102 protein-coding genes and 1 riboswitch are annotated in these 109465 nt (G+C 71.2%); of the genes, 52 read left to right on the top strand and 50 right to left on the bottom strand.

The features are described from left to right. Positions 1-517: 517 nt before the first annotated feature. The gene (locus tag AB0K15_RS17075; RefSeq protein ID WP_364050534.1) at positions 518-1012 is read right to left on the bottom strand and encodes a hypothetical protein; all 495 of its coding nucleotides are present in this window, start codon (positions 1010-1012) and stop codon (positions 518-520) included. Positions 1013-1138: 126 nt separating this feature from the next. Between AB0K15_RS17075 and AB0K15_RS17070 the strand changes: the two genes are divergently transcribed. After that, a complete protein-coding gene (locus AB0K15_RS17070) occupies positions 1139-3034 on the top strand; it encodes an acyl-CoA dehydrogenase (RefSeq protein ID WP_364050531.1) in 1896 nt (631 codons plus the stop codon). Here AB0K15_RS17070 and AB0K15_RS17065 read toward each other — a convergent pair. Beyond that, positions 3018-3893 carry an AraC family transcriptional regulator gene (locus tag AB0K15_RS17065; protein WP_364050528.1) on the bottom strand — a complete coding sequence of 292 codons (876 nt, stop codon included), beginning with the start codon at positions 3891-3893 and terminating at the stop codon, positions 3018-3020. The two genes, AB0K15_RS17070 and AB0K15_RS17065, sit on opposite strands and share 17 nt — an antisense overlap. Positions 3894-3984: 91 nt before the next feature. On the opposite strand from AB0K15_RS17065, the gene AB0K15_RS17060 reads away from it, so the two are divergent. Both AB0K15_RS17060 and AB0K15_RS17055 read left to right on the top strand, forming a co-directional pair. Beyond that, the gene (locus AB0K15_RS17060; protein ID WP_364050525.1) at positions 3985-4878 is read left to right on the top strand and encodes an MBL fold metallo-hydrolase; all 894 of its coding nucleotides are present in this window, start codon (positions 3985-3987) and stop codon (positions 4876-4878) included. Between the two features lie 361 nt (positions 4879-5239). Further along, the gene (locus AB0K15_RS17055; protein WP_364050522.1) at positions 5240-6046 is read left to right on the top strand and encodes a hypothetical protein; all 807 of its coding nucleotides are present in this window, start codon (positions 5240-5242) and stop codon (positions 6044-6046) included. A 27-nt stretch (positions 6047-6073) separates the two neighbouring features. On the opposite strand, the gene AB0K15_RS17050 is transcribed toward AB0K15_RS17055, so the two are convergent. Further along, complete coding sequence (locus AB0K15_RS17050) at positions 6074-6757, bottom strand: hemolysin III family protein (protein ID WP_364050519.1); 684 nt, start codon at positions 6755-6757, stop codon at positions 6074-6076. Between the two features lie 87 nt (positions 6758-6844). Between AB0K15_RS17050 and AB0K15_RS17045 the strand changes: the two genes are divergently transcribed. Further along, on the top strand, positions 6845-7621 hold the full coding sequence (locus AB0K15_RS17045) for an isoprenyl transferase (RefSeq protein ID WP_364050516.1): 777 nt from the start codon (positions 6845-6847) through the stop codon (positions 7619-7621). Positions 7622-7703: 82 nt separating this feature from the next. Here AB0K15_RS17045 and AB0K15_RS17040 read toward each other — a convergent pair whose 3' ends face one another. Further along, positions 7704-7949, bottom strand: coding sequence for a hypothetical protein (locus AB0K15_RS17040; protein ID WP_364050513.1), 246 nt, complete (start codon positions 7947-7949; stop codon positions 7704-7706). Positions 7950-8684: 735 nt separating this feature from the next. Between AB0K15_RS17040 and AB0K15_RS17035 the strand changes: the two genes are divergently transcribed. After that, positions 8685-9971: a PhoH family protein gene (locus tag AB0K15_RS17035; RefSeq protein ID WP_364050925.1), complete on the top strand. Its 1287-nt coding sequence runs from the start codon at positions 8685-8687 to the stop codon at positions 9969-9971. A gap of 57 nt (positions 9972-10028) precedes the next feature. Here the strand turns inward: AB0K15_RS17035 and AB0K15_RS17030 are convergent, their stop codons facing one another. Further along, on the bottom strand, positions 10029-11468 hold the full coding sequence (locus AB0K15_RS17030) for a GuaB1 family IMP dehydrogenase-related protein (protein ID WP_364050510.1): 1440 nt from the start codon (positions 11466-11468) through the stop codon (positions 10029-10031). Between the two features lie 67 nt (positions 11469-11535). Between AB0K15_RS17030 and AB0K15_RS17025 the strand changes: the two genes are divergently transcribed. Continuing rightward, a complete protein-coding gene (locus AB0K15_RS17025; protein ID WP_364050507.1) occupies positions 11536-12006 on the top strand; it encodes a DUF309 domain-containing protein in 471 nt (156 codons plus the stop codon). Positions 12007-12047: 41 nt separating this feature from the next. Here the strand turns inward: AB0K15_RS17025 and AB0K15_RS17020 are convergent, their stop codons facing one another. Further along, complete coding sequence (locus AB0K15_RS17020) at positions 12048-12776, bottom strand: SDR family NAD(P)-dependent oxidoreductase (protein WP_364050504.1); 729 nt, start codon at positions 12774-12776, stop codon at positions 12048-12050. A gap of 72 nt (positions 12777-12848) precedes the next feature. Here AB0K15_RS17020 and AB0K15_RS17015 point away from each other — a divergent pair, with 72 nt between their 5' ends. After that, positions 12849-13616, top strand: coding sequence for a helix-turn-helix transcriptional regulator (locus tag AB0K15_RS17015; protein WP_364050501.1), 768 nt, complete (start codon positions 12849-12851; stop codon positions 13614-13616). Positions 13617-13631: 15 nt separating this feature from the next. Here the strand turns inward: AB0K15_RS17015 and AB0K15_RS17010 are convergent, their stop codons facing one another. Continuing rightward, a complete protein-coding gene (locus AB0K15_RS17010) occupies positions 13632-14255 on the bottom strand; it encodes an MBL fold metallo-hydrolase (protein ID WP_364050498.1) in 624 nt (207 codons plus the stop codon). 108 nt (positions 14256-14363) lie between these two features. Between AB0K15_RS17010 and AB0K15_RS17005 the strand changes: the two genes are divergently transcribed. Beyond that, positions 14364-15584 carry an NADH:flavin oxidoreductase/NADH oxidase family protein gene (locus AB0K15_RS17005; RefSeq protein WP_364050495.1) on the top strand — a complete coding sequence of 407 codons (1221 nt, stop codon included), beginning with the start codon at positions 14364-14366 and terminating at the stop codon, positions 15582-15584. Here the strand turns inward: AB0K15_RS17005 and AB0K15_RS17000 are convergent. Beyond that, positions 15544-16191, bottom strand: coding sequence for a Pr6Pr family membrane protein (locus AB0K15_RS17000; protein ID WP_364050492.1), 648 nt, complete (start codon positions 16189-16191; stop codon positions 15544-15546). The two genes, AB0K15_RS17005 and AB0K15_RS17000, sit on opposite strands and share 41 nt — an antisense overlap. Positions 16192-16261: 70 nt before the next feature. Next, positions 16262-16729: a MarR family transcriptional regulator gene (locus AB0K15_RS16995; RefSeq protein WP_364050489.1), complete on the bottom strand. Its 468-nt coding sequence runs from the start codon at positions 16727-16729 to the stop codon at positions 16262-16264. Between the two features lie 157 nt (positions 16730-16886). Between AB0K15_RS16995 and AB0K15_RS16990 the strand changes: the two genes are divergently transcribed. Both AB0K15_RS16990 and AB0K15_RS16985 read left to right on the top strand, forming a co-directional pair. Further along, complete coding sequence (locus AB0K15_RS16990; RefSeq protein ID WP_364050486.1) at positions 16887-17429, top strand: VOC family protein; 543 nt, start codon at positions 16887-16889, stop codon at positions 17427-17429. Next, positions 17413-18480 carry an iron-containing alcohol dehydrogenase gene (locus tag AB0K15_RS16985; RefSeq protein WP_364050483.1) on the top strand — a complete coding sequence of 356 codons (1068 nt, stop codon included), beginning with the start codon at positions 17413-17415 and terminating at the stop codon, positions 18478-18480. The genes AB0K15_RS16990 and AB0K15_RS16985 overlap by 17 nt, the downstream gene beginning before the upstream one ends. Before the next feature lie 216 nt (positions 18481-18696). Here the strand turns inward: AB0K15_RS16985 and AB0K15_RS16980 are convergent, their stop codons facing one another. The 3 genes from AB0K15_RS16980 to AB0K15_RS16970 form a co-directional block, all read right to left on the bottom strand. Next, a complete protein-coding gene (locus tag AB0K15_RS16980) occupies positions 18697-19986 on the bottom strand; it encodes a S53 family peptidase (protein ID WP_364050480.1) in 1290 nt (429 codons plus the stop codon). 124 nt (positions 19987-20110) lie between these two features. After that, positions 20111-21634 carry an ATP-dependent DNA ligase gene (locus AB0K15_RS16975; RefSeq protein WP_364050477.1) on the bottom strand — a complete coding sequence of 508 codons (1524 nt, stop codon included), beginning with the start codon at positions 21632-21634 and terminating at the stop codon, positions 20111-20113. A gap of 62 nt (positions 21635-21696) precedes the next feature. Continuing rightward, positions 21697-22284: an NAD(P)H-dependent oxidoreductase gene (locus tag AB0K15_RS16970; RefSeq protein ID WP_364050474.1), complete on the bottom strand. Its 588-nt coding sequence runs from the start codon at positions 22282-22284 to the stop codon at positions 21697-21699. A gap of 103 nt (positions 22285-22387) precedes the next feature. Here AB0K15_RS16970 and AB0K15_RS16965 point away from each other — a divergent pair, with 103 nt between their 5' ends. Beyond that, positions 22388-23224 carry a helix-turn-helix transcriptional regulator gene (locus AB0K15_RS16965; protein ID WP_364050471.1) on the top strand — a complete coding sequence of 279 codons (837 nt, stop codon included), beginning with the start codon at positions 22388-22390 and terminating at the stop codon, positions 23222-23224. A gap of 18 nt (positions 23225-23242) precedes the next feature. Here the strand turns inward: AB0K15_RS16965 and AB0K15_RS16960 are convergent, their stop codons facing one another. The 6 genes from AB0K15_RS16960 to AB0K15_RS16935 all read right to left on the bottom strand — a co-directional run bounded on the left by AB0K15_RS16960 (position 23243) and on the right by AB0K15_RS16935 (position 29569). Then, positions 23243-23509 carry a hypothetical protein gene (locus AB0K15_RS16960; protein ID WP_364050468.1) on the bottom strand — a complete coding sequence of 89 codons (267 nt, stop codon included), beginning with the start codon at positions 23507-23509 and terminating at the stop codon, positions 23243-23245. Positions 23510-23760: 251 nt separating this feature from the next. Continuing rightward, positions 23761-24918: an NAD-dependent formate dehydrogenase gene (locus AB0K15_RS16955; RefSeq protein WP_364050465.1), complete on the bottom strand. Its 1158-nt coding sequence runs from the start codon at positions 24916-24918 to the stop codon at positions 23761-23763. 31 nt (positions 24919-24949) lie between these two features. Then, positions 24950-26104, bottom strand: a complete 1155-nt coding sequence (locus tag AB0K15_RS16950; protein WP_364050462.1) for an urea transporter — start codon at positions 26102-26104, stop codon at positions 24950-24952. 95 nt (positions 26105-26199) lie between these two features. After that, the gene (gene fmdA, locus AB0K15_RS16945) at positions 26200-27453 is read right to left on the bottom strand and encodes a formamidase (RefSeq protein ID WP_364050459.1); all 1254 of its coding nucleotides are present in this window, start codon (positions 27451-27453) and stop codon (positions 26200-26202) included. Positions 27454-27627: 174 nt separating this feature from the next. Next, entirely contained in the window at positions 27628-27918 is a 291-nt protein-coding gene (locus tag AB0K15_RS16940; protein WP_364050456.1) for an FmdB family zinc ribbon protein, read from the bottom strand. Between the two features lie 253 nt (positions 27919-28171). Next, positions 28172-29569 carry a class II fumarate hydratase gene (locus AB0K15_RS16935; RefSeq protein ID WP_364050453.1) on the bottom strand — a complete coding sequence of 466 codons (1398 nt, stop codon included), beginning with the start codon at positions 29567-29569 and terminating at the stop codon, positions 28172-28174. 137 nt (positions 29570-29706) lie between these two features. Between AB0K15_RS16935 and AB0K15_RS16930 the strand changes: the two genes are divergently transcribed. Further along, the gene (locus AB0K15_RS16930) at positions 29707-30678 is read left to right on the top strand and encodes an NAD(P)/FAD-dependent oxidoreductase (RefSeq protein WP_364050450.1); all 972 of its coding nucleotides are present in this window, start codon (positions 29707-29709) and stop codon (positions 30676-30678) included. A 17-nt stretch (positions 30679-30695) separates the two neighbouring features. Here AB0K15_RS16930 and AB0K15_RS16925 read toward each other — a convergent pair whose 3' ends face one another. The 6 genes from AB0K15_RS16925 to AB0K15_RS16900 form a co-directional block, all read right to left on the bottom strand. Beyond that, positions 30696-31466, bottom strand: coding sequence for a serine protease (locus AB0K15_RS16925; RefSeq protein ID WP_364050447.1), 771 nt, complete (start codon positions 31464-31466; stop codon positions 30696-30698). Positions 31467-31497: 31 nt separating this feature from the next. Further along, entirely contained in the window at positions 31498-32553 is a 1056-nt protein-coding gene (glpX, locus tag AB0K15_RS16920) for a class II fructose-bisphosphatase (RefSeq protein WP_364050444.1), read from the bottom strand. Positions 32554-32641: 88 nt separating this feature from the next. Then, positions 32642-32872 (bottom strand): exodeoxyribonuclease VII small subunit, encoded by a 231-nt coding sequence (locus AB0K15_RS16915; RefSeq protein ID WP_220244087.1) that lies wholly within the window; start codon positions 32870-32872, stop codon positions 32642-32644. A 73-nt stretch (positions 32873-32945) separates the two neighbouring features. Continuing rightward, positions 32946-33389 carry a hypothetical protein gene (locus AB0K15_RS16910; protein ID WP_364050440.1) on the bottom strand — a complete coding sequence of 148 codons (444 nt, stop codon included), beginning with the start codon at positions 33387-33389 and terminating at the stop codon, positions 32946-32948. After that, positions 33386-34639, bottom strand: coding sequence for an exodeoxyribonuclease VII large subunit (gene xseA / locus AB0K15_RS16905; RefSeq protein WP_364050437.1), 1254 nt, complete (start codon positions 34637-34639; stop codon positions 33386-33388). The genes AB0K15_RS16910 and xseA overlap by 4 nt, the downstream gene beginning before the upstream one ends. Then, positions 34636-35274, bottom strand: coding sequence for a lipid droplet-associated protein (locus AB0K15_RS16900; RefSeq protein WP_364050434.1), 639 nt, complete (start codon positions 35272-35274; stop codon positions 34636-34638). Before AB0K15_RS16900 ends, xseA begins: the two co-directional genes overlap by 4 nt. A 151-nt stretch (positions 35275-35425) precedes the next feature. Here AB0K15_RS16900 and AB0K15_RS16895 point away from each other — a divergent pair, with 151 nt between their 5' ends. Then, positions 35426-36436, top strand: a complete 1011-nt coding sequence (locus AB0K15_RS16895; RefSeq protein ID WP_364050431.1) for a 4-hydroxy-3-methylbut-2-enyl diphosphate reductase — start codon at positions 35426-35428, stop codon at positions 36434-36436. Between the two features lie 433 nt (positions 36437-36869). Here AB0K15_RS16895 and AB0K15_RS16890 read toward each other — a convergent pair whose 3' ends face one another. Then, complete coding sequence (locus AB0K15_RS16890) at positions 36870-37781, bottom strand: DUF6542 domain-containing protein (protein WP_364050428.1); 912 nt, start codon at positions 37779-37781, stop codon at positions 36870-36872. Between the two features lie 945 nt (positions 37782-38726). Then, entirely contained in the window at positions 38727-39641 is a 915-nt protein-coding gene (locus AB0K15_RS16885) for a DNA recombination protein RmuC (protein ID WP_285972587.1), read from the bottom strand. Between the two features lie 248 nt (positions 39642-39889). On the opposite strand from AB0K15_RS16885, the gene AB0K15_RS16880 reads away from it, so the two are divergent. After that, the gene (locus tag AB0K15_RS16880) at positions 39890-41044 is read left to right on the top strand and encodes an exonuclease SbcCD subunit D C-terminal domain-containing protein (protein WP_364050425.1); all 1155 of its coding nucleotides are present in this window, start codon (positions 39890-39892) and stop codon (positions 41042-41044) included. After that, positions 41041-44004: an SMC family ATPase gene (locus AB0K15_RS16875; protein ID WP_364050422.1), complete on the top strand. Its 2964-nt coding sequence runs from the start codon at positions 41041-41043 to the stop codon at positions 44002-44004. Before AB0K15_RS16880 ends, AB0K15_RS16875 begins: the two co-directional genes overlap by 4 nt. Positions 44005-44007: 3 nt before the next feature. Here AB0K15_RS16875 and AB0K15_RS16870 read toward each other — a convergent pair whose 3' ends face one another. Then, positions 44008-44508, bottom strand: coding sequence for a methylated-DNA--[protein]-cysteine S-methyltransferase (locus AB0K15_RS16870; protein ID WP_364050419.1), 501 nt, complete (start codon positions 44506-44508; stop codon positions 44008-44010). Continuing rightward, positions 44505-45935, bottom strand: coding sequence for an AlkA N-terminal domain-containing protein (locus AB0K15_RS16865; protein WP_364050416.1), 1431 nt, complete (start codon positions 45933-45935; stop codon positions 44505-44507). The genes AB0K15_RS16870 and AB0K15_RS16865 overlap by 4 nt, the downstream gene beginning before the upstream one ends. Positions 45936-46037: 102 nt before the next feature. Between AB0K15_RS16865 and ychF the strand changes: the two genes are divergently transcribed. The 3 genes from ychF to AB0K15_RS16850 are packed head-to-tail and all read left to right on the top strand — an operon-like array spanning position 46038 to position 47612. Then, the gene (gene ychF / locus AB0K15_RS16860) at positions 46038-47120 is read left to right on the top strand and encodes a redox-regulated ATPase YchF (protein WP_364050413.1); all 1083 of its coding nucleotides are present in this window, start codon (positions 46038-46040) and stop codon (positions 47118-47120) included. A 28-nt stretch (positions 47121-47148) separates the two neighbouring features. Next, entirely contained in the window at positions 47149-47295 is a 147-nt protein-coding gene (locus AB0K15_RS16855; RefSeq protein WP_364050410.1) for a hypothetical protein, read from the top strand. Continuing rightward, the gene (locus AB0K15_RS16850; protein WP_364050407.1) at positions 47295-47612 is read left to right on the top strand and encodes a hypothetical protein; all 318 of its coding nucleotides are present in this window, start codon (positions 47295-47297) and stop codon (positions 47610-47612) included. Before AB0K15_RS16855 ends, AB0K15_RS16850 begins: the two co-directional genes overlap by 1 nt. On the opposite strand, the gene AB0K15_RS16845 is transcribed toward AB0K15_RS16850, so the two are convergent. Then, positions 47594-47902 (bottom strand): hypothetical protein, encoded by a 309-nt coding sequence (locus AB0K15_RS16845; RefSeq protein WP_364050404.1) that lies wholly within the window; start codon positions 47900-47902, stop codon positions 47594-47596. The genes AB0K15_RS16850 and AB0K15_RS16845 overlap by 19 nt on opposite strands. A gap of 904 nt (positions 47903-48806) precedes the next feature. After that, on the bottom strand, positions 48807-49094 hold the full coding sequence (locus tag AB0K15_RS16840) for a 4a-hydroxytetrahydrobiopterin dehydratase (RefSeq protein ID WP_364050401.1): 288 nt from the start codon (positions 49092-49094) through the stop codon (positions 48807-48809). Positions 49095-49127: 33 nt separating this feature from the next. Beyond that, positions 49128-49242: riboswitch (TPP riboswitch) on the top strand. An 18-nt stretch (positions 49243-49260) separates the two neighbouring features. Here AB0K15_RS16840 and AB0K15_RS16835 point away from each other — a divergent pair. From AB0K15_RS16835 to AB0K15_RS16825, 3 genes are read left to right on the top strand one after another with little or no spacing between them, the layout of a single operon-like run. Beyond that, positions 49261-50316, top strand: a complete 1056-nt coding sequence (locus tag AB0K15_RS16835) for a thiamine ABC transporter substrate-binding protein (RefSeq protein ID WP_364050398.1) — start codon at positions 49261-49263, stop codon at positions 50314-50316. 44 nt (positions 50317-50360) lie between these two features. Next, positions 50361-51932 carry an iron ABC transporter permease gene (locus AB0K15_RS16830; RefSeq protein WP_364050922.1) on the top strand — a complete coding sequence of 524 codons (1572 nt, stop codon included), beginning with the start codon at positions 50361-50363 and terminating at the stop codon, positions 51930-51932. Then, positions 51933-52943 (top strand): ABC transporter ATP-binding protein, encoded by a 1011-nt coding sequence (locus AB0K15_RS16825; protein ID WP_364050395.1) that lies wholly within the window; start codon positions 51933-51935, stop codon positions 52941-52943. A gap of 12 nt (positions 52944-52955) precedes the next feature. Here AB0K15_RS16825 and AB0K15_RS16820 read toward each other — a convergent pair whose 3' ends face one another. From AB0K15_RS16820 to AB0K15_RS16810, 3 genes are read right to left on the bottom strand one after another with little or no spacing between them, the layout of a single operon-like run. Then, positions 52956-53834, bottom strand: a complete 879-nt coding sequence (locus AB0K15_RS16820) for an ABC transporter permease subunit (RefSeq protein ID WP_364050392.1) — start codon at positions 53832-53834, stop codon at positions 52956-52958. After that, positions 53831-54835, bottom strand: a complete 1005-nt coding sequence (locus AB0K15_RS16815) for an ABC transporter ATP-binding protein (RefSeq protein ID WP_364050389.1) — start codon at positions 54833-54835, stop codon at positions 53831-53833. Before AB0K15_RS16815 ends, AB0K15_RS16820 begins: the two co-directional genes overlap by 4 nt. After that, positions 54832-55935, bottom strand: a complete 1104-nt coding sequence (locus AB0K15_RS16810) for a sigma-E factor regulatory protein RseB domain-containing protein (RefSeq protein WP_364050386.1) — start codon at positions 55933-55935, stop codon at positions 54832-54834. Before AB0K15_RS16810 ends, AB0K15_RS16815 begins: the two co-directional genes overlap by 4 nt. Positions 55936-56080: 145 nt before the next feature. Between AB0K15_RS16810 and AB0K15_RS16805 the strand changes: the two genes are divergently transcribed. Genes AB0K15_RS16805 through AB0K15_RS16795 form a run of 3 tightly spaced genes read left to right on the top strand, consistent with a single transcriptional unit; the run spans position 56081 to position 58535 of the window. Next, positions 56081-56791 carry a response regulator transcription factor gene (locus AB0K15_RS16805; protein WP_364050383.1) on the top strand — a complete coding sequence of 237 codons (711 nt, stop codon included), beginning with the start codon at positions 56081-56083 and terminating at the stop codon, positions 56789-56791. Further along, a complete protein-coding gene (locus AB0K15_RS16800) occupies positions 56788-58119 on the top strand; it encodes a HAMP domain-containing sensor histidine kinase (RefSeq protein ID WP_364050380.1) in 1332 nt (443 codons plus the stop codon). Before AB0K15_RS16805 ends, AB0K15_RS16800 begins: the two co-directional genes overlap by 4 nt. Before the next feature lie 23 nt (positions 58120-58142). Then, positions 58143-58535, top strand: a complete 393-nt coding sequence (locus AB0K15_RS16795) for a (deoxy)nucleoside triphosphate pyrophosphohydrolase (protein WP_364050377.1) — start codon at positions 58143-58145, stop codon at positions 58533-58535. 61 nt (positions 58536-58596) lie between these two features. Here the strand turns inward: AB0K15_RS16795 and trpS are convergent, their stop codons facing one another. Next, the gene (gene trpS / locus AB0K15_RS16790) at positions 58597-59562 is read right to left on the bottom strand and encodes a tryptophan--tRNA ligase (RefSeq protein WP_364050374.1); all 966 of its coding nucleotides are present in this window, start codon (positions 59560-59562) and stop codon (positions 58597-58599) included. Positions 59563-59769: 207 nt separating this feature from the next. Here trpS and AB0K15_RS16785 point away from each other — a divergent pair, with 207 nt between their 5' ends. Beyond that, on the top strand, positions 59770-60069 hold the full coding sequence (locus AB0K15_RS16785; RefSeq protein WP_364050371.1) for a YciI family protein: 300 nt from the start codon (positions 59770-59772) through the stop codon (positions 60067-60069). Between the two features lie 514 nt (positions 60070-60583). Here the strand turns inward: AB0K15_RS16785 and AB0K15_RS16780 are convergent. After that, entirely contained in the window at positions 60584-60751 is a 168-nt protein-coding gene (locus AB0K15_RS16780) for a hypothetical protein (RefSeq protein ID WP_364050368.1), read from the bottom strand. A 231-nt stretch (positions 60752-60982) separates the two neighbouring features. On the opposite strand from AB0K15_RS16780, the gene typA reads away from it, so the two are divergent. Next, positions 60983-62911 carry a translational GTPase TypA gene (gene typA / locus AB0K15_RS16775; protein WP_364050365.1) on the top strand — a complete coding sequence of 643 codons (1929 nt, stop codon included), beginning with the start codon at positions 60983-60985 and terminating at the stop codon, positions 62909-62911. Between the two features lie 261 nt (positions 62912-63172). After that, a complete protein-coding gene (locus AB0K15_RS16770; protein ID WP_364050362.1) occupies positions 63173-64897 on the top strand; it encodes an ABC transporter family substrate-binding protein in 1725 nt (574 codons plus the stop codon). A 22-nt stretch (positions 64898-64919) separates the two neighbouring features. On the opposite strand, the gene AB0K15_RS16765 is transcribed toward AB0K15_RS16770, so the two are convergent. The 6 genes from AB0K15_RS16765 to AB0K15_RS16740 all read right to left on the bottom strand — a co-directional run bounded on the left by AB0K15_RS16765 (position 64920) and on the right by AB0K15_RS16740 (position 71429). After that, entirely contained in the window at positions 64920-65372 is a 453-nt protein-coding gene (locus tag AB0K15_RS16765) for a tetratricopeptide repeat protein (protein ID WP_364050359.1), read from the bottom strand. Between the two features lie 77 nt (positions 65373-65449). Further along, on the bottom strand, positions 65450-66481 hold the full coding sequence (locus tag AB0K15_RS16760) for an oligopeptide/dipeptide ABC transporter ATP-binding protein (RefSeq protein WP_364050356.1): 1032 nt from the start codon (positions 66479-66481) through the stop codon (positions 65450-65452). Continuing rightward, positions 66481-67572, bottom strand: a complete 1092-nt coding sequence (locus AB0K15_RS16755; protein ID WP_364050353.1) for an ABC transporter ATP-binding protein — start codon at positions 67570-67572, stop codon at positions 66481-66483. The genes AB0K15_RS16760 and AB0K15_RS16755 overlap by 1 nt, the downstream gene beginning before the upstream one ends. Then, positions 67569-68519: an ABC transporter permease gene (locus tag AB0K15_RS16750; RefSeq protein ID WP_364050350.1), complete on the bottom strand. Its 951-nt coding sequence runs from the start codon at positions 68517-68519 to the stop codon at positions 67569-67571. Before AB0K15_RS16750 ends, AB0K15_RS16755 begins: the two co-directional genes overlap by 4 nt. Then, the gene (locus AB0K15_RS16745; RefSeq protein ID WP_364050348.1) at positions 68512-69492 is read right to left on the bottom strand and encodes an ABC transporter permease; all 981 of its coding nucleotides are present in this window, start codon (positions 69490-69492) and stop codon (positions 68512-68514) included. Before AB0K15_RS16745 ends, AB0K15_RS16750 begins: the two co-directional genes overlap by 8 nt. A gap of 185 nt (positions 69493-69677) precedes the next feature. After that, complete coding sequence (locus AB0K15_RS16740; protein ID WP_364050345.1) at positions 69678-71429, bottom strand: ABC transporter family substrate-binding protein; 1752 nt, start codon at positions 71427-71429, stop codon at positions 69678-69680. Positions 71430-71971: 542 nt separating this feature from the next. Here AB0K15_RS16740 and mshB point away from each other — a divergent pair. The 3 genes from mshB to AB0K15_RS16725 are packed head-to-tail and all read left to right on the top strand — an operon-like array spanning position 71972 to position 73989. After that, entirely contained in the window at positions 71972-72799 is an 828-nt protein-coding gene (gene mshB / locus AB0K15_RS16735) for an N-acetyl-1-D-myo-inositol-2-amino-2-deoxy-alpha-D-glucopyranoside deacetylase (protein ID WP_364050342.1), read from the top strand. Positions 72800-72833: 34 nt separating this feature from the next. Beyond that, positions 72834-73199, top strand: a complete 366-nt coding sequence (locus AB0K15_RS16730; RefSeq protein WP_364050919.1) for a hypothetical protein — start codon at positions 72834-72836, stop codon at positions 73197-73199. Beyond that, entirely contained in the window at positions 73192-73989 is a 798-nt protein-coding gene (locus AB0K15_RS16725; RefSeq protein ID WP_364050339.1) for a hypothetical protein, read from the top strand. The genes AB0K15_RS16730 and AB0K15_RS16725 overlap by 8 nt, the downstream gene beginning before the upstream one ends. A gap of 37 nt (positions 73990-74026) precedes the next feature. Here the strand turns inward: AB0K15_RS16725 and AB0K15_RS16720 are convergent, their stop codons facing one another. After that, complete coding sequence (locus tag AB0K15_RS16720) at positions 74027-74785, bottom strand: site-2 protease family protein (RefSeq protein WP_364050916.1); 759 nt, start codon at positions 74783-74785, stop codon at positions 74027-74029. A gap of 320 nt (positions 74786-75105) precedes the next feature. Between AB0K15_RS16720 and AB0K15_RS16715 the strand changes: the two genes are divergently transcribed. Beyond that, positions 75106-75363, top strand: coding sequence for a WhiB family transcriptional regulator (locus AB0K15_RS16715; protein WP_220247102.1), 258 nt, complete (start codon positions 75106-75108; stop codon positions 75361-75363). 627 nt (positions 75364-75990) lie between these two features. Further along, positions 75991-79332, top strand: coding sequence for a glycosyltransferase family 2 protein (locus AB0K15_RS16710; RefSeq protein ID WP_364050336.1), 3342 nt, complete (start codon positions 75991-75993; stop codon positions 79330-79332). Between the two features lie 36 nt (positions 79333-79368). On the opposite strand, the gene AB0K15_RS16705 is transcribed toward AB0K15_RS16710, so the two are convergent. Next, the gene (locus tag AB0K15_RS16705; protein WP_220244053.1) at positions 79369-79797 is read right to left on the bottom strand and encodes a metallopeptidase family protein; all 429 of its coding nucleotides are present in this window, start codon (positions 79795-79797) and stop codon (positions 79369-79371) included. A gap of 115 nt (positions 79798-79912) precedes the next feature. Here AB0K15_RS16705 and AB0K15_RS16700 point away from each other — a divergent pair, with 115 nt between their 5' ends. From AB0K15_RS16700 to AB0K15_RS16665, 8 genes are all read left to right on the top strand, one after another. Further along, positions 79913-80266, top strand: coding sequence for a DUF3499 domain-containing protein (locus AB0K15_RS16700; RefSeq protein WP_204093559.1), 354 nt, complete (start codon positions 79913-79915; stop codon positions 80264-80266). A 74-nt stretch (positions 80267-80340) separates the two neighbouring features. Beyond that, positions 80341-81696: a phosphomannomutase/phosphoglucomutase gene (locus AB0K15_RS16695; protein WP_364050332.1), complete on the top strand. Its 1356-nt coding sequence runs from the start codon at positions 80341-80343 to the stop codon at positions 81694-81696. Positions 81697-81782: 86 nt separating this feature from the next. Beyond that, positions 81783-82019 carry a Trm112 family protein gene (locus AB0K15_RS16690; RefSeq protein ID WP_220244051.1) on the top strand — a complete coding sequence of 79 codons (237 nt, stop codon included), beginning with the start codon at positions 81783-81785 and terminating at the stop codon, positions 82017-82019. Then, positions 82003-83097, top strand: a complete 1095-nt coding sequence (locus AB0K15_RS16685; protein ID WP_364050328.1) for a hypothetical protein — start codon at positions 82003-82005, stop codon at positions 83095-83097. The genes AB0K15_RS16690 and AB0K15_RS16685 overlap by 17 nt, the downstream gene beginning before the upstream one ends. A 107-nt stretch (positions 83098-83204) precedes the next feature. Then, complete coding sequence (manA, locus tag AB0K15_RS16680; RefSeq protein ID WP_364050912.1) at positions 83205-84437, top strand: mannose-6-phosphate isomerase, class I; 1233 nt, start codon at positions 83205-83207, stop codon at positions 84435-84437. Positions 84438-84617: 180 nt separating this feature from the next. Further along, positions 84618-85532: a cation diffusion facilitator family transporter gene (locus AB0K15_RS16675; protein ID WP_364050325.1), complete on the top strand. Its 915-nt coding sequence runs from the start codon at positions 84618-84620 to the stop codon at positions 85530-85532. Between the two features lie 79 nt (positions 85533-85611). Next, a complete protein-coding gene (locus AB0K15_RS16670) occupies positions 85612-87162 on the top strand; it encodes an amino acid permease (RefSeq protein ID WP_364050322.1) in 1551 nt (516 codons plus the stop codon). Positions 87163-87495: 333 nt separating this feature from the next. Further along, the gene (locus AB0K15_RS16665) at positions 87496-88224 is read left to right on the top strand and encodes an LPXTG cell wall anchor domain-containing protein (protein WP_364050319.1); all 729 of its coding nucleotides are present in this window, start codon (positions 87496-87498) and stop codon (positions 88222-88224) included. Positions 88225-88319: 95 nt separating this feature from the next. Here AB0K15_RS16665 and AB0K15_RS16660 read toward each other — a convergent pair whose 3' ends face one another. Then, a complete protein-coding gene (locus AB0K15_RS16660) occupies positions 88320-90593 on the bottom strand; it encodes a hypothetical protein (protein ID WP_364050909.1) in 2274 nt (757 codons plus the stop codon). Between the two features lie 98 nt (positions 90594-90691). Here AB0K15_RS16660 and ahcY point away from each other — a divergent pair, with 98 nt between their 5' ends. From ahcY to AB0K15_RS16645, 3 genes are all read left to right on the top strand, one after another. After that, positions 90692-92164: an adenosylhomocysteinase gene (ahcY, locus tag AB0K15_RS16655; protein WP_364050316.1), complete on the top strand. Its 1473-nt coding sequence runs from the start codon at positions 90692-90694 to the stop codon at positions 92162-92164. A gap of 365 nt (positions 92165-92529) precedes the next feature. Continuing rightward, positions 92530-92742 carry a hypothetical protein gene (locus AB0K15_RS16650; RefSeq protein WP_364050313.1) on the top strand — a complete coding sequence of 71 codons (213 nt, stop codon included), beginning with the start codon at positions 92530-92532 and terminating at the stop codon, positions 92740-92742. Then, the gene (locus tag AB0K15_RS16645; protein WP_364050310.1) at positions 92739-93362 is read left to right on the top strand and encodes an acetoacetate decarboxylase family protein; all 624 of its coding nucleotides are present in this window, start codon (positions 92739-92741) and stop codon (positions 93360-93362) included. Before AB0K15_RS16650 ends, AB0K15_RS16645 begins: the two co-directional genes overlap by 4 nt. A 39-nt stretch (positions 93363-93401) precedes the next feature. Here the strand turns inward: AB0K15_RS16645 and AB0K15_RS16640 are convergent, their stop codons facing one another. Then, a complete protein-coding gene (locus AB0K15_RS16640; protein ID WP_364050307.1) occupies positions 93402-93698 on the bottom strand; it encodes a hypothetical protein in 297 nt (98 codons plus the stop codon). Between the two features lie 96 nt (positions 93699-93794). After that, the gene (locus tag AB0K15_RS16635) at positions 93795-94787 is read right to left on the bottom strand and encodes a hypothetical protein (protein ID WP_285972627.1); all 993 of its coding nucleotides are present in this window, start codon (positions 94785-94787) and stop codon (positions 93795-93797) included. Positions 94788-94981: 194 nt separating this feature from the next. Between AB0K15_RS16635 and AB0K15_RS16630 the strand changes: the two genes are divergently transcribed. Next, entirely contained in the window at positions 94982-95413 is a 432-nt protein-coding gene (locus AB0K15_RS16630) for a hypothetical protein (protein ID WP_364050304.1), read from the top strand. On the opposite strand, the gene AB0K15_RS16625 is transcribed toward AB0K15_RS16630, so the two are convergent. Further along, entirely contained in the window at positions 95389-96036 is a 648-nt protein-coding gene (locus tag AB0K15_RS16625) for a TetR family transcriptional regulator (RefSeq protein ID WP_364050301.1), read from the bottom strand. The genes AB0K15_RS16630 and AB0K15_RS16625 overlap by 25 nt on opposite strands. A gap of 140 nt (positions 96037-96176) precedes the next feature. Between AB0K15_RS16625 and AB0K15_RS16620 the strand changes: the two genes are divergently transcribed. Then, the gene (locus tag AB0K15_RS16620; RefSeq protein WP_364050298.1) at positions 96177-97202 is read left to right on the top strand and encodes an aldo/keto reductase; all 1026 of its coding nucleotides are present in this window, start codon (positions 96177-96179) and stop codon (positions 97200-97202) included. 32 nt (positions 97203-97234) lie between these two features. Further along, a complete protein-coding gene (locus AB0K15_RS16615; RefSeq protein ID WP_364050295.1) occupies positions 97235-97885 on the top strand; it encodes a dTMP kinase in 651 nt (216 codons plus the stop codon). Between the two features lie 4 nt (positions 97886-97889). Here AB0K15_RS16615 and solA read toward each other — a convergent pair whose 3' ends face one another. The 3 genes from solA to AB0K15_RS16600 all read right to left on the bottom strand — a co-directional run bounded on the left by solA (position 97890) and on the right by AB0K15_RS16600 (position 102315). After that, entirely contained in the window at positions 97890-99020 is a 1131-nt protein-coding gene (gene solA, locus AB0K15_RS16610; RefSeq protein ID WP_364050292.1) for an N-methyl-L-tryptophan oxidase, read from the bottom strand. Then, complete coding sequence (locus tag AB0K15_RS16605) at positions 99017-101311, bottom strand: FAD-dependent oxidoreductase (RefSeq protein WP_364050289.1); 2295 nt, start codon at positions 101309-101311, stop codon at positions 99017-99019. Before AB0K15_RS16605 ends, solA begins: the two co-directional genes overlap by 4 nt. Before the next feature lie 218 nt (positions 101312-101529). Continuing rightward, positions 101530-102315: an IclR family transcriptional regulator gene (locus AB0K15_RS16600; protein ID WP_364050286.1), complete on the bottom strand. Its 786-nt coding sequence runs from the start codon at positions 102313-102315 to the stop codon at positions 101530-101532. Between the two features lie 167 nt (positions 102316-102482). Between AB0K15_RS16600 and AB0K15_RS16595 the strand changes: the two genes are divergently transcribed. From AB0K15_RS16595 to raiA, 6 genes are all read left to right on the top strand, one after another. After that, entirely contained in the window at positions 102483-102824 is a 342-nt protein-coding gene (locus AB0K15_RS16595; RefSeq protein ID WP_364050283.1) for a bifunctional 3-phenylpropionate/cinnamic acid dioxygenase ferredoxin subunit, read from the top strand. A 180-nt stretch (positions 102825-103004) separates the two neighbouring features. Then, complete coding sequence (mtrA, locus tag AB0K15_RS16590; RefSeq protein ID WP_139099890.1) at positions 103005-103682, top strand: MtrAB system response regulator MtrA; 678 nt, start codon at positions 103005-103007, stop codon at positions 103680-103682. Positions 103683-103776: 94 nt separating this feature from the next. Then, positions 103777-105450 carry an MtrAB system histidine kinase MtrB gene (gene mtrB / locus AB0K15_RS16585; RefSeq protein WP_364050279.1) on the top strand — a complete coding sequence of 558 codons (1674 nt, stop codon included), beginning with the start codon at positions 103777-103779 and terminating at the stop codon, positions 105448-105450. Continuing rightward, the gene (locus tag AB0K15_RS16580; protein ID WP_364050276.1) at positions 105447-107198 is read left to right on the top strand and encodes an LpqB family beta-propeller domain-containing protein; all 1752 of its coding nucleotides are present in this window, start codon (positions 105447-105449) and stop codon (positions 107196-107198) included. Before mtrB ends, AB0K15_RS16580 begins: the two co-directional genes overlap by 4 nt. Before the next feature lie 158 nt (positions 107199-107356). Continuing rightward, entirely contained in the window at positions 107357-108067 is a 711-nt protein-coding gene (locus AB0K15_RS16575) for a ComF family protein (RefSeq protein WP_364050273.1), read from the top strand. 540 nt (positions 108068-108607) lie between these two features. Next, a complete protein-coding gene (gene raiA / locus AB0K15_RS16570; protein WP_364050270.1) occupies positions 108608-109315 on the top strand; it encodes a ribosome-associated translation inhibitor RaiA in 708 nt (235 codons plus the stop codon). The last annotated feature ends 150 nt before the right edge of the window (positions 109316-109465 follow it).

The raw sequence follows: 109465 nt of genomic DNA, 5'->3' as shown, positions 1-109465 counted from the left end.
GTGAGCCGATCGCCGTTCGTCGCGGTCTGGCGATGGTGTTTGCGGGCCGAGCACGGGCCTTCGCTGCCTCTCGACTGTGGTGGTGCGGTGTTTGGCGCAGGGCGCGAGTGTCCCCGTCGCGGGTGAGCCGATCGCCGTTCGTCGCGGTCTGGCGATGGTGTTTGCGGGCCGAGCACGGGCCTTCGCTGCCTCTCGACTGTGGTGGTGCGGTGTTTGGCCCAGGGCGCGAGAGTCCCCGTCGCCCGTGAGTCGACCACCCGTCCGTTGCGGTCTCACGTTGGTGTTCGCGGAGGGGCTGTCGAACCCGGGTTCTCGCTGCCGCCCGTGGTGGTGTGGTGTTTCGCCCGCGGCGCGATTCCCTGCATGGGGGGGGGGGGGGCCGACCACCATCCGTTGCGCGTCCCGCGATGGTGTCGCGGGCCGGGTAGCGGTCTTGGCCGCGGCGCGAGAGTTCCCCTCGCGCAGAGGGCGGCTGCTGATCGTCACGGCCGCGCGTTCGTCAGCCGGGTGGGTCCCGTCAGACCCGGGAGCGCCACCGTCCCCGCACGGTCCGGCGGTCCGTGCGCGTCAGCAGCCCGCCGGAGTCCCGCCCCCAGTGCCCGCCGTGCGAGTCGGTGAACTCCAGGCCGGGTACGGCGGCGGTGGAGTAGAGGTCGTCGGCGGGGAGCTGGGTGTGGCCGAAGGGCAGGCCGCGCACGGCGGTGGCGCCCGGCGGGACGATGGCCAGCCGCAGGCGGTGCGGGGTGTCTTCGTCGGGGCGCCGCACGGTGATCGTGCAGTCGAACGCGGGGGCGTCGCCGCCGTTGTGCACACACACGACGTAGTCCTCGGCGCGGTCGTGGCGGCGGCCCTCGTCGAGCCAGGCGGACACGGAGTGGGCCTGTTCCTGCTGCCGGATCTCGGGCTGGTCCTTGCGGTTGAGCAGCATGATCCACACGTACGACGCGAACCCGAGCAGTGAGCCGGCGCTGCCGATCGCCGAGACCCACGTGGCGGTGACTTGCGAACTCATCGCCGCGGGCTTTCCCCGGTGCGGCACGCGCCAAACGATCGAGTCGTCTTCGTCACCTCGACCTGCGACGACGCGGCCGCGGGAGCAGGCTTACCAATGAGTAGCCAGTCACGCCGAGGAGGAGCCGTGGACATTCCTGCCGTTCCCGCGAAGGTGGACCCGGACGCGCTCACCGCCGTCCTCGACGGCCGCTGGGCCGAGCTGCGCGGCGGCGTGCGCGCGCAGATGTCGGCCGAGGAGTTCCGCGACCCGGTGGACCTGGACGTCGAGGCGCACCGTGCGCAGGTGCTCGACCAGCTGCGCGAACTCGCGGCCACGGACCGTCCGGCGCTCGGGTTCGACCGCGCGTACGGCGGGCAGAGCGACATCGGCGGTTCCGTGGTGTCGTTCGAGATGCTCGGCCTCGGCGATCTGTCGCTGATGGTCAAGGCCGGCGTGCAGTGGGGGCTGTTCGGCGGCGCCGTGCAGCTCCTCGGCACGGAACGCCATCACGAGAAGTACCTGCGGCGCATCATGGACCTCGACCTGCTCGGCTGCTTCGCGATGACCGAGCACGGCCACGGCTCCGACGTGCAGCACCTGCACACCACCGCGACGTACGACTCGGCGGCGCAGGAGTTCGTGATCCACAGCCCGGATCCCGGCGCCACCAAGGAATACATCGGCAACGCGGCGCGCGACGGCCACGCCGCCGTCGTGTTCGCGCAGCTCGTGACTGGCGGCGAATCCCGTGGTGTGCATGCGTTTTTCGTGCCCATCCGCGACGACGCAGGCGCGCCGATGCCCGGCGTCACGATCGAGGACTGCGGCCGCAAGGCGGGCCTCAACGGCGTCGACAACGGCCGCCTGGCCTTCGACCACGTCCGTGTCCCGCGCGAAGCGCTGCTGAACCGCTTCGGCGACGTCGCCGAGGACGGCACGTACTCCAGCCCCATCGAAAGCGACGGCCGCCGCTTCTTCACGATGCTCGGCACGCTCATCCGCGGCCGCGTGAGCGTCGGCGGCAGCGCCGGCAGCGCCACGAAACGCGCGCTGACGCTGGCCATCCGCTACGGCGAGCAGCGCCGGCAGTTCAAGACCCCCGGCGGCGACGAGGTCGTGATCCTCGACTACCTCGGCCACCAGCGCAAACTCCTGCCGGCGCTCGCGAAGACGTACGCGCTGCACTTCGCGCAGGAAGAACTCGTCGCGAAGCTGAACGACATCGCGCCCGACGCGCCGGAAGAGGAACAGCGCGAACTGGAATCCCGCGCGGCCGGCCTGAAAGCCGCCAACACCTGGCACGCCACCGCCACGATCCAGGCCGCCCGCGAAGCCTGCGGCGGCGCCGGTTACCTGTCGGAAAACCTTTTGGCCGGCCTCAAAGCCGACACCGACGTCTTCACCACGTTCGAAGGCGACAACACGGTGCTGCTCCAGCTCGTGGCCAAAGGCCTTCTCACGCAATACAAAGAGCACTTCGAGGACCTCAGTCCACTTGCGACCGCGCGCTTCGTCGCCGAGCAACTCGTGGGCGCGGTGTTGGAGCGCACCTCGGCCCGCAAGGTCGTGGAGCGCCTGACGGAATCCGACGACGCCGAGGTGCTCTTCGACCGCGAATGGCAGCTGCGCCTGTTCGAGGACCGCGAGGAGCACGTGCTCGACGGCGTCGCCAACCGTCTGCGCAACGCCGCCGACGACCCGTTCGGCGTCTTCAACGCCGCGCAGGACCACGTGCTGCGCGCCGGCCGGGTGCACGTGGATCACCTTGTGCTGTCGGCGTTCGCCCGCGCGGTCGACGCTTGCTCCGATCCGGAGGCCAAGGCGTTGCTCTCGCGGGTGTGCGATTTGCACGCGCTGTCGGCGATCGAGGAGGACCGGGCTTGGTTCCTCGAGCACGGCCGCCTCACGGCCTCCCGCTCCAAGGCCGTGACCGCCGCGGTGAACGAGTTGTGCGCCGAGCTGCGGCCCCACGCCCGGACGCTGGTGGACGCTTTCGCGATCCCGGCGCAGTTCCTCGCCGCGCCTATGCTGCGGGACTGAGCCGGTACTGGCCGGGGGCCACGCCGAAATGTCGTTTGAAGGCGTGGGAAAACGCGTACGGCGAGCCGTAGCCGACCTGCCGCGCGATGGCGAGCAGCGCGCGGTCGCCGTCGCGCAGGAGGCGCGCGGCGGTGGCCATGCGCCACCACGCGAGGTAGGCCATCGGCGCGCGGCCGGTGAGGGCGGTGAAGCGGCGGGCGAGCGTCGCGCGTGACAGGCCGACCTCGGCGGCCAGGTCCTCGAGCCGCCACGCGCGTGCGGGGTCAGCGTGCAACGCCTGCAGCGCCGCGGCGATTTCGGGGTCCTGCAACGCTTTCGGCCAGCCGGCTTGCGGGTGGTCGGCGAACCACGCGCGCACGAGGTAGACGAGGAGCAGGTCCAGCAGCCCGGCGACGGCGGCGTCGCGACCCGGCCGGCTGCCGTGCACCTCCCCGCCGAGCAGCGTGATGGCCGTGCGCAGCTCGGTGTGCTCGCCGACGCGGGCAGGCAGGTGCACGACGTCGGGCAGGCCCTCGACGAGGAAATGCGCGCGCGAGCGGTCGAAGCGGTACTTGCCGCAGAGCAGGTCCGTGCCGCCCGCCGGGTCGTCGACGGCGGTTTCGAACGGGACGGCGCGCCGGCCGTCGGGCGCGGCGGACAGGACGTGGGTGGCGCCCCGGGGCAGGAGCACGGCGTCGCCGGGGCTGAGCTGCACGGGTTCGCCTTCGGTGAGCAGCCAGCCCGTGCCGCGCAGGACCACGTGGAACCCGGCCCCGGCGTAGGGCGCGAAGCGGTAGCACCACTCGCCGCCGACGCGTAGCCGGTTGGACGACGGCTCGCCGGTGCGCATCACGGCGATCGCGTCACTGAGCACATCCATGCGCCCCAGCATACGTCGGTGAGACTTTCACGCATCCAAATGCGGATGACGAGCATTGGAATGCTCATTATTGGTGGTTAACGTCGAAGACATGATTCAGCTCGGTGAAGTCGAAGTGACCAAGGTCGTCGAATGGTCGGGCGACATCGCGCCCGTCTCCGCCGTTCTGCCGGACGCTCCCGCGGACCTCTGGCGGAACAACCGGGATTGGCTCGCGCCCGACCACTGGCACCCCGAGGCCGACGCGTACCACGCCGCCGTGCAGACGTGGGTGCTGCGCAGCGAGGGCAAGGCGATCCTCGTGGACACCGGCGTCGGCAACGGCCGCAGCCGTCCCCAGATCCCGCTTTTCGACCACCTGGAGACGGACTTCCTGGCGCGCCTGGCCACCGCCGGGGTGCAACCGGAGGACGTCGACGTCGTGGTCAACACCCACATCCACTACGACCACGTCGGCTGGAACACCCGCGCCGACGGCGACGGCTGGGTCCCGGCCTTCCCGAACGCCACCTACTTGATCCCGCGCGCCGACCGGGAGTGGTTCGACCCGCGCAACGCGCACCGCCGGTCCGTCGACCCGCTTCGTTTGCAGGGCAGCCTTCTCGTCTACGCCGACAGCATCGCGCCGATCCTCGACCGCGCCGTGCTGTGGGACGACTCGTACCGCATCGACGACAACCTGGTCCTGGAGTCCGCGCCCGGCCACACGCCCGGTTCTTCCTTGCTGCGCTTGACTTCCGGTTCGGACCGCGCCGTTTTCGTGGGAGATCTGCTGCACAGCCCCGTGCAGATCCTGGCGCCCGCACACAGCAGCTGCTTCTGCGAAGACCCCGTTCAGGCCGCCACCACGCGCACCCGCGTCTTGGCCCGTGCCGCCGACTCGGGCGAACTGGTCCTCCCGGCCCACTTCGCCGACGCCTCGGCCGTCGAGCTCCGCCGCTCCGGCGCCGCCTTCTCCATTCACACCTGGCGCGACGCCACCTGATCGGCCCCTCGCGGCGTCCCCGGGCCGCCCGCTACCCTTCGGCCAGGCGTCGGTTCTGCGGTCGCCTGGGGGGATTCCATCCCCATCACTGGAGGTCCTGGCCTTGACAGCCACCCGGGGGACCAGCCACGCCACCCTGCTCACCGCCGCCAAAGCCGGTTGGGCGACGACGTTCCGTTACGCGCTCCTGGTTTTGGTCAGCAGGGGGACTGTGGGGGCGGCGGTGTTCCTGTTGCTGAGGTGAGTCAGGCGTAGCGACACCGTGCACGCGTGGAAAGTGGCTCGGCCACTTCACCGCGTAGAACACCGCGCCCAGGGCGTAACCGGCAGTTTCGCGTGCCGGCGGCAATAGGCTGCGGGAATGATCGACGCCAGCGATTCGAGCATTGCCGGGTACCTGGTTCAGTACGGCGAGGCCGAAACCGCGCACTGGGTCTTGACCTGCACGGAGGACCAGCTCCTCCGGATCGCTTCGGTGGGGCACTGGCTGGAATTGCGCGGTCCCAGTACTCCGTCGAGGGGAGGCATGATGCCGGCGAAAGCCTTGGCGCTGGCTTCGGTCTACGTGCGCGAGGGCAAGCCGAGGGACCTCATTCGTGGCCGCCGGAAGCTGACGGGAAACGTGAGCGTGGTTGCTCCGGAGCACCGGGAACGACATCCGTCGTTCGAGGCTGCGCCGGCGCTCCCGTGGGATTACGGGGTCGGAGAAGATGCTCGCGACTGCTGGGAGGAGCCTTGCGCGCAACTCGCTCGGCCGTCCGTGGAAGTCGCTGCCTTGCCGAGCGCCGAACCCGCGGGCCCCGTCGTGTCCGACGCGATCATGCGGTGGTCGAATGGCTTCACCAAGTACAACCTCACCGAAGAGCTGATCCGCAACGACGTCGGTTACCAGCGAACCGCGGGTCAGTTCCTGATCATCGAAAGAACCGCCGCACCCGACGTGCACTACATCCAGTCGATGCGGCGTCCGCAGGGTGATTATCAGATCGAGTACCGGGCTGGTGGCCCGCAGGAACACTTCCAGGCATACGCCAGAAATCGCCCCCAGGTCGTCGAGGCCCTGTGGGGCTGGTGCACCCGCGCCACGACATGGCGCGAGCGATTCGAGTGGACGAACATCGGCAGCATGGTCCTCGATCCCGGCCGGAGAGACCGAATCGAGGAGTGAGGGGATCAACCTCTCGAAACACCCTGGCTATGCGTAGAGCACAAGCCAGATCGCGACATAATGCGACACCGCCGCCAGCACCGTGCACGCGTGGAAGTACTCGTGGTACCCGAAGGTGTCCGGCCAGTGGTTCGGCCACTTCACCGCGTAGAACACCGCGCCCAGTGTGTAGAACAGGCCGCCGACGCAGATGAGTACCAGGGCGGCGACGCCGGCGTGCTCGGCGAGTTCCGGCATGACGAAGACGGCCACCCAGCCCAGGGCGACGTAGATCGGCACGCCCAGCCAGCGGGGCGCGTGTGGCCAGAGCATCTTCATCGCCACGCCGAGCAGCGCCCCGCCCCAGACGATGGCCAGGATGATGTAGCCCGTGGGCTTCGACATGGCCAGCAGGGTGAACGGGGTGTAGGTGCCGGCGATGAAGAGGAAGATCATCGAGTGGTCGGCGCGCTTCATCCACTTGTACGCGCGCGGGCTCCACAGGCGGCGGTGATACAGGGCGCTCACGCCGAAGACGCCGAGCACGGTCAGGCCGTAGACGGACGTCGCGAGAGCGGCCAGGGGCGAGACGGTCGACGCGGCGAGGCTCACGAGGACGGCGGTCCCCGCGACGGCGCCGAAGAAGGACCAGAAGTGGATGTGGCCGCGCAGGCGCGGGCGGGTGTCCACTGGCGCAGGGCCGGACGGTGGGGGTTCGGTCGTCACGCTCACCGACCCCACGCTACGGGAGCGTAGGTTTTTCGCCACCCCCCGTGGCGCGTCACACGTGCGACGCGGGGGTGCGTACGCTCAGCCGACGTGAGCCTCCGGTCCTTCCTGTCCGACATCGTCTACAGCGTCTACGGCCGCCGCCTGATCCAGCAGGCGCGGGGCCGCCATCCGCGGCACATCGCGATCATGCTCGACGGAAACCGCAGGTGGGCGCGGGAAGCCGGGTTCACCGACGTGGCCGACGGGCACCGCGCGGGTGCCAAGAAGATCGCCGATTTCCTCAGCTGGTGCCGCGAGGCCGACGTCGAGGTCGTCACCATGTGGCTGCTCTCGACCGACAACCTCAACCGCGACCCCGACGAGCTCGAGCCGCTGCTGAAGATCATCACCGACGTCACCGACGAGCTGGCGGGTCCCGCCGTGCCGTGGCGGCTGCGGATCATGGGGGCGCTGGACCTGCTGCCGCTGGACGTCGCGAAGAGGCTCACCGCCGCCGCGGCCCGCACGGAGGACCGGACGGGCATGGAGGTCAACATCGCCGTCGGTTACGGCGGGCGGCAGGAAATCGCCGACGCCGTGCGCAAGCTGCTGCTGCAGCACGCCGACGAGGGCACGTCGATCCGTGAGCTGGCGAAAATCCTCGACGTGGACCACATCTCGGAGCACCTCTACACGTCCGGCCAGCCGGATCCCGACCTTATTATCCGAACGTCAGGAGAGCAGCGGCTTTCCGGATTCCTGCTCTGGCAGTCGGCGCATTCGGAATTCTGGTTCACGGAGGCCTACTGGCCCGCATTCCGGCGCGTCGACTTCCTTCGCGCGCTTCGCGACTACGCCTGGCGCCACCGCCGCTTCGGAACCTGAGGCGCCTGAGCCCGGCCCGAGAAACGCGGAAGGGCCCCCGGAGTCGGAACTCCGGGGGCCCTTCCGTAGCCGAGGTCGGCTATCAGCCGTGGTGCTCCAGCGAGTGGAGGACCAGCGCCGGGGTGGTGGCGATGCCCGTGTAGGCACCGGCGACCAGCGAGGCGGCACCGAAGCCCAGGGCCCCGCCACCCTCGATGAAGGTCGCGTAGGCGTCGCCGAACGTCGGGTCCGGGGTGTAGCCGTGGTCTGCCGGCGAGGCGAACGCCGTGCCGCCGATCATCATCAGGCCCGCAGCGGCACCGGCGACGATTCCAGCCTTCTTCAGCACTTCGCACACTCCTAGGTAGAGATATCTGGGATCCGGGGCACCGAAGTTTCCGGTGGTGTGTCCCGCAGTGAGAAAATTACCCTCGCCGAGGCCGAAATGAATGCCGGGTACGCCCATTGTGTGAGGCCGAAATCGCGTGGTTCACCCGGTCCGGTCCTGTCTTCAGGACGCGAACTGCATTCTCGTCCGCCTCGTGGTACAAGCTTTTGCGCCGATAATTCGAACGCGTTCGGTGATCTTTTTTCCATGATCATGCCACCGCGTGATCGCTCGATCGCTGGCATGGTAACGCAGCGTGACTGTGACGGGTCGTCGATGTCGGACGACCTACGGTGAGGTGACGAATGAGCGAATCACCTGTGTGGCTGCCTGCACGAACCGCGATCCGTCGGTACCTTCCGGAAGTGAGGGCACGCGTTCCGTGCGGGTCCTCGCGGGAGGCCCTGGTCGTGGCGTTGATCGAGGGGGCGGCACAGCCGCCCACACGATGCACGAGGGGGCCGGCACCCGGCCCTCGTGGCCGCGCGCGCTGACGTAGCCAACGTCAGGGAGTGCGGACCCAGCCAGGGAGGTGCCCGGCCCAGCGAGTGCGGGCGTGGGGTGCAACACGCCCTCGAGGGAGATGCCGTCGTGACTGCGCAGCGTTCACCCCGCAAGGCCTCTGGCCGTTCTTCGACCGGTGCCTCTGGCCCGGAGAAAGCCTCGATCTCGCCCGAATCCGGGCAGTCCACGTACGTGCTCGACACGTCTGTGCTGCTCTCCGACCCGTGGGCGGTGACGCGGTTCGCCGAACACGCGGTCGTGCTGCCCTTGGTCGTCATCAGTGAACTGGAGGCGAAGCGCCACCACCCCGAGCTCGGCTGGTTCGCCCGCGAGTCGCTCAGGTTGCTCGACGACCTGCGGCTCAAGTACGGCCGGCTCGACGCGCCGATCCCGATCGGCGAAGAGGGCGGCACCCTGCAGGTGGAGCTCAACCACACCGACCCGTCGGTGCTGCCCGTGGGCTTCCGGACCGACTCCAACGACCACCGCATCCTCGCGTGCGCGCTCAACCTCGCGGTGGAACGGCCGTCGGTCACGCTGGTGACGAAGGACATCCCGCTGCGGGTCAAGGCGGGGGCCGTGGGCCTGGCCGCCGACGAGTACCGCGCGGGCGAGGTCACGCCGTCGGGCTGGACGGGCATGGCCGACGTGGACGCCCCTCAGGAGCTGATCGACAGCCTCTTCTCGGGCGGCACCGTCGACCCGGTCGAGTTCGGCCTGCCCGACGTGGGTGAGCTCCCGTGCCACACCGGCCTGCGGCTGCTCGCGGGCAGCTCCAGCGCCCTGGGCCGCGTCACGGCGGACAAGCGCGTGCGGCTGGTGCGCGGCGACCGCGAGGCGTTCGGCCTGCACGGCCGCTCCGCCGAGCAGCGTGTGGCACTCGACCTGCTGCTCGACTCGGACGTCGGCATCGTGTCGCTGGGTGGCCGCGCCGGTACCGGCAAGTCGGCGCTCGCGTTGTGCGCCGGCCTCGAGTCGGTGATGGAACGCCGCCAGCACCGCAAGGTCGTGGTGTTCCGCCCGGTCTACGCCGTCGGTGGCCAGGACCTCGGCTACCTGCCCGGGTCCGAGAGCGAGAAGATGCAGCCCTGGGCGCAGGCGGTGTTCGACACCCTCGGCGCGCTGGTCAGCCAGGACGTGCTCGACGAGGTCTTCGACCGCGGCATGCTCGAGGTGCTCCCGCTGACCCACATCCGGGGCCGCTCGCTGCACGACTCCTTCGTGATCGTCGACGAGGCCCAGTCCCTGGAACGCAACGTGCTCCTCACGGTGCTCTCCCGCCTCGGCACCGCGTCGCGCGTGGTCCTCACGCACGACGTCGCCCAGCGCGACAACCTCCGCGTCGGCCGCCACGACGGCGTCTCGGCGGTGATCGAGAAGCTGAAGGGTCACCCGCTGTTCGCGCACGTCACGTTGACGCGCTCGGAACGGTCGCCGATCGCGGCGTTGGTGACGGAGATGCTGGAGGACCACGGCTGATCCGCTCGTGAAGAAGGGCTCCCGGGCGAGTGCTCGGGAGCCCTTCTTCACGAAGTCCTACCAGCCGGAAGGAAGCGGCCGTCCCTCGGCGAACCCCGCAGCCGACTGCACGCCCAGCAACGCGCGCTCGTGGAATTCCTCCATCGTGCGCGCGCCGGCGTAGGTGCAGGAGGAGCGGACGCCCGAGCAGATGGAGTCGAGCAGGTCCTCCACGCCGGGGCGGTTGGGGTCCAGGGCCATGCGCGACGTGGAGATGCCCTCTTCGAACAACGCCTTGCGGGCGCGCTCGAAGACGTTGTCGGTGCGCGTGCGGGCGCCGACGGCGCGCTTGGACGCCATGCCGAACGACTCCTTGTACGGGCGGCCCTGCTCGTCGTAACGCAGGTCGCCCGGGGATTCGTGGGTGCCGGCGAACCAGGAGCCCACCATGGCGGCCGAGGCGCCCGCGGCCAGCGCCAGCGCGACGTCGCGCGGGTGGCGGACGCCGCCGTCGGCCCAGACGTGCTTGCCCAGTTCGCGCGCGGCGGCGGCGCACTCGGCGACGGCGGAGAACTGCGGCCGGCCGACGCCGGTCATCATGCGCGTGGTGCACATGGCGCCCGGGCCGACGCCGACCTTCACGACGTCCGCGCCCGCGTGGATGAGGTCGCGGGTGCCCTCGGCGGTGACGACGTTGCCCGCCACCACCGGCACGGCCGGCGACACCGCGCGCACGGCCTTCAGCGCGGCGATCATCTTCTCCTGGTGCCCGTGGGCCGTGTCGACGACCAGCGTGTCGACGCCCGCGGCCAGCACGGCCTCGGCCTTCGCGGCCACGTCGCCGTTCACGCCGATCGCGGCGGCCACGCGCAGGTTGCCGCCGGCGTCGGTGGCCGGGGTGTAGACGCCCGCGCGCAGCGCGCCGACGCTGGTCAGCACGCCGGCGAGGCGGCCGTCGGCGTCGAGGCCGAGCGCGAGGCGCCCGCCGTGGGCGTGGAGCAGGTCGAACACCTCGCGCGGCGGCGTGTCCAGCGGCACGGCGACGGTCGCGGGCTGCGCGATCTCGGCCAGGCGCGCGAAGCGGTCCACGCCCGCGCACGCGGCTTCGTCGACAACGCCGACGGGGCGGCCTTCGCCGTCCACGATCACGACGGCGCCGTGGGCACGCTTGTGGACCAGGTTGAGGGCGTCGGCCACGGCGTCGCCGCCCGTGAGCACGAGCGGGGTGTCCCAGACGGTGTGGCGGCTCTTCACCCACGTCACGATCTCGGCCACCGCCGCGGTGTCCACGTCCTGCGGCAGCACCACCAAGCCGCCGCGGCGGGCCACCGTCTCGGCCATCCGCCGCCCGGCGACGGCCGTCATGTTGGCCACCACCACGGGGATCGTCGCACCGGTGCCGTCCACAGTGGACAGGTCGACGTCGAAGCGGGACTCCACGTCCGAGCGGTTCGGCAGCAGGAACACGTCGTCGTAGGTCAGGTCGTGAGGGGGCACGTGCCCATCGAGAAAGCGCACGAGTCACCAGACTACGTGCCTGACGCCGCCGACGCGAACCCGGCGTGACCCGTGGAACAATGCTGTTATGAACGGCCGTGACCGCGACGAAACGGGCCGAGCGCGCAACGCCCGCCCGCGCGACGGCCTCGGCCGGCCCCTGCCGTACGGCGCCGACGGCGTCGCCCGCCAGCCGGAAGGCGTGGTCCGCACCCCGGGTGAGACGCTCACCGAAGCCCAGCAGCTGCTCGACGAGGGCCGCCCGTTCCACGCCCACGAGGTCTTCGAGGACGCGTGGAAGGCCACGGACGGCCCCGAGCGCGAGCTGTGGCGCGGCTTGGCGCAGCTGGCCGTCGGCATGACGCACGCCCTGCGCGGCAACGGCACGGGCGCTGTCGCGTTGCTGGAGCGCGGTGCGGCCAACCTCGAGCCGTTCGCGGCCGCTCCGCCGCACGGGATCGACGTCCCCGGCCTGCAGGCGTGGGCTCGCGAGCTGGCCGGCGAGGCGCGGGCGCGCGTGCGGGCCGAGCCCGTTCCGCCGCGCCTCAAAGCAGGCTGAGCGCCCGTCGGTGCGGGCCGGGCACGGCGCACGTCCCGAGGTCACCAGGGCACGGGACCGTCCTCGTTGAGGAACGCCCCGGTCGGCGCCGCGGCGCCCTGCGCGACCAGGTCGAGGACCACGCGCGCGCCCTGTTCGGCGGTGCGGGGGCCGGTGTGGCCGTTGAGGTCGGAGGCGATGAAGCCGGGGGTGACGGCGTTGATGCGGAAGTGCGCGTACGCGGGGTCGGCGCGGAAGGTGGTCGCGTAGCGGATGGTGAGCATGACGAGCGCGGTTTTCGACGACGAGTAGGCGATGGTGTCCGTCGCGGCCGCGAACTGCGAGCCCTCGGCGGTGGTGAGGGCGAGCGACGCGGAGGTGCTGGCGACGTTGACGACGTGCGGAGCTTCCGCGGCCCGCAGGAGGCCCAGCATCCGGTGCGTCACGTCGGCGACGCTGAAGAGGTTCGTTTCGTAGGCGCGGCGAAGGTGTTCCGCGGTCAGCTCGGCGGGCTCGACGGAGAAGCGGGCGCCGGCGTTGTTGACGAGGACGTCGAGCTTGCCGTGGCGGGTTTCGAGGTGGCGGGCGACGTCGTCGATGTCCGATTCGGACGTCACGTCGAGCCGGACCGGCGTCACGGCCAGGCCTTCGGCGCGGAGTTCGGCGGCGGTCTTCTCGCCGAGGCCGAGGTCGCGGCTGCCGAGCAGGACGGTGGCGCCCCGGCGGGCCAGACCGCGGGCGATTTCGCGGCCCAGACCCTTGTTGGCGCCGCTCACGAGGGCTGTGATCATGGCCGCCAGCGTCGTCGCCGGGCTCGGCCGTCACCAGGCCGCGACAGGGCCACCCACGGTTAACCTGGGGAGATGAACGCCATCGGCGACTTCCTGCGCGCCCGGCGGGCGCTGGTGAGCCCCGCCGACGTCGGCCTGCCCGACGACGGCCCGCGCCGCGTGCCGGGGCTGCGGCGCGAGGAGCTGGCCGCCGTCGCGGGCGTGAGCGTCGACTACTACGTGCGCCTCGAACAGGGCCGCGACCGCCACCCGTCGCCCCAGGTGCTCGACGCGCTGGCCCGCGCGCTCCGCCTGGGCGACGACGGCGCCGCCCACCTCCACCGGCTCGCGTCGCCGCCCCGGATCACCGGCGGGGAGCTGCCGGCAGGCGTGCGCGAGCTGGTCGAGCACAACTCCGCCCCGGCGCTCGCGTGGGGACGGCGGATGGACGTGCTCGCCGCCAGCCCGCTCGCCGTCGCGCTGGCGCCGATGTACCGCCCGGGCACCAACCTCGCCCGCGCGTTTTTCCTCGACCCCTCGGTGCGCTCCCTGCACCCGGACTGGGCCGCGATGGCCCTCAACGTCACGGCGATGCTCCGCGCCCGGACGGCGTTGCGCGATCCCGCGCTGGCCGCGCTCGTCACCGAGCTCCTCGCCGCCAGCCCGGACTTCGCCCGCTGGTGGCCCCGCCACGACGTACGCACGAACGCCGCGCCGCGCAAGGTCTTCCGCCACCCGGTGGCGGGCGAGCTGTCGCTGGGGCGGCAGGTGCTCACGGTGCCGGGTGGGGAGTGGGATGTGCTGATCTACCACGCCGATCCGGGCAGCCCTTCTGCCCACGCGCTGGCCCGGCTGGCTTAGCTTTCCGCGCCCGGCTCAGCTTTCCGGCCAGTCCTTCGACGCCGCCTTCTCGTCGCCGATCGTGGTGCCCTCGCCGTGGCCGGTGCGGACGGAGGTGGCGTCCGGGAGGGAGAAAAGGCGTTCGCGGATGGACTTGACGATGGTGGGGTAGTCCGAATAAGACCGTCCGGTGGCGCCGGGGCCGCCGTGGAACAGGGTGTCGCCGGTGAAGAGGACGCCGAGGTCCGGGGCGTGGAGGCAGACGGCGCCCGGGGCGTGGCCCGGCGTGTGGATCACCTTGAGGTCGGTGCCGGCGATGGTGACGGTCAGGCCGTCGGCGAGGTCGCCGTCCGGGGCGCGGTCCGGGTGCGTCAGGTCCCAGACGACACGGTCGGCCGGGTGCAGCAGGATCGGCGCGCCGGTGCGTTCGGCGAGCGCGGGAGCGGCGTTGACGTGGTCGTTGTGGGCGTGGGTGCAGACGATGGCGCGCAGCGCGCGGTCCCCGACTACGTCGGCGATCGCGTCGGCGTCGTGCGCCGCGTCGATCACGATCACCTCCGTGTCGTCGCCGACGATCCACACGTTGTTGTCCACGTCCCAGCTGCCGCCGTCGAGCTCGAACACGCCCGACGTGACCAGGTTCTGCACTATCGCCGTCATGCTCTGCAGACCCTAGTGCCCAGGCGCCCGTCCAGCTGACATACCGCCGGTATCTACTTTCGGGTAGACTTACTCCCGGTAAGTTAGCCGCGACGACGGGAGCCGCCCATGACCGCCGCACGGGATCTGCTGGCCGAACCCCTCAAGCTGCGCTGCGGGGCCGTGCTGCCGCACCGCCTGGGGAAGTCGGCGCTGAGCGAGCAGCTCGGTGACCGCCGCAACGCCCCGACGCGCGAGCTCGCCGAGCTGTACCGCACGTGGGCGCACGGTGGGGCGGGCCTGCTCGTGACCGGCAACGTGATGGTCGACCCCGCCGCGCTCGGCGAACCCCGCAACGTCGCGCTGCCCGCCGTCCCCGATCCCACCGCGTACGAGCCGTGGGCGCGCAGCGTGGCCGGCACCGACGCGCAGCTGTGGGTGCAGCTCAACCATCCCGGCCGGCAGAGCCCACGATTCCTTTCCAGGCAACCGGTCGCGCCTTCCGCGGTGCCGTTCGGCAACCGCGGCGTCCGGACGGCGTTCGCAGCTCCGCGCGCGCTGACCGGCGACGAGATCGAGACGATCGTGGACCGGTTCGCGTTGGCCGCGCGGACGTTCGTCGACGCCGGGTTCACCGGCGTGCAGCTGCACGGCGCCCACGGATACCTGATCTCGCAGTTCCTCTCCCCGCTCACGAACCTCCGCGACGACGAGTGGGGCCGCGACCGCAGCCGCTTCCTGCTGGAGCTCGTGCGCCGCGTGCGCGCGGCGGTCGGCGACGGCGTGCCCGTGTCGGTGAAGCTCAACAGCGCCGACTTCCAGCGCGGCGGCTTCGACGAGGACGAGTCGCTGCGCGTGGTCCGCGCGCTGAGCGACGCGGGCATCGACCTGCTCGAGATTTCGGGCGGTACCTACGAAAAGGCCGTGATGATGGGCTCCGGACGCGAGAGCACCGCGCGGCGTGAGGCGTACTTCCTGGACTACGCGGCGAAAGCGCGGCAGGTGAGCGACGTCGCGCTGATGGTCACCGGCGGCTTCACCACCGCCGCCGGGATGGCGGAAGCGCTGCGGTCCGGGGCGTTGGACGTGATCGGACTGGGCCGGCCGCTGACCGTCGACCCGGATCTGCCGGCGCGGTTGCTGGCGGGCGAGGACGTACGCGCGGAGCGGCTGTGCCCGCACACCGGGATCCGCCTGGCGGACAGCCTGCTCGAAGTCCAGTGGCACACGCAGCAGCTGCACCGCCTGGCGGCGGGCAAACCGGCGGACCGCGGCCGTGGTGCGTGGCGCGCGCTGGTGCACACGGGGATCAACGATCCGCTGAACGCGTTTCGGCGGGTGCGTGCGTGAGCCAGCCGTCGAGGACCTTCGCGACGCTCGCCAGCGCGACGAACAACACGGCGATGAGCACGCAGTTCACGGCCACGCGGCCGTAGCCGAGCTCGGCGGCGTTGACGAACGGGTACGGGTAGAACCCGCCTTGCGCACCGCGGATCAGCGTGAACGCCAGCCACGCCAGGGGCCAGCAGACTGACCACGCGACGGTGTGCCACCGCAGGATGCGCGGCGATGCGACGAGGAACCCGAGCACCGCGATGATCGGTGACACGGTGTGCAGCATGACGTCGGCGAACAGGGCCGCGCCGCTGAGGTCGGCCAGCCCCGACAGCGCGGCGTGGTAGACCACGCCGGTTACCGCGATGCCGATCAGCGCGTCGAGCCACAGCACGCGCAGCAGCCCGCCGGCCCGCGCACCGGCGACGAACGCGGCGGAAGCCAGCAGCACCAGCACGTTCGACTCGATCGTGAAGTACGCGAACATGTTCGCCACGCGCGCGCCCGCCGACGCGTAGCGGCCCGGCGTTCCCGCGGTCACGAAGCCCTGCGTGACGAGGCCGATCAGGACCACGAGGGCCGTCACCCCGAACCAGATCCGGGTCAGTCGCGTCGGTGGCATGCGGTGAGATTACGGTTCCGGCCTGCTCGGACCCAGCCGAAACGACCCGGTGTCACCCCGTCGGGGGTGCTCAGGCGGGCGGCTCGCGCAGGCGTGTGGTGACCGTGCGGAGGGTGTGCAGCTCCGCGGCGGACAGCCGGGAGGTGACCAGGCGGCGGACGCCGTCGAAGTGCGTGTCCATCGCCTTCGCCAGGAGCGCCTCGCCGGTCTCGGTCAGCTGCGCGTCGACGGCTTGCTGCCCGGGCCGCGATACGCGGGCCACGAGGCCGCGGCCGCGCAGCCGGGTGATCAGCTTGGTCACCCCACCTCGGCTGACCAGCAGTTTCTCCGCGAGGTCCTTCATGCGGCACCGGCCGCCGGGCTGGAGCCACAGCTGGTAGAGCGTGTCGAACTCGGCGATCGACAGGTCGTGGTCCGCGCGCAGTTCCGCGTCGAGCACGCCGAGCACGCGGGCTTCCAGTTCGAGCAGCCCGCGCCAGGCGAGGAGCTCGTCCTCCGAGAGGTGGGGCACCGGGCGTTCCCCGTGGGTCGCGGTCACGCCCACACCGTAACCGAGCGTGCCCGCGTTGGGCCGCGAGGGGCCTTTGCAGAAATCTCGTTGACGTGGAAACAAGATTACGCGTACTGTCATTCTCGCATCGCCGGGAACAGTGAGAGGAATCGCCGTGGGGATTCGGACGACCGGGTGTCATCACATGGCTTTCGTCACCAATGACATGGAAGAAACCGTGAAGTTCTACCACGGGATTCTCGGGTTTCCCATTGTGGTGACGCTGCAACTGCCCGACCCGGACCCGTTTCCCGGTGCGGTGCCCGGGAACCTCGCCGGCAGCCGGCACTACTTCTTCCGCATCAGTGAGCAGGACACGATCGCGTTCTTCGAGTTCACGGACGTCGAGATCGCCGCGGACAACTCGTTGCTCGGGGCGGGCAACCACCTCGCGATCACGGTGCCTTCCGAGGGGGAACTGCAGCACGCGAAATCGGTGCTGGAGGAGAACGGGATCAAGGTCAACAGCGAACTCGACCACGGCTTCTGCCACTCGATCTACTTCGAGGACCCGGTGAACAAGATCGCGCTGGAGTTCGCCACGTGGCAGCACCCGTGCGACGTCGCGCAGCCCTTCCTGCAGGACCCCGAGCCGGTGCCGGCGGCGCTGACCGCGATCGGCTCGGACGTCTACGGTCGGCACCTGCTGCAGTACACGCCGGACGGTCACGGTGGCGCGGACCGCTGACCCCGTCCACCGGTCCCGGGACGCCGCGGCGGAGCAGAACCTGGTGTGGGGCAGCGGATCCCTGCGAGAACTCCCGGCCGTGGCCGACGCGCTGGGTTGCCGCCGCGTGCTGGCGGTGGCTTCCCGGTCGGCGGATCCGGTCGTCGCCCGGCTGCCGGGTCTGCTCGGCGGGCGCTACCTCGGCCGGTGGTCGGACGTGCCCGCGCACGTGCCGGCCCACCAGGTCAATCTCGCCGTCGGCTCGGCACAGGAAACCCACGCCGACACGGTGCTGGCCATCGGCGGCGGCTCGGCGATCGGGCTGGGCAAGATCGTTTCCCTCGCACTGCGGCTGCCGTTGATCGCTGTTCCGACCACCTTTTCCGGTGCGGAGCGCACCTCGCGCTACTTCGTCACCACCGGCCGCGGCAAGGAAACGGGAACGTCCGGCCGGGTTTTGCCCCGCGCGGTGCTCTACGACCCGGAACTCGTCGCCGGGCTGCCACGCGAGGTCGTGGCGAGCAGTGGCAGCACCGCCCTCGCGCACTGCCTGGAGGTGCTGTGCCATCCGGCGAGCGAGGAAGCGCTTGCGTCGGCTCGCGAAGGACTGCTTCTGCTGTGGGACAGCCTCGCTTCGCTTGCCGCCGGGGCTGGTGATCTCTCGACGTGCCAAGACGCCTTGGCCGGCGCCGGCCTGGCTGGGCACGCGCTCCACGAGCTGGGGCGGCCTGGTGTGGCGCACCAGGTGTGCGACGTGGTGTCCACGCGGTTCGGGCTCGGGTACGGCCTTCTGCACGCGCTGTTTCTTCCACTCGTGCTGCGGGCACACGGAGACGCCGCCGACGCGGCGCGTGCGGCACTGGCGGAGCTGCGACCCGGGGTAGCGGCCGAGCAGGCGGTGGCCGAGTTCGCGGTGACGATGGGGCTGGCCGCGGAGGTCGATCCAGGGCGGGTTGCGGCCGCGGTCGGCCTCGGCGCAGGTGAGCTTCGGGTGGTGCTGGCCGAGCTGTCCGTGGTGGCTGCGGATCGGGCCGAGGCGGAGGTTTTCGAGCGGCTGGTTGCGGGCTGTTGACTTGCCTTGGCGGAAAGCGCTCGGGTCGCGCCGTTCGGCAGCGGTCGTGTTTGACGCGTTGGCGGCCGTAGCCGAAGGCGGGGCTGCGTGGGAGGTGCTTCGGGGTCACGCGGCGAGCTGCTGACTTGACTCGGTGGCAAGTACGGCGAAGGGCGCGGCCCGTGGGTCGCGCCCTTCGCCGTAGTCGTTCAGAGCTGCGTCAGCGAAGTGCCTTCTTTAACGCAGAGCCTTCACCAAGGCAGGGACGAAGACCGACGCGTCGACCGTGCCCCAGCCGCTGGCGATGTCGAAGCCCGGGGCCGCGGTGAAGCCCTCGACGCCGTCCTGGCTGTTGTCGCCGGTCGTGACGTCGACGATGCCGGCCTTGGCGCCCTTGGGGCCGAGCTTCTCGTAGAGGGCGGGGTTGATCTGGCCGAGCTTGCCGTGGTTGGCCTGCACCGCCAGCGCGAGCACACCGGCGAACAGCGGCGCCGACTGCGACGTGCCGGAAACGCCTTCCATGCTGATGTCCGGGAACGAGCGCATCTTGCTGCCGGTGATCTTCTTGACGCCGTCCTGCCACGCCGGGCGCGCGTAGGCCTTCGACAGGCCCGCGCCTTCGCCGAAGCCGTTGTCGGCGACGTTCACCAGGTCGTCCGGCTTCGTGCGGGCGCCGGTCGAGTCGAGGTGCAGCTGCGTGCCGCCGAGCGTGGTCACGCGCGGGTCGCTGGCCGGCCAGCTCGCGACGCGGTACGGGTAGTTGCCCGGGCCCTGCAGGAAGCCGCCGGTCGGGCCGTCGTCACCCGAGGACGCGACCATCGTGATGCCCGCCTTGCTCGCGCGCTCCAGCGCCGGGTCGAGCGTCTTGATGGACTGGAACGACGGGAAGTTCTCCTCGGTGGTGCCGAAGCTCATCGAGATCACGTCGGTGAGCTTGTGCTTCGTGAGGTAGTCGACGGCGTTCATCATCTCGGGCAGCCCGGTGAAGCCCTGTGTCTCGGCGACCGGCGTCGCGGCGACGATGATCTTCGCGTTGGGCGCCATCGCGTGCATCATCGTGACGTCGAGGTCGGTTTCGCCGCCCCAGGACTCACACGTCGCCGTGTCGACACCCGGGTCGGTGCACGCCGGGACCGAACCCGACGGCTGGAGCACCTCGACGTTGGCCGGCGGCAGGCCGTGGCGCTGGGAGTACTCGTCGAGCACCTGCTTCACCTGGTCGTCGCCGAACGACACCAGCGTGGTGACGGTGGCGCCCGCGCCCGTGATGCCCTGGTTCCACAGCTTCGTGGCGTTGTACGCGACGCTTTCCCTGGGCAGCGTGGACATCGCCGCGTCGAGCTTCGCGACGCGGTCGGCCACCGTGTGCGCGCCGATGAACGACTTCGCCGCCGCCGAGAAGTGGTGCAGCGAGGGCGCCGGCGCGTGCGTGGCCGCGCCTGCCGGAGCCGCCACGGCCGTGACGGCCAGCGCGACACCCGCGAGCAGGGTCATCGGCCGGACGGCGGGCCGAACCCGAAAAGTCATGTCGTCTCCCCAGTGGTGAGCGATGCGGTACAGCCCACTCTCATGCATCGCCGGAGCGCACAACATCGACTTTCGTCTGGCCTTTCGGCCCCGGCCGGGCGAATTGGCCGGTGGTGTCCGGATGTCATGCGGACCGGTCACCGCGCAGGAGGCCGCGCACGGTGTCGATCGTGTCGGCGTCGGCCGCCTCCTTGTCCGGCCGGTACCGCACCACCCGCGCGAACCGCAGCGCCAGCCCGCCGGGGTACCGCGTGCTGATCTGCGCCCCGTCGAGCTCGATCTCCACGACGACCTCGGGCCGCACGTACACGGTGTAGCTGTCCCGGTGGGTCTCGATCTCCTGGAACCGCTTCGTCTGCCACGCCAGCAGCTCGTCGGTCATGCCCTTGAACGTCTTGCCCACCATGATCGGCGGCCCGCCGTCCGGGTCGCGCGCGCCGAGGTGCAGGTTCGACAGCGTGCCTGTGCGCCGCCCGTGGCCCCACTCCACCGCGAGCACGACGAGGTCGATGGTGTGCACCGGCTTCACCTTCAGCCACGCCCGGCCCCGGCGCCCCGCCGCGTACGGCGACGCCAGGTCCTTCACCATCACGCCCTCGTGGCCGCCCGCCATCGCCGCGTCGAGCACCGCCGCCGCGTCGGCCGGCTCCACCTCGCCGGGGATCACGTGCTCGCCCGCGACCTTCCGCAGTGCCGCGTTGCGGTCCGACAACGGCGCGTCGAGCAGGTCCACGCCGTCGAGGTGCAGGCAGTCGAAGAAGTACGGCCGCAGCAGCAAGGCCCGCACCTGTTCCTCGCGCGTGCTGCCGAAACGGCTCATCGTCTCCTGGAACGGCCGCGGCCGGCCGTCGTCGGTGAGCGCGAGCGTCTCGCCGTCGAGCACCACCGACTCGCACGGCAGCGCCCGCACGAGGTCCACCAGCTCGGAGACGCTGGCCGTGATCTCCCGCAACGTGCGCGTGTACACGTGCACGTCCGTGCCCTGGCGGTGAACCTGGATGCGCGCACCGTCCATTTTGTACTCGACGATCGCGCGCTCGTGTTCCGCCACCGCCTCGTCGAGCGACTCCGCGGGCGACGCGAGCATCGGCTTGATCGGGCGCCCCAGCGTGAGCCGGAACTCGGCCAGCCGTGCCGAGCCGCCCGTCATCGCCGCGTAGCCCGTGACGGAAAGCTTGCCGGACAACATGAATGCCCGCCGCACGTCGGCGGCGTCCACCTCGGCTGCCGCCGCGACGGCGTCGACCATCACGCCCTCCAGCGCGCCCTGCCGCAGCTCTCCGGTGACCAGCCGGAAGAGGAACTCCTGTTCCCCACGAGTGAGCCGCGTGAACAACGCCGTGAGCACCTCGGCCCGGCGTTTGACCGACCCGGCGCCCGAAGCCGCCGCGACCTCCGTGAGCGCTTCGTCGACCTCCCGGACCTCGACGGACGGCTCCGGGGCCGGCTCGACGGCCAGCTCCGCGAGCGTGCGCCACCCCGCGCCCAGCCGGTCCTGCGCCGTCTGCCCCGTGAGGTACGCGATCACGGCCGGCAGCTCGGCCGTCTCGGCGGCGCGCAGCACCGCGGCGAGGGTGGCGATCTTCGCCTTCCTCGACCGGGTGGCCGCCAGCTCGGCGGACGCGGTGACGATCTCGGTGAGCAACACCCGACCATCATGACCCGACGCACCGACATTTTCGCAGATCATGGCCCTGACCTGCGAACACGTCAGGCCGGATACGGTTCGGCCTCCCGCGCCGCCCGCAGCGCGCCCGCCCACCAGGCGAGCTGGTCGAGCAGCGTTTTCGCGTAGGCGCCGACCTGGGGGTCGAGCGGCCGGCCGTCGTCCCACGCGGTGAAGTAGTTCGGGAAGGCCAGGCCGTCGCGGATGGTCACCGCGTGCAGCTCGGTCAGCACGTTCTCCAGGTGCAGCACCGCGTGCCGCCCGCCGGCCGCACCGCCGTAGCTGACGAACGCGACGGGCTTGGCCGTCCACTGCGTGAAGTGCCAGTCGATGGCCGCTTTCAGTGACGCGGGATAGCTGTGGTTGTACTCCGGGGTGACGACGAGGATGGCGTCCGCGCTCTCCAGCGCCGACGTCAGGAGCCCCATCCCGGCGGGGCGCGGGTAACTGTCGCCGGCGTACTTGGGGGACGCCGCGGGCAGCGACAGTGGGATCTCGACGTCCGCCAGGTCGACGACCTCGACCTCGAACCCGCCGTGTTCCCGGGCCCGCTCGGCCACCCACGAGGCGACGGCCGGGCCGAACCGGCCGTCGCGGACGCTGCCGATGATGATCACGAGTTTGTGTGCCATGACCACCACAGTGGGCGCCGGCCGAGGCGGCAACCAGACCGCGCTCAGGCCGGCCCCGCCACGGCCACGCTGAGCACGCCCGAACCGGCCTATGCTCGGTGACATGGGGACGCCGCTGGGGGACTTCATCCGGGCCAAGCGCGACAGCACCCAGCCGGAGACGCTGGGCCTGCCGTCACACGGCCGTCGCCGCTCGCCTGGCCTGCGGCGGTCGGACCTCGCCTCGCGGGCCGGCATCAGCGTCGAATACCTGACGCGCATCGAGCAGGGCCGCGACCGTAACCCGTCCTTGCCGGTGGTGAACGCCCTCGCCGACGCGCTCAGCCTGGGCCCCGCCGAACGCACCCACCTGCGTTACCTCACGAAGATCACCGGCGGCGAGTGCACGGCCCACGTCCGGCCCGCACCCGCGCGGCGGGAAGTGCGAGCTTCGGTCCTCCAGACGCTGCGGCTCCTCGAACCCGGCATCGCCGTGGTGACCAACCGGCTGGGTGACCTTCTCGCCCACACCACCGGCTTCGCCGCGGTGACGGCCGGGACCGGCCTGCTCGACACCGAGGCGCCGAACCTCACCCGCTACGTCTTCACCGACCCCCGCGCCCGCGAGTTCTTCGCCGACTGGGCCGAGGTCGCCGACGAGCGGGCGTTCGACCTGTGGCTCGGGCCCGCGGTCGAGAACTCGGAGTGGCTCACGGCGGACCTCGCGCCCGTCGCCGGTCCGGAGTTCACCAGCCGCCTCAACTCGACCGCCGTGCCACCACGCGGGGTTCTGCGGTTGAACCACCCCGCTGGACGTTCGCTGCGGCTGAACCGGGAGACGATGGAACTAGCGGAGGACGGGCAGCAGCTGGTCGTCTTCCTGCCTGCGGACGAAGAAACGGCTCGGGCCGTCGCGAAGCTCCCCCGGCAGGCGGCCGGGCGGCTTCGGGTCATCTCTTGACGGTTCCGGCGTGCTCGATCACCGCGTGGGGACGGGATGGCGGCCCAGGAAACCGGCCAGCGCTCTGGCGACTCCGGCCGGATCGCGAACCTGGAGCAGGTGGTTGAGCCCGGGCAACGTGACGTCTTCGGTCTGCGGGAGCCAGTCGTGCACGAGATCACGGCCCTGCGCGAACAGGGGGAGGCTTTCCGAACCGAGGAGGTAGCGGACCGGTTGCCCGATCGTCGTCGCCTGGTCCGCGCCGAAGTCCCAGCTCTGCACCGCGGGCAGCTCCGACTTGAACATCGTGGCCCCGGCCCGCTTCGCCAGCCGGGCACGGCTCGTTCGTACTCCGCCTTCCATCCTGAAGCGGCGAACTGCGGCGCGATGAGCCCGCCCAAGGACTTCTCCAACACGAGGGCATTGCCGACGCCACACGAGTCGAGCACCAGCCGGCAGTCCCGGCGTGCCGCCGGATCAGCAGCAGGGGTTCGCCGGTGCCGTGGTCGGCAACCTCGAGATCCGGGGCAGCCACACTCTTCACCGGTCCGGGGATCTCACTTCGCGCTGTAGGAATGCTTGCCGGTCCCGGCCAGGCGGCCTCCTTCGACGATCAGGTACTCGTCGCGGATCGGGCGGCCCGCGAAGTGGCACTCGAGGATCTCCCGCGTCCCGGCGGCGTACCTGGCCTGCGCCGACAGCGAGGTGCCGGACGTGTGCGGGGTCATGCCGTGGTGCGGCATCGTCCGCCACGGGTGGTCCCGCGGCGCGGGCTGCGGGAACCACACGTCGCCGGCGTACCCGGCCAGCTGACCCGATTCCAGGGCCCGTACGACCGCGTCCCGGTCGCAGATCTTCCCCCGGGCCGTGTTGACCAGGTAGGCGCCCCGTTTCATCCGACCGATCAAGGCGTCGTCGAACAGGTTCTCGGTTTCGGGGTGCAACGGGGCGTTGATCGTGACGACGTCGCACACCCGCACCAGCGATTGCACGTCCGGGTGGTAGGTGACGTCGAGCTCCGCCTCGACCTCCTCCGGGAGCCGGTGCCGGTCGGTGTAGTGCAGCCGGACGTCGAACGGCTTCAGCCGGCGCAGCACCGCGGTCCCGATCCGGCCCGCGGCGACGGTGCCGACGTCCATCGCCTCGAGGTCGTAGGAGCGGGCGACGCAGTCGGCGATGTTCCAGCCGCCGTCGAGCACCCACTGGTGCGCCGGAAGGTAGTTGCGCACCAGGGAAAGGATCATCATCACGACGTGTTCGGACACGCTGACGCTGTTGGAGTAGGTGACCTCGGCGACCGTGATCCCGTGGTCGATCGCGGCGGCGAGGTCGACGTGGTCCGAGCCGATCCCCGCCGTGATCGCGAGCTTCAGCTTCGGCGCCTTCGCGATGCGTTCAGCGGTCAGGTACGCGGGCCAGAACGGTTGTGAGATCACCACTTCCGCGTCCGGGAGCTCCCGCTCGAACACCGAGCCGGGCCCGTCCTTGTCGGAGGTCACCACCAGCTCGTGGCCGGCCGTCTCCAGGAAGTGGCGCAGCCCGAGCGCCCCGGACACACTCCCGAGCAGCTCTCCCGGGGTGAAGTCGAGCGCGCTCGGGCTGGGTGTGCTGTGCCCGTCCGGGTAGTGGTCGATGCGGGGAACGCCGTCCCGCGCGTACGAGCTCGGGTAGCCGTCGACCGGATCGTCGTAGAGCACACAAAGCACTTTCGCCACGAGAATCCCTTCGGTTGTGTGACCGGACGGGTCACGCGGCTTCGGCCCGCTGCTCGCCGGAGGTCGCCATGGCGTGTTCCCGGTGCGAGCGCCGCACGTGCTCTTCCGGTGTGACGACCTCCGCGGGTGGCACCCATTCGAAGTACGTCGAAGTGTTCTTCAGCAGCACGAACGTGAGCGTGCCGAAGCAGAACGGGAGGGTGAGCGCGGGCAGGCCCCAAGGCACGAACATCGACCCGATGGCCCCGAAGAGCAGGGCGGTGAAGATCGCGCACAGGACACCGAGAATGGCCGAGCGCCAGGTCAGCACGTAGAACACGCCGGCGATCGCCAGCGCGGCGTCGAACGAGTTGAAGCCCCACAGCCCGTTGTAGATCAGCACGCCGTCGGCGCCGAGGGCCATGCCGGTCAGCATCCCGACGGCCGAGCCGACCAGCGCGAAGAGGGCGGCGATCCGGGAGCAGAACGCGATCCCGACGATGATCAGCACGCCGGCGAGCAGGCTGTTGCAGAAGAACAGCTGGCCGATGCCGCGGAAGATCGCGTTGATCACGGCCACCACGTCGGTGTTGCCGACCGCGTCGGCGCTCGCCCGCAGTGACGTCCGCACAGCGGGCCCGTCCACCTCCGGTGCCGCCGGGGCGATCGAGTCGCTGAGCCGCCCGCGCGTGATGTGCAGTGCGGTGATCAGGAACAGCAGAGTGGTGATGTTGAAGGCCAGCGTGAAGGGCGGCACGCCCCACGCGCCGCCGAACGCCGCCGCCAGCGCGGCCATCAGGATCGACGACACCGCGCTGAGCAGGATGATCCACAGGATCACGATCCCGTCCCACTCGGGTGCGAGGAACAGCGCGAGGCCGAGGCCGACGAGCACGCCGTTGAACCCGTAGAGACCCGCGTGGATCGCGTCGCGGTCGAATCCCAGCGCCAGTGCGGCGAGCGTCGAGGCCACCACCCCCACCGTGGCGCCGAACCCGAGCCACGGCTCCTGCAGCCAGGTGGCCAGCAGGATGAACGCGCCGGTGATCGGGCTGTTCATGAACACCACCTGCCCGATCCCGCGCAGGCAGTACTCGACGAACCCGACCACGGGCACCTTCAGCGCCCGTTCGTCGACCTCGGGCATGGTGCCGTTGATCCATCGCCACGGCCCGTGGTGGCCGCGTTCTGGTGGTGCTGTGGTCATGACCGCCTCCTCCGGCGGATGGGGTGCGTTCTCGACGTGCCGGACCGGGCGGGAGGCGGCCCGCCTCCCGCCCGGTCACCGGGCCGGCGCCGGCGTCAGAAACTCGCCGTCGGCACGCTCATGCCCTGCTCGACCTGTGCCGGGCCGGAGGCCGACGGACGCACGTCGATGTCGAAGATCGCGGTGGGCAGATACACGGTGGAGCACGAGTTGGGGATGTCGACCACGCCCGAGAGCCTGCCCTCGATCGGCGCCGAGCCCAGGATCATGTACGCCTGGATCGCGCTGTAGCCGAACTTCTGCAGGTAGTCGATGGCGTGCAGGCAGGCCCGCTGGTACGACAGGTGCGAGTCGAGGTAGTGCTGGACCCCGTCGAGCGTGACCGAGGTGCCGGAGAACGCGAGCCACTGGCTGTACTGCGGGTCGACGTTGCCGGGCATGAAGATCGCGTTCTCGGAGACGCCGTAGGTCTCCATCCCGCCCTTGATCAGGTCGACGTGCAGGTCCATGAACCCGCCCATCTCGATGGCGCCGCAGAACGTGATCTCGCCGTCGCCCTGCGAGAAGTGCAGGTCGCCCATCGAGAGTTTCGCCCCGTCGACGAAGACGGGGTAGAACACCCGCGTTCCCTTGGTGAAGTTCTTGATGTCCTGGTTCCCGCCGTTCTCCCGCGGCGGCGCGGTGCGCGCGGCCTCGGCCGCGACCCGGTCGAACTCGGCGCCGGTGAGGCTGCCGAGGATCGCGGAATCCGGCAGCGGGGGCAGCGCCAGCGGTGGCACCCGGTCCGGGTCGGTGTCGATCAGCGTCTGTTCGCGCGCGTTCCACTTGGCGAGCAGCGCACCGGAAGGAGCCGTGCCCATCAGCCCGGGGTGCACGATGCCGGTGTACGAGACCCCCGGGACGTGCCGGGAGGTGGCGACGCCGCCCATGAAGTCCCACACCACCTTGTACGCGTCGGGGAACCACTCCGTCAGGAAGCCGCCGCCGTTCTTGGTGGCGAAGACGCCGGTGTAGCCCCAGCCCTGGCCGGCGAGCGGTCCCGAGTCCTCCTGCGGGATCGGGCCGACGTCGAGGATGTCCACGATGAGGAGGTCGCCCGGCTGCGCGCCCTCGACCGCGATCGGCCCGCTGAGCACGTGCACGCCGGGCAGCGGAGCGTTCAGCACGTCTTCGGCGGAATCGTCGTTGTGGATCGCGCCGTCGAACCATTCGCGGCAGTGGACGCGGAACGAGTCGCCCGGCTTGACGTGAACCTGGGCGGGGATATCTCCGTGCCACCGGTTGTGGCCGACAATTTCTTGTTCGGTGAATTTCTTTGTGGAATCGAGTGAGAAAACGACTTGCGGCATGGCATCTCCCGACGGCTTGGTGGGTGACCGACCCGGTAATGTGCGTGCTGCGTACCTCCGCAACGCGGAGCTTGGCGGCTCCGCAGAGCGTCCCGGGCATCAGCCGCAAATTGTTCTTCGCCGGCCCAGCGAGCGGGCCATTGCCCGGCAGGGCGCAGGCTGGGTCGCGTTCGCCTACGGTCTCGGCAGATGTTGCAGGGCGGGGTTCGATGCCGGCGTCGGACCGCGCGACCGGCCGCGAGCGGGAGGTATCGCGGACACCACGGCCGGCTCGTCGCGAGTTTTCTCCGTCCGGTCGATGGCTGTGACCAGCTCACGCGGTGTCAGCGACAGCATCGGCGCGCTGTAGATCCGGGCCGCTTCGCCACCGCAGACCGGACACTGCGAGCTGGGGAGTGCCGTCCCCATCGGCAGGCGCACCTCGAAGACACCGTCCCGGTCGCATCGATATTGGTACGTCGCCATCGCAGCCTCCCAACTGCTTGCTCTCCTTCGCGGCGGAATTGATCAATCCGCGCCGCGGAAAAGGAAATCAGAGCGGTGAACGACGTTACCAGCCTGGCGATTCGGGCACAATGAAGCCGCACCCGCAATGAATTTGTGCGCAGAGGTACGCCTCGTCCACTTGCCGTGACCGGCCGGCGGGCGCGGCGAAACGGCGAACGGCCCGCTTCCGGAGGAGCCGGGAAGCGGGCCGTTCGCCGTCGTGAAAAGATCCCTACTTGCCGCCGCGCGCCATCCGCAGCACGTCGAGCGCCTCGTCCAGCTGAGCCTCGGTGAGCTTGCCGTCCTTGACGAAGCCGCGTTCGATGACGACCTCTCGGATGGTCTTGAGCTCCTTGAGCGCCTGCTTCGCGACTGCCGCCGCGGCTTCGTAGCCGATGTAGGAGTTCAGCGGCGTCACGATGGACGGCGAGCCCTCGGCGTACTGGCGCGCGCGGTCGACGTTCGCCGTGACCCCGGTGAAGACCTTGTCCGCCAGCAGCCGCGAGACGGCGGCCAGCAGGCGGGCCGACTCGAGGACGTTGCGGGCGATGACGGGCAGGTTCACGTTGAGCTGGAAGTTGCCCGCCGCGCCGGCGAAAGCGACGGCGGCGTCGTTGCCGACGACCTGGGCCACGACCTGCAGCGTCGCCTCCGGGATGACCGGGTTGACCTTGCCCGGCATGATCGAGGAGCCCGGCTGGAGGTCCGGCAGGGCCAGCTCGGCGAGGCCGGTGCGCGGGCCGGAACCGAGCCAGCGCAGGTCGTTCGCGATCTTGTTGAGGGACACGGCGACGGTGCGCAGGTGGCCGGACGTCTCGACCACGCTGTCCTGCGTCGCCTGCGCCTCGAAGTGGTTGCGGGCTTCCGTGAGCGGCAGGCCGGTGAGCGTGGCCAGCTCCGCGGCGACGGCCGCGCCGAAGCCGTCGGGGGCGTTGAGGCCGGAGCCGACGGCGGTGCCGCCGATGGGCAGCTCGCCCAGGCGCGGGATGCCGGACTGCAGACGCTCGATGCCGAAGCGGATCTGCGCGGCCCACGCGCCGGCTTCCTGGCCCAGCGTGATCGGCACGGCGTCCATCAGGTGCGTGCGGCCGGACTTCACGACGTCGGCCCACTCCTGCGCGCGCGCCTCGATGGCGCCGGCGAGGTGCTCCAGGGCCGGGATGACGTCGGTGAGCACGGCTTCCGTGGCGGCGACGTGGATGGTCGTCGGGAACGTGTCGTTGGACGACTGCGAGGCGTTCACGTGGTCGTTCGGGTGCACGTCGCGGCCGAGGGCGCGCGTGGCGAGCGTCGCGATGACCTCGTTGGCGTTCATGTTCGACGACGTGCCCGAGCCGGTCTGGAAGACGTCGATCGGGAACTGGTCGTCGTACTTGCCCTCGGCGACGCCGTCGGCGGCCGCGGCGATGGCCTCGGCGACGTCGGCGTCCAGCACGCCCAGCTTCTGGTTCACGCGCGCGGCGGCGGCCTTCAACAGGCCCAGCGCGCGGATCTGAGCGCGCTCGAGACCGCGGCCGGAGACGGGGAAGTTCTCCACGGCACGCTGCGTCTGCGCGCGGTAGAGCGCGTCGACCGGGACGCGGACCTCACCCATCGTGTCGTGTTCGATCCGGTATTCCTGTTCTGCCATACCCCCGATTCTGGCCCTGTTTCGCGCTTGCGGCGTGGTGGCGTCGCCCACCCCGATCCGGTATTCCACCCGGCTCATCGGACTAGGATGAGTGTGTTCTCGATCACCGCCAACCACCACTGGCTGGAGCGAGCTAAATGGACTATGACCTCGTGATCATCGGCGCTGGGCCCACCGGGCTGTTCGCCGCCTACTACGCGGGATTCCGCGGCCTTTCCATGGCCGTGGTCGATTCCCTGCCGGAGCCGGGCGGCCAGGTCACCGCGATGTACCCCGAGAAGATGATCTACGACGTGGGCGGCTTCGCGGCCGTCCGCGGCCGTGACCTGGTGCAGGGTCTCGTCGACCAGGCCGCGCCATGGCACCCGGCGTACCTGCTGGGCCGCAAGGCCGAGAAGCTGGAAACAGTGGGCGATCGCGTCGAGCTGACCCTCGACGGCGGCGACGTGCTGAGTGCCGGAGCCGTGCTGATCACGGCCGGCATCGGTGAGTTCACGCCCCGGCCGTTGCCCGCCGGCGACGGCTGGCTGGGCCGCGGGATGGTGCACTTCGTGCCGTCGCTGCAGGTCCACGCCGGGCAGCACGTGGTCGTGGTCGGCGGCGGCGATTCGGCGTTCGACTGGTGCCTGGCGCTGCACCCGGTGGCGGCCAGCGTGACGCTGGTGCACCGGCGGGGGAAGTTCCGCGCGGCCGAGTCGATCGTGCGCGAGGTGCGGGAGCTGGGCGTGCCACTGGTCATCGACGCCGAGGTGACGCGGTTCGTCGAGTCACCTTCGGGCGAGCTGGAGGGCGTCGAGGTGTCGGTGAAGGGCGGCGAGGACCTGACGCTGCCCGCCAACGCCGTGGTCGCCGCGCTGGGGTTCACGGCCGATCTGGGGCCGATCGAGAGCTGGGGCCTGGAGATCGACCACCGCGCCATCGCGGTCGACTCGACGATGGCGACGGCCCGCCCGCGCGTGTACGCGGCCGGGGACGTGGCCCACTACCCGGGCAAGGTGAAGCTGATCGCCACGGGCTTCGGCGAAGCGGCGACGGCGGTGAACAACATCGCGGTGGCGCTCGACCCGGAGGCGCACCTGTTCCCGGGCCACTCCAGCAACGCCGAGTGACTCGGCTGGTCTGGTGATCAGCCGGTCTTCGACGAGATCCACGGCGCGTACGCGACCACCGAGGTGTAGATCGACGGGGCCGTCGCGCACGTCGAGGAGCCGTTGCCGGGGCGGCTGGTCACACCGATGAGCGTCCAGTGGTCGCCGTCGCGGGTGAGCTCGGGGCCGCCCGAGTCGCCGTAGCAGGAGCCGGCCTTGCCGGCGGGGTTGTCGGTGCAGAGCTCGGCCGTGCCGTCGAAGGACGAGGTGCACTTGGCGCCCTCGACGAGGTGCGTGTCGAGCTGCTGCAACGTCGGCACGGGATCGCCGCAGCCCGGCGTGGCGCAGGTCTGGCCCCAGCCGAGCACGCGGGTCGCGGTGCCCGGCGCGGCGGCGGCTCCGACGGCGATCGGCGCCGTCTTCGCGGGCGCGGCGAGCCGGACGAGCGCGAGGTCACCCGTCTGCGTCGAGGCGTTGAAGTGCGGGTTGAGCACGATCTCGGCCGGCTGGGCCGTTTCGCCGCCGGACGCGCTTTCGTTGGTGCCCAAGCGGAACGTGAGCGTCGCCGGGTCCTTTCCGGACACGCAGTGGGCGGCGGTGACCACCCACGTGGGCGCGATCAGCGAGCCGGCGCAGAAGAGCGTGCCCGATTCGGTGTGCATCGACACCGTGAACGGGTAGGGCTCGTCGGCGCCGGTCCCGCCGACGATGGCCGGCCCGGCGGACGCGCCGCCGGCGGCGAGAGCCGTCGCGGTCAATGCCACTGCGGCGAACAACGTGAGCAGCAGCGCGAACAACCGCTTGGGCACCTGGCGACTCCTAGTGGTCCGGACGAGCGGGTCAGGGCAGGGGCGGGACGACGTCTTCGTCCTCGCGCACGTCGAGATTGCCGTCGAAGTTCACGGACGAGTAGGCCCGCAGCTTCTCCAGCCGGTGGTAACCGTCGATCATTCTGACGGTGCCGGACTTGGACCGCATCACGATCGACTGCGTGGTGGCGCCGCCGGCGCGGTAGTGCACGCCGCGTAGCAGGTCGCCGTCGGTGACGCCGGTGGCGCAGAAGAAGATGTTGTCGCCGCGCACGAGGTCGTCGTTGGTGAGCACGCGGTCGAGGTCGTGGCCCGCGGCCAGCGCCTTCTCGCGCTCGAGCTCGTCCTTCGGCCACAGCCGGCCCTGCAGCTCACCGCCGAGGCACTTCATCGCGCACGCGGCAATGATGCCCTCCGGCGTGCCGCCGATGCCGATCAACATGTCAACACCGGTCGTCGGGCGGGCCGCGGCGATGGCGCCGGCGACGTCGCCGTCGGAGATGAAGCGGATGCGCGCGCCCGCTTCCCTGATCTCCTTGATGATCTGCTCGTGGCGCGGCCGGTCGAGCACGCACACGGTCACGTCGCCCACGCTGGAGTTCTTGGCCTTCGCCACGCGGCGGATGTTCTCCGCGATCGGCGCGGCCAGGTCCACCTTGCCCGCGGCGTCCGGTCCGACGGCAAGCTTCTCCATGTAGAACACGGCCGACGGGTCGAACATCGCCCCGCGTTCGGCCACGGCCAGCACGGCCAAGGCGTTGGGCATGCCCTTGGCCATCAGGGTGGTGCCGTCGACGGGGTCGACCGCGACGTCGCAGTCGGGTCCGTCGCCGTTGCCCACCTCCTCGCCGTTGAACAGCATGGGGGCTTCGTCCTTCTCGCCCTCGCCGATCACGACCACGCCGCGCATCGAGACGGTGGAGACGAGCTGGCGCATCGCGTCGACGGCGGCTCCATCGCCCCCGATCTTGTCGCCGCGGCCGACCCAGCGGCCGGCGGCCATCGCCGCGGCCTCGGTCACGCGGACCAGCTCCATGGCGAGGTTGCGGTCGGGTGCTTCGCGACGTGGGTCACTGGCGGTGCTCATGCGGGCCTCCCGGATCGCGGAATTCGGCGGGAGAACAGTGTCTCAGATGATCGCGTCACCTGAACGATTCAGTCGCGCATGGTGCACATCACTGTGCGTCGTCGGAGTTCTCCACGGACGCCAACGCGGCCTCGATCCGCTCGCGCGCGCCCTCCAGGTGGCGTTCGCAGACCTTGGCGAGCTCCTCGCCCTTTTCCCACAACGCCAGCGACTGTTCCAGGCTGAGGCCGCCGGCTTCGAGTTCCCTGACCACCTCGACCAGCCGGTCGCGCGCCTGCTCGTAACCGAGTCCGGCGGTTTCGCTGCCTGCTTCGCTCACGCTCGACGCTCTCCGATGTTCCGATGCACAGGGCTGTCCGGGCACAGTACCGCGCCGGCGTCGCCCGGCGCTGTCACGACCGGTGATCGACCCGGTGCCGTCCGCCCGTTCGCGGGGGTGGCGGGGTCGGCGGCGGGGTGCGGGCCTGTTCGCGGCAGACGAGGGCGCTGGCCATCGCGTTGTCGTAGCCGACGAAGGCGAGGGCGAACTCCTGGCCGTCACCGTCCGCGATCGCGTCCTCGAGGGTTTCCTGGGCGTCCGCGACACGGCGGCGGTGGTCGGCGCCCTCGGCGAACCACCAGCGGGTGCCGACGTGGACGGACGTGGCCTCGGACAGGCGGCGCAACTGGGGGCCGAGCTGACGGCGGGCGGCGGTGCCGCACCCGGCGAGCAGGGCCGTCCAGCATTCGCTGGCGGCGCTGTCGGTGACGCGCGCCTGGTGGAGCAGGGCGCGGGCGTCGAGGCGGGCGGCGGCGTCGACGGTCAGGGGGAGGAACGCCGGTGCCCTGGTGGTCACGGCCCGTCTCCTTCCTCGCTGGACGCTGACTCCGCGACGGCGTGGATCGCCCCGTCGGCGACCCGCACGCGCAGGCGTGCGCCGTCCTCGATCTGGGAGACGGAGCGCAGCACCTGGAGGTTGCCTGAGTCGTCGGTGAATTGCACGACGGCGTAGCCGCGGGCCATCGTCGCGGCCGGGCCGAGGGCTGTCAGGCGGCCGCGCGCGCCGGCGATTTCGGCCTGGTCCTTGGCGAGCAGGCCGAGCATGGCGCGCCGGCCGCGTTCGCGGTGCACCTCGACGTCGTCGAGGCGGCGCTGGATCGGCCCGAGCGGGTCGGCGAGCGACGGGCGGCTGCGCAGCTGGGTGAGCAGTCGTGTCTGCGTGTCGACCCAGCCGTGGAGCGCGCGGCGGCCGCGGTCGCGCATCTGGCGGACGCGGGCGGTCTCCTCGCGGACGTCGGGCACGATGCGCTTGCTCGCGTCCGTCGGCGTGGAGCAGCGCAGGTCGGCGACGTGGTCCAGCAACGGCGTGTCCGGCTCGTGCCCGATGGCGCTCACCACCGGCGTGCCCGCGGCCGCGACGGCCCGGCACAGCGCCTCGTCGGAGAACGGCAGCAGGTCCTCCACGCTGCCGCCGCCGCGGGCGATCACGATCACGTCCACCTCCGGGTCTTTGTCCAATGTGGACAGAGCGCGGAGGATCTGCGGCACGGCCTGCGGGCCCTGCACGGCCGTGTTCACGACCTTGAACAGCACGTGCGGCCAGCGGGCCTGCGCGTTGACGAGCACGTCCCGCTCCGCCGCCGACGCTCGGCCGGTGATCAGGCCGATGCCTTGGGGCAGAAAGGGAATCGGGCGTTTGCGCTCGGGCGAGAACAGGCCTTCGGCCGCCAGCAGCTTGCGCAGCCGTTCGATGCGGGCGAGCAGCTCGCCGATGCCGACGGCGCGGATCTCGTCGGCACGCAGGCTGAGCGTGCCGCGGCCGAAGAAGAACGACGGCTTCGCGTGCACCACCACGCGGTCGCCTTCGCGCAGCGGCGTCGCGAGCTCGCGCACCAGCCACATCGGCGCGGTCACGGACATCGAGACGTCGGCCGACGGGTCGCGCAGCGTCAGGAACGCCGTCTGCGTGCCGGGGCGCGCGTTGATCTGCGTGACCTGGCCCTCCACCCACACGGCGCCGAGGCGGTGGATCCAGTCGCCGATCTTGCGGGCGACGGTGCGAACGGGCCAGGGGTTCTCGGCGCTGGTCGAGGGGTCGCTGCTCACTGGCCTTCCGCGTCGTCGCCCTGCCGGCTCGCTTCTTCTTCCGCCTTGCGCGCGTTGCCGATGCGCCGCGCGAGCATGCCGACGAACGACGCGCGGTCGGCGTTGGCCTTCTCGTAGTCGAGGATCTCCTCGAGCTGCGGCACGGTCAGGCGGCGCAGGCGGGCGCGCAGCTGGGGCAGGGTGAGGTCGTCGTAGCCGGCCAGGCCCGCAGGGCCGCCGGCGCTGTCGTTCTCGCCGTCGGCGTGGTCCTCGGCCAGCGCGCGCTCTTCCTGCGTCCACGGGTCTTCGGATTCGTCCGTGAGCCCCGGCAGGTTCGGGCGGTGGCCGTTGGCCCGCGGCTCGGGCAGGTCGTCGACGGGCACCAGCGTGGGACGCGTCGGAAGGTCGGGCTCGACGTCCTCGTCGAACGTCGCCCAGCTCGGGGTGTCCTCGACCGGACGCAGGCCGGACAGCGCGTCGTCGCCCTTGATCGCCAGCTCGGTGACGTGTTGCTGGACACGCATGGACAGCTGGAGGACCTGGCTGACGACGGTCACGGGCAGGCCCGTGATCTGCTTCGGGAGCTCACGAACCCGCTCGGCGGTGGTGACGGCGAGGCCCGCGGCGACCCGGAGGGGGAGCGGGAGTGGCTTCATGCCGTCTAGCGTGCCGTATCCGGGCCATCCTGCCCAACCGAACGGGTGGGTTGGGGCACAGGACGTGACTCCCGGCACAGCCCGGATGGCCGCCGACGTCATCCGAAAGAGGACTTCGAAGCCGGTACGGCACAGCCCGTACCCTGGGGGCATGACTTCTGCGAGTCCCGGAACCGAGCCCGCCGGTACCCCGACGATCTCCCAGTCCGGCGCCGCCAAACGCGTGTTGCTCGCGAAGCCGCGCGGCTACTGCGCCGGCGTGGACCGCGCGGTGATCGCCGTGGAGAAGGCGCTGGAGCTCTACGGCGCTCCCGTCTACGTGCGCAAGGAGATCGTCCACAACCGCCACGTCGTCGACACGCTGCGCGAACGCGGCGCGATCTTCGTGGACGAGACGTCGGAGGTGCCCGAGGGCGCTTTGGTCGTGTTCTCGGCCCACGGCGTTTCGCCCGCCGTGCACGCCGAGGCGGCCGACCGCAACCTCCGCACCATCGACGCGACCTGCCCGCTCGTGACGAAGGTGCACAAAGAGGTCAACCGCTTCGCCAAGGACGACTACGACATCCTGCTGATCGGCCACGAAGGCCACGAAGAGGTCGAGGGCACCGCGGGCGAGGCTCCCGACAAGGTGCAGCTCGTGGACAAGGCCGAGGACGTCGACAAGGTCGACGTGCGCGACCCGTCCAAGGTGATCTGGCTCTCCCAGACCACCCTTTCGGTCGACGAGACGATGGAACGCGTCGACCAGCTCCGCGAACGCTTCCCCGGCCTGGCGGACCCGCCCAGCGACGACATCTGCTACGCCACCACCAACCGCCAGGTTGCTGTGAAGGCCATGGCGCCGGAGTGCGACCTGGTGCTGGTGGTGGGCTCGACGAACTCCTCGAACTCCAAGCGCCTCGTCGAGGTCGCCCTCAAGGCGGGCGCGCGGGCGTCGTACCTCGTCGACTTCGCTTCGGAGGTCGACGAGGCCTGGCTTTCGGGCGTGTCGACGGTCGGGGTGACTTCGGGTGCCTCGGTGCCGGACGTCCTGGTGATGGACCTGCTGGCCTTTCTGGCCGACCGCGGCTACGGACAGGTCGACGAAGTGACGACGGCGAACGAGAAGATCGCGTTCGCGTTGCCGAAGGAACTTCGGAAGGCCGCCAAGTCGGAGTCCTGACGGGTTCTTGCCTTCGAGGCCGCGGCGGCCGCCGGATTTGTGGGCGGGCGCCGCGGCTTTTTCATGTGGCGATGCCGGTCAGCGGGGACGGCTGTGGTCTGGCTGTGGGTCGGGGCAGAGGTGGTGTGGGGCGGCTTCTCGTGGCTAGCGCGGTTCGACCCTGGACGGCGTTTGAGTCGAGGAGGCTGTGGTTCGGCTGCGCCCGAGGCTGTGGGTTTGCGCCGGGTTTGCGTGGAGCGGGCCTGCTTCGCGTGGCTGCTCCAGCTTGAGCCGGGTGGGTGCCCTAGTCGCTGGGTCGTGGATCGAGGGTTAGGCGTTGGTCGCCGGTGGACTCTCGTGGGGCTGGGATGCACGAAGGCCGCCGATCCGGGTTGGATCGGCGGCCTTCGGTGTGGTCCGGGTGTTGAGCCGCGGCGGTCGACGACGTCGGGTATCAGGACTCGTCGTCCCAGGGGCGCGGGCGGCGCGGCGGTTCGCGGCGTGGGGGGCGCGGGCGGCCGGGCGGGGGTTCGTCCGCGCGGGGGCGACGGCGGGGCGGGGGCGCGTCGCCGCGGGGGTCGCGGGGGTCGCGGCGACGGGGGTCGCCCTCGGGTGGGCGGGGGCGGCGCCCGTCAGGCGGGGGCTTGCGCGCGCCGCGGGGGGCGGGGTCGCCGGGTTCGCGGCGGGGGCGGGCGCCGGGGTCGGCGGGGGGCCGGGGGCGGCGCGGGGGCGGACCGTCGAGGTCGCGGTCGCGCGGCGGGCGGCGCGCGCCGGCGGGCGGCGGGGCCTGGCCGGCGCCGGCGGGGCGACCCGAGCCCGGCGGACGTGTGCGCGGGCGGGCGGGCGGCTCGTCGCCGTCTCCGCGGTCGCGGGGCGGCCTGCCGTCCTTGACCTTCACGGCGGCGTCGGGGTCGCGTTCGCGGAAGATGCGGAAGAACCCGAACAGCAGCGTGACGCCGGTGGTGATCGCCATCGTCGGGAAGCCGTTGATCAGCGGCGTGCCGATGTTGAGCAGCTTCGACAGGGTGTCGCTGCCCGAGCCGGACCCGCCGGTCACGAGCACCACACCGGGCACTGTGACGGCCAGCACCAGCGGCGGCTGCACCATCGGTCCGAACAGAGCGCGTCTCTGCACCGCGCCCACCGCGAGCACGGCACCCAGGAAGTAGCCCGCCTTGAAAATGAAGTCGAGGCTGCCCTTGGTCTTCTCGTCGATGATGGCGCCCAGCACGGCCAGGCCGAAGCCCACGAGGACAGCCGCCCACCAAGGCAGGCCGCGCCTCTCGCCGACGACGAGACGCTCGTCCCAGGGCACGGTGGCGTCTTCGGCATCAGGATCGCTCTGGCGATCGCGTATCGCGGTCACGAGGCAACACCGTAGCCGTTACTTGTCACGATCTTGCTGCCACTGTCGAAGACCGCCCTGACCAGCCACCCGGCAGCGTGACGTGAGTTGCCGGCGGCCGGAACACGTGGTGTCCCGCGGCCCGTCGCGCCGCGCATCGCGCCCGGCCTTTGGTCTGGTCACCTGACCTGCGGATACAGGCCGGTGGTCTGGTCCGGCCGGCCATCCCGGCTCCGCCCGGACGCGAATCGCCGCTCGCCGCCTCGGGCGCGGCGGTCGTCGACGCGGAACGTTCCCGCTCCCCGGAAACCTCACAGCGACGGAACCAAACCCCGGGCAGCGCACATGCCCCATCGACCCCAACCGGCCACGACCGGCACGCACCGTGACGCGCCGTGCGGCCTCGGCCGTTGACCGCTCGACTGCCGCGATCAGGGCCACGCCGGACACCGCTTCCGCTGCCTCGGCTTGCCGCCGACGCGGCGCGCGCTGTTCGCACCTCCGACGCTGGCGACGGGCTGCCTCGGCGTGCCGCCGGCTCGGCGCGCTGTTCGCCGTCCGACGCCGGCGCGATCACCAGGGCATCAGACCTTCGGCCACCCGACTGGCAGCGGCTATCCGGCGAAGGGTTGGAAAAGCGCAGTCCTCACCTTGTCGTTGACTCGGTTCCCTTCTGCACCTCCTGTACCGGCGACGAGGTGCCGCCGCGACGGGCCGCACGGATTCGCCCGCCAGGACCGCACACCGCCACCCACGCGCACCAGGCGTCGCCCGGCGAGCACCGAGCAGAAGCCGGCCTCGCCTTGCCACCGGCTTGGCGCCCGTCAAACGTCCGGTCTGCCCATCCGTCACCCTGCCGACCGCGTCGCCCAGGCGCCTGCCGCAGGTCGGGCGAGCCCAGCCGTCCGCTGCCGCGGCCCGTCGCCTCCCGCCGAAGGCCCGGCATAGGCCGCGAACGAGCTCGCCTCAGCTGGCCGCCAACTCGTCCCCCTTCCGTACCTCCGGCACCGGCGATGGGCTCCCCGACGCGTCCGTCAGGGGTGCCACCGTCGCGCGGAAGCTCTCCAGCGCCTCCAGTTCGCGCCGTCGCGCGGACAGGAACCGCTGCAGGTGGGTGCTGGTCAGGTTCAGCGCCTCGACCGCGTTCCCCGCCGAACGGTGCGCGGCTGCCGCCCCGGCCCGGACCTGCTCGACGTCCTCCACCAGCGCCCGGTCGCTCGCCGCGAACAGGGCGGCCGACGCCAGCACCCCGAACCCCGTCGGTCCACACAGGAACACCCGGCGGTCGATCAGCCAGCGCAGCAGTTCCGGATCGGTGTCGAGCGCGGCGACCACCGCCGCGTCGGACGGGACGAACATGATCGTGCCGTAGATCGCGTCGGCCCAGCGCTGGTAGCCCTTGCCGGCGAGCTCGGCCGCGCGGGAACGGATCTGGCGCACGTGGGCGCGCAACGCGTCGAGCCGTTCCTCGGGATCGTCGGTCTCCACGGCTTCGGCCCAGATCGCCATGCTGGCCTTGGCGTCGACGGGCACCGTGCGGCCGCCGCCCACCCGCAGCACCATGTCCGGCTTCACGCTGCCGCCGCCGGCCAGGTCGGTCTGCAGCGTGAAGTGCAGTTCTTCGCGCAACCCCAACGCGCGCGCGGTCTCGACCAGCACCTGCTCACCGAGCTCACCCCGGCCGCTGATGGACGCGAACGCCACCTCGTACCGCCGCAACGCCAGCTGCTGTTGGTCGTTCTTCGCGCGCTCGGCCGCCACGAGCCGCGCCGCCGCGTCGGCCCGGCGCATCCCGTCGCCGTAGAGCCGCCACAGCAGCGCGACCGCGACGCACAGGAGCAGCGCGAGCACGACGGCCGCGGTCGTGATCACCGTCTCCACCCGAGTCTCCTTCCCTGCTCGATCAACCGGACCAGTCGGAACGGCCGGTGCCGATCGACGCGGACATCATGGCGGACCGCACCGACAAAAACCGGCTCGCTCGGTCGCGCTGTGTAGCTGACCAGCGCGTTCACCGGTCCGGCGGTCGGCGTGTCCACCGGGACCCTGATAGGGTTCGTACACACGTTCGAGTGGCTCTCCGGCGAGTCTCCGCGGTTTCGTCGTGATCGCCTCTTACCGTGGTTGCCGTGAGACTCCTCCACACCTCCGACTGGCACGTCGGCCGCACGTTCCACGGCGCCGACCTGCTCGCCGAGCAGGAGGCCGTCCTCACCCACCTCGCCGAGCTCGTGACGAGCGAGCGCGTCGACGTTGTGGTGGTGGCAGGCGACATCTACGACCGCGCGGTCCCTTCGGCCGAAGCGGTCCGAGTCGCGACCAAGGCCATGAGCCGCATCCGCCAGGCCGGCGCGCAGCTCGTGATCACGCCCGGCAACCACGACTCCGCGGCGCGGCTGGGCGCCTTCGCGGATTTCGCGGCCGCCGGCGGTCTGCACCTGCGTGCCACCATCGCGGGCCTCGCCGAACCGGTGCTGCTGAACGACGAACACGGTGACGTCGCGATCTACGGCATCCCGTACCTCGAACCCGAGCCGTCACGGCACGCCCTCGGTGTGCCCGAAGCGCGCGGACACACCGGCGTGCTCACCGAAGCCATGCGCCGCGTCCGCGAAGACCTTGCCACGCGGGCGAAAACGCGGTCGGTGGTCCTGGCCCACGCGTTCGTCACGGGCGGCTCGAGCAGTGAATCCGAACGCACCATCGCCGTCGGCGGCGTCGAGCAGGTTCCCGGTGACGCTTTCGACGGCGTCGACTACGTGGCACTCGGCCACCTCCACGGCCCGCAGACCCTCGCCGAGCACCTCCGCTACTCGGGCAGCCCGCTGGCGTACTCGTTTTCCGAAGCGCGCCAACGGAAATCGGTGTGGCTCGTCGACCTCGACGCGGCCGGGCTCGCCGAGGTCCGCCGCCACGAACTGCCCGTGCCGCGCCCGCTCGCGACGCTGCGCGGCGAGCTGCAGGAGCTGCTGGCCGCGCCGGAACACGAGGAATGGCGCGACCACTTCCTCTCGGTCACGGTCACCGACCGCGTGCGCCCGGTCGACGGGATGCGCCGCCTGCGCGAGCGGTTCCCGTACGCCGTGCACCTCGACTGGGAGCCCGAAGGCGGGCTCGCCGGCGCGCAGCTGAGGTACGCCGACGCCGTCCGCGGGCGCACCGACATCGAGATCGCCCGCAGCTTCCTCGACGACTGCCGCGGCGCGCTCCCCACGGAAACCGAGGAACGGCTGGTCTTCCTCGCGCTCGAAGCGGCCAACCGGGCGGCGGTGGCGAAACTGTGAGGCTGCACCTGCTGGAGGTCGAGGCGTTCGGTCCGTACGCGGGCCGCGAGGTGGTCGATTTCGACGCGCTCGGCGCCGACGGCCTCTTCCTCCTGCACGGCGACACCGGCGCCGGCAAGACCACGCTGCTCGACGCCATCGCGTTCGCGCTGTTCGGCGTGGTCCCGGGCGCGCGCGGTGACGTGAAGCGGCTGCGGTGCGACGTCGCCGCGCCCGAGCAGCTCACCGAGGTCGTGCTGGAGCTGACGGTGCAGCGCCAGCGGCTGCGGATCGTGCGCAGCCCGGAGTACCAGCGCGCCAAGAAACGCGGCGACGGGTTCACCACGCAGCAGGCGAAGGTGTCGCTGAGCTGGGTCGGCGAGCCACCGGCCGGGCTGCCGCCCGACGGGATCATCCGGATCGACGAGGTCGCGCGCACCGTCGAACGGCTGCTCGGGATGACGGCCGCGCAGTTCTTCCAGGTCGTGCTGTTGCCACAGGGAGAGTTCGCGAAGTTCCTGCGCTCAGACACCACCGAGCGCGAGAAGCTGCTGGAGCGCCTCTTCGGGACCGAGCGGTTCTCCGACGTCGAGCGCTGGTTCGCCGACCTGCGCGCCGAACGTGGGCGGGCGCTGGAAAAACGGCAGCAGGAGCTGCGGGAGCTCGTCGCGCGCTACGCCCAGGAAGCACAGCAGGAGCCGCCGGAGGAAGACCGGGCGGAGTGGGTCGACGCCGTGCTCGCGGAGGTCACCGCCCGCGCGGAGGCGGCGGAAACCGAAGCGGCGCAAGCACGTTCGGCCGCGACCAAGGCCGAGACCACGCTGCGGGAAGCCGAGGAGGACGCCGACCGCATCCGCCGCGTCCGCACCGCGCACACACGGCTCGCGCAGATCGCCGAGACCGCGGGCGAACGTGCGGAGTGGACCGAGGAGATCGCGGCCGCGCGGCGGGCGTCGGCGGTGGTGCCCGAGGTCGAGCTGCTGGAGCGGCGGGCGTCCGAGCTGGGTGATGCGCAGCTCGCGGAGGCCGACCACACGCGCGCCTTGGGCGAGCTGGGTTTCGACTCTGTCGGTCTCGCCTCGGCGGACCTGCGCGAGCGCGCCGGATCGCTGCGCGAGGAGGCGGGCGCGCTCGCCGAGCTGGTCGCGGAGGCCGAGCAGCAACGCGTCGACACCGAGCGGCGCGACGAGCGGAAGACCGCGGCCGGTGCGGCGGCCGAGCGCGTCACCGAGCTGAAGACGCGGCTGGCGGAGCTGCCGGAGCGGCTCACGGCGGTGCGGGGCGATGCGGTGTCGGCGGCGGAAGCGGCGGCGAAGCTGGATGGCGCGAAGGCCCGCGTCGACGAGCTCACCACCTTCGCGCGTGCGGCCGCGGAGCTGCCGGAGGCCGTCGCGAAAGTCGGGCGCGGTGAGGCGAAGCTGCGCGAGGTCGTGGACGCGCATCAGGCGGCTCGTCAGCATCGGCTCGATCTGCGGGAACGTCGGCTGGAAGGCATGGCCGCCGAGCTGGCCGTGGGCCTGGCCGACGGCGCGTCGTGCCCGGTGTGCGGGTCGGCGGAGCACCCGGCGCCGGCGCGGCACGGGGCTGAGCTCGTGGACCCTGAGGAGGAACGGGCCGCGGAGGAGTCGGAGCAGAAGGCCGGCGCCCTGCGGCAACGCGTGGTGTCCGCGCTGGAGGAGGCGAAGGCGCGGCTGGACGCGTTGCGCGAGCGGCTGGGTGAGCGGACGGCCGAGTCCGTGGCCGCGGAGCTGACGGAGGCTCGAGCCGCCGTGGGCACGCTCTCCGAGCAGGCCGCGCGGAAGGACCAGCTCGCCCGGCAGGTCGTCAAGCTGGAGCAGGAAGCCGACCAGCTCGCGGAGCAACGGCGCCGGGCGGACCAGGCCGTCACGGAGGCACAGGCCGAGGTCCGTGCGCTGGAGGAACGGCTGGCCGAACGCTCGAAGCGGCTGCTCGAAGGGCGGGGCGAGTTCCCCGACGTCGCCGTGCGCCGGCGGCACCTGCTCACCTTGGCGGGCGCGTTGGATTCCGTCGCGGAGGCGCGCACGGCCGTGGGCGGTGCGGAGTCCCGCCTCGCCGAGCAACACGGCCTGGTCGAAATCTCCCTGCACGCCAAGGGTTTCGCCACGCTGGAGGAGATGCGTGGCGCGGTCCGTTCCGACGAGCAGGTCACGAAGCTCGAACAAGGCCTCGCCGAAGCCGAGGCGACGGCCGCGGGGGCACGGGAGCTGCTGGCGCAGCCCGAGCTGTTCGGCATCTCACCCGAAGACGTCGTCGAGGTCGCGCCACTGGCCGAAGTGGCGAAGGCCGCGCGCGAGCGGGCGGAGACGGCGTTCGCGGCGCTGAAATCCATCGCGGCGCAGCACGGCGAGCTGAAGAAGCTGGCCGCGCGGATGGGCAAGGCGCTCGCGGAATTCGCGCCCGTCGAGGCCGAGTACAACGAGCTGCGCGCACTGTCCGAAGTGGTCAATGGCCGCGGCCAGAACTCGCGCAAGATGTCGCTGCGGTCGTACGTGCTCGCAGCCCGGCTGGAAGAGGTCGCGCTCGCGGCCACCGCTCGCCTGCGCACCATGAGCCAGGGCCGCTACTCCTTCGTGCACTCCGACGCGGCCGGCGCGCGCGGCACCCGCGGCGGCCTCGGCCTCGACGTGCTCGACGACTACTCCGGGGCCGTCCGCCCCGCGAAAACCCTGTCGGGCGGCGAATCGTTTCTCGCGTCGCTCTCGCTGGCGCTCGGCCTGGCCGACGTCGTCGCCGGCGAAACCGGCGGTGCGCTGCTCGACACCCTGTTCGTCGACGAGGGTTTCGGCACCCTCGATGCCGAAACCCTCGACGTCGTGATGAACATCCTCGACGAGCTCCGCGCCGGCGGCCGGGTCGTCGGCCTCGTCTCGCACGTCGAAGAACTCCGCCAGCGCATCCCGACCCGCCTGCGCGTGCACAAGTCCCGCACCGGTTCACGGATCGAGCTCCGCACGGCGTAAGGCTCAGGCGGCCTCGTGCGTCAGCAGCCAGCGCTTCGCGTCCGTGCCCCAGCGGAAGTTGCCGACCGCGCCGCCGGTGCGGACGACGCGGTGGCAGGGCACGAAGAGGGCGGCGGCGTTGCGGGCGCAGACCGACGCGGCGGCGCGGACGGCCGTGGGGCTGCCCGAGAGCGTGGCGTACTCGGCGTAGCTCACCGGGCTGCCCGGCGGGACCTTGCGCAGCATGTCCCACGCGTGCTGGCGGAAGGCGCCGGAGCGTTGGCGCACCTCGATGTCGTCGACGGCGTCCAGCTCACCCGCGTGGTAGCGGCGCACGGCGGCCGTGACGGGGCCCAGGTCGCGGCGCCGGGTGAGCGTCGTCGGGGCCAGCGACGGGGAGATGAGCGGGGTCAGCTCGGCGACGTCGGCGGTCCAGCCGGAGGCGAGGACGGCGCCGTCGCCGGCCACCACGGCGGTGAAGGGGCCGATCTTGGTGTCCACAGTGGACCAGAAGGCGGTGCTCACGAGAGGTTCTCCTCGGGGTCGAAGGTCTGCAGGTAACGGGTGGCGTACGAGCTCCACGGCCGCCAGCCGGGGGCCGCGCCGGACAGGTCGAGGCCGAGCGCGGCGGCGGAGCGGCGCACGGCGGGATCGGTGCCGAGCAGGACGTCGGGGGCACCGAGCACGCGCATCAGGACGTAGTCGGCGTCGATGCCGAACGAGAGCAGCTCCGCCCGCAGCTCACCCGGGTCCCGGCCGACGTGTGGGTCGAGGCTGCCGTCCGCCAATGCCGCGGCGACCGTCTTGACGTGCGGTTGCACGTCGGCGGCGGCCACCACGCCGGGTTCCGGGAACAGCGTGGTCAGGGTGTCCATCGGCGGCTCGCCGGGCGGCACCCGGGGGCCGAGCGCGGCGACGGAGGCGGCGGCCGAGCCGAGCACGGTGCGCAGGACCAGCTCCGGCCCGTCGACCGCACCGGGCACGCGCAGCCCCGGCACCTTCGTGACCAGCGGCGCGAGCACCGGATCCGCGCCGAGGACGCGCGCGACGGCCTCGGGATCCGCGTCGAGGTCGAGCAGCCGCCGGACGCGGGAGACCGCGCTGCCGAGGTCGCGCAGGTCGGTCAGCGCGAGATCGCACCGGACGTGATCCGGTTGCGGCGACAGCCAGACCAGGCCGGGGCCGTGGGACAGCCGCAGCGTGCGGCCGTAGCCGGTGATGCCCTCGGCGCTCTCCTCGACGGCTTCGACCCCCGGTAACACGCGCGAGGCGTGGTAACGCAGCACGCCCTGCGCGTCGAACGGCGCGCGGAACGGCAGGCGCAGGCTCAGCCGCGTCGAGCCGGTGGGTTCGGCGCGGCGGCCGCGACGCAGTGAAGCCGCGCGAAGCTGCGAAGGCGTCGTCGCGAAGACCTCGCGGATCGTCTCGTTGAACTGCCGGATGCTGGAGAAGCCGGCGGCGAACGCGACGTCGGTGAGGGGCAGCGCGGAGAGCTCGATCAGCAGCCGCGCGGAGTGCGCGCGGTGGGCGCGGGCGAGCGCGAGGGGACCGGCGCCCAACTCGGTGGTGAGGACGCGGCCGAGCTGGCGTTCCGAGTAGCCGAGCCGCCGCGCCAGGCCGGGCACGCCTTCGCGCTCGACCAAGCCGTCGGAGATCAGGCGCATGGCGCGGGCGGCCAGGTCGGCGCGGACGTTCCAGTCGGGCGAACCCGGCACGGCGTCGGGCAGGCAGCGCCGGCACGCGCGGAAGCCGCTCGCCTGGGCGGCGGCCGACGTGGGGAAGAACCGCACGTTCTGAGCCTTCGGCGTGATCGCCGGGCAGGACGGGCGGCAGTAGATGCCGGTGGTGCGCACGGCCATGATGAACTGGCCGTCGAACCGCTGGTCGCGGGCGGTGACGGCCCGGTAGCAGCGCTCGGTGTCGCGCCAGAGGGGCGCGGTCTGGGTGGCCATGAGGTCGATGGTGCCAGCAGGTCGCGGGCTTGACTGGCGGGAATCCGACACGGCGTTACCGGGTCGGCCGGGGCGTTTGCCGGGCACGTAGACTCAACGGTCGTGAGTCTGACCCTCGGTATCGTCGGCCTGCCCAACGTCGGCAAGTCCACCCTGTTCAACGCGCTGACGCGCAACGACGTGCTCGCCGCGAACTACCCGTTCGCGACGATCGAGCCCAACGTCGGCGTCGTCCCGCTGCCGGACCCGCGGCTCGACAAGCTGGCGGAGATGTACAGCTCGGAGAAGATCGTGCCGGCTGTCGTGTCCTTTGTGGACATTGCGGGCATCGTGAAGGGCGCGTCCGAGGGTGCCGGGCTGGGCAACAAGTTCCTCGCGAACATCCGCGAGGCCAACGCGATCTGCCAGGTCATCCGCGTGTTCGACGACCCGGATGTGGTCCACGTCGACGGCCGGATCGACCCGTCGAGCGACATCGAGACCATCAACACCGAGCTGATCCTCGCCGACCTGCAGACGCTCGACAAGGCCCTGCCGCGCCTTGAGAAGGAGGCGCGCACCAAGAAGGAAGCGCGCCCGGCGCTGGAGAACGCCCAGCGCGCCAAGGAAATCCTCGACGCGGGCCGCACGCTGTTCCAGGCGCAGAAGGAAGTGGACTTCGAGTCGCTGCGCGAGCTGAGTCTGCTGACGACGAAGCCGTTCCTGTACGTCTTCAACGCCGACGAGGGCGTGCTCACGGATTCCGACCGGCGCGAGGAGCTGGAGAAGCTCGTCGCCCCCGCCGACGCCGTCTTCCTCGACGCGAAGGTCGAATCCGAGCTGCTGGAACTTGACGACGAGGAGTCCGTGCGCGAGCTGCTGGAGTCCGTCGGCCAGGCCGAGCCGGGCCTCAACGCCCTCGCCCGCGCCGGCTTCCACACCCTCGGCCTGCAGACCTACCTCACCGCGGGCCCGAAGGAATCGCGCGCCTGGACGATCCCCCAGGGCGCCACCGCCCCCCAAGCCGCGGGCGTCATCCACACGGACTTCGAGCGCGGCTTCATCAAGGCGGAGATCGTGTCGTACACCGACCTGATGGAGGCCGGCTCGATGGCCGCCGCGCGCGCCGCGGGGAAGGTGCGCATGGAGGGCAAGGACTACCTGATGGCGGACGGGGATGTGGTGGAGTTCCGGTTCAACGTCTGAGCCTTGCTTGCGGTCAAAGCCCGGGCGGGTGACCGACGAACCGAAGGCGGTGGCCGCCGGGCACACGCTGCTGGTTCGGCAGTGGAATTTTCTCGCGGACGGCGAGGCCAGATTGCACGACTCGTTCTCGGAGTTCCCCGAAGCGGGGCGGCTGGCGCGCTCTGGGCTGTCTTAGTGATCCCCGAACTGGAGACGGCCCTTGCCGAGCACCGCGCGGCGCCGTTCCCCGCTCCCGACGTCGTGCGGGGCCGGGACTACGGCTCGGTGTGCGCCGTGATGATCGACGCCAACATCTTCGCGCTGTCGGAGCGGGTGTCTCGCGGAGAATTGCTCGCGGATGACCGCTGGAACTGGCTCGCGGATTGCGAGGCGAGACTGCAGGACTCGCTCGCCGAGTTTCCCGTAGCAGGGCGGCCGTACTACGCACGGCTCCTGCGGATTGCCGAACTCGCGTTCCAGCGCATGGAAGAGCTTCAGAACAACGTCAGCTGACCCTCGGGCGGGCGGGTCCGCGCGATGATGGCGTCGCAGCGGTGGCAGGTCACGGCTTCGTCCGTCGGGTTCAGGCCGCGGTAGTCCCACCCGTTGAGGCCCGTGCCGCAGGCGGGCAGCCATTCGTCGGTGACGAGGTGGACCGTGCCGGTGGGCGTGCGGCCGTGGACACGGGTCGTGCTCGGCGGCGCTGCCGGCCGGTGGTGCCTGAGGCGACGCTGGAACGCCGCGAGCGGTTCGCGCCGCCGGGGCAGGGCGAACAACGCCGGTGGATCATCCTCCGGAGTCATGATCACCACGATCGCAGGCTCTCGTGGTGATCGTCTACCGCCAACCCGGGGTTGCACCACGAACACAGCTTCAGCATTCGTGCTTCGGCAGCATGCCCTGTTCGCACAGCCACTCGCGCTGGGTTTCGCCGGAGGTTTTGCCGCGGCCGGGGCCGCCGGGGTCGAGGTAGCCCTGGTATTCCTTGCAACTCGGGTTGAACTTGCGTGCGTTGACGGCTCGTTGGCCGCAGCCGGGGCGGGTGTCGCGGATCCGGGGTTTGGGTGACGTCCGGGTGGTCCGCGGCGTGGAGGCCGACGTGGTCGTGGTCGCCGGAGTCGTCGTCGACAGAGGGGTCGACGTCGGTGAAGGCGGTGGCGAGGTCGGCGAAACCGGAGCGGCAGGGGCCGCCGAGGTCGGTACGGGTGGCGGGGGCGGGTCAGGTTGCGCGCAGGACGCGGCAGCCAGGCACAGCACGGCTGCCGCGGACGCGACGGAACAACGGTTCATGCCGAGTCGTCGGCATCGAACCGTCCGGTGTTGCGAAGGGTGAAAAGAACGCTCAGCCGAGCAGGCCGAGCACCACCAGCGCCGCCAGTGTGAACGCCGTGGTGAACAGGGTGATCCAGGCGCGCTGGGTGGCCGAGAGGGTGGTGGGCGAGTGGTTCATCGCGTGTCCTAGCGGGGGCGGGGCGGGCGGATTCCGCTGGGATAGCGCGCTGATCAAGGGTGGTGTTACGGCCTGTGGTCGAGATCACGGTGGGCGCGGAAAGTGCGCCACAGGACCGCGCCGGCGACGGCGACTATCAGGGTGAACGAGACAGTGCCGACGACGATTGCCTGGGTCATGGAAAGGGGTCCCTCCTCGTGGAACGTACGAAGGGGGGACGTGTCAGCGCGCGGAAGGTGTCGCGACAGTAGGGCGCGTCACACGGTGAGCGCGGCGTCGATCTGAGCGGCGAGGGCGAAGTCCTTCGAGGTGAGGCCGCCTTCCGAATGGGTGGAGAGGTGGAAGGTCACCGTGCGCCAGCGGATGTCGATGTCCGGGTGGTGGTCGGCGGCCTCGGCGAGTTCGGCGACGCGGACGACGTAGGCCACGGCGTTCGGGAAGGAAGACAGGGTCACCGAACGGGTGATCGTGGCGCCGTCGCGCTGCCAGTCGGGCACGGTGGCCAGGGCGGACGAGATCTCGGAATCGTTCAGTAGTTGCGCCATGTGTCCAATGGTGAACCCGTTTGGGCTACGCTGCACGGTTGCCACGGGAGTCCGGTGCAGCCGGGCTGAGAGGCGGGCGGTAAAGCCCGCGACCGTTCGCACCTGATTCCGGATCATGCCGGCGCAGGGAGGGCTGCTCTCCCCGCATCCGGCGCAAGGAGGGCAGATGATTCCGCGGACCGCACGCACGGTGCTGGGACTGGCCACGGTCACGGTGCTGGCGAGCGCGTGCTCGCTGTCCGGCGGCTCGGGTGGCGACGCCCAGCAGACCCCGACGGTCACGCTCGTCACGCACGACTCGTTCGTCGCGCCGCAGGACGTGCTCGACGCGTTCCAGAGGCAGTCCGGGATCAAGCTCAAGATCCTCAAGTCGGGCGACGCGGGGGAGCTCACCAACAAGCTGGTGCTCACCAAAGCCAACCCGATCGGCGACGTCGCGTTCGGCGTCGACAACACGTTCGCGTCGCGCGCCCTGGGTGAAGGCGTCTTCCAGGCGTACACGAGCCCCGAGGCCGACCGCGGGCCGCAGCGGTACTCGGTGGACTCGCAGCACCGCCTGAGCGCGGTCGACGTCGGCGACGTCTGCGTCAACATCGACCCCGCCTACTTCGCGAGCAAGCACCTGCCCGAGCCCAAGACGTACGACGACCTCGCCGACCCGAAGTACAAGGACCTCACCGTCGCCGAGAGCCCCGCCACGGCCTCGCCCGGGCTGGCGTTCCTGCTGGGCACCGTGGCGAAGTACGGCGAGCAGGGCTGGCACGACTACTGGGCCAAGCTCAAGGCCAACGGCGTCAAGGTCGACAGCGGTTGGGAAGAGGCCTACACCAAGGACTTCTCCGGCTCCTCGGGCAAGGGCCCGCGCCCCATCGTGATCTCCTACGCGTCCTCCCCGGCCGCCGAGATCGGCGACGACGGCAAGCCTCGCACCAAGGCCCTGCTCGACACGTGCTTCCGCCAGATCGAGTACGCCGGCGTCCTCGCCGGCACCAAGCAGGTCCCGCAGGCCCAGAAGGTGGTCGACTTCCTGCTGTCGCAGCAGTTCCAGACGACGGTCGCGGCCAACATGTACGTCTACCCGGCCCGCGAAGGCGTCGACCTGCCCGCCGGCTGGGCCGCGGCCGCGCCGCTGCCGCAGGACCCCGCGACTCTGCCCGCCGACCAGATCCAGGCCGGCCGTGAGAAGTGGATCGGTGAATGGCGCTCGCTCATGGGCGCGTAACGCCGGCGCAGACCGCGCGCACAGCGGGCCTGGCGCTGCTCGGCCTGCTGCCCGTCGCGTTCCTGGTCGTGTTCTTCGCCTGGCCGGTCGTCGCGATCCTCGGCCGCGGCTTCTCGGCCGGCGGCGTGGACACGGTCCTGGCCGACGCGCAGACGTGGCAGCTCGCCGCGTTCACGCTGGTCAGCGCCGCCGCGTCCACGGTCGTCGCCGTGGTCGCGGGGCTGCCGGTGGCGTACGTGCTCGCGCGCGTGAAGCTGCCGGGCGTCGGGCTGGCGCGCACGCTGGTGCTGGTGCCGTTCGTGCTGCCGACGGTTGTCGTCGGGCTCGCGTTCCGCGCGCTGTGGCCCGACGGCGGCGTGCTGCCGCTGGTGCTGGCCAACGCGTTTTTCAACGTCGCCGTGGTCGCCCGCACCGTCGCCGGGCTGTGGAGTCACCTCGACCCGCGGGCGACGGAGGCCGCCCGCGCGTTGGGCGCCTCTCCGTGGCGAGCCTTCCGCACGGTGACGCTCCCGGCGCTCGGCCCGGCCGTCGCGTCGGCCGCGGCGGTCGTCTTCCTCTTCTGCGCCACCAGCTTCGGCGTGGTGCTCATCCTCGGCGGCGGCCGCTACCGCACGCTCGAGACCGAGATCTACCTGCGCACGGTCGACCTGCTGGACCTCTCCGGCGCCGCCGCGCTGTCACTCATCCAGTTCGCCGCCGTCCTCGCCGCGCTCGGGCTGGGCGCGATTGCCCGGCGGCGGCGCGAGAACGCCGTGAAACTCAAGCAGTCCACGCCCAGGCGGCCGAGAAAAGGCGAATGGTGGACGGTCGGCGCCGCCGCGGTCGTGATCGCGCTGCTGATGACGCCGATCGTCGCGCTGCTGCTGGAGTCGGTGTCCACACCGGACGGTTGGAGCCTCGCCGGGTTCCGCGCGCTCGCGAGCACCGGCACCGACGACGCGCTGCAGGTCTCCGGCTGGGTGGCGGCCAAGAACTCCCTCGCCGCGGCCACCGACGCGACCCTGCTCGCGATGACCGTCGGCGTGCTGGCCAGCGTGGTGCTCGTCGCCTTGAGACGTGCGCCCGGGCGCCTCGCCCGCGGCATGGGCGAGACGATGGACGCCGCCCTGATGCTGCCGCTCGGCGTCTCCGCCGTGACGGTCGGCTTCGGGTACCTCGTGACGCTCGACGCGCTGCCCGGCGACCTGCGCACGTCGCCGCTGCTCGTGCCGCTCGCGCAGGCGCTGGTGATCATCCCGCTGGTCGTGCGGATGATCCTGCCGGTGCTGCGGGCCGTCGACGTGCGGCTGCGCCAGGCCGCGTCGACGCTCGGGGCGAGCCCGGCGCGCGTGTGGCGCGAGATCGACCTGCCGCTCACCGCGCGTTCGCTCGTCGCGGCCGCCGGGTTCGGCTACGTGGTGGCGCTCGGCGAGTTCGGCGCCACGAGCTTCCTCGCCCGCCCGGACGCGCCGACCCTGCCCGTCGCCGTCGCAACGCTCATCTCCCGCCCGGGCGAGCTCAACAACCAGATGGCGTACGCCGCGTGCGCGCTGCTCATGGTCGTGACGGTCGTGGCCGTCGCGCTGATCGACCGGTTCGGCTCCGTCCGCGGGCACGGCACGGTGGGGGAGTTCTAGATGGCGCTCGCAGTGCGGGACCTCACGGTCCACTACGGCTCGTTCGCGGCGGTGCGCGACGCGCGCCTCGACATCACCGACGGCGAGGTACTCGCCCTGCTCGGCCCTTCCGGCTCCGGCAAGTCGACGCTGCTGCGCGCCATCACCGGCCTCGAGCCCGCGACGTCCGGCTCGGTGAGCTGGGACGGCACCGACCTCGCCGATGTGCCCGTGCACCGGCGCGGGTTCGGCCTGGTCTTCCAAGACGGCCAGCTCTTCCCGCACCGCGACGTCGCCGCGAACATCGCGTTCGGCCTGCGCATGCACGGGATCCCCAAGGCGAAACACCGAGCACGCGTCGAAGAGCTGCTGGAACTGGTGGGGCTCAAGGGGTTCGAACGCCGGCGCGTCACCGAGCTGTCGGGCGGCCAGGCCCAGCGCGTGGCCCTGGCCCGCGCCCTCGCGCCCGAACCGCGGCTGCTGCTGCTCGACGAACCGCTCTCCGGCCTCGACGCGGGGCTGCGTGAGCAGCTCGCCATCGACCTCGCGGACCTATTGCGACGCAGCAAGATCACCGCGCTGCTGGTCACCCATGACCAAGAAGAGGCGTTCACGCTCGCCGACCGCGTGGCCGTGCTCGACGCCGGCCAGATCCGGCAGGAAGGCGCCGTGCGGTCCGTGTGGCGAAACCCGGCGGACGACGACGTCGCGAAGTTCCTCGGCGCCACGTCGTTCGTCGACGGGGTGGCGGCGGGCGGGGTCGTGCACACGGCACTCGGCGACGTCGCGCTCCCGGAGCCCGAAGACGGCCCGGTCCGGCTCGGCTTGCGACCCCATGCGTTGCGCGTGGCCGAAACCGGCGTGCCCGGCGAGGTGACGGCCGCGGTGCACCGCCGTGAGCACCTCAGGCTGGTCGTCCGGCTGTCCGAAAAGGACACTGTGGACGCCGTCGCCCCCGTGACGGCGGACTTGCGTGCGGGCGATCCCGTCCGGCTCGCACTGGACCCGGACGGGATCGCGATCGTCGGCTGAAACCCCTCGAACTCAGCCGTCCCGAGTCGCCAGCCGGCCGTACGCCAGCGACAGCCCCACGATGATGTAACAAGCCGCTCGCAGCGCGCCTTCCGTGAGCATCGAGCCACCGATCGGGTCCTGCAGGATCTCCGTCGGGGCTTCGGACCAGTTGCGCGTGAGCAGGAACGGGTGCAGCCAGTCGAGCGAGGTCAGGAACCCGAGGATCGTGAACACGATGTCGCCGGCCAGCACCGAGGCGACCACGAGCATCGGGTGTTCCGTCCAGCTCGACACGGCCAGCGCGACCGCGCCGACGGCCCACAGCTGCAGCACGATCCAGCCCGCCACCAGCAGGATCCGGCCCAGCGCCGCGCCGAGCGACAACGTCGTGCCCGACAGCGTGAACAGCGATCCGGTGCCGTTGATGATCAGCCCGGTCACCACGCCCGTGACGCACATCGCCAGCACCGCGACCACGCACACGACCGCCACGCCGATCGCCTTCACCACCAGCAGCCGGCCGCGGCTGACGGGGGCGACGAGCCACGCGCGCAACGTGCCGTGGGCGGCTTCGCCCGCGAGCGCGTCGGCGCCGGCCATGGCCGAGGCCAGCGGAAGCAGCAGGGCCAGCGTCATCGTCAGCGCGGCGATGGGCAGCACCAGCGCGTTGTTCACGGCCGACGCGAGCAGCGCCGCGTCGCCGTCGGCCGGGCCTCCGTCGGGACCGCTGTCGCCGACCAGCGTGAGGCCGATGCCGATCACGATCGGCACCACGGCCAGCAGCGCGAGCACGGCCAGCGTGCGCGGGCGCCGGAAGATCCAGCGCAGCTCGGCCGCGACGAGGCGCGGCAGCGGCACCGTGTCGTGGCCCGTGCGGCTCACGGGTGCCGTGAGCGTCGCGGTGGTCATGCTTCCCCCTCGGATTCGGAGCCGTTGGCACCTTCGGTGAGCCGCGCGAACAGGTCCTCCAGCCCGGTTCGCGCGCGAGTCGCCTCGTGCACCTCGACACCGGCGCCCACGAGCACCTGCAGCACCCGCGGCGCGGGCGTGGCGGTGAGGTCGGCGCGGACGCCGTCGGGCGTGAGCCGGGCCCCGATCCGGTTCTCCCGCAACACTTCCACCGCGTGCTCCGCGTCGGGCGTGCGCACGAGCAGCGCCGCGTTGCCCGACTCCAGCAGCTCGGCCAGCTCGCCCTGAGCCACGACCGTGCCCGACTGCAGCACGGCGACGTGGGTGCACGTCGCCTCGACCTCGGCGAGCAGGTGCGAAGACACGAGCACGGTGCAGCCGTCGGCGTGCAGCTCGGCGATGATGCGGCGGATCTCGCGCGTGCCGGCGGGGTCGAGGCCGTTGGTCGGCTCGTCGAGGATCACCATCCGGCGCGGCACCAGCAGCGCCGCGGCCAGCCCCAGCCGTTGCTTCATGCCGAGCGAATAGCCCTTGTAACGGCGGCGCGCGGCTGCCGTGAGGCCCACGCGCTCCAGCGCCCCGTCCACGGCCGCCGGGATCGCCCCCGACGCCAGCCGCGGCTCGGCGGCCGCGAAGCGCAGCAGGTTGTCGCGCCCGGAAAGGAACGGGTGGAAGCCCGGGCCTTCCACGAGCGCGCCGACGTCGGGCAGCGCGTGCGGCGCGCCTTCGGGCATCGGCCGGCCGAGCAGCTCGACCTCGCCCTCGGTGGGCCGCACGAGGCCCAGCAGCATGCGGATCGTGGTCGTCTTGCCCGAGCCGTTGGGCCCGAGCATCCCGAGCACGGCCCCTTCGGGCACGTCGAGGTCGACGTGGTCCACCGCGACCGTGCCGCGGTAGACCTTGCGCAGCCCGCGCGTGCGCGCGGCGAGCGGGACCGCCGGGGCGGACACCTCCTGGGAGATGCCCGCCCCGGCTACCACCGCACTGGTCGTGTCGGTCACTTCTGGCCCAGCGCCTCGTACAGCACCTGCTCCGGCACCGCACCGGCGGCGAACCGCCCGTCGTCGGTCAGCACCGCGCCGCCGACCTTGGTGGTGAACAGGTAGCCGCTGCCCCAGGTGCCGCTCACGCGCTTGGCGAAGCGGCTGAGCAGCTGCTGCGGGTCGGCGCTCCGGCCCTCGGCCCCGGAGGCACCGGCCGGCTTCTTGCCGGACAGCGCGTCGGCCGGCACCTTGCCCGTGATGACGGTGTCCCAGCCGTCACCGACGAGCTTGGTGTCCTGCTTGGCCTCGTCGGCCAGCGCCTTGGTCTGGTCGTCGACCTTCGCGGTCTTTTCCGTCACCTTGGCGCCCTGCGGCGGGGTGAAGGTGAACAGGTCGGCCGACTGTGGAGCGAACTTCACGTCGGTGAACGCCACCTGGAGCGCCGGCGCGGTGGTTCCGTTGCTCAGCACGGAAAGCCGCAGCGGCATGCGCGTCTGCGAGTCCACGGCCACGCGGATTTCGCGCAGGAGCGTGCGTTCGGTCGGCTTCGGGGTGAAGACCAGCTCGTAGGCCGGGCGGTCGGCGACGTTCGCCGTGCCGTCCACGGAGACGGTGCTGTTCTCGCGGACCTTGGCCAGCAGCTCCTTGGTCGCGGTGGCCGGGTCGGCCATCTCGCCGGCACCCATCTCGTGCTTCGTGGCGACGTCGGCCGGGATGGTCGTCTTCGTCGCCGAGTTGTTGCTGGAGTGGTAGTCCCACACGGTGGTGCCGTTGCGGACGATCGTCTCCTGCGAAGCGCCGTTGGTCAGCGAGATCTTGGCCTTGCCGGCGCCGTCGCTGAACACGTGCGCGGAGTCGATGTTCAGCGCGCTCATCCCCGGGACCGCGCCGCCGGCCGCGCCCATGGCGGGCAGGCCGAGGTCGTTGCTCACGCTCACGGTGCCGTCGAACGGACCGGGGTTCGCCGTCATCACGGATTGAACCAGGTCCTCGGCGCTGATCTGCGGCAGCTTCGGCGCGTCGCCGGCCGAAGCCGGCATCGCGACCACCACGAGCCCCCCGACCCCCAGAGCGGTGCCGACGACGGCCGCGGTGATGGCCTTCTTCTTCGGATCCATGTCGTCTCTCCCTGTGTTTCCGAGCCCCAGTGTGCTCGGCTCCCGGAACCGACGCTTCCCTCTCGAGGCTGAGATACCCCTGAATGCTCGGCCTCCGCGGCTGAGATCGCGCTGAGAGCTCGCGCACGACCTGCGCAAACCGGCCATGATGAACCTCGTGAAACCTCGGGTGCTGGTGGTCGACGACGAGCCGGGCGTGCTCAAGGCGCTGCAACGCGGCCTGCGCGCGGAGGACATGGACGTGGTCACGGCGGCCGACGGGCCGTCCGGGCTGCGGCTGGCGCGCACCGGCGCGTTCGACGTGGTGCTGCTCGACATCATGCTGCCCGGCCTGTCCGGCTACCGCGTGCTGCAGCACCTGCGCGCGGAGAACGTGACGACTCCGGTCCTGCTCGTGTCCGCCAAGGACGGCGAGATCGACCAGGCCGACGGGCTCGACCTCGGCGCCGACGGGTACCTCGTGAAGCCGTTCTCCTTCGTCGTGCTGGTCGCGCAGGTGCGTGCGGTGCTGCGGCGCGCCGGGCCCGACGCTTCGCGCGGCACGCTGCGGCTCGGTTCGCTGGAGGTCGACCGCGCGTTGCGGCAGGTGCGCTGGGACGGCACCGAGGTGCCGCTGTCGCCGCGCGAGTTCGGGCTGCTGGAGGTGCTCGTGGGCCGCGCGGGCACCGTCGTCACGAAGGACGAGCTGCTGCGCGCGGTCTGGGGCGAGGAGCAGGCCGTGACGCGCAACCTCGTGGAGGTCTACGTCGGCTACGTGCGGCGCAAGCTCGACGCGGTCGGCGCCGGGGCGCTGCTGCGGACGGTGCGCGGCCACGGTTACCTCGCCTCCGACGCGCAGCTGGACGAGGTCATGTGATCGGCTCACCGTCCTGGTGGCGAGGCCGGTCGCTGCAGGTCCGGATCACGGTGCTGGCCACCACGATCACGCTCGCCTGCCTGCTCGGCCTCGCCACGCTCGCCGCCAGCCGGCTCGAACCGCTGCTCGTCGACTCCGTCGACCACGAGCTCACGGCCGCGCTCGGACCCGCGTCGGCCTCGGCCGCGGCGGGACGACCGCCGGCGGGTGCGGACCCGGTTTCGGTGCGTGTGCTGGACATCTCGGGCGCGCCGGTCGACGGCGGGCCGCGGCCGCCGTTGAGCGGCGACGCGATCGGGCAGCTCAAGGCGGGCGTGCCCGTGCAGACCGACGGCGACCGCTGGCGGGGCCAGGTCGTGAGCGCGCCCGACGGCAGCCAGCGGCTGGTCGTCGTGGGCGCGGGGCTCGTGGGGTTCGCCGCGGCGGTGCACTCCGGCGGCCTGTGGCTGGTGCTCGTCGCGCTGGTCGGCGCCGTGGTGGCGGGGCTCGCGACGTGGCTGGTGGTGCGCTTCGCGCTACGGCCCGTGGCGCGGATGCGGGGTCTGGTGCGCTCGTTGCCGCCGGGTTCGCGGCTGCCGCTGCCGACGTCGCAAGACGAGCTGCGCGCGCTGGCCGAGGAGTTCAACGCGCTCCTCGCCCGGCAGGAAGAGGTGAGCAGCCGCCTCCGCCGCTTCACCGGCGACGCGGCGCACGAACTGCGTTCGCCCGTCGCGTCGATCCGGGTGCAGGCCGAGGTCGCCGTGACGAACCCGGATCCGGAGCTGGCGCAAGAGACGCTCGCGGACATCCTCGCCGAGGCCGAACGCCTGTCGGCCCTGCTCGACGGCCTGTTGTCGCTCGCTCGTTCCGACGCCGGCGAGGTGCCGCCCGCCGAACCGGTGGAGCTGGTCACGGAGGTGCGCGCGGCCGTGGACCGGCTGCCGGCCGGTGCGCCACAGGCCCGGGTGAGCGCCGCCGTCGCGCAGGCGTGGGCGCTCGCGACGCACTCGGAGGTGGAGCTGGTGCTCGACAACCTCCTGCGCAACGCCTGCCGCTACGCCACCGGCCAGATCGTGGTGTCCGTGCTCGCCTCGCGCTCCGATGTGCGGGTGGTCGTGGACGACGACGGCCCCGGCATCGCGCCCGAGCACCGGGCCAAGGTGTTCGACCGCTTCTACCGCGTGGCCGACGACCGCGCCCGCTCGTCCGGCGGAACGGGCCTGGGCCTGGCGATGGTCGCCGAAGCCGTGCGCCGGCGGGGCGGGCGCGTGCGCGTGGGGGAGTCGCCGGACGGAGGTGCGCGCTTCGAGGTGAGGTGGCGCGCGGATCGGGCCGCGGCAACGGGGTGAACGCGGTGCGGGACACTGGGCCGATGGACGGGGTCATCGTCGGGGCGGCGCTGGTGCGCGACGGGAAGTTGCTCACCCAGCAGCGGGCGTGGCCGCCGCACCACGCGGGACAGTGGGAGCTGCCGGGCGGGCGCGTCGAGGAAGGCGAGACCGACTCGTACGCGCTGGCCCGCGAATGCCAGGAGGAGCTCGACGTCGCCGTCACGGTGGGCGGGCGCGTCGGCGACGAGGTGCCGTTGCCGGGCGGGAAGGTGCTGCGCGTGTACTCCGCCGCGCTGATCTCCCCGGGCGACGAGCCGCGGGCGGTCGAGCACACGGCCTTGCGCTGGGTCGGGCCGGACGAGCTCGACGAGGTGGACTGGCTACCGGCGGATCGCGGGCTGATCCCGGCGTTGCGCGCGTTGCTGATCAGCTGACGTTCTCCCGCGGCAGGGGGCGGGTTTCCCTTGCGCGTCAAGGAAAACCCGCCCGGGCTCTTCAGCCGGCGCCGATGAGGCGCAGTGCCGAGGACAGCCGGTGGTCGCCGCGTTCGGCGGCGCGGATCGCACCGGCCTTGCGGACGCGTTCGAGCTCCGCGGTGTCGGCGAGCAGGGCCATCGTGCGTTCGCGCACCGGGCGCAGCTCCTCGATCACGGCGTCGGCGACGGCGTCCTTGAGCACGCCGTAGGACGGGTACTCGTCGGCCAGCTCGTTCGGGTTGCGGCCGGTGCAGGCGGCGAGGATGTCCAGTAGGTTCGCGATGCCCGGCCGGCTTTCGGGGGCGTACGCGGGCACCGACCCGCCGTCGGTGCGCGCCCGGCGGATCTTGCGGCGCACCTGGTCCGGCTCGTCGAGCACGAAGACCACGCCCGCGGCGTCGTGCGCGGACTTGGACATCTTGCGCGTCGGTTCGACCAGGTCCTTCACCCGCGCGCCGGTGGGCGGCAGCACGGCGCGCGGCACCGTGAACACCTCGCCGTAGGTCGAGTTGAACCGCCTTGCCAGCGTGCGGGCGAGCTCCACGTGCTGGCTCTGGTCCTCGCCGACCGGGACGTCGGACGCGCCTTGCAGCAGGATGTCAGCGGCCATCAGCACGGGGTAGGTGAGCAGGCTGAGCCGGACGCCGGCCTGGCCTTTCGCCTTCTCCTTGAACTGGATCATCCGCGCGGCCTCGCCGTAGGAGCAGGTGCACTCGAGGATCCACGTCAGCGCGCCCAGCTCCTTCGCGATGTCCGACTGCACGAACACGCGCTCGGGGTCGACGCCGGTCGCCACCATCACGGCCAGCTGCTCCGTCGCCAGGGCGCGCAGCTTCGCGGGGTTGTGCGCGGTGGTCATCGCGTGCAGGTCGGAGACGAAGAACAGGTCGTCCGGCTCGCTGTCGGACGCGAAGCGACGCAGCGCGCCTAGGTGGTTGCCGAGGTGCACGTGGCCGGACGGGGTGATGCCGGATAACTGGACCACTGGGGTTCCTCTCCTGGGTGTGTGCCCCGGGAGGAGACCCGCCTGACAAGCGAGAAGGCCGCCCACCGGGGCGGCCTTCGCTGGAGTTCAGCGCAGAGCAAGAGGGCCGCCGGAGGGCGGCCACCACTGGGTGCTGTGCGCGAACATGGTGAACACCTTAGAACACTTGCAGGTGCCGTGGGGCGGAACCGGGTTTACCGTCAAGACATGTTCGTCGTCTTGCTCACCTACACCGCGCCCATCGAGGAGATCGACCTGGCGCTGCCGGACCACGCCGAGTGGCTCGGCAAGCAGTACGACCACGGTCATTTCCTGGCCTCCGGCCGCCAGAACCCGCGGACGGGCGGCGTCATCATCACGCGCCCGATGCCCCGCGGGAAGCTCGACGCCATCCTGGCCACGGACCCCTTCGCGACGCAGCACCTCGCGCATTACGAGGTGATCGAGTTCTCCCCGACGAAGACGGCACCCGAGTTGCGCCTGGTCAACGAGGCCGTGGCGCACTGATCAGGGCGCGATCGCCACGGCCACCCGGTCCGAAACGGGGTGGCCGTCGGGATCGTCAGACGGCCGCTGAAACGTGAGAACGATCACTTTTCCGGGCGCCGTGGCCTCCGGGAACCGGGTGCGGCGCCAACCCTGGTGATCAGTGACGACGGGACTGCTCTCGCTCGCCGGCCGGTTCGGAATCCGGTCCCGGCCCTCGTCGCGCGGATCGATCGCCGGTGCGCCGTCCGGAACGGCTTCCGTGCCGCCATCTCTGGGCGATTCCGGAGGTAGGCTCAGCCTTCATTGCCGTACGTGACCGCGGCTCGGGTTTCTTTCGTCCGCCGGACGACGGTAACGGGATTACCCGGTAACCGGACCCGTTGCCCACTGGTGGCGTCGCGTGGCTCTGTCGCGCCGGCAGATGTGGCGCCGACCCAGCCCGTGCCTGCCGCGGTACTTGCGATGCACGCCAATGCCCGACTATTCGATCGGCATGGGTGAAATCACCCGGAAATGCCGGCGGGAAACGCGTTCAGGCCGCTTTCGCGAGTTCCGTTTTCGCCTTCTTCAAAGCGAGCACCGGGCACTTCTTGCACCTCGAGGACGACCGGCAGCACTTCTTCTTCACCTTGCCGGCCTTCATCAGCTTGCGGACGACCCCGGCGGGGGTGTCCGGCTGCTTCTTGTCCTTTTTGCCCACGGTGGGCTCCCAAGTCCTCGGCGGCGCTTCCTGACGCTTCAGGTTAGGTGAGCCTAACCGATGATGGGGCGTGGCGGTCCTCACACTTCGGCAACAGGTATCCTTATGAAGTCCGCGTGTGGCCAAAGCCGGCCACGATGCCGGTTGAGGTGGCGAAGCCGTTCTGGTGAAGGCCACCGCTCCGCCCGCGACGCGGCCACCCACCCGCCTTCGTAGTTCAGGAGTCTTCGCGTGCCCGCAGCCAGCGCCACCGCAGTCGAAACCGGCCGCGCGTCCGGCAAGACCCGGCCCGACCTGCGCAACGTCGCCATCGTCGCACACGTCGACCACGGCAAGACGACCCTGGTCGACGCCATGCTCCGGCAGTCCGGCGCCTTCGCCGAACGCGCCGAGCTCGTCGACCGCGTCATGGACTCCGGTGAGCTCGAACGCGAAAAGGGCATCACCATCCTCGCGAAGAACACCTCCATCCACCGCCAGACGCCCGACGGCCAGGTCACGATCAACGTGATCGACACCCCGGGCCACGCCGACTTCGGCGGCGAGGTCGAGCGCGGCCTGGCGATGGTCGACGGCGTGGTGCTGCTCGTCGACGCGAGCGAGGGCCCGCTGCCGCAGACCCGCTTCGTGCTCCGCAAGACCCTCGAGGCCGGCCTGCCGGTGATCCTGGTCGTGAACAAGACCGACCGCCCGGACGCCCGCATCTCCGAGGTCGTCGAGGAGACCCACGACCTGCTGCTCGAGCTGGCCAGCGACATCGAGGACGCCGACCACGACGCGATCCTCGACCTGCCCGTGGTCTACGCCTCCGCGCGCGCCGGCAAGGCGAGCCTGGAGCAGCCCGCCGACGGCGAGATCCCCGAGAGCGAGAACCTCGACCCGCTGTTCGACACGCTGCTGCGCCACGTGCCGCCGCCCGCCGCGGACCTCGACGCGCCGCTGCAGGCGCTGGTCACCAACCTCGACGCGTCCAACTTCCTCGGCCGCATCGCGCTGATCCGCATCCACGCCGGCAAGCTGCGCAAGGGCCAGACCGTGGCCTGGATGCGCGAGGACGGCACGGTGCAGAACGTGCGCATCTCCGAGCTGCTCGTCACCGAGGCGCTCACCCGCGTGCCCGCGACCGAGGCGAGCGCCGGTGAGCTGGTCGCCATCGCCGGCATCCCGGACATCACGATCGGCGACACGCTGGCCGACGCCGACAACCCGGTGGCGCTGCCCCGGATCACCGTCGACGAGCCCGCGATCTCGATGACCATCGGCGTGAACACCTCGCCGCTGGCGGGGCGCAACGGCGGTGACAAGGTCACCGCGCGCCTGGTGAAGGCGCGTCTGGACCAGGAGCTGATCGGTAACGTCTCGATCCGCGTGCTGCCGACCGAGCGCCCCGACACCTGGGAGGTGCAGGGCCGTGGCGAGCTGGCGTTGGCCATCCTGGTCGAGCAGATGCGCCGCGAAGGCTTCGAGCTGACCGTCGGCAAGCCGCAGGTGGTGCTGCGCACGATCGACGGCAAGCTGCACGAGCCGTTCGAGCGCCTGTACATCGACTCGCCGGAGGAGCACCTCGGCGCGATCACGCAGCTGCTCGCGGCGCGCAAGGGCCGCATGGAGGACATGAGCGGCAACGGCACGGGCCGGATCAAGCTGGAGTACGTGCTCCCCTCGCGCGGCCTGATCAGCTTCCGCACCGACTTCCTCACCGAGACCCGCGGCACCGGCATCGCGAACCACGTGTTCGAGGGCTACTTCCCGTGGGCGGGCGAGATCCGCACCCGCCACAGCGGCTCGTTGGTCGCCGACCGCACCGGCCCCGTCACCGCGTACGCGATGATCCAGCTCGCCGACCGCGGCACGTTCTTCGTCGAGCCGGGCGCCGAGGTGTACGAGGGCATGGTCGTGGGCGAGAACCCGCGTTTCGAGGACCTCGACATCAACATCACCAAGGAGAAGAAGCTGACCAACATGCGTCAGTCCTCCGCCGACGTGATGGAGACGCTGGCCCGCCCGCGCAAGATGGGTCTGGAAGAGGCCCTGGAGTTCTGCTCGGTCGACGAGTGCGTGGAGGTCGCGCCGGAGGTCGTGCGGGTCCGCAAGGTCACGCTGGACATCAACACCCGGGCCAAGGAGCGTTCGCGCGCCAAGAGCCGCGAGAACGGCTGACGGTTCTTCTCGAAGGGCGCCTCTCCCCTCACCGGGGCGGGGCGCCCTTCGGCGTTCACCGGGCGGGTCGCGCGCCGGTCACGATGCCGCGCCGCTGATCACGAACGGGAACCAGGCGGGGTTCCCGCACGTCCACCGGTTGGCGGTATCCACTCCGGTGTCGGCCGGTCCGGCCGGATGTGGGAATCTCGGTGCCGAGCAGGCTCCGGCGTGGCAGCATGTCGGCTCGGACCACGGGAAATCGGGAGGGTACGCGTGCGGATGGGACGCAAGGCGGCGCCGGTGCTGGCGCTCGCGGGGGCGCTCCTCGCCGCGTGCTCGAACACGCCACCGCCACCGGTGGTGACCACGGCGCCCACGTCGAGCACCCCGGCGCAGCCCACGGCGTCGCAGATCGTGGTGGGCGTCGACGACGTCGTGGGCGGTTACAACCCCCACACGCTCGCGGACTCGTCCACGGTCACCTCCGCGCTGTCGCAGCTGCTGCTGCCGTCGGTGTTCCGCCAGTCCGACGACGGCAAGCGCACGCTCGACAAGACGCTGATGACCTCGGCCGAGGTCGTGTCGCAGATGCCGTTCACGGTGAAGTACGAGATCCGCCCCGAAGCCTCCTGGTCCGACGGCGCGCCGATCGCCACCGAGGACTTCACCTACCTCGCCGACGCCATGAAGTCGCAGCCCGGCGTGATCGAGCCCGCCGGCTACCGGCTCATCAGCAACATCGAGTCGCGCGACGGCGGCAAGGGCGTCGAGGTCACCTTCAGCAAGCCGTACCCGGCCTGGCAGACGCTGTTCGACAACCTGCTCCCGCAGCACCTGCTCAAGGACGCCCCGGGCGGCTGGCAGGCCGCGCTGGCCACCAGCTTCCCGGCCGTGGCGGGACCGTTCGCGATCAAGACCATCGACACCGCCCGCGGTGAGGTGACGCTGCAGCGCAACGACCGCTACTGGGACAAGCCCGCGGCCGTCGACACGCTGATCCTGCGCCGCTCCGACCCGTCCGGCATCGCGACCGCGCTGCGCAGCGGAAACGACCAGTTCTCCCTCACCCGCACCGACGCCAACGGCCTGCAGCTGCTCAACGACCTCGGCTCGGCTGTGAAGCTCACGACGCTGCCGCGGCCCACGGAGGCCACCGTGCTGCTGCGGCCCGTGAGCGCGGTGCTGTCGGACAAGCAGGTGCGCCAGGGTGTCGCGGCCCTGCTCGACCGCGGCAAGCTCATCACGGCCGGCGCCATGGGCGGCCCCGCCGCCGCGCTGAAGGCCGACGCGCAGGTCATCCCGCCCACCGGCGCCGGCTACGCACCGACCATCCCGGCCGGCCCGCCCGCCGCGCCGGACCTGGCGAAGGCCGAGGGCTATTTCAAGGCCGCCGGCTACACCAAGGAAGCCGGCGTGTGGCGCAAGGGCACCAAGACGTTGTCGCTGGTCATCGCGTCGCCGGGCGAAGAGGAGCCCTACGCGTCGATCGCGAAGGAGCTCTCCGACGAGCTCATCGCGGGCGGCGTGCAGGTCAACACCATCCAGCCCGAGCCGCGTGACCTGTTCTCGACGCTGCTGGCCATGCCCGTGCTCAACGGCCAGCAACAAGCCGGCCCCGACGCCAACGGCAACGTGGGCGTCGACATCGCCGTGGTCCCGCAGCCCGTCGGCGGCGACCCGGCCACGGTGCTCGCGTCGACCTTCGGCTGCGCTCCCGACCAGGCCACAGCCGACCCGACGAAGCCCGTCGTGCCCGCCAACTCCGCCGGCCTGTGCGACGAGAGCCGCCAGGCCTCGATCGACTCGGCCCTCACCGGCTCGACGACCTTGGCGGACGCGCTGAAGACGCTCGAACCGGACCTGTGGTCGGAGAACGTGGTGATCCCGCTGTTCCAGGAAGCCGAGACCCTGGCCGTCGGCAAGGGCATCTCGGGCCTGACGCCGGGGCCGCCGATGCTGGGCCCGTTCGGCTCCGCGGTGAACTGGACGCGCGGCACGAGCTGAGCACCGTTCCGAACGGCCGTGGTCAGCGCAGCCGATCCGCGATCTGCTGCAGGCCTTGCCGGATCAGCTGCCCGTACTCGTCGCCGCCGAGCGCGCCGATCGTCGCCTCCGCTTCACGCAGGTGCTCACGGGCTCGGTCGAGGTCGCCCAGCTTGCGGTGGCACTCGGCCAAGTTGAGGTGCAACGACGGAGACAACGCGGCCACCGACAGCGTCAATCCGGCCTCCGCCATGCGGGCGTCCGTCAGCTGGCCGGCGGCCGCCAGCGCGCGCTCGTCCCAGAGCAGCTCCTGCCGGACGTCGTCCTGCACGTCGGCCATCGAATGAGCGAGCGTGCACCGGTGCAGCGGGTCTCCTCGCTCACCACCGATTTCGGCCCAGATCTCGGCGAACACCTGGCGCGCGCCTGCCCGGTCGCCGCTGTGACCGCGCTGCACCGCCTCGCCGATCCGGGTGAGCGTGGGGTCCGTGATCACGTATCGCTCCTCTGCCTCACAACGAAACCGCCCCGGCGCGCACAACGTGGCACCGGGGCGGTTCTCGTCAAGACGGTTCAGATCAGCTGCAGGCTCTCCGCGAAGTGGCAAGCCGTCGGGTGGCCCTGACCGTGGTCGATCAGCAGCGGCTCTTCCGTGCTGCACTTCTTGCGGCCCGCGTCGTCGATCTCGTTGGCGAACTTCGGGCAGCGGGTGCGGAAGCGGCAGCCCGAGGGCGGGTTCGCAGGACTGGGCACGTCGCCGGTGATCACGATGCGCTGGCGGGTGCGTTCCTTGCGCGGGTCCGGCACCGGGATCGCCGAGATCAGCGCCTGGGTGTACGGGTGCGTCGGGCTGTTGAAGAGGTCCTCGGCCGCCGCGGTCTCCACGATCTTGCCGAGGTACATCACCGCGATGCGGTCGGACACGTGGCGCACGACCGACAAGTCGTGGGACACGAACAGGTACGACAGCCCGAACTCGGCCTGCAGGTCCTTCAGCAGGTTGAGCACACCGGCCTGAATCGACACGTCGAGTGCCGACACCGGCTCGTCGAGCACCAGCACCTTCGGCTTGAGCGCGAGCGCGCGGGCGATGCCGATGCGCTGGCGCTGGCCGCCGGAGAACTCGTGCGGGAAGCGGTTGCCGTGCTCCGGGCGCAGGCCCACGGTCTTCATCAGGTCACGGACCTGCTGGCGGCCACCGTTGTCGTAGAGGCCGTGGATGCGCAGCGGTTCGGCGATGATCTCGTTCACCGGCAGCCGCGGGTCCACCGAGGCGTACGGGTCCTGGAACACGATCTGCATCTCGCGCCGCAGCCGTTGCAGCTCGCGCTTGCCCATCGTGCCGAGGTCGCGGCCCTCGAAGGTGACCTTGCCCGACGTCAGCGGCTGCAGCGCCAGCGCGACGCGCGCGGTGGTCGACTTGCCACAGCCCGACTCGCCGACCAGCGCCAGCGTCTCGTGCGGGTAGATGTCGAACGACACGTCCGACACGGCCTGCACCGCGCCCGTCGTGCGGCGGACGATGCCGCCGCCGCGGATGGGGAAGTGCTTGACCAGGTTCTGCGCGGAGAGGACGGGCGTCCGGGTCGCCGTTGCCTCGCTCATCAGATCGTCTCCGTGTCGGTCGCGGCGTCGACGGTGACCGGGACGGCTGCCGTGTCGGCCGAGGTGGCGCTGAACAGCTCGGCCGGGTCGCGGCCGATGACCTGCTCGGTGAAGTGGCAGGCCGCGAACTGCGAGCCGGGGCCCGCCACCAGCGGCGGTTCCTCCTTGTCGCAGATGTCCTGCGACAGCGGGCAGCGCGGGCTGAACGGGCAGCCCGGCGGCATGTTCTGCGTGGCAGGCGGCGAGCCGGTGATCGGCGTGAGCCGTTCGGTCTTCACGTCGAGGCGGGGCAGGCTGCCCAGCAGGCCCAGCGTGTACGGCATGCGCGGCGTGTAGAAGATCTCGTCGACGCTGCCGGACTCCACCACCTTGCCCGCGTACATCACGTGCACGCGGTCGGCCTGGCCGGCGATCACGCCGAGGTCGTGGGTGATGAGCACCATCGCCGCGCCCGTCTCCTTCTGCGCCGCCTGCAGCGCTTCGAGGATCTGGGCCTGCACGGTCACGTCGAGCGCCGTGGTCGGCTCGTCGGCGATGATCACGTCCGGGTTGTTGGCCATGGCGATCGCGATCACCACGCGCTGGCGCATACCGCCCGAGAGCTGGTGCGGGTACTCGTCCGCGCGCTGCTTCGGGTTCGGGATGCGGACCAGGTCGAGCAGGTCGATCGCCTGCTTCTTGGCCACGTCCTTGCGCACGTCGTGGTGCGCGGTGATCGCCTCGGCGATCTGGTCGCCCACGGTGTACACGGGGTTCAGCGAGGTCATCGGGTCCTGGAAGACCATCGCGATGCCCTTGCCGCGGACCTTGTTGAGCTCCTTCTCGCTGGCCTTCAGCAGCTCGACGCCGCCGAAGCGGATCGAGCCGGAAACCCGCGCCGTGCGGGGCAGCAGGCCCATGATGGCCAGCGACGTGACGGACTTGCCGGAGCCGGACTCGCCGACGATGCCCAGCACCTCACCGCGCTGGAGCTGGTAGTTCACGCCGCGCACGGCCTTGACGAGGCCTTCGCCGCTCGGGAACTCGACGGTCAGGTCCTCCACCACGAGGACGGGATCACCGCCGCGTGTGTTGGAGTCGTACTCGGTCATGCGCGCACCTTCGTCTGCTGGGGGTCGAACGCGTCCCGCAGGCCGTCCCCGATGAAGTTGATCGTCAGCGCGATCAGGATGATGAAGACGCCCGGGAAGTAGAACAGCCACGGGCGGGTGTCGACCGCTGTCTGCGCGGTGCTGACGAGCAGGCCGAGCGACGTGTCGGGCGGCGTGACACCGAACCCGATGAACGACAGCGCGGTCTCGAGCAGGATGCCGATCGACACCAGGATCGTCAGGTTCACGATGATCGCGCCGAGCGCGTTGGGCACCAGGTGCCGGAAGATGATCCGGGCGTCACTCGCGCCGAGCGCCTTGGACGCCTCCACGAACTCCTTCTCTCGCAAGGAGAGCACGACACCCCGAGCGACGCGGGCGACGTAGGCCCAGTACAGGGCGGCGATGACCACCGCAATCAGCCACCACGTGCCACCCACCTGGTGGGCGAGCACCGCGGCGACCGCGAGCAGCGGCAGGGTGAGGATCAGGTCGGCGATGCGCATCAGGACCGTGTCGATCCAGCCGCGGTAGTAGCCGGCGACCGAGCCCCAGATCGTGCCCACGAACGTCGCGAAGATCGCGATGAGCACGGAGATCTGCAGCGAGACCTGGGTCCCGCGCATCACCTGGGCCAGCGTGTCGTGGCCGACGGCGTCGGTGCCGAACGGGTGCGTGCCCGACGGCGGCGCGGAGTTGTCCTCGGTGATGTCGACCGGCGTGAACTTCCAGAGCAGCGGGCCGACGTAGGCGAACAGGATGATCAGGATGAACACGATCAGGCTGATCATCGCCAGCCGGTGCTGCAGGAAGCGCTTGAAGACCAGCTGGGCCTGGCTGCGTTCCTTGACCGTGAACTCGCGCTCGGGAACGGTGTCCGGCTGGGTCGCGACGTCGAGGCGAGAGTCCGCGCCGGTCGGCAGTTCGGTCGTCGATTCGTCAGGCATAGCGGATCCTCGGGTCGAGCAGGCCGTAAAGCAGGTCGGCGATGAGGTTGAGCAGGATGATGAAGGTGGCGGCGATGAGCAGCCACGCCTCCACGGCGTAGACGTCGCTCTGCCGGATGGCGTTCAGCAGGAACGTGCCCGCGCCCTGCCATTGGAACACGGTTTCGGTCACCACGGCGCCACCGAGGATCGCGCCGATGTCCAGCGCGGTCACGGTCGTGAGCGGGATGAGCGCGTTGCGCAGCGCGTGCCGGCGGGTCACCGTCCAGCGGGGCAGGCCCTTCGCACGGGCGAGGCGCACGTAGTCGGAGTTGAGGACCTCGAGCATCGACGCGCGCTGGAAGCGGCTCCAGGCCGCGTAGCTCGTGAGCGCGAGCGAGATGGTCGGCAGGATCAGGTGGCCGGCGATGTCGCCGACCTGTGCCCCGAATCCGTCGGGTGTGATCACCGACGAGGAGCCGATCGTGTAGAAGATCTGGTCGCCGACGGAGGTGTTGATCGAGATGCCGATCTGCTTGAGCACGATGGCGAACCAGAACGACGGCATCGACAGGAACAGGAAGCCGAAGAAGGTCGCGGTGTAGTCGAACTTCGAGTACTGGCGGGCCGCGCTGATCACGCCGATGACGACGGCGAGGATCAGGGCCACGATCATGGCCAGCACGATCAGGCGCAGCGTCACGCCGAAGCGGACGAAGACCTCGTGGCCGATGTCGAGGTTCGACTGCACCGACGGGCCGAAGTCACCGCTGAGGACGCCGGTGATCCAGTGCCAGTACCGCTCGAGGATCGGCTGGTCGAGGTGCAGGCGGATCCGCTCGAGCTCGATCGTCTGCGGGGGCGGCGGCGGGTTTCTCTGGATCAGGTAGCTCAGCGGGTTGGCTGAGAGCGACACCATCACGAAGACGAGGAACGTCGACACGATCAGGATCGGCACCGAGACGAGGAGCCGGCGCAGTGCGAAGGCAAGCATGGAGGTCTTCCTGCTCTGGTGGTTCTGCCGCGGACCCGCCGCTTGTGGTGGCTGGGCCGGGCGACGAGAGAGGCAAATCTGGAGTTCGGGACGAAGCGGACCAAAACGTTCGAACACGCGGTGAGGGGCCGGCAAACTGCCGGCCCCTCACCGGTGGTGTCCTGCGTGAATCTACCGGGTGGTGATCACTTGCGGATGCCCCACTCCGCCATGTTGTAGACCGGAGCGTCGAGCGTCGAGTTGTTGCGGATGTTCGCGATCTTGTCCGAGGCCGCGATGAAGGTCGGCTTCTGGTACAGCGGAAGCACGTACGCGTCGTTGGACATGATCTGGTCGGCCTGGTTCAGCAGGTCCGTGGCCTTGGCCTGGTCGGTCTCGGCGTTGGCCTCGGCGATCAGGCTGTCGACCTGCGGGTTGGAGTACTTGCCGTAGTTGCTGCCCTGACCGGTGACCCAGTTCTGGACGGCACCCGCGAACGGGAACGGCGAGGACACCCAGGCGAACACGATGATGTCGTAGTCGCCGTTGGTGGTGGTGTCACCCAGGTCGTCGGTCGGCGACACGTTGACGGTGACGCCCAGCTGCTTGGCGGCCTGCGCGAACAGCTCGCACTCGTCCTGGCGGATCTGGTTGCCGACGGTGTAGCGGATCCGGAACGGGCCCACGTTCTTGCCGGACTTGTCCTTCAGCTGGCCGCCGGTGATGGTGTAGCCGGCATCGGTGAGCAGCTTCTTCGCCTTGTCGATGTCACCAGTGCCCTGGCCGGTCGACGAGACGACGTCCTTGTAGCCCTGCTGCTGCGGCATGAAGTTGTGGTTGTTCAGCGGCTCGACCTTGTTGGTGAACTGGCCGACCGTCTTGGCGATCATGTCCTTGCGGTTGACCGCCGTGAACAGCGCCTGGCGCAGGGCCTTGTCAGCCAGTGCCGGGGTCTTCAGGTTGAAGTCGAAGTGCTCCCAGGTGAGGCCCAGGCCGATGTAGGAGGAGATGTTCGGCATGTTCTTGACCTGGTTGACCAGGTCGACCTGCGGCTGCGGGTAGATGACCTGGACTTCGTTGTTCTGCAGGGCGGTGGGCTCCTGCGTGGCGTCGGTGATGACGCGGAAGATCACGCTCGACAGCAGCGGCTTCGTGCCCCAGTACTTGTCGTTCGGAACCTCGGTCACCGACTGGTTGTTCACGAACTTCGAGATCTTGAACGGGCCGCCGGACCAGGTCGGGACGGTGTCGCCGAACCACTTGTACGACGAGGCGAGGCCGGCCGGGGTGTTGGTGTCACCGTGCTGGGCGGCCAGGTGCGCCGGGTACATGGCGCCCGAGGAGCTCCACAGCTGGCGCCAGTCGGTGAACGGCTTGGTGAAGGTCACGGTGACCGTCTTGCCGTTGTCCGAGCCGACGACCGACTTGATCTGGTCGTAGCCGGAGGTGCTGGCCGGGGCGCAGTCGGGGCAGTCCTTGCCGTTCTGGACCTTCCAGTTGTAGATGAAGTCGTCGGCCGACAGCGGCGTGCCGTCGTCCCAGGACGCCTTCGGGTTGATCTTGTAGACGACCACCTGCGGGTTGGTGCTGGTGACGTCGGCCGACTCCACGAAGTCCTTGTTGAGGACCGGCTTGAGGTCAGGCGTCGCGTAGAAGGTGTAGGGCAGGATGCCCTTGGTGACCATGCCGGTCTCGAAGACGTTGCCCTCGGCGGACGTGACGTTCCAGTTCGGGATGTTCTTCTCGATGGCGTACGTGACGTCGCCGCCCTGCTGCAGCTGGTCAGCCGGAGCCGAGTTGCAGGTGTTCACGTTCTTGTCGCAGTCGGCGAATGCCTGCCCGGTCTGCACCGCGCTGTTGCCGCCGCCGCCACCGCCGCCACAAGCGGAGAGCAGAAGGGCCGCGCCCGCGACGAACGCACCGAGCTTCGCGGCGCGCGACCTTGTCGTCACTAACATTCATTCTCCTTGCTCGACGCCGTCGCGGGTTTGCGAGGCGACCTCTTCCTGACCGCAAGCTTCGATGTAATCGAGTTAGCTCACCGTAGTCGTGCAACCTAGGCAGTGGACAGCCGTCAAAACTATCGATCCGGACACTCTCAGTGAGATCGTGATGGAACAGCAATCTCGTCTTGCCTATCTCCACCACGGGTTCTGCGGTTGATCGACTACTCACGGTAGCTAATCTTCGATCATCACAGGCCTCGTTCGGGGACGGCCACGGCTCGGTGGGTCATTCGGCTCGGGGGACAATAACCGACGCCATCCTCTTTGTGGACCCCGCGAATGGACTAGTCACACAGCCGTGACAAACCGGAAGTGACAAGGAATTAACCTGATCTCGTGAACGGTGGCGACCGTTTACCGGAGTGCGGGCCGCAGGGCGTGTCCGGACCTTTCCGGGCCACCTCCGCCGGGTGGCCGGAACCCCTGCCGCGGAACGTTCCGGGACTCGGAACGCCGCGGCCCGGCCCGCGGCCGGAGTTCATTAACCTGGTGCCGTGATCCGAAAGCTCCTGCTCGTCCACGCGCACCCCGACGACGAGACCATCACGACCGGCGGCGCGATCGCCCGGTACGCCGCCGAGGGCGCCGAGGTCTCGGTGGTCACGTGCACTCTCGGCGAGGAAGGCGAGATCGTGCCGCCGCGGCTGGCGCTGCTGGCCTCCGACGCCGCGGACCAGCTCGGCGGCTACCGCTCGGGTGAGCTCGCGGCCGCCTGCGCCGCCCTCGGCGTGACGCGCCACGAGTACCTCGGCGGGATGGGCCGCTGGCGCGACTCGGGCATGGCGGGCACGCCGGCCGCCGAGCATCCGCGTGCGTTCGCCGGCGGCAGCCTCGACGAGCAGGCCGCCCAGCTGGCCGAGCTGCTCGACGAGCTGGCACCCCAGGTCGTCGTCACCTACGACTCCTTCGGCGGCTACGGCCACCCCGACCACATCCGGGCCCACGACGTCACCATGGCCGCGGCGCCGCGGGCGGCTTCCGTCGAGCGCGTCTTCCACGTGGTGCACTCCCGCGCCGCGGTCGACGCGGGGCTCGCGCGCCTGCGCGCGAATGGCGGCTCACCCTTCCGGGTACCCGAGGACGACGAGCTCCCCGGCACCGCGGATGAGAAGGTCACGACTGTGCTCGACACCTCGGCCCACCTGCCGGCGAAGATCGCGGCCCTGCGCGCCCACGAGACGCAGCTGACGGTCGTCGACGGAGCGGTCGTGCACTTCGCCCTCACCAACGACATCGCGCAGCCGATCCCGCCCGCCGAGTACTTCGTGCTCGCCCACGGCGACGCGGCCGGCGCGGACACCGACCTGTTCGGAGGGCTGTGACGTGCCGGCCCCGCTGAGCTCCGAGCAGCGCCTGATGCTGGGCCTGCTGTGCCTGGACGCGCTGCTGCTGGCGTTGCTCGAAGTGTTCTTCCTGCCGCTCCGCGTCGGCTCGCTCGGGGAGGTGCCGCTGCCGCTGACGGCGCTCGTCGGCGCGGTCAGCACGCCGTGGCTGGTGCTGACCACCGCGAAGCTCGTGCGGCCGGGGTTGTCGTGGGTGCCGCTCGTGGTGTGGGTCGTCGTGGTGTTCGGCATCGGCTTCGCCGGGCCCGGCGGCGACCTCGTGCTCGTGCAGGACTGGCGGGCGATCCTGCTTCTCGGCGCCAGCGCGCTGCCGGCGGCGCTCGTGCTCGGCGGCGGGCTCGGCCGCGCGGCCGCGGCGAAAGGCAAAGTCCGTGGCTGAGGCCATTTCGGACCGTCAGGTCGTCGCGGTGCTGCGCCCGTTCGTCCGGGCCTGCGCGCCGGTGCTCGACGCGCTGCGCGAGGCGGACCCGTTCGGCTTGCAGGCGCGGGCCCGCCGGGCCGAGGCGGCCGAGGAGTTCGGCGACGACGGCTTCAAGGAGAAGGTGCTCGGCGCGCTCACGTCCGTGAAGGTGCCCGGCACCGCCGCGTGGACCCGGATGGACATCGACGCGCGCTGCGGCTGGTGGGTCAACCGCGTCGGCAGGCTCACTGCGGCGCTCACCTCGATTCCCGGCCTCGGCGGCGCCCTCGCCGACCGGCTGCCGGTGCAGGACACGCTCGGCGCGGCGTCGCAGGGGTTGCTGCTGTGCGCGATCGCGGGGGAGTACGGCGTGACGGACGTCGGCAGCCGGGTGCGGCTGATCGCGTCGGTGCTGTTCGAGCGCGACCTCGACCCGGTGCTCGCCGCGGGCAAGCCCGCCGACGAGTCCGCAGAGGACAGTGCGGCCGCGCAGCTCACCGAAGAACTGACGGAATCCGAACGAGCCCACGGCAAGGTGACGGTGAAAGCCGTCGCCGGGACACTGTGGCGGCTCGGCCGGTCACTGTGGGGGATCGCCGGGGAGCTGGAGAAGCGCCCGCGTGGCCGCTTCTACCACCGGGCCCTCGGGCTCGTCCCGGTGGTCGGCGCGGCCGGCGACTACCTCGGCGAGCGCTGGGGGCTCAAACAGATCTGGAAGCGCGCGCACGGGTGGCTGATGACCAACTCGCACTGGGCTTCTTTTTCTTGAGCCGAACCCGCCCGCGCCCTGAGCCGGACCGCCGCTGTCACCGCCAGAAGAGGAACGCCGACTGCCCGAGCTGCGCGGCCAGCCCGCTGCCGCCGAACGCGTCGAAGATCAGGCCGGCGACGTACCAGAGCGCGTCGGACAGCGGGCGGAACGCGAAGAACAGCGCGAAGAGCACCAGCGGCGCCCACGGCCGCACGCGCGCGCCGAACGCCCGCGCCTGTGGTGAGAGGTACGGCTCGATCGCGCCCCAGCCGTCGAGGCCGGGGATGGGCAGGATGTTGATGAGGAACGTCATCACCTGCAGCAGCGCGAGGTAGGACAGGCCGAAGAACAAGCCGGGTGACATCGGTACCAGCGCCGCCACGAGGCACAGCGCGGCGCCCACCCCGAGGTTCGACAGCGGGCCGGCGAGCGAGACCCACGACGAGGTGGCCCGGTTGCGCAGCGCGCCGCGGTTGATCCACACCGCGCCACCGGGCAGCGGGATGCCGCCGATGAGGAGGAAGATCAGCGGCAGCAGGATCGACAGCACGGGGTCGGTGTAGCGCCGCACATCCAGCGTGAGGTAGCCCTTCTGGGCGACCCCGGCGTCGCCGCCGCGGTACGCGACGAAGGCGTGGCCGAACTCGTGCAGGGTCAGCGAAGCGATCCAGCCACCTGCCACGAGGAGTACGACACCGGTGACGTAGAGCGGGTCCCGGTCACCCGTGAGACTCAGGGAATTACCGTAAGCGGCCAGGATTCCGCCGATGACGGCGACCGCGAGGATGCCGATGAAGACCGGGCTGGGCCGCACTGCTGATCTCTGCACCCCACCAGTCTTCCGTATGCCCGGTGTGAAGTCTTCGGCGTGTCCCCTTGCGCGATCGGCCCGAGGTATCCCCCGAACTCGCTACTCCGCTTGACCTGACCGCACTACACGGGTGTAATCACAGTGATGTCATTCGCTGTCGAGAGGGGACAGCGGATGTCGTTTCACCACCGCCAGCCTGGGGAGTGCGTAGGAGCGAGGAGGCGGACGTGCGGTTGGAAGCGGAAGGCTCGAGGACGGACTCGAGGCCTGAAAAGAGGGAGTGGGGGCACGTCGTGGGTTGGGGCGAGAACCCTGAGCAGGAGCTGGGGGATCTGACCGACCTCTTCGATGCCACCGAGGAGGAACAGGATTGGCAGGAGCGCGCCTTGTGCGCGCAGACGGACCCCGAGGCGTTCTTCCCCGAGAAGGGCGGCTCGACCCGCGAAGCCAAGCGGATCTGCCTCGGCTGCGAGGTCAAGGACGAGTGCCTGGAGTACGCCCTGGCGCACGACGAGCGCTTCGGCATCTGGGGCGGTCTGTCCGAACGCGAGCGGCGGAAGCTGAAAAAGCGCGCCATTTAGCGAGGGGCGTTCGCGAGGGGAGAGGTGTGTTCGCGGAAAGCGCGAACCATCTCGCTCCCGCTGTGTTTCCTGGGGGTGCGACCCCCAGACCCCGCCCGGGGGCGGGCCCCCGGACCCCTGGCTGTGGTCACCTTTGCTGTTGGGTGTGGGTTCTGCGAGGGGAGAGGTGGGGCCGTGCGGTGCGCGGCCCCTCTCGCTTTCGTGGTGTTTTTCGCTGGTGTGGTGCCGGATTGGGCCGGCGGGTGCTCGGCGTGAGGCGAGGTCGCGGCCGCGGGTTTTGAGCTTCGGTGAAACTTCGAGGTTTGGGCGGGCAACCGCGTGGGTAGCCATGCGTCATCGGAGTGTGCGTGGGGAACTTGCCGTTGTGGTGGGGTTTCGGCGCGGACCAATCCCAGCCTGGCGGTGGGGATCGAAGTGGGGCGACGACGGTAGTTGTGCCGTCGTCGTGGTGTGTCGCATGTGGTCGGTGCGTCCCGAGGCGTGGACGCGTGTGGCGGAGACGTCAGTGTGATCCGCACGAAACGTTCGAGGCCGCGATGGAGAAAAGGTGGGTGCGGGTCCGGCGCCGCGTGCGCGGGTGAGGCCGTAGGGTGACCGCACCCGCCCGCAGCTGACCAGGAGTGGTTGTTGACCCGCACCGTCGCACCGTCGCTCGTGAGGACGTTGCCCGTTCTGGCCATTGTGGTCTGTCACGACGGCGAAGAGTGGCTGCCGCTCGCGCTTTCTTCCTTGCGGCGCAGCACGGTCCGGCCGCGGCACGTGCTCGCGGTCGACACCGGGTCCACGGACCTGACCGCGAAGCTGCTCGCCGAGGCGGCCGAGCCGGGCGGGGTCGCGGCGGGCCCCGATTCGCAGCCGGTGCTGTCCGGCGTCATCACTCTTTCGAGTGAAACTGGCTTCGCTGCGGCGATCGCGGCCGCCGTGGCGCACGCGGTGGAACGGTGGGGCGACCCGGGCGCGTGGCTGTGGCTGCTGCACGACGACTGCGCGCCCGAACCCGACTGCCTCGAGCAGCTCCTGCAGGCCGCCGAAGCGGCGCCGTCGGCGAAGGTGCTCGGACCGCTCGGGCTCGACTGGGCGGAGCCGCGCCTGATCGTGGAGGCGGGGTTGTCCACGGACGCGTCCGGGCACCGCCAGCAGATGGCCGCGCCCGGCGACGAGCCCGGCGAGGTGCTCGCCGTACCGAGCGCGGGATCGTTGGTGCAGCGCGAACTCTGGGACACCCTCGGCGGCTTCGACGAGGACTTCTCCTTGCTGCGCGAGGATCTCGACTTCGGCTGGCGCGCCAACGCCGCCGGCGCGCTCGTGCTCTCGGTGCCCGCCGCCCGCGTTCGCCACGCGCGCGCCCTCTCGACCGGCCGGCGCACGCCTGACGCGGCGGGCCGCTCGCTCTCCGCCGTGAACCGCGCGCACGGGCTGCGCGTGTTCCTCGTGAACTGCTCGGCGTTCTCGTTCTGGTTCGGGCTCCTCCGGCTGCCCGTGCTCCTGCTGCTGCGCGCGCTCGTCTTCTTCGTGCTGAGGCGCGCGACGGAAGCCCGCGCGGAACTCTCCGCGCTCGCCTATCTCACGAGCGGGCGGGGAAAACTCCGGGCAGCGCGGGCGAAACGGCGGGAATCGCCGCGCCCCGGCACCGTGCGCGGCTTGTTCGTCGGCCGGTACACGCGGCTGCGCAACGCCCTGCGCGCCGGCGTCGTCGGGCTCGTGCGCCGTGGTGTGGAGAGCGAAGTCGCGCTCGGCACGGTCCCCGAAGGCCTCGCCGAGGAGCCGGCCTGGATCGCGCCGGAGGCGCTCGGCGCCGCGGACCGGCGGCCCGTCGGACCCGAAGCGTTGCCCGCGGGAGCCTTGCGCGGCTTGAGTTCCCGTGGTTCGGGGTTGCGGCGGCCGGGCACGGTCGTGGCCGTCGCCGTGCCGCCGGGCCAAGAAACAGCGCCGGAACGCGAGGAAGCTCCGCACGACTCCGTCGTCGAGCCCGACGACGGCCCGAAGCCTTCACCCGCACCGCGCCCGGCGCCGGCCCGTGAACCCGGACTCGTCTTCGTCGAGGTGAACCGCCGCCGCGTGCTGGCCGCGACGATCTTCGCCCCGCCCGTGGTCCTCGTCGTCCTGCTCACGGCGCTGGCCTTCGTGGTCAACCGCGGCCGGCTCGGTCTGGACCTCTCCGGCGGCGGGCTGCTGCCCGTCGGCGGCCTCGGCGACCTCTGGTCCACCTACCTGGCGCCGTGGCACGCGGTCGCGGGCGGCACCGGCGCGCCCGCCCCCGCGACGCTGCCCGTGCTCGGCACCCTCGGCGCGATCTTCGCGCCCGTGGGCGGCCCGGCCGCGCTCGTGGCGATCCTGCTCATCGGCGACATCCCGCTCGCCGCGCTGAGCGCGTACGCGGCCACGCGCAAGCTGCCCGTGCGCCGCTGGGTGCGCGCGGTCGTCGCGGCGACGTACGCCCTGCTGCCCGCCGCCACCGCGTCGGTCGCGCAAGGTCGCCTCGACGTCGTGGTGGTCCATCTCGTGCTGCCGTTGGTCGTCGCGGGAATCGCGCGGCTGCTGACGCGCCCGGGCACGCGCTGGCTGCACGTTTCGGCGCTGTCGGCGTTCGGCGTCGCGGTGCTCGGCGCGTTCTCGCCGCTCGCGCACGCCCTCGCGCTCGTGGGCCTGCTGCTCGGCTTCGTGGTCCTCCCGGCGCCGACGGGGCTGGCGCGCCGCGCCGCGTCGGTCGGGATCGTGGTGATCCTGCCGCTCGTGCTGCTCCTGCCGTGGCCGACGGTGCTGCTCAAGCACCCCGAACTGCTCCTGCACGGTCTCGGCGGTCCCGTCGCGCCCGCGTCCGGGGCCGACCTGGCCGGGCTGACGCCGGGTGGCCCCGGAGCGTGGCCCATCGGGGTCGCGGTGCTGGCGGCCACACTCGTGGCGCTCGTGGTCCGGCCGACGAAGCAGGTGGCCGGCGGCCTCGCGCTCGCCGTGCTCGGCGTCGTCGCGGTGGTGCTCGTGCGGCAGGTCCCGGTGCCGCCGCTGCAGGGCGGTCCCGCCGCCACCGGCTACACGGGCGTGCCGCTGCTGGTCGTCGGCGCCGGGCTGCTGTGGGCGGTCCTCGCGACCTGGCAACGCGGCGGCTCGGCGAGCGTGCCTGCGCCGTGGCTGCCGAAGGTCGCCGGTGCCGCCGGGGTGGTGGTGCTGATCGCGTTGGCCGCCGGCGCCGTCGGCGCCGGGCACAACGGCCCGCTCACCGCCCAGCCGCGCGCCGCCCTCGCGCCGGAAGTCGCCGCGGACCTCGCCGGCAGCGGTCGCGCGGTGCTCGACCTGGGCCGGCTCACCCGGCAGACCGGCGGCCGGCTCGCGCTCTTCGGCGACGACCAGCTCGCCCCGACCCCGGGCACGCCCGACCGGCTCGCGAACTGGCGCTGCGACCTGCTCACGGGCGACGCCAACGCGGTCAAATCGGCCGTCGCGGCGGCCGCCGTCTCCGGTGTCGAGTACGTGATCCTCCCGCCCGGCAGCAATCCGCGGGCCCTCGTCTCGCTGGCCGGCGACCTCGTCACCTCGGCGGCCCCGATGTCCGACGGCCGGCCCGTGGTCCGGCTCCTGCCGAAGGCCGGCGAGGTCACGCTGATCTCCCCGGAGCTGGCCAAGGCGGCTGTCACGGGCGGCGGCGCGCCCGGCGCGTCACCCGGGGTTTCGCCCGTGGACGCGCGGCTGCCCGACGTCCGCGTGCGCGCCTCCGCCGGCCCGACCGGCCGGCTGCTGGTGCTGGCCGCCGAGCAGGAGGCCGGCTGGCAGGCGAGCGTGAACGGCAAGGCCGTGCCGATCGTGCCCGCGTGGGGTCACCAGGTGGCGGTGTCGATCCCGCCGCAGTCATCGGAGGTTTCGCTCGCGTTCCCGGGCACCGAGCGTGGGCTGCTGCTGCTCGCCCAGCTCGCCGCGGTGCTGTTCACGGCGCTCACCGCGGTGCCCGCACGGCGCCGCGCTCCACGCCCCTGACGACCCCGTGCGGCAAACGCACCGAGCGGCGGGGCGTCAATCGCCTTCGATCACGTCCGGCTCGACGCCGAGGTAGCCCGCGACCTGCTCCACCAGCACGTCGTGCACGAGTTCAGCCAGCTCACCGGGGTCCTTGGCCCGCGCCTCGAGCGGCCGCCGGTAGAGCACGATGCGCGCCCGCGTGGGCAGTCCCGCGCGGTCGACCCCGGCCGGGACCAGGCGCGACAGGGGAACGGAGCCGTCGTGGAGCACGCCCTCGGCCGGCGCGCGGCCGTCCGGGCGCACCTCGGGCACTTCGTCCACCGCCACGTCGAGCTTGGTCAGCTCGTGGCGCCACCGCGCTTCGATGGGTTCCAGCGCGTCGAGCACGAGCGCGTCGAACTTCTCCGCCCGGCTCGCGGCGGCGGGCAGGGACGCGGGGTAGAGCGCTCCGCGCAGGCCCCGGCCGTGCCGGTCCCTCCGCATTCGCTGCCGCTGTCGGTAATCACGAGCCGTCGCCACCGCGCAAGTCTATGCGGTCGCGAGGGTCACGCGCGTGTCGCCGGGGCCCCCTTGCGGCGACGCGCTATCGTTCTGGATCGTGCGGAGCGTACGGAAATGTTCGCGAACGGGTTGTCCAGAGCCCGCTGTCGCCACGCTCACGTATGCGTACAGCGATTCCACCGCCGTCGTCGGTCCCCTCGCCACTGCCTCTGAGCCGCATTCGTACGACCTGTGCGAGGCCCACGCGCTGCGGCTGACCGTGCCGAAGGGCTGGGAAGTCGTGCGCCACGAGGGCACGTTCGCCACTCCGGAGCAGTCGGCCGACGAGCTGACCGCGCTGGCCGAGGCCGTCCGCGAGGCGGGCCGCTCGGACCGGCCGGCGCCGCCGCCCGAGCCGGAGGGCCCGTCCGGCAGGCGCGGCCACCTCCGCGTGCTCCCCGGGCGCGCCTGAGCCCCGCTCCCGCCGGTAGGCTTTCCGCGCGGCGCGACCGGCGCCGCGACGAGAACTGACGGCGGGGAGACGGCGTGCCAGATCTTTCGGGCATCGTGAAGGCCTACGACATTCGCGGCGTGGTCGGCGAGCAGCTCGACGCGTCACTGGTACGCGACTTCGGCGCCGCGTTCGCGCTGCTCATCAAGGCCGAGTCGCCCTCGGTGGTGATCGGCCACGACATGCGTGACTCGTCCCCGCAGCTGTCGGCGGCGTTCGCCGAAGGCGTGACCTCGCAGGGCCTCGACGTCGTGTCGATCGGCCTGTGCAGCACGGACGAGCTGTACTTCGCCTCGGGCTCGCTGAACATGCCGGGCGCGATGTTCACCGCCAGCCACAACCCCGCGAAGTACAACGGCATCAAGATGTGCCGCGCCGGCGCCAGCCCCGTCGGGCAGGACACCGGCCTGTCGGAGATCCGCGACACCGTCGAGCAGGGCGTGCCCGAGTTCGAGGGCAAACCCGGCAGCGTGAGCGAGCGCGACGTGCTGGGCGACTACGCCGCCTACCTGCGCAACCTCGTCGACCTCACACACTCGCGGCCGCTCAAGGTCGTGGTCGACGCCGGCAACGGCATGGGCGGCCACACCGTGCCCACCGTGTTCGCCGGGCTGCCGATCGAGATCGTGCCGATGTACTTCGAGCTCGACGGCACCTTCCCGAACCACGAGGCCAACCCGCTGGACCCGGCGAACATCGTCGACCTGCAGGCCAAGGTCCGCGAGGTCGGCGCCGACGCCGGCGTGGCCTTCGACGGAGACGCCGACCGCTGCTTCGTGGTCGACGAGCGCGGCGAGCCCGTTTCGCCCAGCGCGATCACGGCGCTGGTCGCCGTGCGCGAGCTGGCCAAGGAGCCGGGCGGCACGGTCATCCACAACCTGATCACGTCGAAGGGCGTGCCGGAGATCGTCGCCGAGCACGGCGGCAAGCCCGTGCGCACGCGCGTCGGCCACTCGTTCATCAAGGCGGAGATGGCCCGGACCGGCGCGATCTTCGGCGGCGAGCACTCCGCGCACTACTACTTCCGCGACTTCTGGCGCGCCGACACCGGCATGCTGGCCGCGCTGCACGTGCTCGCGGCGCTGGGCGAGCAGGACGGCCCGCTGTCCGCGCTCACGCAGGACTTCTCGCGCTACGCGGCCTCGGGCGAGATCAACTCGACCGTGACCGACCAGGTCGCGCGCATGCTCGCCGTGAAGGACGCGTATGCGGACAAGTCGGGCGTCGAGATCGACGAGCTCGACGGCCTGACCGTGCAGCTCCCGGGCGGCGCCTGGTTCAACCTGCGCCCGTCGAACACCGAGCCGCTGCTGCGGCTCAACGTCGAGGCCGCCGACCGCGCCGCCGTCGAGGCGCTGACCGACGATGTACTGGCAATTGTCCGGGGCTGAGCAAGCCACGCTGATGGGGACCGACCGAGGCGAACTGTGTCCGGAAGGTGCCGTTGCGACCCACCTACGCGTGGTATGGAGGAACCATGGCCATCACGCTTGACGCCCAGCTGCTCGAGATCCTCGCGTGCCCGTCGCCGGATCACGCACCGCTGCGTCCCGGCACGCCGGACGACGCGGATGCCGAGGCGCTGACCTGTACCGAGTGCGGCCGGGTGTACCCGGTCCGTGACGGGATCCCGGTGCTGCTTCTCGACGAAGCGGTACTCAGTGGTGACCACACTCCCGGTGAGCCGGATGACAGCCATGCCGACAGTGCTTGACGATTCGCTGCTCGACGACCCCGCACGCCTGGCCGAAGCGGACAGCGCGGGGCTGCTGCGTGCCGCCGCCATGGCCGGGGCGCAGGTGCGGGCGACTGCCGAGGCCGCGGCCGAGCTGGAGCTGAGCGACCGGCTCGACCTGGGACGCCCGCGGTCGCTGGTCCTCATCGACCGGCCCGGCGTCAGCCGCACGCTCACGCGGCTGCTGGCGGCGCTGCTCGCGCCGACGTGTCCGGTGCCGGTGGTGGTGGCCGAGATCGTGCCGTCGTGGATCGGCGCGCTCGACGTCGTGTTCGCACACACCGACGACGCGGGTGACCGCGAGCTGGCCGCGTCGCTGGAGCGCGCGGCCCGGTTCGGCGCGACGGTGGTGCTGTCGGCTCCGGCGGAGGGTCCCGTCGCCGCTTCGGTGGCCGGCAAGGGTGTGCTGCTCGCGCCGCGCATCCCGGTCCCGCCGGAGCTCGCGTTCCCGCGCGGGCTCGCCGCCGGGCTGCTCACGGCCAACGCGCTGGGTCTGCTGGTGGCCGACGTGCAGGCGCTGGCCGACCAGCTCGACCTCGAAGCCGAGAAGGACTACCTCGCGCGCGAGTCGTTCGCGAACCCGGCCAAGGCGCTCGCGTTGCGCGTCGCCGACCGCGTGCCGCTGCTGTGGGGTCTCGACCCCGTGGCGGTGGCCGTCGCGGAGCACGCGGCGCACGCGTTCGCGGCTCATTCGGGCGTGGTGTGCGACGCGGAGGACTTCCGGCAAGCGCTTGCGCGGCCCGCGCTTCGCAGAGTTGCGCAATCGGGCGGCCAAGAGCGTGACATCTTCGCCGATCCGGACGACTCTCCCGGTGGAACCGCCACGAGGGTGCTGTTGCTCTCGGTGCGGACCGGGCCCGCCGCGGAGGCGGCCCGCTTCCAGGCCGAGGAGTTCCTCCCGGACGCGGACGTGATCGCGCCCGCGGAGGAGTTCGAAGCGGACGAGATCGTCCGGGCCGCGGTGCTCGCGTTGCGGTTCGAGCTCGCCGCGGTGTACCTCGGGCTCGCGGCGGGCAGCATCGGTGGCGCCGGGAGGTACGAGCCGGCCACCGCCTGACGGCTCACGGGATCAGGGGGAGGAAGTGCGGACGGGCGCCGTGGGGACGGCACCGCCCGCACGACATCGGCTCCGGCCGATGGGAAGGATTGGGAGTTGAGGTGACAGTGGAGCTGTTGCGCAACGCCGTACGGCCCTACGCCTGGGGATCGCGCACCGCGATCCCGCAGCTGCAGGGACGTCCGGTGCCGGCGCCGCACCCCGAGGCAGAGCTGTGGATGGGTGCCCACCCGGGCGACCCGTCCCGTGTGCTCGGGCCGGACGGCACCGAACGGAGCCTCCTGGAACTCGTCGACGCCGATCCGGTCGGCCAGCTCGGCGAACGCTGCGCGAAGCGCTGGGGCGGCCGCCTGCCGTTCCTGCTGAAGATCCTGGCGGCCGAGGAGCCGCTGTCGATGCAGGCGCACCCCTCGGCCGCGCAGGCCGCCGAGGGCCACGAACGCGAGGAGCGCCTCGGCATCCCGCGCGACGCGCCCAACCGCAACTACCCGGACCCGACGGCGAAACCCGAGCTCGTCTGCGCGCTCACGGAGTTCCACGCACTGGCCGGCTTCCGCGACCCGCAGCGCACGGTGAAGCTGCTCAAGGCCATCGAAACGCCGGGACTGGCGAAGTACACCGGGCTGCTCGAAGCGCAGCCGGACCCGGCGGGGCTGCGCGCGCTGTTCACCACGTGGATCACGCTGCCGCAGGCCTCGCTCGACGAGCTGCTGCCCGAGGTCCTCGACGCGTGCGTGCGCCACGTCGCCGACCACGGCGAGTTCGGCATGGAGTGCCGGACGATCCTGGAGCTGGGCGAAGCGCACCCGCGTGACGCCGGCGTGCTGGCCGCGCTGCTGCTCAACCGCCTGACGCTGCGGGCGGGCGAGGCGATCTACCTGCCGGCCGGAAACCTGCACCTCTACCTGTCGGGCACGGCCGTGGAGATCCTGGCCAACTCGGACAACATCCTGCGTTGTGGCCTCACGCCCAAGCACGTGGACGTGCCGGAGCTGCTGCGGGTGGTCGACTTCGCGTGCGGCGAGATGCCGGTGCAGCAAGGGGAATGCGCCGGCCGGGGCTTGGCCGTGTACCACACGGACGCGCCGGAGTTCGAGCTCTCGCGCATGCAGTGGGAGGCCGGCGACGACACCGAGCTCGTGGTCGACTGCACCGGCCCGCAGATCCTGCTCTGCACCGAAGGCGACCTGCTCGTGACGGCCGAGGACGGGGAGCAGGTCGAGCTGCTGCGCGGCCAGTCGGTGTGGCTGCCCGCGGCCGACCCCGCCGTCTCGGTCCGCCCGCTCGCGGGCCGGCCGGCCCAGCTGTTCCGTGCCACCGCCGGGACCTGCGAAGACTGACTCACGACGTTCCGTGAAGGGCGCCTCGGGGGACTTCAGGTCCCGCGAGGCGCCCTTCACCGTCTGCGGGTTCGAGCACAGAACGTTCACGTGGCCGAAGCAACGGTGTGGTGATCGGTCCTCTAGGCTCCCGATCGGGCATTTCGGGAATCCATTGCGCAACAGGCAGGGGAGCACGCCGTGTCAGCAGGTGGCGGTACCAAGGCGATCATCGCGGCGCTCGCCGCCAACGCCGGGATCGCGGTGGCGAAGTTCGTCGGGTTCCTGGTGACGGGCTCGTCGTCGATGCTGGCGGAGTCGGTGCACTCCCTGGCCGACACGTCCAACCAGGGCCTGCTGCTGCTCGGGCAGAAGACGTCGCGCCGGCGGGCCACGAAGGAACACCCCTTCGGTTTCGGCCGGGAGCGGTACTTCTACTCGTTCATCGTCGCGCTGATGCTGTTCACGCTCGGCTCGGCGTTCGCGCTGTACGAGGGCATCCACAAGATCATCGAGCCCGAGCCGCTCGAATCGCCGATCGTCGCCGTGATCATCCTGCTGGTGGCGATCTGCCTGGAGGGCTACAGCTTCTACACGGCCATCGGCGAGTCGCGGAAGATCAAGGGCAACGCCGGCTGGTGGCGGTTCATCCGCCAGGCCAAGGAACCCGAGCTGCCCGTCGTGCTGCTGGAGGACACCGGCGCGCTCATCGGTCTCGTGTTCGCGCTGCTCGGCGTCGGCCTGTCCACGCTCACCGGCGACCCGGTGTGGGACGGCATCGGTACCGTGATGATCGGCCTGCTGCTGGGCGTGATCGCGGTGATCCTCATCGTCGAGATGAAAAGCCTGCTCATCGGCGAGGGCGCGACGGACACCGACCTCGAGACGATCGTCGACGAGTTGGCCGCGGGCAAGGTCGAGCGCGTGATCCACATCCGCACGCAGTACCTCGGCCCCGACGAGCTGCTCGTGGCCGCCAAGCTCGCGCTGGTGCCCGGCCTGGACACGTCCGAGGTCGCCCTGGCCATCGACGACGCGGAGGCGCGCGTGCGCGCGAAGGTCCCGGTGGCGTCGCTCATCTACCTCGAACCGGACCTCGACCGCGACGCGCGGTGATCAACTCTCGCCGCGCCACCTCTGGTTTGCCGCGTTAGGGTGATTCTCCCGTTTCCACGCAGGTCATCTGGAGGTCACCGTGCCCGGGCAGGGTTTGTGGCGCACGAAGTCGATCGAGCAGTCCATCGCGGACACCGACGAGCCCGAGACCAAGCTCCGAAGAAACCTGGGTGCTTGGGATCTGACCGTGTTCGGTGTCGCGGTCGTCATCGGCGCGGGCATCTTCACGCTCACCGCGCGCACGGCGGGTGACTTCTCCGGCCCGTCGGTGTCGGTCGCGTTCGTGTGCGCCGCGATCGCGTGCGCGCTGGCGGCGCTGTGTTACGCCGAGTTCGCCTCGACCGTGCCGGTCGCGGGCAGCGCGTACACGTTCTCCTACGCCACGTTCGGTGAGTTCATGGCGTGGATCATCGGCTGGGACCTGATCCTGGAGCTTGCCGTCGGCGCCGCCGCCGTGTCGAAGGGCTGGTCGGTCTACCTCGAGACCGTGCTCGGCTACCTCTTCGGCAAGGGCACCAAGACCACGATCGACCTCGGCTGGGTCACCATCGACTGGGGCGCGCTCGCGGTCGTGGTCGTGCTGTCGACCCTGCTGGCCGTCGGCACGAAGCTGTCTTCGCGGTTCTCCATGGTGATCACGGGCATCAAGGTCGCCGTGGTGCTGTTCGTGATCATCCTCGGCATCTTCTACATCAAGGGCGCGAACTACACGCCGTTCATCCCGGAGGGCAAGCCCGGCAGCCCCGGTGACAGTGGTGTGGACCAGTCGCTGTTCTCGGTCATCGCGGGTGGCGGCAGCAGCTCGTTCGGCGTCTTCGGCCTGCTGGCCGGTGCCTCACTGGTGTTCTTCGCGTTCATCGGGTTCGACATCGTCGCGACCACGGCCGAGGAGACGCGCAACCCGCAGAAGTCCGTGCCGCGCGGCATCTTCGGCTCGCTGGCCATCGTCACGGTGCTGTACGTGGCGGTGTCGCTCGTGGTCGTGGGCATGGTGCCCTACACGGAGCTGGCCACCTCGGCCGGCGACGGCAGCCACAAGACACTCGCCACGGCGTTCTCCGCCAACGGTGTGGACTGGGCCGCGAACGTCATCTCCGTCGGCGCGCTGGCAGGCCTCACGACCGTGGTGATGGTGCTGATGCTCGGCCAGGTGCGGATCATCTTCGCGATGTCGCGCGACGGCCTCATGCCGCGCGGGCTGGCCAGGACCGGCAGCCACGGGACCCCGAAGCGCGCGACGCTGCTCGTCGGCGCCTTGGTGGCCGTGGCGGCCACGTTCTTCCCGGCCGACAAGCTCGAGGAGATGGTGAACGTCGGCACGCTGTTCGCGTTCATCCTCGTTTCGGCGGGTGTGCTGGTGCTGCGCCGGACGCGACCGGACCTGCCCCGCGCGTTCCGCGTGCCGGCGGTGCCGCTGATCCCGATCCTGGCGATCCTCGCGTGCCTGTGGCTGATGCTGAACCTGACGGTGCTGACCTGGCTGCGGTTCGTGGTCTGGATGATCGTCGGGGTCGTCCTCTACTTCGTCTACAGCCGGCGCCACTCCCTGCTCGGCAAGCGGATCGCCTCGGGTGAGGAACCGGCCGCGAAGTCCGCTTCGCCGGAGTCTTCTCCGCCTTCAGAGGACTGAACCACTGCTCGCGACGGCCCGTCGTCCCCCTTGGGACGGCGGGCCGTTTTACGTCCCTGACCTGGGTATTCACCGGGGCGCGTGAAGGTTGCGTGATGTGGCCGAGTTGTCACCTAAGTCAGAATGATCACGGGGAGGTCACCTCCGCGTCTCGGTTTGGATCGCGTCTCGAACGCAGGGTGAGCGAGTGAGCCGTTTGCGATACCGTCCGCCTCGGCTTCCCTCTGACGGGTTAATCACTCGTGTGTGATTCATACGGTAAGTGGTTTCGATCCTCACTGGGAGTGCACTGATCTTCGCTGTATACCCCCGTTCGGTACAGGAGTTTTTTCGATGCCCACCATTACCAGACGACCCCTTCGCGCAGGCCTGACGATCGCGGCCGTCACCGGCTTGGCGCTGCTGGGCACCGCCACCGCGGCGCTGGCGTGCTACTCCGACGACACCCGCGCGAACCCGGTCGGTGACAACGTCACCACTTGTGCCCAAGCGCACCTTCCCGGCACCACCGTGAAGCAGGAGGACGCCGCCGAGGTGTTCACCTTCACCGGTGGCACGAGCAAGGACAAGTACCTCAACATCACGAAGGTCGCCGAGGGTGTGACGGTCGAGGCCATCGTGGTGAAGGGTGGCGACGGGTACAACGTCTACGAGCCCGGCAAGCGGAAGCTGTCGCCCACCCCGCCGTGGGAGAAGCTCCGTTCGCCCCTGAACGGCGGAGGTCAGCAGGCGACGATCAGCCACTGGTTCGCCTGCGTCGACAAGTCCACACAGCCGACGGAAACCACGCCGTCGCAGCCGGCCTCGCAGACCCCGACCGCGCAGCCGACCGAGACCGCGGCCCCCGCGGTCCCGACCACGTCGCCCGTCGCGACCGAGGCGCCGGCCAGCACCACCGCTGTCGCCGCCGCCCCGGCCGGCAACGAGACCGGTGGCACCGGCGGCCAGCTCGCCAACACGGGCTTCGACAACGCGTGGCTGATCTACATCGCCGCGGCGCTGCTCGTCGTCGGTGGTGGCCTGCTCGCGCTGCTGAAGTTCCGTCGTCGCAGCGCCAACTGACCTGCTTTTCGGGTTCCTGAAACCGGAGGGGAGCCGCACCCGTTTGCCCACGGGTGTGGCTCCCCTCCGGTCTTTTTGTTACCGCACAAGGATTTTCACCGCGGGCGAGGCAGATCACCGAACAGTGAACCTTGTTCGCCCAGCAGACGCGCGCGCCCGCTCGGGCGGCCGAGCCCCGCGGCCATCGCCACCGCCTGGTCCCATTCGGCGTCGGCCAGGTAGTCGGTGTGCTTGAGCACCCCCGCGGCCCAGCGGTGGCGGCCGTCCGGGGCACGCAGCGGGTCGGGCAGCCAGTGGTCGCCGCCGAGCACGAGCACGCCCGACTCCTCGGGCGTGGCTTCGAGCGGGCCCGAGCCGCCTTCGGGCAGGTACCCGTCGCCGATCAGGTGGCGGCCGGAGACGTTGTGTCGCCAGGTCGTGACGCCGCCCCCGAAGATGTCCGTGCCGCGGCACAGCGCGCGCCAGCGGCCGTCGAGATCGCCGAACAGCGTCGCGAGCGCATCCTGCGGCAGTACCGCGGGGAACGCGCGCTGGTAACCCCACTGCAGGGGCGAGCCCGCGGTGAGCAGGCCGACGCGGTCGCGTTCGTCGGGCGTCAGCTCCGTGAACAGCCGCGCGGCCGTGAGCACGGTGAGCAGGCTCCCGAGGTTCTGCCCGGACAGGACCACGCGAGTGCCCGGTTCGGCGAGGTGCTCCTTGACGCGTTCGGCCAGCTCGGGCACGACCTTCAGCGCGTAACACGGCGGCACGGTCGGGTGCGCCGCGCGCGGCCAGAACGACACGAGGTCCGACAGCGCGCCGAGGTGGCGGTTGCGTTCCGGTGTGCGCGCGGCGGAGTAGACCACCCGCAACAGGCCGAGCGCGAAGCCACCGAGCGCGAACACGCCGACTGCCGACACCGGCGTGAACCACATGGGCCGCAGGCCGAAGCCAAAGCGCACGACCAGCAACGCGAGCCCGGCGACGCCGAGCCCGATGGCCACGATCATCGCCAGCTGGTGCAGGTGCCGGCGTTCCCACGCCGAGCGCGCCCACGCGTGGGCCGCGGCCTTCTCCTGCTTCGCGTCGAGCTGCACCAGCTCGACCAGCGCCGGGATCCCGCGGCGCCGCCGGCGCAGCGGCACCGCGATCGCGTAGCCGGCCACGGCGAGCACCGCGATCAACGCGAGCCCGGCGCCCCACAGGACGGTGATCAGCTCGTAGGTGTCGGGCAGCCGTAGCCCGCCCGTGCCCAGCAGCCGGCGGACGGCGATCCCGAGCCCGGCGCCGAAGCCGCCGCCGAGCAGGCCGGCGAGCACGACCACCGGCGCCGCCGCCCAGCCGCCGAGCCACGGGCGCAGCCGCTTCGGCCGCGTTTTCCAGGTCGGCCGCGCGAGCAGCGCCATCGGCACGAGGGCCAGCGCGAACAGGATGGTGATCGCGAGCAGTGCCGCGCCGAGCCCTTCGACCGTGCCGTCGGTGCCGCGCAAGCCGCCGCTCGCCGGCAGCGGCGCGGCGAGCACGGCCGCGAAAATCACGAGCGCCGCCGCGAAGGTCATCAGCGTGCGCCGGGCGACTCGTCCGGGGTCGCTCCCGATCGCCGCGCCGACGATCACCGCGACCACCAGCCCCAGCACACAGATCCAGCCGATCAGCCGGGGCACGTCGCCGGGCACGTGCAGCGGTCCGCCGAGCAGCAGCAACGCGACGCAGGCCAGGGCCGCGACCGTGTGCGTCGCGGACATCCCGGGTGCCTCGGGATCGGCGAGCAGCTGCAGCGGCGAGCCGCGCCGGGCGCGAGGTTCAGGGGCCTTGACCTGCCAGTTCGACGACGAGATCCGGTGCAGCACGAGGATCACCGCGAACAGCACGGCGACCCCGATCGTCAGCCGCGCCGCGTCCGAGCGCAGCCACGAGGGCGCCCACGGCAGGCAGCCGCTGCCCGGCGCGAGGCACTGCGTGGCGAACAGGTCGAGCACGGTCACGGCGACCTGCCCGATCAGCAGCATCGTGAGCAGCACGGCGACCACGCGCAGCAGCCCGCGGCACAGCCCGCCGAGCCACCGGGCGCGGTGCACCGGCGGCAGCATCCAGAACGCGACGTTGGCCAGTGAGAACGGGAACAGTAGCGCCCACGTGGCCTTGGCGGCGCCGCCCGAGGTCATGCGGCTCCACAGGTATCCTTCGAGCGTGCGTGGGATGGACCGGCCCAGCGCGGGCACCATCGGACCGGGGGCCGGGCGCCGCAGCCGGTCCGCCGGGCGCACGACTCTGCCGATCCCGTCGCCGGCGACGTCGACGGTGGACACCGCGTCGAGCAGCGTCTCACCGCTCGTGCCCGCGAGTCCGGCCACCCTGAGCTCGACGATACGGGTGTCGGGGCCGGGCAGCGGGGCGGGCACGGTAAGGGTCTCCTAAGCCGGTCGGGGGGACGTCAAGCCGACAACGGTACTGTTCAGATGCCATCAATCCTTGGAGGAACCGCACTATGACCCCCGAAAGCGTTGCCAAGCGGCACGACACCCGGGGCGGCATCGAGTTCGCCGTCGCCGACCTCGAGGCCGCCGAGTTCGGCCGCAAGGAGATCCGCCTCGCCGAGCACGAAATGCCGGGCCTGATGTCGCTGCGCCGTGAGTACGCCGAGGTCTACCCCCTGCGGGGCGCGCGGATCTCCGGGTCGCTGCACATGACCGTGCAGACCGCTGTGCTCATCGAGACGCTGGTGGCGCTGGGTGCGGAGGTCCGCTGGGCCTCCTGCAACATCTTCTCCACGCAGGACCACGCGGCCGCGGCCGTGGTCGTCGGCCCGCACGGCACCACCGAGGAGCCGAAGGGTGTGCCGGTGTTCGCCTGGAAGGGCGAGTCACTGGAGGAGTACTGGTGGTGCACCGAGAAGATGCTCACCTGGGACGGCGAGGGCCCGAACATGATCCTCGACGACGGCGGTGACGCCACCATGCTCGTGCACAAGGGCACCGAGTACGAGAAGGCCGGCGTCGTGCCGCCCGCCGACGACGAGGACCCCGAGGAGTGGAAGGTCTTCCTGGAGCTGCTGCGCGCGTCCGTCGCGGCCGACTCTTCGAAGTGGACCACCATCGGCGAGGGCGTCCGCGGCGTCACCGAGGAGACCACCACCGGCGTGCTGCGGCTCTACCAGCTGGCCGCCGCGGGTGAGCTGCTGTTCCCGGCGATCAACGTGAACGACGCGGTGACCAAGTCGAAGTTCGACAACCGCTACGGCATCCGCCACTCGCTGATCGACGGCATCAACCGCGGCACCGACGTGCTGATCGGTGGCAAGGTCGCCGTCGTCTGCGGTTACGGCGACGTCGGCAAGGGCGCGGCGGAGTCGCTGCGCGGCCAGGGCGCGCGGGTGATCGTGACCGAGATCGACCCGATCTGCGCGCTGCAGGCGGCGATGGACGGGTTCCAGGTCAAGAAGCTCGAGAACGTGCTCGCCGAGGCCGACATCGTGATCACCACCACCGGCAACAAGAACGTGGTGATGGTCGAGCACATGGCGAAGATGAAGCACCAGGCGATCGTCGGCAACATCGGCCACTTCGACAACGAGCTCGACATGGCCGGCCTCGCGCGCTACCCGGGGATCCACCGCGTCAACATCAAGCCGCAGGTCGACGAGTGGGTGTTCCCCAACGGCAACACGATCATCGTGCTGTCCGAGGGCCGCCTGCTCAACCTCGGCAACGCGACCGGGCACCCGTCGTTCGTGATGTCCAACAGCTTCTCGAACCAGGTCATCGCGCAGATCGAGCTGTTCACCAAGCACGAGGAGTACGACAAGGAGGTGTTCCGCCTGCCCAAGAAGCTCGACGAGAAGGTGGCGCGCATCCACCTCGAAGCGCTGGGCGGCGAGCTGACCAAGCTCACCAAGGAGCAGGCGGAGTACATCGACGTGGACGTGGAAGGCCCGTTCAAGTCGGACCACTACCGCTACTGAGGTTCTCGCACAGCCGAAGCGGCGCCCGGGGTTTCCGGGCGCCGCTTCGGCGTTCCGGAAGTGTGTGCACTCCACAGTGGACGCCCAGGTGGCTCGGACCACCCCGCAGTGCACGCCGGTTCCCCAGCCGATGACAAGTCCCCGACGTCCGATCTGCCCGAAGATCCGCTCCGGGTCTGCCTCCTGGGCTCCGGCCTCTCCGCGTCCGGACCCGTTCAGCGCGACCCCGTGGTTCCTTCGAAGAGGAGCGGCCGCGCACGGCGGCCCGGGGATTGCCGAAGTGAAGGGGATCTGCCTTGTCCGCAGGAGAAGTGGGTCGAAGAGGGGTACTCGCCGGAGGACTGGCCGCGGTGGCGGCGGGGGCGATGAGCACTCCCGCGTCCGCCGAGAGCGCCACGACCACGCCGGTGAACGAACGGCTCAAGGGCTACAGCTACCCGCTCAGCCCCCGCGGGGTGGCCAACCTCGCGCCGACGCCGCCGTGGCACTACGTGGGTGACGTGGTCGGCGTCGAGTTCTGGACCACGCGGCCGCGGCCGCCGCGTCACTGCCGACCGGTCTGGACCCCGACCCGGTGAGTGCGGGGCACGGCTACGCGCTGTTCATCGACTGGCAGTTTTCGGCCAGTGACAACGAGTACCTCGACCCGGTGCGCAGCCAGTACAGCGAGTTCCTCGTGCTGCTCGACGCCGTGCACCAGGGTTCACCGGTGGCGTGGTGCCCGTTCATCTACGTGGACAACGACGAGGCGCTGGCCCGCGGCTGGATCCAGGGCTTCCCGAAGAAGATCCGGGCCGTGCACCAGACCCGCGCGTTCGGCGTGCCGAGCCAGGCCGGCCCGGTGGTCGGCCCCGGCGGCCGGTTCGGTGCCACGTTGTCGTCGAACGGCCGGCAGCTGGCCGAAGCGCGCGTGACGCTCGAGAAGACCGCGCCGACCATCCCGGCGCTGGGCCGGCCGATCGTGAACCTGCGCCACTTCCCGCGGCTCACGGCCGGGCAGCAGCAGAACCCGGCCGTGCACGAGCTGACGCAGTCCTTTTTGGACACTCCACAGGTGGCCGGCACGTGGACCGGCACCGGCGAGCTGTCGTTCTTCCCGGCGCAGGCCGAGGAACTGGCCGACCTGGCGCCGCAGCGCACCGGTGCGGGCTTCCGTGGCTCGTTGTCCTACAGCGTCACGGATCTGATCATCCTCTGACGCGGTCGCGGCCGGGTCGCCCGCGCGGTGCCCGGCCGCTCAGAGTCGCTCGTCCCGCACCACCTCGAGGTTGTGGAACACCGGCGGTCCGTCGCACAGCTTGCCGATCCGCTCGGCGAACTTCGCGGTCTCCGGCAGCTCCGAGTTCCGCATCGCCTCTTCGTACGACGGGAACTCGACGAACTCCATGTACGTCCCGGGGTTGTCGCGGTCGCTCATCACCACCGCGTGGGTGGCCGTGCGACTGCCCTGCGTCGCGGTTTTCCACTCGTCCATGAGCTCGTTCAGCTCGTCCGGGTGTGAGGTCTTGAACTCGATGACTTGCACGAAACTCATTTTCGGCTCCTGGTGAGGCTGCCCCGAAAACTCATCGTGCGCGCGGCACCGGGGCCCGTCAACGCAGGTCGGGGGCCCCGTTGTTCACCGGCCGGCTCAGTTCCACTCGACGGCGATGCCGGCCAGCCCCGGTCCCGCGTCGCGGAAGTAGCCGCTCGTCACGCCGCCCGTGTCGAGCGGGAGCTCTTCGGCTTCGACCGGCAGGGCGTCGTCGCGCGCGCGGACCTGGCGGGTGCAGCGCGCGGGCATCGCGGTGGGCGCGAACTGCAGCTGCAGCAGGTAGCTGGCGGCCTGGTCGCGCAGCATGCGGTAGTAACCGGGGAACAGCGCGCTGGAGTCGTCGCGCACCTCGAAGCAGAAGACGTGGATGTCGCCTTCGCCGAGTTTGCGGTCGAAGAGCAGCTCGGTCGCCATCGTCTCGCCGCCGGGGTGGCGGCGGATTCGCCCGACGCGGCAGCCCTCGGCGGTGATCAGCTCGACGTCGTCGATCTTGCAGCCGGGGTCGCCGTTGTACACGGTCACGTAGCGGTCGGGGCCGTGCCGCCGCGCGCGCGTGACCAAGCGCGTGCGGATGCTGACCTGGCGGCGGCGCTCGTCGACCGTGATGCGGTCGTGGACCGAGAGCAGCTCCAGGTCGGCGTTGGAGTGGTTGGACGAGGGCAGCACACCCAGGTCGGTGAGCAGCTGGTCGACGATCGAGCCCATGTCGCCCGAGCGCAGGTCGTGGAACGACACCGCGGCCTGGTGCCCGCGCGGGCGGGCGGTGCGCGGGCCGATCAGCACCACCAGCGAGTCCGCCGGCAGCTGCAGCACCGACTCCAGAGCGCGCACGGCCGGCAACGCTTTGGGCACCTCGGGCTGGCGCAGCCCCCGCTGCCAGTAGCTGAGCGTCGACTGTCCGATCTGGACGCCGCGGAGCGCCAGGTGGGCGCGCAGGCGGGCCAGCGACAGTCCCCGGTGCGAGATGGCCGTGCGCAGGGCGTGGTGGAACTCGCCGGTGCGCAACGCGTCGGCCAGCTCCGCGGGCAGATCGCCCGAGCCACGGCGAACAGGTTCGATGATCAGTGCGCCTTCCCCGTCTCGAGACACCGCTTGTCCCTTCACCAGACCAGTGTGGAGATCACTGGGTGCGCCGGCCGTGAACACCGCGGAACGTTCACGTTAGCAGCGCACGGTAGCCGCTCCGACCCCCGTTCGGGGTGGTTGGCCACGCAAGGGTGCCCATTCCGTGTTCCAGAACTGACCCGGAACGCATTGATCACCGGAAGAGCATCTTGCTCCGCGTGACCGCACTGTTCACCGTTGTGACGACCGAGGGTCACGTCGTGGGGGTGGGGAGGTCCGTGCCGGTGTTCGCCGAGCAGCTACTGGTCACTACCCGGGCCGCCGTCCACCGTGGCCGGGTCCGGATCGAGAGAGTTCGCACCACAGGCCGGGTCCTGGCGCTCGTGGTGCTCGTCGGCATGGCGTTGCTGACGTCGGCACCGGGCGCGAGCGCGGCGCAGCCCTCCGGCGTCGGCAACGCCCACCTCGTCCCGCAGTCGGCCACCGGTGAGGCGCACGCCGTCCGGCTCGTCGCCGACGTCCTGCCGCGCGGCGACACGCCGCCGCCCGAGGACCACGACTCGGGCTGGCTGCCGCTGCTCATCCTTGTGGGCCTGCTGCTGACCGGCGGCGGAGGCTACCTGCTTCACTCTCGGCGCGCGGCCGCCTGAGGCGTACCGGCCGGCCCGGCGGTGCCGTCCCTCCCGCCGGGCCGCCGGTCGACCACTTGCTCGTCCGGCGCGACGGCCACGGCGTCGAGCGCCGCGTGCAGGTACGGGATGAGGTCTTCGGCGTCCGGGCCGGTGAGCACGGTCGAGCCCAGCAGCAGGCGGTTGAGCAGCGTCCCGGCGCAGATGGCGATCAGCAGCGCCGAGCGGCCGGTGGCGTCGGTGCCGGGCAGCGCGTCGGCGAGCCGGGCCTGGTAGTTGCGCTCGATGCTCGCGCGCATGATCGCCGCGGCGCGTGGGTTGGCGATCGAGCGCAGGGTGAGCAGCATCCCGTCGGACGCGTGCGGGTCGTCGCCGGTCAGCAGCGCCCGCGCCGCCTCGGCGTTGAGCTCGGGCGTCATCATCATCGACTTCTCGAACGCGACCTCCACGACCTCGGCGAAGAGCCCTTCCTTCGAGCCGAAGTACTTGCCGATCAGCCGCGCGTCCACGTCGGCGGCGCGGGCGATCTCGCGGACGCCGGCGCCGTCGTAGCCGTGCTCGGTGAACGCCTTTCGGGCGGCGCTCAGGATCGCCGCGCGGGTGGCCACGGGGTCCCGGCGCTTCGGCGTCGAATCAGGACTCATGGTCGCCAGCGTACGAGCCTGGTCCCCGGTTCAGGGGCACGAGCGAGTTGCTAAGTCCTCACTTGTGGACTTATGGTGGTCCACAGGTGCGGACTTAGCCGCACCGACGAGATCAACCACCGCGACTAAGGATTCCTTCCATGCCTGCATCCCAGGGCCCCATTCCCCAGCGCCGGCTCGGCTCGGCCGGTCCGGTCGTCGGCGCCATCGGCTACGGCGCGATGGGCTTCGCCCGTCCCTACGGGCAGGCCGAGGACCACGCCACCGACGACACGGCCGACGCCCTGATCGGCCGGGCGCTGGATCTCGGCGTCACCCTCGTCGACAGCTCCGACATCTACGGCGGTAGCGAGGAGGCCATCGGCAAGGCGATCGCGCGCCGCCGCGACCAGGTCGTGCTGGCCACCAAGTTCGGCATCGTCCAGGGTCCGTTCGACGGCGCACCGGCGATCATCAACGGCCGCCCGGAGTACGTGCGCGAACGCATCGAGCGCTCGCTGACCCGGCTCGGCACCGACCACGTCGACCTGTACTACCAGCACCGCGTGGACCCGGACACGCCCATCGAGGAGACCGTCGGCGCGATGGCCGAGCTCGTGACGGAGGGCAAGGTCCGGTTCCTCGGGCTGAGCGAGGCCGCGCCCGACACGATCCGGCGCGCGCACGCCGTGCACCCGATCGCCGCCGTGCAGACCGAGTGGTCGCTGTGGTCGCGCGACATCGAGGACGAGGTGTTCCCGTTGTGCCGCGAGCTCGGCATCAGCGTCGTCCCGTACAGCCCGCTGGGCCGCGGGATGCTCACGGGCAAGCTCACCTCGTTCGACGACCTGCCGGAGAACGACTACCGCCGCAAGATGCCGCGGTTCGCGCGGGAGGTGTTCGAGGCGAACCTCGCTGCCGTGGAGATCGTGCGCGACATCGCGACGGCCCACGACGCCGCGCCCGGCCAGGTGGCGCTCGCGTGGCTGCTCGCGCAGGCGCCGGACGTGGTCCCGATCCCGGGCACGCTGCACGTCGGGCGGCTGGCGGAGAACGCCGGCGGCGCTTGGCTGGAGCTCACCGGCGACGAGCTGAAGCGGCTCGACGCGCTCACGGTCGCCGGCGAGCGCGAGGTCTCGCTGGACCACAACTGGTCCTACGGCGTCACCCCGCCACTGGCCCGGTAGCGCTGTCCCGGGCCGGTGGCGCCTGTCCTAGGGTGAGCCCCGTGGGGCGACTGGTCGTGATCGAAGGTCTGGACGGTGCCGGCAAGCGCACCCTCGCGGACGGGCTCACCGCTGAGCTGCACCGCGGGGGCGCGCGGGTCGGCAGCCTGGCGTTCCCGCGGTACGGCCGCAGCATCCACGCGGACCTCGTGCGCGAGGCCCTGCACCGCGGCCACGGCGACCTCGCCGACTCCGTCTACGGCATGGCCTTGCTCTACGCCCTCGACCGCAGCGGCGCGGCCGACGAGATCCGCGCGCTGCTGGCGGACAACGACGTGGTGCTGCTCGACCGCTACGTCGCCTCCAACGCCGCGTACGCCGCCGCGCGTCTGCGGGAGAACGCCGACGGCGACGTCGTGCGCTGGGTGTGGGGCCTCGAGGTCGACCGTTTCGCGCTCCCGCGGCCCGACGCGCACCTGCTGCTGCGGGTGTCGCCGGAGGTCGCCGCCGAACGCGCTGTCCGCCGCGCGGCCGCGGACCGCGATCGCGCGCGGGACGCGTTCGAATCCGACGACGCCCTGCAGCAGCGCTGCGCCGCCGTGTACGACGAGCTGGCCGCGGCCGGCTGGCTCGCGCCGTGGCACGTGCTCGACGGCGTGGCCGGTGTCGACTTGCCGACGCTGGCCAAGTCGCTGCTGTCCTGAGCCCTCAGCGTTCGTCGAAGCGTGCCGGATCGAAGAGGGCGATGGGGTGCGTCGTGGTCCCGTCGACGACCAGATCGGCCACGATCTCCCCGACCACGGGCACGAACTTGAAGCCGTGCCCCGAAAACCCGCACGCCACGACCACGCGTGGATGGTCGGGATGCCGCGCGATCACGAAGTCCTCGTCGGGCGTGTTCGTGTACAGGCAGGTCGCGGCGCGGCGGAACCTGCCCAGCGCCGGCAGCCGCGAGCCGACGAGGTCGGTGACGGCGCGCACCTCGTCCTCGTGCACACGGCGGTCGATCGTGTCGGCGGTGCACGGCGTGCCGGCGAGGTGCGAAGCCACCTTCACGCCCTGCGGTGAGTGCGCGGGGAACCCGTAGAACTGTTCGCCCTGCTCGGTTTCCCACAGGTAGACCGGGTGCCGGTCGGCCGCGAACGGCGCCGCGTCCGCTGGTTCGAACCAGTACTGCACCTGCCGCTGCACCTCGAAGTCCACGCCGAGGCCGGCCAGCAGCGACGGCGCCCACGCGCCCGGGCACAGCACCAGCCGCGAAGCCGTGTAGTAGCTCGACGCCGTTCCCACGCGGACACCCGAGGCCGAGGTGCTCCACGTGAACACCTGCTCCTCGTGGTGCAGCTCGGCACCGTGGCGCGCGGCGAGCTGCAGGTGCGCGGCGACGCTGCCCTCCGGCGACACGAACCCGGCGCCCGGTTCGTACAGCGCCACCTCGTCGTCGCGCGGGGCCATCGTGGGGAAGCGGCGGCGGATCTCCGCCGCGTCGAGCAGCTCGTGCGGGATGTCGAACTTCTCGGCCGAGAGCACGCTGCCGGTGATCGTGCGCGAGTCCGGCGGCCCGGCCATCAGCCCGCCGCAGCGCGTGAACAGGTGCCGGCCGGTGTCGCGTTCGACCTCGTCCCACAGCTCGTGCGCGCGCAGGAGCAACGGCACGTAGTCGGGGCCTTCGAGGTAGGCCTGGCGCGTGATGCGCGATCCGCCGTGGCTCGAGCCGAGGTTGTGCACGGGCGCGTACTGGTCGATGCCGAGCACTCGCTGTCCGCGCTGCGCGAGCCGGTACGCCGCGGCGCTGCCCATGCCGCCGAGGCCGATCACGATCGCGTCGTAGTGCGTCAAGCGGTTCTCCTCGTGTTGCGCGGCCCCCGGGGTTCCACGACCGCCGGTACCCGCCGGCCGAAGTACTCGATCTCCACCGGTGTACCAGGTTTCGCGCATTCGACGGGAAGCCACGCGTACGCGAGGTTCTTGCCGACGGTGTGGCCGCGCCCCGCGCTCGTGACGTAGCCCGCCGGGTGACCCTCGAAGAACACGGGTTCCTTGCCCAGCACCAGCTCGTCGGTGACCAGGGACGTCAGGGCGCGACCGACGGTGGCGGCCGATCGGCCGAGCAACGCGTCGCGGCCGAGGAAGTAGCCCTTGTCCATCCGCACGGCGAATCCGAGGCCGGCCTCGTACGGATCGTGCTCGGCGGTGAAGTCGGTGCCCCACGTGCGGCCGCCGTTCTCCCGCCGCAGGCTCGAAAACGCTTCGTGCCCGGCGGCGACGATCCCGTGCGGCTGCCCGGCTTCCCACAGCGTGTCCCACAGCAGCCGGCCGAGGTCCGCGCCGGCGTGCAGCGCCCAGCCGGGGTCGCCGGACCGGCGCAGCACGAGCACCGGCACGGTGCCGATGAACGCGGTGACGGCGCCGTCCGCCGGGAGGTCCGTTGTGGACAGTGGGGCCAGAACCCGCTCGGCGAGGGGCCCCCACACGCCGAGACAGCACGTGCCCGCGGTGGTTTCGTGGATCTGCACCGTGCCGTCGCCGGGCAGGTGGCGGCGCAGCCAGTCGACGTCGAGCGGTCCGTTCGCGCCGACCTGGAACCGGTCGGCGGCCAGGCGCGCCACCGTGAGATCGCTGCGGACACCGCCGTCTTCGCCGAGCAGCAGCGTGTAGGTGACCGCACCCGGCGCGTGGCCGAGCTCGTTGGTGGTCATCGTCCGCAGGAACGGCAGCGCGCCCGGCCCGGTGACCTCCAGCCGGGCCGCCGAGGTCAGGTCGAACACCGCCACCCGCTCGCGCGCGACGATCGCCTCGGCGCCCGCCGTCCGAGCTTCGGACGCCGCCGGCACACGCGATGTCTCGGGCAGGGTTTCGTTGGCGGAGAACCAAACCGGTCGCTCCCAGCCGCCGGTTTCCGCGAAGCGCGCACCCAAGGCGACCTGCCGCTCGTAGAACGGCGACGTGCGCAACGGCGGCCGTGGCTCGTCGTGCCGGGTGCCCGCGAACGTCCGGACCGCGCGTTCCCGCACGTTCTCCGGTGCGAGCTGCACCCGCTCGAACCGGGCGAGGTCGCTCGCGTGCAGGTCGAGGCGCGGCTGCCCGTCGACGAGCCACCGCGCCACCTCCCGCGCGACTCCGGCGGCGTGCGGGAAGGCCACGGCCTCCGCAACCCAGAACCCGTCGAGGTCGGGGTGTTCGCCGAGCAGCGGCTTGCCGTCCGGGGTGGCCGCGACCAGGCTGGTCACGCCCTCCTCGACTTTCGCGTCGGCCAGCGCGGGCAGCAGCCGCACGGCCTCGGCCCAGAGCTGCTCGAAGTCCGCCGGGGCGAACGGCTCGGCCGTGCCGAGCGCGGCGCTGCCGAGGCCGAGCCGGTCGACGTGCTCGCGCACGGACAGCCCGCCGTGGCGCAGGACCGGCTTGCCCGCCTCGGTGAAGTCATCGTTGTCACCGGCGAGCGAGGGCAGCGGAATGGTGCGCGCGTAGTGCTGCGCCAAGGGCACCAGCGGCACGGCCAGGTCCACGAGCCGCCCGATCGCCGGCGCGTCCACCCCCGCACAGGAGACCACGACATCGGCGCGGAACCGGTCGATCTCGGTGCGCACGTCCGTCACCCGCCCGCCGCTGCGTCCGATGGCCACGACGCGTTGTCCCGCCAGGAACCGCGCCCCGCGGTCGATCGCGCGCCGGGCCTGGGCCTCGGCGGCGCGCAGCGGTTTCGCCACGCCGTCACCCGGGGTGTGGAGGCCGCCCAGGACCTGCGCCGGGTCCAGCAGCGGGTGCAGTTCGGCGCATTCCCGCGGCGAGCGCAGGTATGCGCGCACGCCCCACGACGTCGCCCAGCCGTGGCGCCGCTGGAGTTCCGCCAGCCGGCGCGGCGTGGTCGCGAGCTCCAGGCCGCCGACGGGCTGGAAGCACCACCGGCCCTCCAGCGTCAGCGAGCCGTACTTGGCCACGGTGTACTTCGCGAACTCCGTCATGGTGCGGTCCGCGTCGGTCTGGCGCACGAGGCCCGGTCCGTCACCGGTGAAGAGTGGCCCCTGCTCCAGCACCGTGACGTCGGTCCAGCCGCGGTCGGTCAGCTCGTCGGCCAGCGCGCAGCCGACGAGCCCGGCGCCGATGACGACCACTCGCGGTCGGGCTGCCATCGCGTACCTCCTGGCCGGGGTTCACCGGGCGCGCCGAACGACCCGCCGGGCACGGGCCAGGTTGCGGATGGGGGTGTGTGTTCCGTCTTCTGCAACAAAGTGCGGGATCGTGGGGGTACGTGTCAAGACCGCGCACGGAAGGGGTTTTTCGCTTGCGCCCGGGCAGGTGAAGCCCGTAACGCGGATGCCGGCAGAGGCGATCCGACGCCGGGGGAGTATCAGCCGGCGTAGTAGCCCAGCTGTGCCGAAAGTTCTTTCGCCGCTTCGGTCATCGGCCGCACGATCTGCTTGATCCGCTGCTTCGACAGCCGGTAGGACGGCCCCGAGGCGCTCATCGCCGCCACGACCTCGCCGCCCGGGCCGTGGATCGGCACCGCGACCGCGTGCATGCCGAGCTCCAGCTCCTCGAAGCAGGCCGCGTAGCCGTCCTCGGCCACGCGCTCGACCTCCGACTCGAGCTCGTCGGGGTCCACGGTGGTGCGCGGCGTGTACTGCTCGAGACCGTGGCCGAGCACGCGTTTGCGGTCGGCCTCGGTCATCGCGGCCAGCAGCACCTTGCCGCTGGAGGTCGCGTGCAGCGGCGTGCGCTGCCCGGTCCAGTTCTGCGTGGTGATGGCGGCCGCTCCGCGGGCCTGGCTGATGTTGATGGCCACGCCGTCGTCGGCGATCGCGATGTTCACGGTCTCGCCCAGCTCCTCGGCCAGGGCCTGGCAGGTCTGGCGGCCGAGCTTCGCGAGGTCCATGCGGCCGGTGGCCGCGCCGGCGAGGCGGACGATGCCGAAGCCGATCGCGTACTTGCCGCGCTCGCCCAGCTGCTCGACAAGCCCGTGCTGTTCCAGGACACTCAGCAGCCGGGACGCCGTCGACTTGTGCACCCCGAGCTCACCGGCGATCTCCGTGATCCCCGACTCCCCGTTGCGCGCGAGCAGTTCCAGCACGTGAATCGCGCGGTCGACGGACTGAACTTGACTTCCCGTTGCGTTGCCCGAGTCCTGGTTCCGCATAGCGCAACACTAACGGCTGGGTGGCGATCTGTTCGGCTGAGCGGGCGAATCCCTTGACGACGGGGGCGAGCGAGCCGCACTGTTGCGCACAGTGCACATCAACGCGTCATGCGCAACATTCACGAACCGCGCTCGGTTCCCGTGACCCGTTCCCCGGAGGCTTCCCGATGATCCGTGCCTGCGCCGTCGCCGACCTGCCCGAGGGCGAGTCCCTCCGCATCGACGGCCCGACCCCGATCGCCGTCTTCCACACCGCCACCGGCTTCTACGCCATCGACGACACCTGCACCCACCAGGACGCCTCGCTCGCCGACGGCTGGCTCGAAGGCTGCTTCGTGGAGTGCCCGCTGCACGCGGCCCAGTTCGACCTGCGCACCGGCGCGCCGACGTGCCTGCCCGCGAAGAGCCCCGTCCGCACCTACGCCGTGGTGGTCACCGACGGTGTGGTGTTCGTCGACGCGCCGGTGCCGGTCGTCGTCGGCGAGGGCGGCGCCCAGCTCACCGCGTAGCTCTTCCCACCCGAGGCCCGTGGGGGTTCCCGAGCGCGTGCCCGGGAGCCTTCACGGGCCGTCCAACACCTGCTCGGGCGCGCCCGGATGGAGCAACCCGGGCTCACGATCTTGATCTTTCTGGTGGTCAAACGCGCGGGTCGTGCTCGACCTCGGCGCAAGTAGTGCGAACATGTGCTCATGAAGGCACGTGTCTTGGTGGTCGACGACGACCCTGCGCTGGCGGAGATGCTCACCATCGTGCTCCGCGGTGAAGGGTTCGACACCGCGGTGGTCGCGGACGGTTCGCGCGCGCTGCCGGCGCTGCGCGAGCTCAAACCGGACCTGGTTCTGCTGGACCTGATGCTGCCCGGCATGAACGGCATCGACGTCTGCAAGGCGATCCGCGCCGAGTCCGGCGTGCCGATCGTGATGCTGACCGCCAAGAGCGACACCGTCGACATAGTGCTGGGCCTGGAGTCCGGTGCCGACGACTACGTGGTCAAGCCGTTCAAGCCGAAGGAGCTCGTCGCCCGCGTGCGCGCCCGCCTGCGCCGCACCGAGGCCGAGCCCGCCGAGTCCCTGACCATCGGCGACCTGGCGATCGACGTGCCGGGCCACGAGGTCACCCGTGAGGGCAAGGCCATCCCGCTCACGCCGCTGGAGTTCGACCTGCTGGTGGCGCTGGCCCGCAAGCCGCGCCAGGTCTTCACCCGCGAAGTGCTGCTGGAGCAGGTGTGGGGCTACCGCCACGCGGCGGACACGCGGCTGGTCAACGTGCATGTCCAGCGTCTGCGGTCGAAGGTCGAGAAGGACCCGGAGCACCCCGAGGTGGTGTTGACGGTGCGCGGCGTCGGGTACAAGGCCGGCCCGCCGTGATGACCCGATGACGGCTTCCGCGGCAGCCGGCCCACCCGCCGGGACGAAGAGTCACCCGAAGGTGGGACGGCCGACCGCTTTCGCCCGAGCCACGGTGCGCCTCGTTCGGCGCCTCGTGGTCTTGGCGCGCCGCCGCGTGGTGGCGTTCAACGATCTGTGGCGGCACTCGCTGCAGTTCCGCGTGACGATCTCGACGCTCGCGCTGTCGGCCGCCGTGGTTTTCGTGCTGGGCATGGTGCTGCAGAACCAGATCACCGAGCGCCTGCTCGACACGAAACGCAAGGCCGCCGTGGAGCAGACGCAGGCGCTGGCCGACACCGCGGCGCGTGAGCTGGTGGGCGTCGGCGGCGAGTCGCCCGACGCGCTGCACACCCGGCTCGAGAACGCGTTGAAAAAGATCTCCACGACTTCGGCGTCGCCCACGGGGTCCACGGCGGGCACGTTCGAGCCGGTGCTGGCGAGCGTCGGGCGCGACCAGTCCGACGCCGACCCGGTGTTCGTGGGGCCGTTCACGTCCGTGCCGGTGCGGCTGCGCCAGTTCGTGGAGGGCGGCAACCTCGCGCGCGTCGAGCACACCGTCTCCGAGAACAACGCGAACACCACGTACCTCATCGTGGGCACGCCGCTGAGCTCGGTGGCGAGCCCGCTGCAGCTGTACTTGCTGTTCCCGCTGACCAGTGAGCAGAACACGGTGTCGACCGTGCAGAACACGCTGCTCGTGGGCGGGCTCGTGCTGCTGCTGTTGCTGGCCGGCATCACGAACCTGGTGGTCCGGCAGGTGGTGCGGCCCGTCCGGCAGGCCGCCGCGGCGGCCGAGCAGTTCGCGGGCGGGGATCTCGAGCAACGCCTCGCCGTGGTCGGGGAAGACGACCTGGCGAAGCTCGCGGTGTCGTACAACGGCATGGCCGCGAGCATCCAGCGCCAGATCCGCCAGCTCGAGGAGTTCGGCGGGCTGCAGCGCCGGTTCACCTCCGACGTCTCCCACGAGCTGCGCACCCCGCTCACCACGGTCCGCATGGCCGCCGACGTGCTGCACGCCTCGCGCGAGCAGTTCCCCGCCGGCCTCGCGCGGTCCACGGAGCTGCTGGTCGACGAGCTCGACCGCTTCGAGGCGCTGCTCGGCGACCTGCTGGAGATCAGCCGGCTCGACGCCGGCGTCGAGGAACTGTCGGCCGAGTACATCGACGTGCGGCCCATCGCCACGCGCGCGGTCGAGCAGGTGCGCGTGATCGCCGGGACCGCGGGCAGCTCCGTCGAGCTGATCCTGCCCGAGGAGGACACCTCCGCAGAGGTCGACGCCCGGCGCGTGGAGCGGATCCTGCGCAACCTGCTGGGCAACGCCGTCGACCACAGCGAGGGCAAACCGGTGCAGCTCACGGTTGCCGTGAACGAGACGGCGGTGGCCATCACCGTGCGCGACCACGGGGTGGGCCTGCGCGCGGGCGAGGCCGACCTGGTGTTCAACCGGTTCTGGCGCGCCGACCCGTCGCGCAACCGCCGCACCGGCGGCACCGGCCTCGGCCTGGCGATCAGCCAGGAGGACGCGCGGCTGCACGGCGGCGTCCTCGACGCGTGGGGCGAGCTCGGCCAGGGCGCCTGCTTCCGGCTCGTGCTGCCCCGCCACCAGAACGTGCCGATCGAGGAGAACCCGCTGCGCCTGCCGCCGCCCGACGCCACACCGGAGATCACGCTGTCGCCGTCGTCGGTGCTCGAGGTGCAGCCGGCGCCCGACGCGATCCTCGCCGACCGCGAGGAGGTCGGCCGGTGAAGCGAGTGCTGCTCGCGCTGGCGTGTGTGCTGCTTCTCGCCGGCTGCGCCAACGTGCCGCTGGAGTCGCAGCCGCTGGTCGTGTCCGTGGACTCGACGCCGCCGCTCGCGAACGACGCGCCGGAACCGAAGGCCGACCTCGATCCGCTGTCGCTGGTGCGGGAGTTCATCAGGAACAACGGCGACCCGCGTTCCAACAACGCGGCCGCGCGCGCGTATCTCGACGACCAGCAGCGCAGCGCGTGGAAACCCAGCCGCGCGATCACGATCATCGACAACACGTTCAGCACCGTCTACGACACGCCGCCCCCGGCACCGTCCACGTCGACGCCGCCGGACCCGAACGTGCGCAACGTGGGGGTGCGCGGGTTCACCCTCGGCACGCTGAGCGCCGACAGCGCGTTCATCCCCGGCTCGGGCCCGGCCGAGCTGACGATCCAGGTGCGCAAGCAGCCCAACGGGCAATGGCGGATCTCCAGCGCCCCCGGCACGCTGCTGGTGACCGACGACGACTTCGAGGCGAACTACATCCGCGTCGCCGTGAGCTTCTATTCGCCCGACTCCGGCGCCTTCGTGCCCGACCTGCGCTACGTGCCCGCGAAACCGCAGTCGGGCCTGCCCGGGCGGGTGATGGACCTGATCCTGCAGGGGCCGTCGGCCGGGCTGGCCGGTGCCGTCAAGAACCTGCTGGGCGACCAGGTCACGCTCGACACGAACGTGAAGAACATCGACGACGGCTCGCTGCTCGTGCAGCTCTCGGGGCTCACGGGGGCGAGTCCGGAGACGAGAACGCTGATCGCGGCGCAGATCATGCTGTCGATGCAGGCCGTCACGTCCACGCGCGTCCGGCTGCTCGCCGACGGCCAGCCGCTCGTGCGCGGCCACGAGTACTGGCGCAGCAGCGACGTGCCCTCCTACAGCGCGGCCTCGTCGCCGAGCGCCGACCTGCTGGGCCTGATGACGGTCGACGGGCGCATCCGCTCGCTCGGCGACGGCGCGCCGGTGGCGGGGCCGGCCGGCAACGGCGGGTACGCCGTGGTCAGCGCCGCGCAGTCGATCGACGGCAAGCGGCTCGCGGTGGTGGAGCGCAACGGCGACCGCGTGCAGCTGCGTGTGGGCGACCTGGGCCGCGACCTGCCGCTGGTGGACCTCTCCGGTGGCTCGCTGAGCCGTCCGACGTGGCGGCCCGCGCCGAGCGGGGCCGGTCCGTCGGGGGAGGTGTGGACGGTGGTGGACCACTCGATCGTCGCCCGCATGGTCCTCGACCCGAACGGCCACTGGCTGCGCCAGAGCGTGAACGCCAACGACCTGCTCGCGCTCGGCACCGACATCGACGCCCTGCGCCTGTCGCGCGACGGTGCCCGCGTGGCGGCGATTGTCAACGGCCAGCTCGTGGTCGCGGCGGTCGTGCGCAACGGCGACACGGTGACGCTGCGGGAGCCGCGCGTGCTCCAGCCGGGTGAACTGTCGGACGTCGTGGACGTCGACTGGGGTTCGACCGCGGACACGCTGGTGGTCGCGACGTCGTCCACTTCCCAGCCGGTGCAGCGGGTTTCGGTGGACGGGCGCCGGATGGACGCGTTCAACAGCTCCAACCTCACGGCGCCGGTCACGGCGGTCACGGCGGCGCCCAGCCGGCCCATCGTGGTGGCCGACCCGGGCGGGCTGTGGAACGCCACCGAACTCGGCGAGGTCTGGCGGCCCCAGGCCCACACGATGCTGAACGCGACGCCGTTCTACCCCGGCTGACGAGGTTTCCCGCTCGTTTTCGTCGGGTGGGGCTCGAGGGGCCGAAACTGTCGGTGCCCGGGTGCACACTGCGAGTCATGGTTCTCGATCTGCTCGTCCCCGCCCGTTGTGCCGGCTGTGGTGCCCGGGGTGTCCCATGCTGCGCGGAGTGTTCGCGGGTGTGGGGGTCACTCACGGAGGTGGTCCGCGCGCCGCTGTCCGGTCTTGCACCCGCGTACGCGCTCGCTCGCTACCAGGGCGTCGCCAAGCGCGTCCTGATCGCCTACAAGGAGCGTGGCCGCCGCGATGTCGCGCCGGCACTCGGCCGGGTGCTCGCGTCCGCGCTGGCCGGTTTGCCCCGCGCCGGTTGTCCCCGCGCCGGCCCGCGCCGCGGGGGACACTCACTCGGTGGATCTTCGTTCGACGACCTGGCCTTCGCCGGGTCTTCGCGCACCGGTCCGCGCCTCGAGAAGCCCGTGGTCGCCAGGGATTCCCCCGCCGACGGGGATTCCGCGCGCGCCGGATCCTGGTGCCTCGTCCCGGCGCCGAGCCGGCGCTCGGCTTCACGCCTCCGTGGTGGCCCGCACGTGCAGCGCCTCGCCGAGGCCGCTGCGCGCTCTCTCGCCCAGACGGGCGCCGAGGCCTTCGTCGCGCCCGCTCTCGCGCTGAAGGGCGCTCGTGACGCCGTGGGACTCAGCCGGGCGGAGCGCGTTGCCAACCTGGCCGGGCGGTTGCGGTTCGTGCCCGCGGGCCGCCCACCGCCGGGCAGCCGGGTCGTGGTGCTCGACGACGTGGTCACCACGGGTGCCACGGCGGCCGCGTGCGTGCGGGCACTCGCCGACGCCGGGGTCTCCGTGTCGGCTGTGGTCGCGTTGCTCGCCGCAGGGTGAGCAGACGTCACCTACACGAGTGATGTCAACAGGGAACGCGGCGCGACGACCGCCCGTTGTCGGGACATGAGGGTCAGGCTCGGAATCACGCGGGCGGCCGAACACTCCACCGGGGTGGCGGCTGTGGCGCGGCGGGCCGTGACTCTCGGCTTCCGGGCTCCCGCACCGTTGCGCCGTACGCGTGAAAATGCATCGCTCGCGTTCGGCCCTCAGACGCGGGATTTCGGGCTGCGCACGGGGGTTTCGCTGCGCGCCGTAATGGGTTCCCGAATCGTGACATCCCCCGGCCCGGGGGCTGTTGCGAGCGGCGTGATGAAGCTAACGTGCTCCGCTATCAGCAATCCCCGCAGGCAGGGAGGTGTGCAGCCCATGTCCCTGGCGCCGGAGGCGCGCTGAGTCCGCGCTCGAGCATCCGCCACGAGACGTCGTGGCCGGCCATCGAGTTCTTCTCAGCCCGCCAGATCCGGGCTCCGTCCCCGCATTACCGGCGCCGTGTGAACACACAACAGCTCGCAGTCATCTCAGCGAGGGAGGTCGTGTATGGACATCGTCGTAAAGGGCCGCAACGTGGAGGTGCCCGACCACTACCGGGCACTCGTCAGCGAAAAGCTGGCCCGTCTTGAGCGCTACGACAAGAAGGTCATCCGGTACGACGTGGAGTTGTTCCACGAGCCGAACCGCCGGCAGGCGAAGAGCTGCCAGCGCGTCGAGATCACCGGGAAGGGCCGCGGTCCGGCCGTGCGCGCCGAAGCGTGCGCCGCGGACTTCTACGCAGCGCTCGACTCCGCCGTCACGAAGCTGGAGAACCGGCTGAGGCGGACACACGACCGGAGGCGCGTGCACTACGGGCGCAGCCGCCCGGAATCGGTCGCCGAGGCGACCTCGATGGCGATGGCCGGCGGATCGCCGGACGCCGTCGCCCGTCCCACCGCGAGCACGGCGGTGCTGGAGGCACCCGCCGCGGACACGGCCGAACCGATCACCGATGGGTTCGCGGCCGTCAGCTCCGGTGAGATCACCCTGCCCCAGCAGAAACGCTGGGAAGACGACGATCTGGGCTACCAGCCCGGCCGCGTCGTCCGCGAGAAGAAGCACAACGCGGACCCCATGTCGGTGGACCAGGCTCTCTACGAGATGGAGCTGGTCGGTCACGACTTCTACCTGTTCAACGACTCCGAGTCCGGGCGGCCGAGCGTCGTGTACCGGCGGAAGGGTTTCGACTACGGCGTGATCCGGCTCGGCGGCTGAGGCAGCCGACCCGGCGCGGCCGGGGGGAGCCGGCCGGCGCCACGGGTGGCCCGCACGCGAGCCGGGGGGGGCGCCCCCCGCGGCCGGGGGGGGGGGGGGGAGGGGGGCGCCGGGCCCGGGGCGCGGCCCGGGGGGGGGGGGGCCCCGGGG

It is taken from the genome of Amycolatopsis sp. NPDC049253, assembly GCF_040678995.1.
Taxonomy (GTDB): domain Bacteria; phylum Actinomycetota; class Actinomycetes; order Mycobacteriales; family Pseudonocardiaceae; genus Amycolatopsis.
Note: the sequence above shows the minus strand (reverse complement) of the source record. Positions and strands in the feature narration are given on the sequence as shown.

What these genes read in the sequence shown, in the direction of transcription:
- AB0K15_RS16795 (WP_364050377.1), top strand. Translation starts at nt 58,143, where the DNA reads ATGGACGGGGTCATCGTCGGGGCGGCGCTGGTGCGCGACGGGAAGTTG.
- AB0K15_RS16980 (WP_364050480.1), bottom strand. Translation starts at nt 19,986, where the DNA reads ATGACTTTTCGGGTTCGGCCCGCCGTCCGGCCGATGACCCTGCTCGCG.
- AB0K15_RS16750 (WP_364050350.1), bottom strand. Translation starts at nt 68,519, where the DNA reads ATGCCTGACGAATCGACGACCGAACTGCCGACCGGCGCGGACTCTCGC.
- AB0K15_RS17010 (WP_364050498.1), bottom strand. Translation starts at nt 14,255, where the DNA reads ATGACGGCGATAGTGCAGAACCTGGTCACGTCGGGCGTGTTCGAGCTC.
- ahcY (WP_364050316.1), top strand. Translation starts at nt 90,692, where the DNA reads ATGACCCCCGAAAGCGTTGCCAAGCGGCACGACACCCGGGGCGGCATC.
- AB0K15_RS16690 (WP_220244051.1), top strand. Translation starts at nt 81,783, where the DNA reads ATGGCCATCACGCTTGACGCCCAGCTGCTCGAGATCCTCGCGTGCCCG.
- AB0K15_RS16760 (WP_364050356.1), bottom strand. Translation starts at nt 66,481, where the DNA reads ATGAGCGAGGCAACGGCGACCCGGACGCCCGTCCTCTCCGCGCAGAAC.
- AB0K15_RS16970 (WP_364050474.1), bottom strand. Translation starts at nt 22,284, where the DNA reads ATGGCACACAAACTCGTGATCATCATCGGCAGCGTCCGCGACGGCCGG.
- fmdA (WP_364050459.1), bottom strand. Translation starts at nt 27,453, where the DNA reads ATGCCGCAAGTCGTTTTCTCACTCGATTCCACAAAGAAATTCACCGAA.
- AB0K15_RS17000 (WP_364050492.1), bottom strand. Translation starts at nt 16,191, where the DNA reads ATGCCACCGACGCGACTGACCCGGATCTGGTTCGGGGTGACGGCCCTC.
- raiA (WP_364050270.1), top strand. Translation starts at nt 108,608, where the DNA reads ATGGACATCGTCGTAAAGGGCCGCAACGTGGAGGTGCCCGACCACTAC.
- AB0K15_RS16705 (WP_220244053.1), bottom strand. Translation starts at nt 79,797, where the DNA reads ATGCGGAGGGACCGGCACGGCCGGGGCCTGCGCGGAGCGCTCTACCCC.
- AB0K15_RS16935 (WP_364050453.1), bottom strand. Translation starts at nt 29,569, where the DNA reads ATGGCAGAACAGGAATACCGGATCGAACACGACACGATGGGTGAGGTC.
- AB0K15_RS16845 (WP_364050404.1), bottom strand. Translation starts at nt 47,902, where the DNA reads ATGACTCCGGAGGATGATCCACCGGCGTTGTTCGCCCTGCCCCGGCGG.
- AB0K15_RS16685 (WP_364050328.1), top strand. Translation starts at nt 82,003, where the DNA reads ATGCCGACAGTGCTTGACGATTCGCTGCTCGACGACCCCGCACGCCTG.
- AB0K15_RS17005 (WP_364050495.1), top strand. Translation starts at nt 14,364, where the DNA reads ATGACCGCCGCACGGGATCTGCTGGCCGAACCCCTCAAGCTGCGCTGC.
- AB0K15_RS16755 (WP_364050353.1), bottom strand. Translation starts at nt 67,572, where the DNA reads ATGACCGAGTACGACTCCAACACACGCGGCGGTGATCCCGTCCTCGTG.
- AB0K15_RS16810 (WP_364050386.1), bottom strand. Translation starts at nt 55,935, where the DNA reads ATGGATCCGAAGAAGAAGGCCATCACCGCGGCCGTCGTCGGCACCGCT.
- AB0K15_RS16960 (WP_364050468.1), bottom strand. Translation starts at nt 23,509, where the DNA reads ATGTTCAAGTCGGAGCTGCCCGCGGTGCAGAGCTGGGACTTCGGCGCG.
- AB0K15_RS17065 (WP_364050528.1), bottom strand. Translation starts at nt 3,893, where the DNA reads ATGGATGTGCTCAGTGACGCGATCGCCGTGATGCGCACCGGCGAGCCG.
- AB0K15_RS16740 (WP_364050345.1), bottom strand. Translation starts at nt 71,429, where the DNA reads ATGTTAGTGACGACAAGGTCGCGCGCCGCGAAGCTCGGTGCGTTCGTC.
- AB0K15_RS16825 (WP_364050395.1), top strand. Translation starts at nt 51,933, where the DNA reads ATGGCGCTCGCAGTGCGGGACCTCACGGTCCACTACGGCTCGTTCGCG.
- AB0K15_RS17060 (WP_364050525.1), top strand. Translation starts at nt 3,985, where the DNA reads ATGATTCAGCTCGGTGAAGTCGAAGTGACCAAGGTCGTCGAATGGTCG.
- AB0K15_RS16805 (WP_364050383.1), top strand. Translation starts at nt 56,081, where the DNA reads ATGATGAACCTCGTGAAACCTCGGGTGCTGGTGGTCGACGACGAGCCG.
- AB0K15_RS16785 (WP_364050371.1), top strand. Translation starts at nt 59,770, where the DNA reads ATGTTCGTCGTCTTGCTCACCTACACCGCGCCCATCGAGGAGATCGAC.
- AB0K15_RS16745 (WP_364050348.1), bottom strand. Translation starts at nt 69,492, where the DNA reads ATGCTTGCCTTCGCACTGCGCCGGCTCCTCGTCTCGGTGCCGATCCTG.
- AB0K15_RS16600 (WP_364050286.1), bottom strand. Translation starts at nt 102,315, where the DNA reads ATGCGGAACCAGGACTCGGGCAACGCAACGGGAAGTCAAGTTCAGTCC.
- AB0K15_RS17075 (WP_364050534.1), bottom strand. Translation starts at nt 1,012, where the DNA reads ATGAGTTCGCAAGTCACCGCCACGTGGGTCTCGGCGATCGGCAGCGCC.
- AB0K15_RS16640 (WP_364050307.1), bottom strand. Translation starts at nt 93,698, where the DNA reads ATGAGTTTCGTGCAAGTCATCGAGTTCAAGACCTCACACCCGGACGAG.
- AB0K15_RS16605 (WP_364050289.1), bottom strand. Translation starts at nt 101,311, where the DNA reads ATGGCAGCCCGACCGCGAGTGGTCGTCATCGGCGCCGGGCTCGTCGGC.
- AB0K15_RS16650 (WP_364050313.1), top strand. Translation starts at nt 92,530, where the DNA reads ATGAGCACTCCCGCGTCCGCCGAGAGCGCCACGACCACGCCGGTGAAC.
- AB0K15_RS16820 (WP_364050392.1), bottom strand. Translation starts at nt 53,834, where the DNA reads ATGACCACCGCGACGCTCACGGCACCCGTGAGCCGCACGGGCCACGAC.
- AB0K15_RS16940 (WP_364050456.1), bottom strand. Translation starts at nt 27,918, where the DNA reads ATGGCGACGTACCAATATCGATGCGACCGGGACGGTGTCTTCGAGGTG.
- AB0K15_RS16595 (WP_364050283.1), top strand. Translation starts at nt 102,483, where the DNA reads ATGATCCGTGCCTGCGCCGTCGCCGACCTGCCCGAGGGCGAGTCCCTC.
- AB0K15_RS17015 (WP_364050501.1), top strand. Translation starts at nt 12,849, where the DNA reads ATGAACGCCATCGGCGACTTCCTGCGCGCCCGGCGGGCGCTGGTGAGC.
- AB0K15_RS16865 (WP_364050416.1), bottom strand. Translation starts at nt 45,935, where the DNA reads ATGGCCACCCAGACCGCGCCCCTCTGGCGCGACACCGAGCGCTGCTAC.
- AB0K15_RS16770 (WP_364050362.1), top strand. Translation starts at nt 63,173, where the DNA reads ATGGGACGCAAGGCGGCGCCGGTGCTGGCGCTCGCGGGGGCGCTCCTC.
- AB0K15_RS16930 (WP_364050450.1), top strand. Translation starts at nt 29,707, where the DNA reads ATGGACTATGACCTCGTGATCATCGGCGCTGGGCCCACCGGGCTGTTC.
- AB0K15_RS16895 (WP_364050431.1), top strand. Translation starts at nt 35,426, where the DNA reads ATGACTTCTGCGAGTCCCGGAACCGAGCCCGCCGGTACCCCGACGATC.
- AB0K15_RS17055 (WP_364050522.1), top strand. Translation starts at nt 5,240, where the DNA reads ATGATCGACGCCAGCGATTCGAGCATTGCCGGGTACCTGGTTCAGTAC.
- AB0K15_RS17020 (WP_364050504.1), bottom strand. Translation starts at nt 12,776, where the DNA reads ATGATCACAGCCCTCGTGAGCGGCGCCAACAAGGGTCTGGGCCGCGAA.
- AB0K15_RS16620 (WP_364050298.1), top strand. Translation starts at nt 96,177, where the DNA reads ATGCCTGCATCCCAGGGCCCCATTCCCCAGCGCCGGCTCGGCTCGGCC.
- AB0K15_RS16950 (WP_364050462.1), bottom strand. Translation starts at nt 26,104, where the DNA reads ATGACCACAGCACCACCAGAACGCGGCCACCACGGGCCGTGGCGATGG.
- AB0K15_RS16840 (WP_364050401.1), bottom strand. Translation starts at nt 49,094, where the DNA reads ATGGCGCAACTACTGAACGATTCCGAGATCTCGTCCGCCCTGGCCACC.
- AB0K15_RS16965 (WP_364050471.1), top strand. Translation starts at nt 22,388, where the DNA reads ATGGGGACGCCGCTGGGGGACTTCATCCGGGCCAAGCGCGACAGCACC.
- AB0K15_RS16835 (WP_364050398.1), top strand. Translation starts at nt 49,261, where the DNA reads ATGATTCCGCGGACCGCACGCACGGTGCTGGGACTGGCCACGGTCACG.
- AB0K15_RS17025 (WP_364050507.1), top strand. Translation starts at nt 11,536, where the DNA reads ATGAACGGCCGTGACCGCGACGAAACGGGCCGAGCGCGCAACGCCCGC.
- glpX (WP_364050444.1), bottom strand. Translation starts at nt 32,553, where the DNA reads ATGAGCACCGCCAGTGACCCACGTCGCGAAGCACCCGACCGCAACCTC.
- AB0K15_RS16990 (WP_364050486.1), top strand. Translation starts at nt 16,887, where the DNA reads ATGGCTTTCGTCACCAATGACATGGAAGAAACCGTGAAGTTCTACCAC.
- mtrA (WP_139099890.1), top strand. Translation starts at nt 103,005, where the DNA reads ATGAAGGCACGTGTCTTGGTGGTCGACGACGACCCTGCGCTGGCGGAG.
- AB0K15_RS16625 (WP_364050301.1), bottom strand. Translation starts at nt 96,036, where the DNA reads ATGAGTCCTGATTCGACGCCGAAGCGCCGGGACCCCGTGGCCACCCGC.
- AB0K15_RS16730 (WP_364050919.1), top strand. Translation starts at nt 72,834, where the DNA reads ATGCTGGGCCTGCTGTGCCTGGACGCGCTGCTGCTGGCGTTGCTCGAA.
- AB0K15_RS16900 (WP_364050434.1), bottom strand. Translation starts at nt 35,274, where the DNA reads ATGAAGCCACTCCCGCTCCCCCTCCGGGTCGCCGCGGGCCTCGCCGTC.
- AB0K15_RS16665 (WP_364050319.1), top strand. Translation starts at nt 87,496, where the DNA reads ATGCCCACCATTACCAGACGACCCCTTCGCGCAGGCCTGACGATCGCG.